General features: G+C 69.7%; 125 protein-coding genes and 1 tRNA gene (1 of these 126 running past the window's edge). 94 read left to right on the forward strand and 32 right to left on the reverse strand.

Translation table 11 applies throughout. The annotated features are described in order from the left end of the window. Window positions 1-735, forward strand: partial view of a cardiolipin synthase gene (gene cls, locus ESP57_RS14335; protein WP_056011090.1) — the 3' portion only. The gene continues 732 nt to the left of window position 1, outside the view; 735 of the gene's 1,467 nt are visible here — the last part of the coding sequence; the start codon falls outside the window, past its left edge; its stop codon occupies window positions 733-735. Window positions 736-817: 82 nt separating this feature from the next. Here the strand turns inward: cls and ESP57_RS14340 are convergent, their stop codons facing one another. Beyond that, window positions 818-1,867, reverse strand: a complete 1,050-nt coding sequence (locus ESP57_RS14340; RefSeq protein ID WP_129232066.1) for a pirin family protein — start codon at window positions 1,865-1,867, stop codon at window positions 818-820. 60 nt (window positions 1,868-1,927) lie between these two features. On the opposite strand from ESP57_RS14340, the gene ESP57_RS14345 reads away from it, so the two are divergent. Further along, window positions 1,928-2,410, forward strand: coding sequence for a hypothetical protein (locus ESP57_RS14345; protein ID WP_129232067.1), 483 nt, complete (start codon window positions 1,928-1,930; stop codon window positions 2,408-2,410). Here ESP57_RS14345 and ESP57_RS14350 read toward each other — a convergent pair. Beyond that, entirely contained in the window at window positions 2,403-2,651 is a 249-nt protein-coding gene (locus ESP57_RS14350) for a helix-turn-helix domain-containing protein (RefSeq protein WP_115961102.1), read from the reverse strand. The genes ESP57_RS14345 and ESP57_RS14350 overlap by 8 nt on opposite strands. Then, on the reverse strand, window positions 2,651-3,274 hold the full coding sequence (locus ESP57_RS14355) for a hypothetical protein (RefSeq protein ID WP_129232068.1): 624 nt from the start codon (window positions 3,272-3,274) through the stop codon (window positions 2,651-2,653). Before ESP57_RS14355 ends, ESP57_RS14350 begins: the two co-directional genes overlap by 1 nt. Window positions 3,275-3,449: 175 nt before the next feature. Here ESP57_RS14355 and ESP57_RS14360 point away from each other — a divergent pair, with 175 nt between their 5' ends. From ESP57_RS14360 to ESP57_RS14370, 3 genes are all read left to right on the forward strand, one after another. Next, window positions 3,450-5,978, forward strand: coding sequence for an ATP-dependent Clp protease ATP-binding subunit (locus ESP57_RS14360; RefSeq protein WP_056011076.1), 2,529 nt, complete (start codon window positions 3,450-3,452; stop codon window positions 5,976-5,978). A 78-nt stretch (window positions 5,979-6,056) separates the two neighbouring features. Next, complete coding sequence (locus ESP57_RS14365; protein WP_056013160.1) at window positions 6,057-6,560, forward strand: amino-acid N-acetyltransferase; 504 nt, start codon at window positions 6,057-6,059, stop codon at window positions 6,558-6,560. Window positions 6,561-6,713: 153 nt separating this feature from the next. Continuing rightward, window positions 6,714-7,340, forward strand: a complete 627-nt coding sequence (locus ESP57_RS14370) for a hypothetical protein (RefSeq protein WP_129232069.1) — start codon at window positions 6,714-6,716, stop codon at window positions 7,338-7,340. Here the strand turns inward: ESP57_RS14370 and ESP57_RS14375 are convergent. Then, entirely contained in the window at window positions 7,334-7,645 is a 312-nt protein-coding gene (locus tag ESP57_RS14375) for a hypothetical protein (RefSeq protein ID WP_129232070.1), read from the reverse strand. The two genes, ESP57_RS14370 and ESP57_RS14375, sit on opposite strands and share 7 nt — an antisense overlap. Before the next feature lie 346 nt (window positions 7,646-7,991). Here ESP57_RS14375 and ESP57_RS14380 point away from each other — a divergent pair, with 346 nt between their 5' ends. Then, entirely contained in the window at window positions 7,992-8,402 is a 411-nt protein-coding gene (locus tag ESP57_RS14380; protein ID WP_056011065.1) for a hypothetical protein, read from the forward strand. Between the two features lie 42 nt (window positions 8,403-8,444). On the opposite strand, the gene ESP57_RS14385 is transcribed toward ESP57_RS14380, so the two are convergent. Further along, on the reverse strand, window positions 8,445-8,957 hold the full coding sequence (locus tag ESP57_RS14385; RefSeq protein ID WP_235507730.1) for a DUF3237 domain-containing protein: 513 nt from the start codon (window positions 8,955-8,957) through the stop codon (window positions 8,445-8,447). A 113-nt stretch (window positions 8,958-9,070) separates the two neighbouring features. Between ESP57_RS14385 and ESP57_RS18495 the strand changes: the two genes are divergently transcribed. Together ESP57_RS18495 and ESP57_RS18500 are read left to right on the forward strand one after the other, a co-directional pair. After that, the gene (locus ESP57_RS18495) at window positions 9,071-9,514 is read left to right on the forward strand and encodes a hypothetical protein (RefSeq protein ID WP_056011062.1); all 444 of its coding nucleotides are present in this window, start codon (window positions 9,071-9,073) and stop codon (window positions 9,512-9,514) included. Then, the gene (locus ESP57_RS18500; RefSeq protein ID WP_279387797.1) at window positions 9,466-9,888 is read left to right on the forward strand and encodes a heavy metal-responsive transcriptional regulator; all 423 of its coding nucleotides are present in this window, start codon (window positions 9,466-9,468) and stop codon (window positions 9,886-9,888) included. The genes ESP57_RS18495 and ESP57_RS18500 overlap by 49 nt, the downstream gene beginning before the upstream one ends. Before the next feature lie 73 nt (window positions 9,889-9,961). Here the strand turns inward: ESP57_RS18500 and radA are convergent, their stop codons facing one another. After that, on the reverse strand, window positions 9,962-11,326 hold the full coding sequence (gene radA, locus ESP57_RS14395) for a DNA repair protein RadA (RefSeq protein WP_115961115.1): 1,365 nt from the start codon (window positions 11,324-11,326) through the stop codon (window positions 9,962-9,964). Between the two features lie 9 nt (window positions 11,327-11,335). After that, complete coding sequence (locus ESP57_RS14400) at window positions 11,336-12,145, reverse strand: SGNH/GDSL hydrolase family protein (RefSeq protein WP_243648540.1); 810 nt, start codon at window positions 12,143-12,145, stop codon at window positions 11,336-11,338. A 109-nt stretch (window positions 12,146-12,254) separates the two neighbouring features. On the opposite strand from ESP57_RS14400, the gene ESP57_RS14405 reads away from it, so the two are divergent. Beyond that, window positions 12,255-12,344: transfer RNA gene (locus ESP57_RS14405), tRNA-Ser, on the forward strand. A gap of 36 nt (window positions 12,345-12,380) precedes the next feature. On the opposite strand, the gene ESP57_RS14410 is transcribed toward ESP57_RS14405, so the two are convergent. From ESP57_RS14410 to ESP57_RS14430, 5 genes are all read right to left on the reverse strand, one after another. Further along, window positions 12,381-12,836 (reverse strand): nuclear transport factor 2 family protein, encoded by a 456-nt coding sequence (locus ESP57_RS14410; protein ID WP_129232072.1) that lies wholly within the window; start codon window positions 12,834-12,836, stop codon window positions 12,381-12,383. Window positions 12,837-12,900: 64 nt separating this feature from the next. After that, on the reverse strand, window positions 12,901-13,269 hold the full coding sequence (locus ESP57_RS14415) for a DMT family transporter (RefSeq protein ID WP_056011050.1): 369 nt from the start codon (window positions 13,267-13,269) through the stop codon (window positions 12,901-12,903). Window position 13,270: 1 nt separating this feature from the next. Next, window positions 13,271-13,591: a DMT family transporter gene (locus tag ESP57_RS14420; RefSeq protein WP_129232073.1), complete on the reverse strand. Its 321-nt coding sequence runs from the start codon at window positions 13,589-13,591 to the stop codon at window positions 13,271-13,273. Between the two features lie 334 nt (window positions 13,592-13,925). Then, the gene (locus tag ESP57_RS14425) at window positions 13,926-14,279 is read right to left on the reverse strand and encodes a three-helix bundle dimerization domain-containing protein (RefSeq protein WP_129232074.1); all 354 of its coding nucleotides are present in this window, start codon (window positions 14,277-14,279) and stop codon (window positions 13,926-13,928) included. An 88-nt stretch (window positions 14,280-14,367) separates the two neighbouring features. Beyond that, window positions 14,368-15,441, reverse strand: a complete 1,074-nt coding sequence (locus ESP57_RS14430) for a DNA polymerase IV (protein ID WP_481157911.1) — start codon at window positions 15,439-15,441, stop codon at window positions 14,368-14,370. 101 nt (window positions 15,442-15,542) lie between these two features. Between ESP57_RS14430 and ESP57_RS14435 the strand changes: the two genes are divergently transcribed. The 4 genes from ESP57_RS14435 (at window position 15,543) to ESP57_RS14450 (ending at window position 17,849) form a co-directional block, all read left to right on the forward strand. Further along, window positions 15,543-16,082 carry a GNAT family N-acetyltransferase gene (locus tag ESP57_RS14435; protein ID WP_243648541.1) on the forward strand — a complete coding sequence of 180 codons (540 nt, stop codon included), beginning with the start codon at window positions 15,543-15,545 and terminating at the stop codon, window positions 16,080-16,082. Window positions 16,083-16,226: 144 nt separating this feature from the next. After that, window positions 16,227-16,520 (forward strand): DUF6412 domain-containing protein, encoded by a 294-nt coding sequence (locus ESP57_RS14440; protein ID WP_056011041.1) that lies wholly within the window; start codon window positions 16,227-16,229, stop codon window positions 16,518-16,520. A gap of 121 nt (window positions 16,521-16,641) precedes the next feature. Beyond that, window positions 16,642-17,466: a YidC/Oxa1 family membrane protein insertase gene (locus tag ESP57_RS14445; RefSeq protein ID WP_129232076.1), complete on the forward strand. Its 825-nt coding sequence runs from the start codon at window positions 16,642-16,644 to the stop codon at window positions 17,464-17,466. A 107-nt stretch (window positions 17,467-17,573) separates the two neighbouring features. Next, window positions 17,574-17,849 (forward strand): GlsB/YeaQ/YmgE family stress response membrane protein, encoded by a 276-nt coding sequence (locus tag ESP57_RS14450; RefSeq protein WP_056011036.1) that lies wholly within the window; start codon window positions 17,574-17,576, stop codon window positions 17,847-17,849. An 80-nt stretch (window positions 17,850-17,929) separates the two neighbouring features. Here ESP57_RS14450 and ESP57_RS14455 read toward each other — a convergent pair whose 3' ends face one another. Beyond that, window positions 17,930-18,679 carry a glutamine amidotransferase gene (locus ESP57_RS14455; protein ID WP_129232077.1) on the reverse strand — a complete coding sequence of 250 codons (750 nt, stop codon included), beginning with the start codon at window positions 18,677-18,679 and terminating at the stop codon, window positions 17,930-17,932. Continuing rightward, the gene (locus tag ESP57_RS14460) at window positions 18,676-19,395 is read right to left on the reverse strand and encodes a LysR family transcriptional regulator substrate-binding protein (protein WP_165877486.1); all 720 of its coding nucleotides are present in this window, start codon (window positions 19,393-19,395) and stop codon (window positions 18,676-18,678) included. The genes ESP57_RS14455 and ESP57_RS14460 overlap by 4 nt, the downstream gene beginning before the upstream one ends. A 133-nt stretch (window positions 19,396-19,528) precedes the next feature. On the opposite strand from ESP57_RS14460, the gene ESP57_RS14465 reads away from it, so the two are divergent. Beyond that, window positions 19,529-19,909, forward strand: a complete 381-nt coding sequence (locus ESP57_RS14465) for a DUF5997 family protein (protein WP_115961124.1) — start codon at window positions 19,529-19,531, stop codon at window positions 19,907-19,909. A 41-nt stretch (window positions 19,910-19,950) separates the two neighbouring features. Here ESP57_RS14465 and ESP57_RS14470 read toward each other — a convergent pair whose 3' ends face one another. Beyond that, the gene (locus ESP57_RS14470) at window positions 19,951-20,604 is read right to left on the reverse strand and encodes an alpha/beta hydrolase (RefSeq protein ID WP_129232079.1); all 654 of its coding nucleotides are present in this window, start codon (window positions 20,602-20,604) and stop codon (window positions 19,951-19,953) included. Window positions 20,605-20,640: 36 nt separating this feature from the next. Here ESP57_RS14470 and ESP57_RS14475 point away from each other — a divergent pair, with 36 nt between their 5' ends. After that, window positions 20,641-21,222 (forward strand): NUDIX hydrolase family protein, encoded by a 582-nt coding sequence (locus tag ESP57_RS14475; protein ID WP_056011022.1) that lies wholly within the window; start codon window positions 20,641-20,643, stop codon window positions 21,220-21,222. Window positions 21,223-21,231: 9 nt separating this feature from the next. Here the strand turns inward: ESP57_RS14475 and ESP57_RS14480 are convergent, their stop codons facing one another. Next, window positions 21,232-21,735 (reverse strand): GNAT family N-acetyltransferase, encoded by a 504-nt coding sequence (locus tag ESP57_RS14480; RefSeq protein WP_056011019.1) that lies wholly within the window; start codon window positions 21,733-21,735, stop codon window positions 21,232-21,234. Window positions 21,736-21,806: 71 nt separating this feature from the next. On the opposite strand from ESP57_RS14480, the gene ESP57_RS14485 reads away from it, so the two are divergent. The 4 genes from ESP57_RS14485 (at window position 21,807) to ESP57_RS14500 (ending at window position 24,023) form a co-directional block, all read left to right on the forward strand. Then, window positions 21,807-22,247 (forward strand): helix-turn-helix transcriptional regulator, encoded by a 441-nt coding sequence (locus tag ESP57_RS14485; protein ID WP_129232080.1) that lies wholly within the window; start codon window positions 21,807-21,809, stop codon window positions 22,245-22,247. 9 nt (window positions 22,248-22,256) lie between these two features. Beyond that, window positions 22,257-22,664 carry a VOC family protein gene (locus tag ESP57_RS14490; protein ID WP_056011011.1) on the forward strand — a complete coding sequence of 136 codons (408 nt, stop codon included), beginning with the start codon at window positions 22,257-22,259 and terminating at the stop codon, window positions 22,662-22,664. A gap of 196 nt (window positions 22,665-22,860) precedes the next feature. Continuing rightward, complete coding sequence (locus ESP57_RS14495; RefSeq protein WP_115961133.1) at window positions 22,861-23,523, forward strand: RNA polymerase sigma factor; 663 nt, start codon at window positions 22,861-22,863, stop codon at window positions 23,521-23,523. Continuing rightward, a complete protein-coding gene (locus tag ESP57_RS14500; protein ID WP_129232081.1) occupies window positions 23,520-24,023 on the forward strand; it encodes a hypothetical protein in 504 nt (167 codons plus the stop codon). Before ESP57_RS14495 ends, ESP57_RS14500 begins: the two co-directional genes overlap by 4 nt. Here the strand turns inward: ESP57_RS14500 and ESP57_RS14505 are convergent. The 4 genes from ESP57_RS14505 to ESP57_RS14520 all read right to left on the reverse strand — a co-directional run bounded on the left by ESP57_RS14505 (window position 24,020) and on the right by ESP57_RS14520 (window position 28,027). Next, the gene (locus tag ESP57_RS14505) at window positions 24,020-24,577 is read right to left on the reverse strand and encodes a hypothetical protein (protein WP_115961139.1); all 558 of its coding nucleotides are present in this window, start codon (window positions 24,575-24,577) and stop codon (window positions 24,020-24,022) included. The two genes, ESP57_RS14500 and ESP57_RS14505, sit on opposite strands and share 4 nt — an antisense overlap. 391 nt (window positions 24,578-24,968) lie before the next feature. Continuing rightward, window positions 24,969-26,546, reverse strand: coding sequence for a DEAD/DEAH box helicase (locus ESP57_RS14510; protein WP_115961142.1), 1,578 nt, complete (start codon window positions 26,544-26,546; stop codon window positions 24,969-24,971). A gap of 300 nt (window positions 26,547-26,846) precedes the next feature. Continuing rightward, window positions 26,847-27,476 (reverse strand): DUF1684 domain-containing protein, encoded by a 630-nt coding sequence (locus ESP57_RS14515; RefSeq protein ID WP_207904556.1) that lies wholly within the window; start codon window positions 27,474-27,476, stop codon window positions 26,847-26,849. Continuing rightward, window positions 27,473-28,027, reverse strand: a complete 555-nt coding sequence (locus tag ESP57_RS14520; protein ID WP_207904557.1) for a hypothetical protein — start codon at window positions 28,025-28,027, stop codon at window positions 27,473-27,475. The genes ESP57_RS14515 and ESP57_RS14520 overlap by 4 nt, the downstream gene beginning before the upstream one ends. A gap of 100 nt (window positions 28,028-28,127) precedes the next feature. On the opposite strand from ESP57_RS14520, the gene ESP57_RS14525 reads away from it, so the two are divergent. Together ESP57_RS14525 and ESP57_RS14530 are read left to right on the forward strand one after the other, a co-directional pair. Further along, the gene (locus tag ESP57_RS14525; RefSeq protein ID WP_129232083.1) at window positions 28,128-29,381 is read left to right on the forward strand and encodes a hypothetical protein; all 1,254 of its coding nucleotides are present in this window, start codon (window positions 28,128-28,130) and stop codon (window positions 29,379-29,381) included. A gap of 46 nt (window positions 29,382-29,427) precedes the next feature. Then, window positions 29,428-30,198, forward strand: coding sequence for a 2-phosphosulfolactate phosphatase (locus ESP57_RS14530; protein WP_165877487.1), 771 nt, complete (start codon window positions 29,428-29,430; stop codon window positions 30,196-30,198). A 132-nt stretch (window positions 30,199-30,330) separates the two neighbouring features. On the opposite strand, the gene ESP57_RS14535 is transcribed toward ESP57_RS14530, so the two are convergent. From ESP57_RS14535 to ESP57_RS14545, 3 genes are all read right to left on the reverse strand, one after another. Next, a complete protein-coding gene (locus ESP57_RS14535; RefSeq protein WP_243648542.1) occupies window positions 30,331-30,942 on the reverse strand; it encodes a CGNR zinc finger domain-containing protein in 612 nt (203 codons plus the stop codon). Window positions 30,943-31,025: 83 nt separating this feature from the next. Further along, window positions 31,026-31,523, reverse strand: coding sequence for a SprT-like domain-containing protein (locus ESP57_RS14540; RefSeq protein WP_056010984.1), 498 nt, complete (start codon window positions 31,521-31,523; stop codon window positions 31,026-31,028). Window positions 31,524-31,605: 82 nt separating this feature from the next. Continuing rightward, window positions 31,606-32,853: a PQQ-dependent sugar dehydrogenase gene (locus ESP57_RS14545; protein WP_243648543.1), complete on the reverse strand. Its 1,248-nt coding sequence runs from the start codon at window positions 32,851-32,853 to the stop codon at window positions 31,606-31,608. A gap of 49 nt (window positions 32,854-32,902) precedes the next feature. On the opposite strand from ESP57_RS14545, the gene ESP57_RS14550 reads away from it, so the two are divergent. The 4 genes from ESP57_RS14550 to ESP57_RS14565 all read left to right on the forward strand — a co-directional run bounded on the left by ESP57_RS14550 (window position 32,903) and on the right by ESP57_RS14565 (window position 36,285). Continuing rightward, window positions 32,903-33,679: a LamB/YcsF family protein gene (locus ESP57_RS14550; RefSeq protein ID WP_129232085.1), complete on the forward strand. Its 777-nt coding sequence runs from the start codon at window positions 32,903-32,905 to the stop codon at window positions 33,677-33,679. Continuing rightward, window positions 33,676-34,308, forward strand: coding sequence for a 5-oxoprolinase subunit B family protein (locus ESP57_RS18765; RefSeq protein ID WP_129232086.1), 633 nt, complete (start codon window positions 33,676-33,678; stop codon window positions 34,306-34,308). Before ESP57_RS14550 ends, ESP57_RS18765 begins: the two co-directional genes overlap by 4 nt. Then, window positions 34,305-35,165, forward strand: coding sequence for a 5-oxoprolinase subunit C family protein (locus ESP57_RS18770; RefSeq protein WP_129232087.1), 861 nt, complete (start codon window positions 34,305-34,307; stop codon window positions 35,163-35,165). The genes ESP57_RS18765 and ESP57_RS18770 overlap by 4 nt, the downstream gene beginning before the upstream one ends. 73 nt (window positions 35,166-35,238) lie before the next feature. After that, entirely contained in the window at window positions 35,239-36,285 is a 1,047-nt protein-coding gene (locus ESP57_RS14565; protein ID WP_129232088.1) for an NAD(P)-dependent alcohol dehydrogenase, read from the forward strand. 25 nt (window positions 36,286-36,310) lie between these two features. Here the strand turns inward: ESP57_RS14565 and ESP57_RS14570 are convergent, their stop codons facing one another. Together ESP57_RS14570 and ESP57_RS14575 are read right to left on the reverse strand one after the other, a co-directional pair. Then, a complete protein-coding gene (locus ESP57_RS14570) occupies window positions 36,311-37,165 on the reverse strand; it encodes a spermidine synthase (RefSeq protein ID WP_129232089.1) in 855 nt (284 codons plus the stop codon). A gap of 60 nt (window positions 37,166-37,225) precedes the next feature. Continuing rightward, window positions 37,226-37,978 carry a spermidine synthase gene (locus ESP57_RS14575; protein ID WP_129232090.1) on the reverse strand — a complete coding sequence of 251 codons (753 nt, stop codon included), beginning with the start codon at window positions 37,976-37,978 and terminating at the stop codon, window positions 37,226-37,228. 304 nt (window positions 37,979-38,282) lie between these two features. On the opposite strand from ESP57_RS14575, the gene rpoB reads away from it, so the two are divergent. The 3 genes from rpoB to ESP57_RS14590 all read left to right on the forward strand — a co-directional run bounded on the left by rpoB (window position 38,283) and on the right by ESP57_RS14590 (window position 46,934). Then, the gene (gene rpoB, locus ESP57_RS14580) at window positions 38,283-41,774 is read left to right on the forward strand and encodes a DNA-directed RNA polymerase subunit beta (RefSeq protein WP_056010969.1); all 3,492 of its coding nucleotides are present in this window, start codon (window positions 38,283-38,285) and stop codon (window positions 41,772-41,774) included. Window positions 41,775-41,816: 42 nt separating this feature from the next. Further along, window positions 41,817-45,713 (forward strand): DNA-directed RNA polymerase subunit beta', encoded by a 3,897-nt coding sequence (gene rpoC / locus ESP57_RS14585; RefSeq protein ID WP_129232091.1) that lies wholly within the window; start codon window positions 41,817-41,819, stop codon window positions 45,711-45,713. A 216-nt stretch (window positions 45,714-45,929) separates the two neighbouring features. Continuing rightward, complete coding sequence (locus tag ESP57_RS14590; RefSeq protein ID WP_129232092.1) at window positions 45,930-46,934, forward strand: hypothetical protein; 1,005 nt, start codon at window positions 45,930-45,932, stop codon at window positions 46,932-46,934. 45 nt (window positions 46,935-46,979) lie between these two features. On the opposite strand, the gene ESP57_RS14595 is transcribed toward ESP57_RS14590, so the two are convergent. Then, complete coding sequence (locus ESP57_RS14595; RefSeq protein WP_129232093.1) at window positions 46,980-47,741, reverse strand: hypothetical protein; 762 nt, start codon at window positions 47,739-47,741, stop codon at window positions 46,980-46,982. Beyond that, window positions 47,738-48,262, reverse strand: coding sequence for a hypothetical protein (locus ESP57_RS14600; protein WP_056010957.1), 525 nt, complete (start codon window positions 48,260-48,262; stop codon window positions 47,738-47,740). The genes ESP57_RS14595 and ESP57_RS14600 overlap by 4 nt, the downstream gene beginning before the upstream one ends. A gap of 133 nt (window positions 48,263-48,395) precedes the next feature. Here ESP57_RS14600 and ESP57_RS14605 point away from each other — a divergent pair, with 133 nt between their 5' ends. The 11 genes from ESP57_RS14605 (at window position 48,396) to ESP57_RS14655 (ending at window position 63,695) form a co-directional block, all read left to right on the forward strand. Continuing rightward, window positions 48,396-49,475 carry a hypothetical protein gene (locus ESP57_RS14605; RefSeq protein ID WP_129232094.1) on the forward strand — a complete coding sequence of 360 codons (1,080 nt, stop codon included), beginning with the start codon at window positions 48,396-48,398 and terminating at the stop codon, window positions 49,473-49,475. A 40-nt stretch (window positions 49,476-49,515) separates the two neighbouring features. After that, window positions 49,516-53,856 (forward strand): FtsK/SpoIIIE domain-containing protein, encoded by a 4,341-nt coding sequence (locus ESP57_RS14610; RefSeq protein ID WP_129232095.1) that lies wholly within the window; start codon window positions 49,516-49,518, stop codon window positions 53,854-53,856. Between the two features lie 82 nt (window positions 53,857-53,938). After that, the gene (locus ESP57_RS18505; RefSeq protein WP_158556767.1) at window positions 53,939-54,559 is read left to right on the forward strand and encodes an FHA domain-containing protein; all 621 of its coding nucleotides are present in this window, start codon (window positions 53,939-53,941) and stop codon (window positions 54,557-54,559) included. Window positions 54,560-54,747: 188 nt separating this feature from the next. Beyond that, window positions 54,748-55,041, forward strand: a complete 294-nt coding sequence (locus tag ESP57_RS14620; protein WP_056010942.1) for a WXG100 family type VII secretion target — start codon at window positions 54,748-54,750, stop codon at window positions 55,039-55,041. 71 nt (window positions 55,042-55,112) lie between these two features. Then, window positions 55,113-55,808 carry a WXG100 family type VII secretion target gene (locus ESP57_RS14625; RefSeq protein WP_056010939.1) on the forward strand — a complete coding sequence of 232 codons (696 nt, stop codon included), beginning with the start codon at window positions 55,113-55,115 and terminating at the stop codon, window positions 55,806-55,808. After that, window positions 55,801-56,109 carry a hypothetical protein gene (locus ESP57_RS14630; protein ID WP_056010936.1) on the forward strand — a complete coding sequence of 103 codons (309 nt, stop codon included), beginning with the start codon at window positions 55,801-55,803 and terminating at the stop codon, window positions 56,107-56,109. Before ESP57_RS14625 ends, ESP57_RS14630 begins: the two co-directional genes overlap by 8 nt. A 7-nt stretch (window positions 56,110-56,116) precedes the next feature. Further along, complete coding sequence (locus ESP57_RS14635; protein WP_115961190.1) at window positions 56,117-61,591, forward strand: polymorphic toxin type 15 domain-containing protein; 5,475 nt, start codon at window positions 56,117-56,119, stop codon at window positions 61,589-61,591. 14 nt (window positions 61,592-61,605) lie between these two features. Then, complete coding sequence (locus ESP57_RS14640) at window positions 61,606-61,896, forward strand: hypothetical protein (RefSeq protein ID WP_056010930.1); 291 nt, start codon at window positions 61,606-61,608, stop codon at window positions 61,894-61,896. 111 nt (window positions 61,897-62,007) lie between these two features. After that, window positions 62,008-62,343: a hypothetical protein gene (locus tag ESP57_RS14645; RefSeq protein ID WP_165877488.1), complete on the forward strand. Its 336-nt coding sequence runs from the start codon at window positions 62,008-62,010 to the stop codon at window positions 62,341-62,343. Between the two features lie 141 nt (window positions 62,344-62,484). Beyond that, the gene (locus ESP57_RS14650; protein ID WP_115961193.1) at window positions 62,485-63,360 is read left to right on the forward strand and encodes a T6SS immunity protein Tdi1 domain-containing protein; all 876 of its coding nucleotides are present in this window, start codon (window positions 62,485-62,487) and stop codon (window positions 63,358-63,360) included. Further along, on the forward strand, window positions 63,357-63,695 hold the full coding sequence (locus tag ESP57_RS14655; RefSeq protein WP_056010922.1) for a hypothetical protein: 339 nt from the start codon (window positions 63,357-63,359) through the stop codon (window positions 63,693-63,695). Before ESP57_RS14650 ends, ESP57_RS14655 begins: the two co-directional genes overlap by 4 nt. A gap of 43 nt (window positions 63,696-63,738) precedes the next feature. Here the strand turns inward: ESP57_RS14655 and ESP57_RS14660 are convergent, their stop codons facing one another. Together ESP57_RS14660 and ESP57_RS14665 are read right to left on the reverse strand one after the other, a co-directional pair. Beyond that, entirely contained in the window at window positions 63,739-64,371 is a 633-nt protein-coding gene (locus ESP57_RS14660; RefSeq protein WP_115961196.1) for a hypothetical protein, read from the reverse strand. Further along, entirely contained in the window at window positions 64,358-65,101 is a 744-nt protein-coding gene (locus ESP57_RS14665) for a hypothetical protein (RefSeq protein ID WP_115961199.1), read from the reverse strand. Before ESP57_RS14665 ends, ESP57_RS14660 begins: the two co-directional genes overlap by 14 nt. A gap of 102 nt (window positions 65,102-65,203) precedes the next feature. Here ESP57_RS14665 and ESP57_RS14670 point away from each other — a divergent pair, with 102 nt between their 5' ends. The 7 genes from ESP57_RS14670 (at window position 65,204) to ESP57_RS14700 (ending at window position 72,507) form a co-directional block, all read left to right on the forward strand. Continuing rightward, entirely contained in the window at window positions 65,204-65,683 is a 480-nt protein-coding gene (locus ESP57_RS14670; protein WP_056010911.1) for a DUF6121 family protein, read from the forward strand. Between the two features lie 69 nt (window positions 65,684-65,752). Beyond that, on the forward strand, window positions 65,753-66,400 hold the full coding sequence (locus tag ESP57_RS14675) for a hypothetical protein (RefSeq protein WP_056013135.1): 648 nt from the start codon (window positions 65,753-65,755) through the stop codon (window positions 66,398-66,400). Window positions 66,401-66,673: 273 nt separating this feature from the next. Further along, window positions 66,674-67,048, forward strand: a complete 375-nt coding sequence (gene rpsL / locus ESP57_RS14680; RefSeq protein ID WP_022893888.1) for a 30S ribosomal protein S12 — start codon at window positions 66,674-66,676, stop codon at window positions 67,046-67,048. Then, window positions 67,048-67,518 (forward strand): 30S ribosomal protein S7, encoded by a 471-nt coding sequence (rpsG, locus tag ESP57_RS14685; RefSeq protein WP_056010907.1) that lies wholly within the window; start codon window positions 67,048-67,050, stop codon window positions 67,516-67,518. Before rpsL ends, rpsG begins: the two co-directional genes overlap by 1 nt. Window positions 67,519-67,663: 145 nt before the next feature. Then, on the forward strand, window positions 67,664-69,778 hold the full coding sequence (fusA, locus tag ESP57_RS14690) for an elongation factor G (RefSeq protein ID WP_056010904.1): 2,115 nt from the start codon (window positions 67,664-67,666) through the stop codon (window positions 69,776-69,778). 112 nt (window positions 69,779-69,890) lie between these two features. Beyond that, window positions 69,891-71,081 carry an elongation factor Tu gene (gene tuf, locus ESP57_RS14695; RefSeq protein WP_056010902.1) on the forward strand — a complete coding sequence of 397 codons (1,191 nt, stop codon included), beginning with the start codon at window positions 69,891-69,893 and terminating at the stop codon, window positions 71,079-71,081. Window positions 71,082-71,292: 211 nt separating this feature from the next. Beyond that, a complete protein-coding gene (locus tag ESP57_RS14700) occupies window positions 71,293-72,507 on the forward strand; it encodes an acyltransferase family protein (protein ID WP_129232096.1) in 1,215 nt (404 codons plus the stop codon). A gap of 23 nt (window positions 72,508-72,530) precedes the next feature. Here the strand turns inward: ESP57_RS14700 and ESP57_RS14705 are convergent, their stop codons facing one another. Then, the gene (locus ESP57_RS14705; RefSeq protein ID WP_115961205.1) at window positions 72,531-72,980 is read right to left on the reverse strand and encodes an OsmC family protein; all 450 of its coding nucleotides are present in this window, start codon (window positions 72,978-72,980) and stop codon (window positions 72,531-72,533) included. Window positions 72,981-73,481: 501 nt separating this feature from the next. On the opposite strand from ESP57_RS14705, the gene rpsJ reads away from it, so the two are divergent. From rpsJ to glmM, 36 genes are all read left to right on the forward strand, one after another. Continuing rightward, the gene (gene rpsJ, locus ESP57_RS14710; RefSeq protein ID WP_017201594.1) at window positions 73,482-73,790 is read left to right on the forward strand and encodes a 30S ribosomal protein S10; all 309 of its coding nucleotides are present in this window, start codon (window positions 73,482-73,484) and stop codon (window positions 73,788-73,790) included. A gap of 8 nt (window positions 73,791-73,798) precedes the next feature. Beyond that, window positions 73,799-74,455, forward strand: coding sequence for a 50S ribosomal protein L3 (rplC, locus tag ESP57_RS14715; RefSeq protein WP_056010893.1), 657 nt, complete (start codon window positions 73,799-73,801; stop codon window positions 74,453-74,455). 3 nt (window positions 74,456-74,458) lie between these two features. After that, on the forward strand, window positions 74,459-75,118 hold the full coding sequence (gene rplD, locus ESP57_RS14720; RefSeq protein WP_056010889.1) for a 50S ribosomal protein L4: 660 nt from the start codon (window positions 74,459-74,461) through the stop codon (window positions 75,116-75,118). Continuing rightward, a complete protein-coding gene (gene rplW, locus ESP57_RS14725; RefSeq protein WP_056010886.1) occupies window positions 75,115-75,420 on the forward strand; it encodes a 50S ribosomal protein L23 in 306 nt (101 codons plus the stop codon). Before rplD ends, rplW begins: the two co-directional genes overlap by 4 nt. Before the next feature lie 17 nt (window positions 75,421-75,437). Next, the gene (gene rplB / locus ESP57_RS14730) at window positions 75,438-76,277 is read left to right on the forward strand and encodes a 50S ribosomal protein L2 (protein ID WP_056010883.1); all 840 of its coding nucleotides are present in this window, start codon (window positions 75,438-75,440) and stop codon (window positions 76,275-76,277) included. Between the two features lie 12 nt (window positions 76,278-76,289). Next, window positions 76,290-76,571, forward strand: coding sequence for a 30S ribosomal protein S19 (rpsS, locus tag ESP57_RS14735; RefSeq protein ID WP_056010880.1), 282 nt, complete (start codon window positions 76,290-76,292; stop codon window positions 76,569-76,571). Window positions 76,572-76,596: 25 nt separating this feature from the next. Then, window positions 76,597-76,962 carry a 50S ribosomal protein L22 gene (rplV, locus tag ESP57_RS14740; RefSeq protein WP_056010876.1) on the forward strand — a complete coding sequence of 122 codons (366 nt, stop codon included), beginning with the start codon at window positions 76,597-76,599 and terminating at the stop codon, window positions 76,960-76,962. Next, the gene (gene rpsC / locus ESP57_RS14745; protein ID WP_056010873.1) at window positions 76,962-77,714 is read left to right on the forward strand and encodes a 30S ribosomal protein S3; all 753 of its coding nucleotides are present in this window, start codon (window positions 76,962-76,964) and stop codon (window positions 77,712-77,714) included. Before rplV ends, rpsC begins: the two co-directional genes overlap by 1 nt. A gap of 2 nt (window positions 77,715-77,716) precedes the next feature. Then, window positions 77,717-78,136, forward strand: a complete 420-nt coding sequence (rplP, locus tag ESP57_RS14750) for a 50S ribosomal protein L16 (RefSeq protein ID WP_056010870.1) — start codon at window positions 77,717-77,719, stop codon at window positions 78,134-78,136. After that, entirely contained in the window at window positions 78,136-78,465 is a 330-nt protein-coding gene (gene rpmC, locus ESP57_RS18860) for a 50S ribosomal protein L29 (protein ID WP_056010867.1), read from the forward strand. The genes rplP and rpmC overlap by 1 nt, the downstream gene beginning before the upstream one ends. 2 nt (window positions 78,466-78,467) lie before the next feature. Next, window positions 78,468-78,770 carry a 30S ribosomal protein S17 gene (gene rpsQ / locus ESP57_RS14760; protein ID WP_056010864.1) on the forward strand — a complete coding sequence of 101 codons (303 nt, stop codon included), beginning with the start codon at window positions 78,468-78,470 and terminating at the stop codon, window positions 78,768-78,770. Between the two features lie 33 nt (window positions 78,771-78,803). After that, window positions 78,804-79,172, forward strand: a complete 369-nt coding sequence (gene rplN, locus ESP57_RS14765) for a 50S ribosomal protein L14 (RefSeq protein WP_056010861.1) — start codon at window positions 78,804-78,806, stop codon at window positions 79,170-79,172. Between the two features lie 2 nt (window positions 79,173-79,174). Beyond that, on the forward strand, window positions 79,175-79,534 hold the full coding sequence (rplX, locus tag ESP57_RS14770) for a 50S ribosomal protein L24 (RefSeq protein ID WP_056010858.1): 360 nt from the start codon (window positions 79,175-79,177) through the stop codon (window positions 79,532-79,534). Continuing rightward, on the forward strand, window positions 79,534-80,121 hold the full coding sequence (gene rplE, locus ESP57_RS14775; protein WP_115961208.1) for a 50S ribosomal protein L5: 588 nt from the start codon (window positions 79,534-79,536) through the stop codon (window positions 80,119-80,121). The genes rplX and rplE overlap by 1 nt, the downstream gene beginning before the upstream one ends. Before the next feature lie 130 nt (window positions 80,122-80,251). Then, complete coding sequence (rpsH, locus tag ESP57_RS14780) at window positions 80,252-80,650, forward strand: 30S ribosomal protein S8 (RefSeq protein ID WP_056010852.1); 399 nt, start codon at window positions 80,252-80,254, stop codon at window positions 80,648-80,650. 4 nt (window positions 80,651-80,654) lie between these two features. Then, window positions 80,655-81,191: a 50S ribosomal protein L6 gene (gene rplF / locus ESP57_RS14785; RefSeq protein WP_056010849.1), complete on the forward strand. Its 537-nt coding sequence runs from the start codon at window positions 80,655-80,657 to the stop codon at window positions 81,189-81,191. A gap of 2 nt (window positions 81,192-81,193) precedes the next feature. Beyond that, entirely contained in the window at window positions 81,194-81,553 is a 360-nt protein-coding gene (gene rplR / locus ESP57_RS14790; protein ID WP_056010846.1) for a 50S ribosomal protein L18, read from the forward strand. Next, a complete protein-coding gene (gene rpsE / locus ESP57_RS14795; protein WP_056010842.1) occupies window positions 81,550-82,251 on the forward strand; it encodes a 30S ribosomal protein S5 in 702 nt (233 codons plus the stop codon). The genes rplR and rpsE overlap by 4 nt, the downstream gene beginning before the upstream one ends. After that, window positions 82,251-82,436, forward strand: coding sequence for a 50S ribosomal protein L30 (gene rpmD / locus ESP57_RS14800; RefSeq protein ID WP_056010840.1), 186 nt, complete (start codon window positions 82,251-82,253; stop codon window positions 82,434-82,436). The genes rpsE and rpmD overlap by 1 nt, the downstream gene beginning before the upstream one ends. Then, window positions 82,436-83,119, forward strand: a complete 684-nt coding sequence (rplO, locus tag ESP57_RS18780) for a 50S ribosomal protein L15 (RefSeq protein WP_082571405.1) — start codon at window positions 82,436-82,438, stop codon at window positions 83,117-83,119. Before rpmD ends, rplO begins: the two co-directional genes overlap by 1 nt. A 114-nt stretch (window positions 83,120-83,233) precedes the next feature. Beyond that, window positions 83,234-84,556 (forward strand): preprotein translocase subunit SecY, encoded by a 1,323-nt coding sequence (gene secY, locus ESP57_RS14810; protein WP_056010836.1) that lies wholly within the window; start codon window positions 83,234-83,236, stop codon window positions 84,554-84,556. Beyond that, window positions 84,553-85,188, forward strand: coding sequence for an adenylate kinase (locus tag ESP57_RS14815; RefSeq protein ID WP_056010833.1), 636 nt, complete (start codon window positions 84,553-84,555; stop codon window positions 85,186-85,188). The genes secY and ESP57_RS14815 overlap by 4 nt, the downstream gene beginning before the upstream one ends. 7 nt (window positions 85,189-85,195) lie before the next feature. Beyond that, window positions 85,196-86,023: a type I methionyl aminopeptidase gene (gene map, locus ESP57_RS14820; RefSeq protein WP_115961214.1), complete on the forward strand. Its 828-nt coding sequence runs from the start codon at window positions 85,196-85,198 to the stop codon at window positions 86,021-86,023. A 138-nt stretch (window positions 86,024-86,161) separates the two neighbouring features. Then, window positions 86,162-87,844: a phosphoenolpyruvate--protein phosphotransferase gene (gene ptsP / locus ESP57_RS14825; RefSeq protein ID WP_056010830.1), complete on the forward strand. Its 1,683-nt coding sequence runs from the start codon at window positions 86,162-86,164 to the stop codon at window positions 87,842-87,844. A gap of 185 nt (window positions 87,845-88,029) precedes the next feature. Continuing rightward, window positions 88,030-88,251, forward strand: a complete 222-nt coding sequence (infA, locus tag ESP57_RS14830) for a translation initiation factor IF-1 (protein WP_021759551.1) — start codon at window positions 88,030-88,032, stop codon at window positions 88,249-88,251. Window positions 88,252-88,321: 70 nt separating this feature from the next. Beyond that, window positions 88,322-88,438 carry a 50S ribosomal protein L36 gene (rpmJ, locus tag ESP57_RS14835; RefSeq protein WP_005050492.1) on the forward strand — a complete coding sequence of 39 codons (117 nt, stop codon included), beginning with the start codon at window positions 88,322-88,324 and terminating at the stop codon, window positions 88,436-88,438. Between the two features lie 161 nt (window positions 88,439-88,599). Continuing rightward, on the forward strand, window positions 88,600-88,980 hold the full coding sequence (rpsM, locus tag ESP57_RS14840; protein ID WP_056010826.1) for a 30S ribosomal protein S13: 381 nt from the start codon (window positions 88,600-88,602) through the stop codon (window positions 88,978-88,980). A gap of 32 nt (window positions 88,981-89,012) precedes the next feature. Beyond that, on the forward strand, window positions 89,013-89,411 hold the full coding sequence (rpsK, locus tag ESP57_RS14845) for a 30S ribosomal protein S11 (protein WP_022889749.1): 399 nt from the start codon (window positions 89,013-89,015) through the stop codon (window positions 89,409-89,411). A 138-nt stretch (window positions 89,412-89,549) separates the two neighbouring features. Continuing rightward, window positions 89,550-90,536: a DNA-directed RNA polymerase subunit alpha gene (locus ESP57_RS14850; protein ID WP_022893850.1), complete on the forward strand. Its 987-nt coding sequence runs from the start codon at window positions 89,550-89,552 to the stop codon at window positions 90,534-90,536. Between the two features lie 50 nt (window positions 90,537-90,586). Further along, the gene (gene rplQ / locus ESP57_RS14855; protein ID WP_056010823.1) at window positions 90,587-91,114 is read left to right on the forward strand and encodes a 50S ribosomal protein L17; all 528 of its coding nucleotides are present in this window, start codon (window positions 90,587-90,589) and stop codon (window positions 91,112-91,114) included. Between the two features lie 86 nt (window positions 91,115-91,200). Next, window positions 91,201-92,238 carry a GNAT family N-acetyltransferase gene (locus ESP57_RS14860; protein WP_129232097.1) on the forward strand — a complete coding sequence of 346 codons (1,038 nt, stop codon included), beginning with the start codon at window positions 91,201-91,203 and terminating at the stop codon, window positions 92,236-92,238. A gap of 132 nt (window positions 92,239-92,370) precedes the next feature. Continuing rightward, complete coding sequence (locus ESP57_RS14865; RefSeq protein WP_165877489.1) at window positions 92,371-93,675, forward strand: acyltransferase family protein; 1,305 nt, start codon at window positions 92,371-92,373, stop codon at window positions 93,673-93,675. A 10-nt stretch (window positions 93,676-93,685) separates the two neighbouring features. Continuing rightward, on the forward strand, window positions 93,686-94,684 hold the full coding sequence (locus ESP57_RS14870; protein ID WP_129232099.1) for a tRNA pseudouridine synthase A: 999 nt from the start codon (window positions 93,686-93,688) through the stop codon (window positions 94,682-94,684). A 174-nt stretch (window positions 94,685-94,858) separates the two neighbouring features. Further along, window positions 94,859-95,305 (forward strand): 50S ribosomal protein L13, encoded by a 447-nt coding sequence (gene rplM, locus ESP57_RS14875; protein WP_129232100.1) that lies wholly within the window; start codon window positions 94,859-94,861, stop codon window positions 95,303-95,305. 43 nt (window positions 95,306-95,348) lie between these two features. After that, window positions 95,349-95,834, forward strand: a complete 486-nt coding sequence (gene rpsI, locus ESP57_RS14880) for a 30S ribosomal protein S9 (protein ID WP_056010812.1) — start codon at window positions 95,349-95,351, stop codon at window positions 95,832-95,834. Between the two features lie 23 nt (window positions 95,835-95,857). After that, on the forward strand, window positions 95,858-97,222 hold the full coding sequence (gene glmM, locus ESP57_RS14885; protein WP_056010809.1) for a phosphoglucosamine mutase: 1,365 nt from the start codon (window positions 95,858-95,860) through the stop codon (window positions 97,220-97,222). A 45-nt stretch (window positions 97,223-97,267) separates the two neighbouring features. Here glmM and coaA read toward each other — a convergent pair whose 3' ends face one another. Continuing rightward, on the reverse strand, window positions 97,268-98,224 hold the full coding sequence (gene coaA, locus ESP57_RS14890) for a type I pantothenate kinase (RefSeq protein ID WP_056013123.1): 957 nt from the start codon (window positions 98,222-98,224) through the stop codon (window positions 97,268-97,270). A gap of 58 nt (window positions 98,225-98,282) precedes the next feature. Here coaA and glmS point away from each other — a divergent pair, with 58 nt between their 5' ends. The 10 genes from glmS to ESP57_RS14940 all read left to right on the forward strand — a co-directional run bounded on the left by glmS (window position 98,283) and on the right by ESP57_RS14940 (window position 106,531). Beyond that, the gene (gene glmS, locus ESP57_RS14895) at window positions 98,283-100,133 is read left to right on the forward strand and encodes a glutamine--fructose-6-phosphate transaminase (isomerizing) (RefSeq protein WP_129232101.1); all 1,851 of its coding nucleotides are present in this window, start codon (window positions 98,283-98,285) and stop codon (window positions 100,131-100,133) included. A gap of 25 nt (window positions 100,134-100,158) precedes the next feature. Beyond that, a complete protein-coding gene (locus ESP57_RS14900) occupies window positions 100,159-100,527 on the forward strand; it encodes a holo-ACP synthase (protein ID WP_056010803.1) in 369 nt (122 codons plus the stop codon). Continuing rightward, window positions 100,524-101,684: an alanine racemase gene (gene alr, locus ESP57_RS14905; protein WP_243648545.1), complete on the forward strand. Its 1,161-nt coding sequence runs from the start codon at window positions 100,524-100,526 to the stop codon at window positions 101,682-101,684. The genes ESP57_RS14900 and alr overlap by 4 nt, the downstream gene beginning before the upstream one ends. Before the next feature lie 29 nt (window positions 101,685-101,713). Then, complete coding sequence (gene tsaE / locus ESP57_RS14910) at window positions 101,714-102,241, forward strand: tRNA (adenosine(37)-N6)-threonylcarbamoyltransferase complex ATPase subunit type 1 TsaE (RefSeq protein WP_243648546.1); 528 nt, start codon at window positions 101,714-101,716, stop codon at window positions 102,239-102,241. A 10-nt stretch (window positions 102,242-102,251) separates the two neighbouring features. Continuing rightward, window positions 102,252-102,887, forward strand: a complete 636-nt coding sequence (gene tsaB, locus ESP57_RS14915) for a tRNA (adenosine(37)-N6)-threonylcarbamoyltransferase complex dimerization subunit type 1 TsaB (RefSeq protein ID WP_129232103.1) — start codon at window positions 102,252-102,254, stop codon at window positions 102,885-102,887. Next, window positions 102,884-103,453 carry a ribosomal protein S18-alanine N-acetyltransferase gene (gene rimI, locus ESP57_RS14920; protein ID WP_129232104.1) on the forward strand — a complete coding sequence of 190 codons (570 nt, stop codon included), beginning with the start codon at window positions 102,884-102,886 and terminating at the stop codon, window positions 103,451-103,453. Before tsaB ends, rimI begins: the two co-directional genes overlap by 4 nt. Continuing rightward, window positions 103,450-104,517 (forward strand): tRNA (adenosine(37)-N6)-threonylcarbamoyltransferase complex transferase subunit TsaD, encoded by a 1,068-nt coding sequence (gene tsaD, locus ESP57_RS14925; protein WP_056010783.1) that lies wholly within the window; start codon window positions 103,450-103,452, stop codon window positions 104,515-104,517. The genes rimI and tsaD overlap by 4 nt, the downstream gene beginning before the upstream one ends. Window positions 104,518-104,645: 128 nt before the next feature. Then, complete coding sequence (locus tag ESP57_RS14930) at window positions 104,646-105,134, forward strand: DUF4190 domain-containing protein (RefSeq protein ID WP_115961253.1); 489 nt, start codon at window positions 104,646-104,648, stop codon at window positions 105,132-105,134. 7 nt (window positions 105,135-105,141) lie between these two features. Continuing rightward, window positions 105,142-105,852: a DUF4190 domain-containing protein gene (locus tag ESP57_RS14935; protein WP_243648547.1), complete on the forward strand. Its 711-nt coding sequence runs from the start codon at window positions 105,142-105,144 to the stop codon at window positions 105,850-105,852. A gap of 10 nt (window positions 105,853-105,862) precedes the next feature. Further along, window positions 105,863-106,531, forward strand: a complete 669-nt coding sequence (locus ESP57_RS14940) for a DUF4190 domain-containing protein (protein WP_129232105.1) — start codon at window positions 105,863-105,865, stop codon at window positions 106,529-106,531. A gap of 12 nt (window positions 106,532-106,543) precedes the next feature. On the opposite strand, the gene ESP57_RS14945 is transcribed toward ESP57_RS14940, so the two are convergent. Beyond that, window positions 106,544-107,731: a class I SAM-dependent methyltransferase gene (locus ESP57_RS14945; protein WP_129232106.1), complete on the reverse strand. Its 1,188-nt coding sequence runs from the start codon at window positions 107,729-107,731 to the stop codon at window positions 106,544-106,546. Window positions 107,732-108,048: 317 nt separating this feature from the next. Between ESP57_RS14945 and groES the strand changes: the two genes are divergently transcribed. After that, a complete protein-coding gene (gene groES, locus ESP57_RS14950) occupies window positions 108,049-108,345 on the forward strand; it encodes a co-chaperone GroES (RefSeq protein ID WP_056010764.1) in 297 nt (98 codons plus the stop codon). Window positions 108,346-108,528: 183 nt separating this feature from the next. Then, complete coding sequence (rarD, locus tag ESP57_RS14955) at window positions 108,529-109,485, forward strand: EamA family transporter RarD (RefSeq protein ID WP_424220003.1); 957 nt, start codon at window positions 108,529-108,531, stop codon at window positions 109,483-109,485. Window positions 109,486-109,543: the final 58 nt, after the last annotated feature.

Below are 109,543 nucleotides of genomic sequence, written 5' to 3' on the forward strand. Positions count from 1 at the left end.
CGGAGCTACAACAAGCGCAGCAACATCCGTCGCGGCCTGAAGTGGAAAGAACTCGTGGCGCGCGTCGAAGGGCCGATCGTGGCGGGCCTCGACGCCATCTTCGCCACCGACTGGTACCTCGAGACCGGCGAGGAGCCCGTGCGCGACCTCTCGGAATCGCTCGACCAGCCGGGCGAGGCCCAAGACCTCGACTGCCAGGTCGTACCGAGCGGCCCGGGGTACTCGAACGAGAACAACCTCAAGCTCTTCCTCGCGCTGCTCTACGCGGCTGAAGAGCGCATCATCCTCACGAGCCCGTACTTCGTGCCCGACGAGGCGATGCTGCGCGCGATCAGCGGCGCCACGCAGCGGGGCATCCACGTCGAGCTCTTCGTCTCTGAGATCGGCGACCAGGCGCTCGTCTACCACGCGCAGCGTTCGTACTACGAGGCGCTGCTGCGTGCCGGCGTGAAGATCTACATGTACCAGGAGCCGTACATCCTGCACTCCAAGCACTTCACGATCGACGACGACGTCGCCGTGATCGGGTCGAGCAACATGGACATCCGCTCCTTCGAGCTCAACATGGAGGTGTCGCTCCTCGTGCGCGGAGCGTCGTTCGTGCGCGAGATGCGGGCCGTCGAAGACGGGTACCGCCGGCACAGCCGCGAGCTGACCCTCGACGAGTGGATGAGGCAGCCGCTCCGCTCGACGGTGCTCGACAACCTCGCGCGGCTCTCCTCGGCGCTGCAGTAGTCCGAGCGGAGCCCGGGAAGCGCCCGGGCGGATGCCGCGGCGCTCGTCCGTCCGTCGGGCCGTCGGGCCGCCCGAGGCCGTGCTAGTTGCGCGGCTTCAGGTGCACGGTCGGCAGCTCGGGCGCGGGCAACGGCGCACCGTCGTACCCGGCGACGTCGCCGAATCGTCCGTCGGGGTTGTCGCGGCCGACGACATCGGCCTGCCACTGCCGTCGGAACTCGACGATCTCGTCGTGGTCGCGGCCGATGAAGTTCCACCACATGACGAGCGCTTCCTCGAACGGCACGCCGCCGAGGAGGATCACGCGCACCGGGGCATCCGCTGCTCGAAGCCGCACGCCCTCGTGGCCGACCGGCAGGTAGCCGAGCTCGCTCCGCTCGAGCACGCCCGTGCGGCCGGTCTCGGCGAGCGGCACGAGGCGGTGCGAGTCGTCGACCTCGCCGTCGAGCGCCGCCACGGTCACTCCGACCGGGCCGAGGTCGACGAGCAGCCCGTGCTCGAACGACGGGTCGAGTTCGATCCAGGCCTCGCCGCCCGCAGGCAGTTCGATCTGCGCGCCGACGAGGGGTGAGAAGAGCGAGACGGATGACTCGGCCGCAACGCCAGGCAGCGACCCGGCGAACACGCGCACGACGGCATCCTCGACCGGCACCTCGTCGATCTCCGCGTGCTCGAAGAACGGCGCGACGTGGCGGGCCGCGTCGGGCAGCGCGACCCAGAGCTGCACGCCGTGCAGGCGCGTCGTCTGCGGGGTCGAGACCTCGGAGTGCGAGATGCCCCGCCCGGCGGTCATCAGGTTCACCGCACCGGGGCGCACCATCTCGTGGCTGCCGGTGCTGTCGCGGTGCTCGATCTCGCCCTCGAAGAGCCAGCTGACCGTCTGCAGGCCCGTGTGCGGATGCGGCGGCACGACCATGCCGCCGGAGACCGTGACGTCGTCGGGGCCGTAGTGGTCGGCGAAGCACCAGGCGCCGATCGTCGTGCGGCCGCGCTGGGGGAGCGTGCGGCGCACGTTCATCGCCCGCGGGCCGCCGAGCGGCACGTCTCGCGGCTGGAGCACGGCGATCGCCGGGGCAGCTGCGCCCTCGGGCGGACAGAGCAGTTCAGCCGGGTCGCGCTCGAGGTTGCTCATGCCGAAAATACTACGCGCGGCACCCGCCCGCGGAACGGGGCCGACCGTTAGCATGACCGTATGGCTCCTTCGCAGCGTCTTCGTCGTGCCGGTCTCCTCGCCCTGGCGGTCTCGTCGGTGTTCCTCCTCTCGGCGTGCAACCCGCCGTCGACGGCTGCCGAGAACTTCCCCGGCGTGCCGACCGAGGCCGACGCCGACGTGGTCGACGTCGACTCGGGCACCGATGCGGCGGGCGACACCGAAGAGCCGCCGTCGTCCGAAGACGGCCCGGTGGTCGTGTGGTGGGCCGACGGCGGTCAGCTCGCGCTCACGATCTCGGGCAGCTCGACGTGTCCCGTCATCGGCGATCAGATCCGCGTGCTCGAGCCTGCCGGTGAGGGCAATCGCGTCGCGATCGACCTCGTCGAGCAACCTGCCGACCAGATCTGCACGATGGACTTCGTGCCGCACACCACCCTCTTCTGGACCCCGACGACCGTGACCACCACGGAGCCTCTCGTCGTCGAGGTCGCCGACACCGAGGTCACGGTTCCGGTCAAGTAGTCGGGCCACGTCCGGGTCGGAGCACCAGCAGCTCGCCGATCTCGCAGTCGAGCACCTCGCAGACCGCCTGCAGCGTCGAGAAGCGGATGGCGCGGGCGCGGTCGTTCTTCAGCACGCTGAGGTTCACGACGCTCACGCCGACGAGCTCGGCGAGGCGGGTGAGCGTCATGCCCCGGTCGGCGAGCAGCTCATCGAGCCGGCAGTGGATGTCGGTCGCCTCGTCGGGCTCGGCCGGCGCCATCAGACGAGACCCTCGGTGTCGCGCTGCAGGCGCTCGCCGACTCCGAAAACGGTCGCCGCCGTCGCTGCGATGAACGTCAGGAGGATGAGCGGGAACAGGTCGACCGAGATCACCACGTTGTCGAAGGTGCGTTCACTGAGCACCGCGAAGGCGCCGTTCGCTGCCATGTTGCCGAAGAAGGGCACCGCGAAGAAGCCGACGATTCCGACGAATCCCGCGGTGGTGACGAGCAGCGTGTTGGCGCGGCTGAAGACGATGCTCCGGCTCACGTTCCAGGCGAGCCAGACGAGGCAGGCCACCACGCTGACGACGACGACGGCCAGGACGAGCTGCTGGATGACGAGCGCGGCGAGCGATGCGGCCGGCAGCGAGGGCGCGGTGATGATCGCGCTGTCGAGCTCGATCGCGACGGGCGCCCCGTCGATGCCGATCGGCGCATCGGCCGTCGTGCCCGCGAACTCGGCCTGCACCGCGACATCCTGATTCGGCAGCACCTCGATGATGCGCGCGACGGCCGACCAGACCGCCCAGGCGGCGATGCCGACGCCGGCGGCCATGAAGGCCCACAGGGCCACGGCATCACTGCGCTTGACGGCTGGGGCGAGGGTGGTGGTCGCGCTCATGATCTCCCTAACGAATATCGATACCAACGATAAACGATATGTTAGGGCTGTCGATCCGGGTTCGTCAACCGTCGAACGTGATGCGCCCACGGCGAACAGGGCCCCACGAGGCATCCGCCTTGTTTACGCTCGATGTATCGGCGCCCCTTCCCAGCGGGGTCGTGAGGAGTAGAGCATGTTCGAGAGATTCACCGACCGAGCCCGTCGTGTCGTCGTCCTGGCCCAAGAAGAGGCCAAGATGCTCAACCACAACTACATCGGCACCGAGCACATCCTGCTCGGGCTGATCCACGAGGGTGAGGGCGTCGCCGCCAAGGCGCTCGAGTCGCTCGGCATCTCGCTCGACGCCGTGCGCGAGCAGGTGCAAGACATCATCGGCCAGGGCCAGCAGCAGCCGACCGGGCACATCCCGTTCACGCCGCGCGCCAAGAAGGTGCTCGAGCTCTCGCTCCGCGAGGCCCTGCAGCTCGGCCACAACTACATCGGCACCGAGCACATCCTGCTCGGGCTCATCCGCGAGGGCGAGGGCGTCGCAGCCCAGGTGCTCGTGAAGCTGGGCGCCGACCTCAACCGCGTGCGTCAGCAGGTCATCCAGCTGCTCTCGGGCTACCAGGGCAAGGAGCAGGTGCAGGTCGGCGCGAACGAGCAGCAGACCCCGCAGGGCGGCTCGCAGATCCTCGACCAGTTCGGCCGTAACCTCACGCAGGCCGCGCGCGAGTCGAAGCTCGACCCCGTGATCGGGCGCGAGAAGGAGATCGAGCGGGTCATGCAGATCCTCTCGCGTCGCTCCAAGAACAACCCCGTGCTGATCGGCGAGCCCGGCGTCGGCAAGACCGCCGTCGTCGAGGGCCTCGCGCAGGCCATCGTCAAGGGCGAGGTGCCCGAGACGCTCAAAGACAAGCAGCTCTACTCGCTCGACCTCGGCTCGCTCATCGCCGGCTCCCGCTACCGCGGCGACTTCGAGGAGCGCCTGAAGAAGGTCACGAAGGAGATCCGCACGCGCGGCGACATCATCGTCTTCATCGACGAGATCCACACCCTGGTGGGTGCCGGTGCCGCCGAGGGCGCAATAGACGCCGCCTCGATCCTGAAGCCGCTCCTCGCACGCGGCGAGCTGCAGACCATCGGCGCCACGACGCTCGACGAGTACCGCAAGCACTTCGAGAAGGATGCCGCGCTCGAGCGTCGCTTCCAGCCGATCCAGGTCGCCGAGCCGTCGCTGCCCCACGCGATCAACATCCTCAAGGGGCTGCGCGACCGCTACGAGGCGCACCACAAGGTCTCGATCACCGACGGTGCGATCGTCGCCGCGGCGAACCTCGCCGACCGCTACATCTCCGACCGGTTCCTCCCCGACAAGGCGATCGACCTGATCGACGAGGCCGGAGCGCGCCTCCGCCTCTCGATCCTCTCGAGCCCGCCCGAGCTGCGCGAGTTCGACGAGAAGATCGCCGTCGTTCGCGCCGCGAAGGAGACGGCCATCGAGGAGCAGGACTTCGAGAAGGCCGCATCGCTCCGCGACGAGGAGAAGAACCTCCTCGGTGAGCGTCTGCGCCTCGAGAAGCAGTGGAAGTCGGGCGACGTCAAGACGACCGCGGTCGTCGACGAGGGCCTGATCGCCGAGGTGCTCGCGCAGGCCACCGGCATCCCCGTCTTCAAGCTCACCGAAGAGGAGTCCTCGCGACTCGTCTTCATGGAGAAGGCCCTGCACGAGCGCGTCATCGGTCAGGAGGAGGCCATCTCGGCCCTCGCCAAGACCATCCGCCGCACCCGTGCCGGCCTGAAGGACCCGAAGCGGCCCTCGGGCTCGTTCATCTTCGCCGGCCCCACGGGCGTCGGCAAGACCGAGCTCGCCAAGGCGCTCGCCGAGTTCCTCTTCGACGACGAGGCGGCGATGATCTCGCTCGACATGTCGGAGTACGGCGAGAAGCACACGGTCTCGCGCCTGTTCGGCGCCCCTCCCGGGTTCGTCGGCTTCGAAGAGGGCGGCCAGCTCACCGAGAAGGTGCGCCGCAAGCCGTTCAGCGTCGTACTCTTCGACGAGATCGAGAAGGCCCACCCCGACATCTTCAACTCGCTCCTGCAGATCCTCGAAGAGGGCCGGTTGACCGATGGCCAGGGCCGCGTCGTCGACTTCAAGAACACGGTCATCATCATGACGACCAACCTCGGCACGAAGGACATCTCGGGCGGCCCCGTCGGGTTCCAGCTCGAGGGCGACTCCCGCACGGGGTACGACCTCATGAGCGGCAAGGTGAAGGAGGAGCTGAAGAAGCACTTCAAGCCCGAGTTCCTGAACCGCGTCGACGAGATCATCGTCTTCCCGCAGCTCTCCAAGCCCGAGCTCCTGCAGATCGTCGACCTGTTCATCAAGCGGCTCAGCGAGCGCATGCTCGACCGCGACATGACGATCGAGCTCACGCAGTCGGCCAAGGAGCGGCTCATCGAGGTCGGGTTCGACCCGTCGCTCGGTGCCCGTCCGCTGCGGCGCGCGGTGCAGCACGAGGTCGAAGACCGTCTCTCCGAGAAGATCCTGCACGGCGAGCTCAACGCGGGCGACCACGTGCACGTCGACTTCAAGGACGGCGAGTTCCTCTTCACTACGACGCAGCGCGAGCTGCCCGTGGCGGTCGGCGTGAACACCGCCGCTGCGATCGGCACCGGTCCGGTGAGCCCCGACCTGGCGGCCGCGTCGGGCGAGTAGCCGACACGATTCGAAGGGCGGATGCTGCGGGATCCGCCCTTCGTCGTTCCCGCCGTCGTGCGGGAATACGATGGCAGGATGACCGAGTTCCACGTGCGCCGCGCGCGCACGAACGATGTGCCGAAGATCATCGAGCTGGTGGAGCCACTCGTGCAGCGACGCATCCTGCTCGGCAAGGAGCGCGTCGACCTCTACGGCGCCGTGCAGGAGTTCCGCGTGGCGGAGGCCCCCGACGGCCGTCTCGTCGGCGCCGGCGCGCTGCACGTCATGTGGGAGGACCTCGGCGAGGTGCGCACGCTCGCGGTCGACGATGCGTGGCTCGGCCACGGCGTCGGCCATGCCCTGCTCGCGGCACTCGAGCAGGAGGCCCGTGAGCTCGGCCTCTCGCGGCTGTTCTGCCTGACCTTCGAGACCGGGTTCTTCGGCCGCCACGGCTTCGTCGACATGGGCTCCGAGACGGTCGACCCCTCGGTGTACGCCGAGCTCGTACGGTCGAACGACGAGGGCGTCGCCGAGTTCCTCGATCTCGCGCGGGTGAAGCAGAACACGCTCGGGAACACGCGCATGCTGAAGCATCTCTGACGAGCGGCGACAGCTCGATCCGAGGGATCCGCGTCACGGCCGATCCGAAACGGTCCGACCCGAGCTGAGCGAGCGCTGGGACGTCGCTGAGACGAGATGCGGCACGCCGGGCGGATGCCGGGGGCGCGCCCGTCCCGGCCGTACCCTGTGTGCATGTCGACGAACACACCGACCGGGCGGCAGTCACCGCAGGTGTACCGTCGTCGCCGCATCGTCGTACTCATCGGCCTGCTCGCGGTGATCATCGCGATCGTGCTCGTCATCGTTCGGCCGGGGGCCAGCCAGGGCGAGGAGCCCGTCGCCTCGCCGAGCGCTGAGCCGTCGTCGGCACCCGAGACGACCTCGATCCCGACGGAACCCACCGCGGCAGACGGGGACCCGTGCGCCCCCGAGAAGATCCTGGTCGAGGCCGTCACCGACAAGTCGTCGTACGAGCCGGGGGAGTCGCCGCAACTCTCGGTCACGATCACCAACACCGGCAAGAACGTGTGCGTGCTGAACGCCGGCACGAAGGCGCAGGTCTTCACCGTCACGAGCGGATCCGAGCAGTACTGGACGTCGACGGACTGCCAGGTCGACGCGATCGACGCCGAGGTCTCGTTGACGCCCGGCACCCCGGTCAGCTCGAGCGTGCCCATCATCTGGGATCGCACGTACTCGACGCCGGAAACGTGCACCGGCGCCCGCGAGACGGTGCCGGCGGGCGGCGCCTCGTACCACCTCGCGGTGACGGTCGATGGCTTCGCCTCGGCCGAGCAGAAGCAGTTCCTGCTCTACTGAGTGGCGCCCGTGCCGCTGCGCGGAGGACCTCCGCCCTGCCGGCCGTGCGGGTAGCCGGCGAACGCCTGCGTCGAGCCCGCGGGCGGGTCGAAGCGCACGAGCGCATTGGCCGCCTCGAGTGATGGCGCCGACGACATGAGCTTCTGGTCGGCCGGGTCGAGCGCCCACTTCACGACGAGGTAGACATCGCCGCGCTTCACGTCGCGGTAGCGGCGGATGATGGCCTTCGGCACGGCCGGGTCGTTGCGCATGCACAACCAGGTGTCGCCGTCGAACCGGATCGGTTTCGGGAGGCTGCTGGTCACTGGGCTCCTTCGGAGAGGAGCGCGCCGGCCCGCGCGGGATTGCTGATGGTACGAGCGCCGGCGACGTGGTCGCAGGCGGGAGTGCTTCGATGGTACGAGCGCCCGGCGACACGGTCGCAGAGCAGGAAATCGGGTGAATGCGCCGGCGCCGTGGGGTCTACGAGAACGCCGTCGTCTTCGTCGACACCTCGGACCCTCACGGTCCGGCACAGACATCATAGGCCGCTTTCCCCGGAACTCCGCATCCGGATTCGGCGGTGCCCTGAAGTCGTTGAACGGATGCCCCGGAGTGCGCCCTCGGCGGACGGAGGCGGGGCGCGAGGCATCCGCTCGGTACCCTTGAGGAATGGCAGGAAAGGCACGACGGAAGCAGGCGGCGGAGCCCCTCGAGTTCCGCTCGCAGGCGCTCGCAGAGGCGCTCGAACGGCAGGACATCGCGGCGGTCGCGCTCGCGCTGCGCCACGGCAACACCGTGGTGCCGCTCGTGAAGCCGGGGCCCCGCGACAAGCCGCTCGACGGCGGCGAGGTGTGGACCTACCGCGACGCGAAGACCGGCGATGTCGCGCTGTTGCTCTTCAGCGACGCCGCCAACAAGCCCGAGAACCTGCCGCCTGCAGTGGGGTTGCAGAGCCCTGCGTGGCTGCGCAGCTTCCTGAAGCGGCACGAGTCGACGATCACCACGGTGTTCCTCGACATCGCGGGGCCGCATCCGATGCAGGCGCCGCCGGCCGAGCTGCTCAAGGCACTCGAGGCGTAGCCCGCGCCGGAGCCCGCCTCGGCACCGCTCGACCGCACGCGCTCAGCGCAACTCGAACACCCGGATGCAGACCATGCCGGGCTCCGGCCTCGCCATGCCGATGAACTGACGTTCGGCGAGCCAGCGGTGTGCCGCGGCATCCGTCTGGAAGACCGGCGCGGTCCGGTAGTAGAGCTCCTGCTCGGTGACCGGTTCACCGGCCGCCAGCCGCTGCTCGAGGTCGTCGGAGGCGACGTAGTACCCGCGATTCACGACGTCGATCACCGTGCCGTCGTCGGCTTCGAGGAGGTACCGCGCATCGAGCTGCGTGACGTCGCCGCGCGCGATCCACCAGTCGCCGCCGCCGGGCAGCACGCGGCCGTTCAGCCGGGGGCCGACGACGGTTCCGCCCGTGATGGGCGTGAAGCCCAGCGCTTCGGATGTCCCGTGGCCGATGCGGCGCTCGAGGTCGACCTCGACGCGCAGCTCGAAGACGAACTCGAGACTCGGCTCGAGCAGCGTGCTCATCGGGTCGCTCCGCGGGTGTCCGCTCGTGCGTTCGGCATGGTCGTTCATGGCGCTCCTTCGCGTCGCAGGCAACGCTCCACCGTATCGGCAGGGCGGGACTCCGAGCACCGATCGCGCGACCGCTTGACCCTGCACCATGGTTCACCGTCGACACTGACGTGATGACCACCACTTCAGTTCGCACACGCGCCACCATCGACGATTCCTACACCCCCGTTCGATGGGGCCGGGCGGGCGCCGTCTACGACCTCATCGTCACCGTCGGGTTCGCAACGCCGTTCACCGCGCCCCTGCTGCTCGCGTTGACACGCCCCCTGCACGATGCGCTGGACCTGCCGGGTGCGCAAGTGCCAGAGCTGGACCCCGCCGCGCTCATGTTCACGAGCATGTTCGGAGCAGCCGTCACGATGTGGGCGATCGCACGCATCCTGCGGCCCGAAGCCCGATTCATCGCGATCGACACGGTCGGGCGCGCGGTGTTCTCGCTCTGGATGATCTGGGCACTGTTGAATGGGCAGAGCGCGACGATCGTCGTGTTCCTGATCGGGGAGGTCACATGGTTCATCCTGCAGCTCAGCGGTCTGCTCCGACTGCGTCGCCACTGACGACCGGCCCGCTCGCGGGCTCCTCGGGCGTCGCGGTGAGCACCCTGCGGTTCTACGAACGGCAGGGGCTCCTCTCGCCCGAGGGTCGCTCGAGTGGCGGCTATCGCCAGTACTCGCCCGACTCGGTGCGGAGGGTGCGGTTCATCCGCCGCGCCCAGGAGCTCGGGTTCACCCTGCGCGAGGTGCGCGAGGTGCTGGCGCTCTCCGATGAGCCCGAGCGCATCGTGCTCGACGACGTCGCGGATCAGGTCGCCGACAAGCTCACCGAGCTCGACCAGCGCATCGCCGACCTGCAGGGCGTGCGTGCAGCGCTCGCCCTGCTGGTCGAGTCGCCGGTGCACCCGACGTGCCCGGTGATCGACGCCATCGCCTGACTGCGATGGTGGCCTGGCGGGCCGGAGGGGTCGCGGGGGTCGCCGGGCGGCCGCCAGACGGGCCACGGTCCGCTCAGAAGGCGGCGTCGAGCTCTCGCTCGCGAGGGCCGGTTGCGGCCATCATGGCGCGCTGCACGGCTGCGTGAACGCTGCCGGCCTCGACGTCGAGGATCGTCGTATAACCGAGCCGCTTGGCCTCGGCGCCGCGCTGCTTGGCCGCCGTGACGGGGCGCACCTCGCCGGCGAGGCTGATCTCACCGAACGCCGCGAGCTCGTGCGGCACCGCACGGTCGCGCATGGCCGAGGCGATGGCGACGGCGATGGCGAGGTCGGCGCCGGGCTCGGCGAGCCGCACGCCGCCCACGGTCGAGACGTAGACGTCGTGCTCGCCGAGCGTCTTGAGCCCGGCCCGACGCTCGAGTACGGCGATGATCATGGCGACGCGTGACGGGTCGACCCCGTTCACGACGCGCCGCGGCTGCGGCGCCTTCGTGGAGACCACGAGCGCCTGCACCTCGACCGGCAGCGCGCGCCGCCCCTCGAGGGCCACGGTGACGCACGTGCCGCTCACGGCACTGCGGCCACTCGACAGGAAGAGACCGGAGGGGTCGGGCACCTCGGCGATGCCCTCGCCGGTCATCTCGAAGCAGCCGACCTCATCGGTCGGGCCGAAGCGGTTCTTGAGGGCACGTACGAAGCGCAGGGCGGTCTGGCGGTCGCCCTCGAACTGGCACACGACGTCGACGAGGTGCTCGAGCAGGCGGGGGCCCGCGATCGAGCCGTCTTTCGTGACGTGGCCGACGAGCAGCACGGGCAGTTGCCGCTCCTTCGCGACCCTGATGAGCGTCGACGCGACCTCGCGCACCTGGCTCGGCTGCCCGGGCAGGCCGTCGGAGAGGGAGGAGGAGACGGTCTGCACCGAGTCGACGATGAGCAGGGCCGGGCGGATCGCATCGACCTGCCCGAGGATCGTCGCGAGGTCGGTCTCGGCTGCCAGGAAGAGCTCACTCTGCAGCGCGCCGGTGCGCCCAGCGCGAAGGCGGACCTGGGCGACCGATTCCTCGGCCGTGACGTAGAGCACCCGCCGGCCGCCGGCGGCGACGCGCGCTGCCACCTCGAGGAGGAGCGTGGACTTGCCCACGCCGGGCTCGCCCGAGAGGAGGATCGCGGCGCCCGCGACGATGCCGCCGCCGAGCACGCGGTCGAACTCGCCGATGCCGCTCGGCCGATGCGCGGCGTCTTCAGTCTGCACGTCGACGATCGATCGCGCCATGCGCGCCTCACCGAGTTGCACGGCCTGCACCGCACGCACGATGCCCGTGGCCTCGGCCACGTCGACGACGGTGCCCCACTGCTGGCACTCACCGCACCGCCCGGCCCACTTGAGGGTGCTCCAGCCGCACTCGGAACAGCGGAACGTGGAGGTGGAGCGGGCCATGCCCCGAGACTAGCCGCGGCCGCCGACAGTGAGCGCTCCGGCGCGCTCGCCGGCGCGCGACACGACGCGGGCGAGCCCGGGGCGGAAGGCCTCTGCCCACACCGCGTAGCCGTGATCGTTCGGGTGGAACATGTCGCGCGCGAACTGCGTCAGGATGCCGCGGAGCCCCTGGCGCCGGGTGGCCTCGTGGAGCGGCACGACGACGAGTCCGTGCTCGCGGGCGGCGGCGCGCAGCATCCGGTTCGCCTCGGCGACCTTGCGCTCGTTCTGCGGGAAGTAGAAGCACGGCAGGTCGGCGACGACGGCGTGCAGCGGCAGTTCGGCGAAGATCGAGCGGATGTTGCGATCGAATCGCACGGGATCCCACTCGGCGATGTCGTTCGCCCCGATCGAGACCGTGACCACGTCGGGCCGGAGGCTGCGGAGCTCTCGGAACCGCGGCAGCTGGTCGCGCACCGCGAGCGAGGTCGTCGCCCCCGAGACGCTGAGGTTCACGACGCGGATGCTGCGACCGGTCGTCTCGCGCAGCTCGTCGGCGATCTGGCCGACGTAGCTGCGGTCGGGTCGGGAGGCGCCGATGCCCTGGGCGGCGCTGTCGCCGATCGCGACGTAGAGCAGCTCGCCGTCGGCCTTCGCGTGGTCGCGCCACCACTTGGAGTGCACGGGCAGGGTCTCGTTCAGGGTCGAACGGTTCTCGCGCACCCGCTCGCGGAACGGACGCACGCCGTACGTGCCGAGCACGGTCGACGCGGCGAGCCGGGCGCCGGCGGTGAGGCTCTGGCGCGGGGCGTCAGCACGGGAGATGGGGGAGACGGTCACGAGCAGAACGTATTCCTGCACGCTTCACGTGAGCTGCATGCCGGCTGAGCGTCGGCTGAGGCATCCGCTCGTTTTTGTTCTTACGGCCTCGTCGTCTACGATTGTCCTCGGTACCGTGTCCGAGCGGCCGAAGGTGCAACTCTCGAAAAGTTGTGTGGGTGAAAGCCCACCGTGGGTTCAAATCCCACCGGTACCGCCATGGAAAGCCCCTGACTCGTCAGGGGCTTTCTGCTTTTCAGGAGAAGGCCGTGGGCATCTCGCTGCCCGCTGCGCCGTCCTGCCAGACGATGGCGCTGATCCGCCAGCCGGCCGAGGTGCGCACGAAGTGCGTCGCCTTGCGGCCCCAGCCGTCTGCAGGCCCGCCATCGAGGGTGCCGGTCTTGCTGTACAGGCTCCAGCGCTGCGCGATGTCCCCGAAGATCCGCGTGTCGGCGGTGATCTCCCGCTCGGAGAATCCCAGCAGACGCCCGCCGGTCAAGAGCGCCTCTCGCGGTTCGACGAAGCCCTCCACCTCGTACCGATTGATCGCCCCGTCCGAGGCGACCGCGACGATGGTGGCACCGGGAAGGAACAGCTGCCGAAGCTCTGCGAGATCGACCGGCTTCAGATCCGACGAGGAGAACGCGGAGAAGAAGGCGAACGCGATCGAGTCGAGCTCGGTCTCATCCTGCGCCGGTTGGTGGATGGGCATTCGGCCTCCGATGTCGACGCGGCATTCTCGCGGAGCAGTCGCTCAACGTGCGATCAGTAGCATATTACCCGTCGGACGTCGGCAGGGCGCCCGCCTCCGCCTCTTCCCGCTCTTCGCGGGAATGCACGAGCTTCAGCCCGATGACGCACGCGATGATGCCGGCGAGGAAGAGCACCTTCAGCACACTCGCCGACTCGCCGCCGAAGGTGATCGCGTAGGTCACGGTGAGCGCGGCGCCGAGACCGGTCCAGACGGCGTAGGCGGTGCCGATCGGGATGCCGCGCATCGCGAAGGCGAGGCCCGCCATGCTCCCGACGAGTGCGACGAAGAAGACGATGGTGGGAACGAGGTTCGAGAACCCGTCCGAGTAGCCGAGGGCGGTCGCCCACACGGCCTCGAGCACGGCGCTGACGATGAGGACCGGCCAGTACATGTCAGGCCTCCCCGACGATCTTCAGCCCGATGACGCATCCGATGATGCCGACGAGGAGCAGCACCTTGACGACGCTCGCACGCTCGCCGCCGAAGATCATCGCGTACGCGACGGTGAGGACGGCGCCGATGCCGACCCAGACCGCGTAGGCGGTGCCGACCGGGATAGTGGTCATCGCGAACGCGAGCCCGGCCATGCTGAGCACGAGCGCGACGACGAAGAGCGCCGTCGGCCAGGGGCGCCGGAAGTTCTTGGACGCGCCGAGCGCGGTCGCCCACACCGCCTCGAGCACGCCCGAGGCGATCAGGATCACCCAGTCCATCGCGGTCCCTCCCCGGCGGCCCGCAGCGGGCCACGGCGCCGTGCCCGAGAGCATAGACCTTCCGCTGCGCCGCGGACAGGAGATCCGATCGCTGAGAGTGCGCGTCGCGACGGCGGGCGATTGGGGGCTCAGCCGGGCCGTCGCGACGCGCGGAACCGCAGGGGGAACGGCTCGGCAACAGTCTGGCGCTCGTCATGAGCGGCGGCAACGATTCGAGACGGATGTCGCCGGTGCCCCCGCTCTCATGACGCAAGATGACGCAAGGCGGAGGAAACCCTCCGGGACCAGCCGTTCCGTCGCGGTCGATTCGGTCCTGGCGGCTCCGTGCCGCGGTTCAGGCGGGTCCGCCTCCGAGATCGCCGAAGAGGAAGCCCGACTCCCGTTCGCGCGCACGGCGCTCGATCTCCATGGGATCCAGCTCGACGACCTCGGCCTCAACGTCTGGCCCGCCGAGCTCGGTCGGCGCCGCGGCGGTCGGTACCGGCGCGAGCGTCGCCTCCTGCTTCAGGCGTTGCTTCGCGGTGCGCTCGACGAGCACGGGGACGAAGTCCCGCACGGGGTTGCCCTCGAGTTCGAGGTGGGCCGTCTCGACGACGGAGGCGATGCGGTCCCGGGAGACATCGGGGAACCGGCCGACGAGTCGGTCGATCACCTCGTCGACGGCGCGTGCTTCTTCCGTGTGATCCATGTCGCAAGTCTCGCGGCCGCGGGGCGCGGCATCAATACCCGGGGCATCAATACCCGCGACATCGATACCCGCGTGCGTCCCGCCGGCCTCACCACCCGCCGCGGGTCGGCGTGTGCCCCTCGCGCGCATCGTCCGGCATCGGCATCTCGGCGCGCAGGCCCAGCAGGCGGATCGGCCGGTCGGGCTCCATGCGGCCGACGAGCTCGAGGGCGCGTTCGACCACGACCGCACGATCGCTCGTCGAGGGGATCTTCTTCGTGAAGACCTTGGTGACGAACGGCGCGTAGCGCACCTTGAGGGTGAGGCCGATGACCGGCCGGCCCTCTGCAGCGACGTCGTCCAGCACGTGGGCGGCCAGCTCGCGCACGGCGGCCTCGATCTGCAAGGGCTCGGTGAGGTCCTGCTGGTAGGTCGTCTCCCGGCTGTGGCCCCGAGCGACCCATGGGGTGTCGTCGACGACGGCCGAGCCGTCGCCACGACCGAGTTCGGCGTACCAGGGCCCCATGCGCGGGCCGAACTCGGCGACCAGCGCGTCGGGGTCGGCTTCGGCCAGCTCGGCGACCGTCGTGACGCCGAGACCGGCCAGCCGCCGCGAGATCTTCGAGCCGACGCCCCAGAGCTCGATCGTCGGCCGGTCGCCCATGACCTCGAGCCAGTTCTCGGCCGTGAGCCGGTACACGCCGCGCGGCTTGCCGAACCCCGTCGCGACCTTCGCCCGCACGAGCGAGTCGCCGATGCCGACACTGCAGTGCAGCCGGGTGCGGTCGAGCACCGCCTGCTGGATCCCCCTGGCATAGGCCTCCGGGTCGGCGGTCTCGACGCCCACGAACGCCTCGTCCCAGCCCAGCACCTGCACGATCGCGCCCGGCTGCACGCGCAGGGTCGCCATCACGGCAGCGGATGCCTCGGCGTACGCCTCCGCGTCGACGGGCAGGATCACGGCATCGGGCGCCTTGCGAGCGGCGATGCGCAGCGGCATCCCGGAGCCGACGCCGAACTCGCGCGCCTCGTAGGAGGCCGTCGAGACCACTGCTCGTTCGCTCGGGTCGCCGCGCCCGCCGACGATGACCGGCTTGCCGACGAGCTCGGGGCGCCGCAGCACCTCGACGGCCGCGACGAACTGGTCGAGGTCGACATGCAGCACCCATGACGTGCGGGTCACGACACCAGTCTGCACCGGATCGCGCGGTGTTAGCGTGGTTGACCGGCCCCGCGGCATCCGCGCCCGGCGTCGGAGAGAGAGAGAGAGAGAGAGGCAGGCACGTGCAGCAACCGGTCGAACTCGGCGACGGGCTCGTCTTCCGCGAGCTCGCGCCCGGCGACGGCCCCGCGCTCGCCGCAGCGTACGTGCGCAATCGCGAGCACCTGGCACCCTGGGAGCCGGCCCGCAGCGAGGCGTTCTTCGACGTCGAGACCCATCGCCGCGACGTCGAGGCGACGATCCTCCGGTTCGAGGCGGGGCTCGCGGTGCCCTTCGTGATCGTCGACGGCGATGCGATCGTGGGCCGCATCAACCTCTCCGATATCGTGCGGGGCGCATTCCAGAACGCCCACCTCGGCTACTGGATCGACGCGGAGTACAACGGGCGCGGGCTCGCGACGATGTCCGTCGGCCTCGCCGTGCACGCGGCCCGGGGCATCGGCCTGCATCGAGTACAGGCGGGAACGCTCGTGCACAACGCCGCGTCGCAGGCGGTGCTCGCGCACAACGGCTTCGAGCGCTTCGGCCTCGCCCGTCGCTACCTGCGCATCGCGGGGGAGTGGCAGGATCACGTGCTCTTCGAGCGGCTCCTCGACGAGTGACCGCGCACCGGTGTTAGCGTTGACGCACCGAGACCGGCACGCCCGACGAGAGGAGTCGACATGATCGAGCTCCTCGACGAGTGACCGCGCACCGGTGTTAGCGTTGACGCACCGAGACCGGCACGCCCGACGAGAGGAGTCGACATGATCGAGCTCCTCGTCGCGCTGTTCCGCGTCGCGCAGGCCTCGCTCGAGATCGCGCTCGCGTCGAACGCGCAGATGTCGGTCGTGCTCGTCGGCGTCGTCGGCGCCGCGGCCGTCGCCGTGGTCGTCGTCGCCTGCCAGTCGCTGCCCGCGCTGGTCGCGGCCGACGCGAGCGGCGCCGCCACCAGGTTCCGCCAGACGGCCGACCCATGGCGTCTTCTCGCGCAGAGCGATCCCGACGCGCCCGGGCGTGCGCGTCCCCGGGCGCCGACACGCGGCCTCGTGGCCGCGTAGCGACACTCGACCGACCCCGCACGGCGCTCATCGAGCCCCGTGCACCGCCCATTCAGGCGTGCCCTCGGCGTTCCCTCGCGGCCAGACGGATTCAGTCATCCATCGACCGCAAGGAAACTTCTTGGACCTCTACGCCTTCCCACCCATCGCGGCCCTGCTCGACGGCGCCCACGCCGTGCTCATGGCCCTCGCCGCACTCCTCGAACCCGTCATCGGCATCGCGAGCGCCGCGGCGGCCGTCGTGCTCGTCACGCTGCTCGTACGCGCGGCGCTGATCCCCGTCGGCTTCTCGCAGGCCAAGGCCGAGCAGACCCGCTCCCGCCTCGCCCCGAAGCTCGCCGCGCTGCAGAAACGGCACAAGGGCGACCCCGAACGCCTGCAGCGCGAGACGATGCAGCTCTACGGCGACGAGGGCACGACGCCGTTCGCCGGCTGCCTCCCCATGCTCGTGCAGGCGCCGATCGTGGGCGTGATCTACGCGCTCTTCATCCTCCCGACGATCGCCGGTCACCCGAACGCGCTGCTCGAGCAGACGTTCTTCGGCGTGCCGCTCGGCTCGAGCCTCGCCGGACAGATCGCCTCCGGCTCCCTGACCCCGGGCGCGCTCCTCGTCTTCGGCGTCGTGATCGCCGGCATCGCCGTCGTCGGCGAGCTCACGCGACGGGTCTTCCAGCCGAAGCCGGCCACCGGCGCAGTCGCCGCCACGAGCCGAGCGGATGCCCCGGCGCCGAGCGATGCCGCCGCGGCATCCGCTGCCCTGCTCGCCGGGCCGGGCATGACCCGGGCGCTCGGAGCACTGCATTTCATCACCGCCGTGATCGCGGTCTTCGTGCCGCTCGCGGCAGCGCTCTACCTGTTCGTCACGGTCTCCTGGACGCTCGTGCAGCGCGTGCTGCTGCGGCGCCGGTACCCGCTCTTCGAGGCGGGAACGCCCCGAACGGCCTGATCGATGGCGGGACCGGCGTGATATCGCATCGACGCCACGCGGGGCAAGGGGCTTGCACCGGCCGATCCGCGGTGGTTTCGTTGGGGTATCGAACGAAGGAGCACAACATGAGTTTCCTCGCGTTTCTGATCCTCGGCCTCATCGCCGGGGCGATCGCCAAGCTGATCCTGCCGGGCAACCAGGGTGGCGGATGGTTCGTCACACTGCTGCTCGGCGTCGTCGGGGCACTCCTCGGCGGCTGGATCGGCAGTGCCATCTTCGGCATCGGCATGGACCAGTTCTGGGATCTCGGGACGTGGCTCCTCGCCATCGCCGGATCGATCATCGTGCTGCTCATCTGGGGGCTCATCACCCGCGGCCGCAGCAAGAGCACGGCCGCCTAGCTCCCACTGCACGAGGGACCGCCGCGGGTCGGTCGGGTGCGATCAGTCGCACCCGGCCGACGCGCGGCTCGGTCGTGCGTTCAGACGGCCGCCCGGTCGTCGGCGAGTTCGGCGAAGCGGCGGAGCATCCGCTGCGGTTCCGTGACGGATGCCGCGGCGAGTCGCTCGCCGACTTCGCGCAGTTCGCTCGCCGGAAAGTAGCCGTGATGGCGGTACACCTGGGCGCGGGCGATGAAGTCGCTCGTCGAGACCTCGGGGTGGAACTGCGTCGCGTAGACGCGGGCGCCGACGCGGTAGATCTGCACGGGGCACGCAGCCGATGAGGCGAGCAGCACGGCGTCGTCGGGCAGGCGGTCGGTGGCCTCTTTGTGCCCGACGAGCGCGTCGAATCGGGTGGGGAGCCCGCCGACGAGGGGATCGACCGTGCCGTCGGCCGTGAGCCGGATCTCGACGGCCTGCGCGTCTTCGCCGTACATCGTGCCGACTTCGCCGCCGAGCAGCCGCGTGAGGACGCCGATGCCGTAGCACGTAAAGAGGAGCGGGAAGTCTGCAGCGACCGATCGCTCCGCGAGGCGGGTGAGATCGGCCTCGACTCGGCGCTGCACCTCGTGCTTGCCTGCCTCGGGCGTGGTCACGTTGAACGGGCTGCCGCCGACGACGATGCCGGCGTAGGCGTCGATCGCGAGATCGCCGAGCGGGTCGACGTCGAGCCGCACGTGGTCGAGCCGATCGGCGTCGACGCCCATGGCGCGGCGCACGGACTCGTATTCGGGGCCGACGGCCTCGACCTCGGGGCGTGCTGAGAGGAAGAGGAAGGGCTTGCCGCTCATCGACCTCTCCTGCGGCTGCGCTGTTTTGCACCCGCCCCGGTGCGCGGTGCCGGGCGACCGCCCTTCGCGCCGCCCTTCTTGCCTTTGCCCTTGCCCTCGCCCGACTTCGCCGCGGCGGCCCGACGCTCGGCGGCGGCGAGCTTCGCGGCCTTCGCCGGCTTGATGGGGGGCGGGTCGTCGGCCGAGCCACGGGAGCTCTTGGCGCCCCGGCCGCGCACGACCGCGACGAACTGCTGGATGTCGGCGTCGTCGCGCTCGCGTGGCCAGAGGAGGGAGATCTGCGTCGGCGGGGCATCCGTCACCGGAATCGCGACGACGTCCTTGCGCCGGTGGAGGCGTGCGACCGAGTGCGGCAGGATCGCGTGCCCGGTGCCAGCGGCGACGAGTTCGATGGTCATGGCGGGGTCGGGCTGCACGGGCGCGAGGGTCTCGCCCTCGAGGTCGGCGAGCGTGAGCGACTCCGCGTCGGCGAGCGGATGCTCCTTCGGCAGCACGACGACCGCGAGCTCCTCCCAGAGCGCGACGGCGTGCATGCCCTCGGTCTCGACCGGAAGACGGACGAACGCGATGTCGGCCTCGCCGGCGACGACGGCGTCGAGCTGAGCGGACTCCTCGACGACGATCGCTTCGAGGGGCAGGTCGGGGCGCAGATCGTTCCACACCCGCAACCACTTCGACGGGCTCACCCCGGCGACGTAGCGGAGTCGCAGTGTCACCTCGGCCCCCGTTCCAATGCGGCCGTGTTCAGCCTGTTCCCAGCGTAGACGATGGCCGACGGGCCTCCCGGTGGGCGGAAGGGGCGAGACGGGATACGGTGAGGGAGTGAGCAAGTCGAAGAACTCCCAGACCATGAAGGCGGAGACCGCAGCCAAGAAGCTCGGCATCCTCCTCGAGGCCGCCCCCGAGGAGTTCCGCGAGGGGCCGATCACGCGCGACGAGCTCGCGGCGCTCATGGCAGAGCCGCCCGAGTGGCTCGAGAAGCTGCGCCGCGAGGGCCCCCACCCGCGCACCGTCATCGCCGCGAAGCTGGGCATCTCGAACTCCGGACTCGCTCGGAGCGGCGTGACCGACCCGCTCACGACGGCCGAGATCAAGGCGCTGCTCGAGGCCCCGCCGGCATGGCTCGTGACCGAGCGGGCCACGCAGGCCGAGGTGCGCGCCGAGAAGATCCGCGTGTCCGACCGCGACAAGGAGCGCGCCGCGCGCCGCAGCGGCGGCTCGGGCGTCTAGGTCTCGATCGGCTTCGCTACTCGACCGGCGGGGCTGGTTCGCTACTCGACCGGCGGGGCCGCGTAGCGTGCGGCGAGGAACGCCGCGGCATCGGCGAGCTCGAGCTCGGACACCGAGTGCCCGAGGCCCTCGTAGATGCGCTCGTCGAGCGATGAGTGCCCGGGCAGCCAGTCCTGCGTGCGAGCGACGGATGCCTCGGGGATGACCTGGTCGACCGTGCCGCGTCCCCAGAAGACGGGCGGCAGGAGCTGCGACATCCGCTCGTCGCCCTCGCGATCGCCCGGGAGTGCGAATCCGGCGAGACTCACGGCGAACGCGAAGCGCTCGGGTGCCCGGCGCAGGAGTTCGAGCGCCATCGCCCCGCCCTGCGAGAAGCCGAGGAGGCCCACCGAGGTCGCGTCGGGAGCGGCTCGATCGAGCCATTCGATGATCGCGGTGACCGCGGCATCCGCGCCCTCGATCGAGAACTCGATGCCCTCGTTCATGAGCGGGAACCACGCGTGCCCGTACCCCGTGTACGTCGGAGCGCGCAGCGACGCGACCGCCGGCGAGAGCGGCAGGTAGGGCGCGAGGCCGAACAGGTCGCCCTCGTTCGAGTTGTAGCCGTGCAGCAGGAGGAGGAGCGGGCGACCCTCCCGATCGGCCGCGGAGGCCGACCACAGGACCGCCTCGTCATCGATCTGCACGCTCGTCATGAGGTCAACGCTAGCGGTGTGGGGCAGAATCGAGGCATGAGCGTACGCACCCCCGACCCGGACTGGAACCCCGACGACGAACCCGTCGTCAGGCCGCCGGCGAATCCGGGGTGGCTGACCGACCTCGAACTCGCCGAGGTGCGGGGCAGGCTGCCGCTGCTGTACGTCGAGGCGGTGCCCGTACGCGTCGACGGGCTCGGGCAGGTGACCGAGGTCGGCGTGCTGCTGCGAGCGAACGCCGTGGGCGAGATGACGCGCACCCTCGTCTCGGGCCGCGTCATGTACGGCGAGACCATCCGCGACGCGCTGTTCCGCCATCTCGAGAAGGACCTCGGACCGATGGCGTTCCCGCTGCTGCCCGCGAGCTCGGTGCCGTTCAGCGTCGCCGAGTACTTCCCCATGCCCGGCATCACGCCGTACAGCGACGAGCGGCAGCACGCCGTGTCGCTCGCCTTCGTGGTGCCGGTCACGGGCACCTGCGAACCGCGCCAGGACGCCCTCGAGGTCACCTGGATGACGCCGGCCGAGGCCGTGAGCCCGAGCATCGCCGCCGAGATGGAGGGCGGCCGGGGCACGCTCGTGAAGCAGGCGCTCGCGTCGGTGGGCGCACTGCGCTGAGGCGCTGAGTCAGCGGACCAGTCGGACCTCGTGGATCTCCTCGCCGAGGAATGGCACGTCCTGCGCCGCTCCGTCGGGCGTGAAGCCGTTGCGGGCGTAGAAGCGGTGGGCGCGCGGGTTGTCCTCGGCGACCCATAGGTAGCCGGGACGGTCGCCGCACGCGGCATCGAAGAGCTTCTGGCCGATGCCCGTGCCGTGGTACGCGTCGAGCAGGTAGATGAAGTAGAGCTCCCGCTCCCGCGGCGGGTTCTCGTCGCGCGCCGGGCCCGAGCCGACGAATCCGACGATCTCGCCGTCGACGAGTGCGGCGAACTGCGAGTACTCCTCGCCTCGCTCGGCGTAGTGGTTCCACAGCTCGGCCATGCGGCGGGGGGAGAGGTGCTCGAACGCCGCGGCGCTGATCAGGTGGTCGTAGGTCTCGTGCCAGCAGGTCGCGTGAACGCGGCCCAGGGCTTCCACATCGGAGTCCCGGATGGGGCGGACGACGACTTCGGCAACGACTTCGGTGCTCATGCCCCGAGACTAAGCCAGCTCGCGCGTCGCGCGAAATCGAGCGGCCGTGGCGCCGGTGCTACCGTGGCAGCATGACTCCGCAGGAGCTCGAGAACCTCGCACACCTGCGCCGTGCTCGAGATCTGATCGACCGCGAGTACGCGAAGCCGCTCGACGTGCCGACCATGGCCGCGAAGGCCCTCATGTCGCCGGCGCACTTCTCGCGCCAGTTCCGCGCCGCCTACGGCGAGACGCCGTACAGCCACCTGATGACCCGCAGGATCGAGCGCGCGATGGCGCTGCTGCGGGCCGGCGTGAGCGTCACCGATGCGTGCATGCAGGTCGGCTGTACCTCGCTCGGCTCGTTCAGCTCGAAATTCACCGAGATCGTCGGCGAGACGCCGACCGAGTACCGGCGTCACGAGCACGAAGCGGTCAAGGCGATGCCGCCGTTCGTGGCGAGGACGCTCACCCGACCGGCCCGGCCGGCATCGAGCAGGAACGGAGAAGCGACCGACGGCACGGCCGCATAACGTCGAGACATGACCATCGCACTCCAGTACACCAACATCACCGTCAACGACGTCGACGAGTCGCTCGGCTTCTATCGCGACGCGCTCGGCCTCGAGGTGCAGAACGACGTCACCTCCGGCGAGTATCGCTGGGTCACGCTCGGCAGCGACGCGCAGCCCGGCCTCGGCATCGTGCTCTCGGTGCCGCATGCCGGTCGCTCGCAGGCCGACGGCGACACGCTGCAGGAGCTGCTCACCAAGGGCGTGCTTCCGCTGTTCGTCTTCAGCTCCGACGACGTCGACGCCACGTTCGAGACCGTGCGCGCGTCAGGTGCCGAGGTGCTGCAGGAGCCGATCGACCAGGGCTGGGGTCCGCGCGACTGCGCGTTCCGCGACCCGTCGGGCAACACGGTGCGCATCTCCCAGGCTCCCGCCTGACGATGATCGCGCACCGGCGGCGGAACCCGCCGGCGGCATCCGGACATTCCCCTGTGAGCGAGGCGGTCCCCATCGGCCCCGGGCTCGGAGGGGAGCGTCGATTGGTCGACCACGATGCCGCGCGAGATGCCGGCCGCCATTCGGGCGACGCTGCGCAGTCCGGGGTCACGCGAAGCCCGGTTAGGCTGGCTCGACCATGGTTGACGACGCCCGATCCGACGCGGCGCTCTGGCTCGAGGCCACCTCGGGCACGGAGTCGTCGTTCGGCGTCGTCTACGACCGGTACCGCGCGCGCATCTTCCGCAAGGCGTACTCCCGCGTGCTCGATCGCACCGACGCGGAAGACGTCGTCGCCGTCGTCTTCCTCGAGGCGTGGCGACGGCGCCGCGATGTGCGCTTCGTCGACGGCTCCCTCCTGCCGTGGCTCCTCGTCGTGACCACCAACGTGTCGCTCAACACCGAGCGATCGGGGCGCCGCTACCGGCGCCTGCTCGCGAAGCTGCCGGCGGCCGAGCATGCGGTCGACCCGAGCCACGAGGTCGGCGACCGTCTCGACAGCGAGCGGATGTCGCAGCAGATCACCGCCGCACTGCAACGTCTCGGCGCGAACGACCGCCGCATCGTCGACCTCTGCCTCGTCGACCAGCTGCCGATGGCCGCCGTCGCGAGCGTGCTCGACCTGCCGGTCGGCACCGTGAAGTCCCGGCTGTCGAGGGCCCGCGCGAAGCTCCAGGCCGAGCTCGGCTCGCTCCGCGAACCGGGTGAGGCGCCCGCGCCGTCGGCTGCAGCGACGTCGACCGACACGCCCTCGACCGAGGCGCCGTCCTCCGACGACCTCGGCATGGAGGTGACGCGATGACCCCGCCGGAGATGCGCCCCGAACGCGACGCGGCGATCCGCGCGATGCTCATCGACCACGTGCGCACCGAGCCGGTCGCGCAGGCGAAGCGCCGCCGGCGCCGAGTGCTCGGTTGGAGCGGCATCGGCGTGCTCGCGATCGGCGTGGCGGCGACCGCCGGCGCGGTGCTGCTGCAGCCGGCTGCGGTGTCGAACACCGAGCTGGTGCTCTGCATGAGCGAGGCCGAGCGGGCCGCCGACGGCAGCTACCCCGGCTCGTCGGCCACGATCGCCTCACCAAGCGGCGCCGGTCGCGTCGCCGACGCGGTCGGGCTCTGCTCGCTCATGTGGGAGCAGGGCGTCTTCGACGAGGGGTTCGACCCGACGTCGGCGAGCAACCCGCCGGGCCGTGTGCCAGACGAGCTGCAGGCCTGCGTGATGGCCGACGGAACAGCAGCAGTGGTGCCGTCGTCGAATGCGTCGATCTGCGCTGCGCTCGGACTCGCGCCCCTCGACGACTAGCCGAAGGTGCCGGTCGGACGGAACACGATCGACTTCACCTGATCGTTGAGTCCGCCGACGCCGCCGCACCACGGCGTGCAGTTCAGGCGCGATCCGCCGTACCCCGTCGTGCCGTAGACGGTCACCCAGCACCCGTTGGAGCCGCCGGCGGAGCTGACATTGCTGCTCCACCCCGAGGGCATGCTCGAGAAGCCGAACAGGACGCCGTAGCATCCGCTCGATCCCCAGAACGTGAGACTGGAGCCGCCGCCGTTGCTGTTGGCGTACACGGTGCCGAGCGCGGTCGAGGAGGCGGCGACGGCGCGTCCGGATGCATCGGCGGTGCCGATCGCGTCGAGGTATCGCTCGACGCCCTCAGGCTCGCTGAAGCAGACGGGGGCGGACGGTGCGGCCCGTTCGCCGACGGCCCGCACCTCCACGGCGCAGTGCTCGGCCGCGGCCGACTTCGAGCCGGTGCCGAGCGTCTCTGACGCAGTCGCGGGCGCGACGGCACCGAGACCGGCGAAGGCGAGTGAGGCCGCGAGCGCGGCGCTGATGACGATGATGCGAGGCATCGGGTCTCCTCTTCACGCCCGCCCGGGCGGCGGTCGTGCACGGATATGTCCGACACGGCCCGTGGAGTTCCCTCGAATCCGATGGAACCGCCGCGTGCGAGCCGGACATTCCCTTCTGAGCGATGGAGGCTGCGGATGCGACGAGTGACGATGCTGACGACCACGATGATCGCTGCGGCAATGGCTGCGGCGGTCGTCATCGCGCTCGTGGTCGGCGGCGACATCGGGAGGGTGATGTCGTCGGGCAGCTGACGTTCGCGCCGCCATGTCGCCGGTGCCGGCCCGTCGGGGGACTCTGGCCGGCATCGCCGGGATGGCGGCGCGAACGCGAACGGCCCCGACGAGCGAGCTCGTCGGGGCCGTTCGGCGTCTGTGCCGTGGAGCGTCGGGGCTAGCCCTGCGCGCGACGGTTGCCGCGCGAGTTGCCCGAGGGCGAGACGAGGCTGCCGACGCGCAGGGGCGCCTTGCCGCCGGAGGAGCGGTTGGAGGTCGAGCGCTGCGCACCCGTCGTCTGCGCGCCGCGGCCCTGGCCGCCGCCCTGCTTGGGGGCGTTCGCACGAGCCTCGGCCGGGCGACCCGAACGGTCGCGACGGGGCGCGCCGGCGACATCCGACTGACCGGCGTTGCCGCCGCGGCCGCGACCGCGACCCTGACCGGCGCCCGTGCGCGCCTCGCCGCTGCGCTCGCCGCCGCGCTCGTCGCGAGCGGCGCGCTTGCGCTGGGCGTTGGCGCCCTGCGAGCGACCGCCGCCGCCCTGGTGCTGGGCCTCGGAGCGGGGAGCGGGCTTGACGTACGGTGCCACGTCGCCCACGAGGGCGGTGACGGCCGGGGAGGTCGCGGTGACCTGCTGCGGCGTGACGGTGATCGCGGCCTTGCGGAGCAGGGTCTTCAGGTCCTGCTTCTGCGCGGGCAGGCTGATCGTGACGACGTCGCCCTCGCTGCCGGCGCGAGCCGTGCGGCCCGAGCGGTGCAGGTACGCCTTGTGCTCCATGGGCGGGTCGACGTGGATGACGAGCTCGATGGCATCGACGTGCACGCCGCGGGCCGCGACATCCGTGGCGACCATGACGTTGGCCGAACCGTCGGAGAACGCGGCGAGGTTGCGGTCGCGCTGCGGCTGCGACAGGTTGCCGTGCAGGTCGACCGCGGGGATGCCCTGCTCGGTGAGCTTCTTCGCGAGCTTCTTGGCGTGGTGCTTCGTGCGCATGAAGAGGATGCGGCGGCCGGTGCCCGAGGCGAGGGCCTTCACGAGGTCGTTCTTCGCGTCGACGTCGGCGACCTCGAACACGTGGTGGGTCATGGCGGCGACGTGCGAGGTGGCCTCGTCGACCGAGTGCAGCACCTCGTTGTGGAGGAAGCGCTTGACGAGCTTGTCCACGCCGTTGTCGAGCGTCGCCGAGAACAGCAGGCGCTGGCCGTCGTTGGGGGTCTTGTCCATGATGCGCGTGACGACGGGCAGGAAGCCGAGGTCGGCCATGTGGTCGGCCTCGTCGAGCACGGTGATCTCGACGGCGTCGAGCGTGACGAAGCCCTGCTTCATGAGGTCTTCGAGGCGGCCGGGGCAGGCGACGACGATGTCGACGCCGGCGCGGAGCGCGTCGACCTGGCGCTTCTGGCTGATGCCGCCGAAGATCGTCGTGGTCTTCAGGTCGTAGGCGGCGGCGAGCGGCGCGAGCACCGCGTCGATCTGCGTGGCGAGCTCACGGGTCGGAGCGAGCACGAGGGCGAGGGGGCGGCCCGGGCGACGACGGCCGCCGGCGAGCGAGGTGCCGAGGCGGGCCACCATGGGCAGCGCGAAGGCGATGGTCTTGCCCGAGCCGGTCTTGCCGCGGCCGAGCACGTCGCGTCCGGCGAGCGTGTCGGGCAGCGTGTCGACCTGGATCGGGAACGCGGTGGTCTTGCCGTCGGCCGCGAGTACGGAGACGAGGGGGGCGGGCACGCCGAGCGTGCTGAAGGTGATGTCGGTCACTGGTGCCTTTCAGGGCAGAGCACACCGCAGGATCGAGGTTTCCATGGACGGAAGGTGAGACCCGGCGGTGGGTATTGGCGAAGGCGCCGGTCGGCGCATCCGTTCGCCGTATGAGAGTCACGGACCCCTGTGCGATTTCATAAGAGCGCACAGTGCCCGGAAAGCGTTTCTACGACGCAGGCGGCGCGATCATCGCGCACACCGGGAAGCAGTCTAGCGGATGCCGCGCTGTGCATGCCCTGAGCGCCCGGAAACCGGCGCGTGGCGGCTGGGAGACGGCGGGGTCGCGAGTGCTCGGGGTCAGCGGGGCATCCGCTCGCCGACCGGCACTTCGTGACGCAGCGTGTTGCCCGGCTGCGCCAGCGGGCACGACCACGAGGGGTCGTAGGCGCACGAGGGGTTGTAGGCGAAGTTGAAGTCGATGATGAGGGAGTCGGGGTCGGCGCCGGGGCCGAGATCGGCGCCCTTCACGGTGTCGAGCAGGTAGCGTCCGCCCCCGTAGGTGCCGCCGGGGGCGCCGGCGAGCGAGTCCTTGACGGGCACGAACAGCCCGCCGCCGTAGCTCGTGAGGCGCCACACGTCGAGCGAGCCGAGGTAGGGCACGCGCACCTCGCCGATGAGGGAGAACGGGATCCGGCCGTCGCTCGCGCTCTCGACGACGAGCTTCACGGGCTCGTCGGGGCGGCGCACCTCGAGTTCGAACCGCCAGTCGGGGTCGTACCGGGAGACGGTGAGTCCCGTGAAGCCAGCACGGTCGTCGGGCAGCAGCGGCGACTGCGGATGCCCTGCGAAGAGCTCGTCGCGTGCGGACTTCCACAACTCGTGCCCGGACGCGGGCGAGTGCACGCTGAGCTGGCGCACGCCCGAGTAGAGGCCGAAGACGCGTCGGCGCCAGTCGGCGAGCTGGAGCGCGGCGATGGAGTCGGTCACGAGGCGGCCCCGGCTCTCCCGGCTGTCGGCGCACCGCCGGGGTGCTCCGTCGCAGCGGCATCCGCCGTGCCGGGCGGGTCGAAGCGCCACGTCGGCGCGAGCTGCCGCAACCGCATGCCGCGCCACTGCCAGAACGCCCACGTCGGGTACCAGGCGAGCGCGTCGAGCGCCCCGGCAGTCGCGCGCAGCTGATCGCGGTAGAGCGTGCGGCCCTCGGGCAGCGCCGAGACGGCCATGCGATGGTCCCACTCGCGGAAGGCGGAGAACACGCCGCTGTCGGCACCGCCGCCGTCGCGGAGCATGCGCACGCCGTCGGGCAGACCAGCGGGGCTCGTCAGGTCGACGCGCTCCTCACCCGCGGGGAACCTGCGGAAGGCGAGCACGCGAAGGCGATGGCGCCCCTCCGGCCACATCGTCGGCAGGCCGCCGGGTTCCAGCGACTCGAAGTCGAGCCACGGCGCGACCACCTCGCGCAGCACCGCCGGGCTCCGGAGCGCCCGCCACGCGGCATCCGGAGCGCAGTCGAGCGTGAGTTTCAGGAGCACCCGCATGAGCCGACGGTAGTGCGCCCGGATGCCCCAGCCAAGCGCCGCGCCGCATTCGAGGCGGGTACTCGGCGAGCGCGAACCCCGAACGCCTAGACTCCGGCACATGCCCGACGGACTCTGGTGGTTGCCCTCCCTCCTCGTCTTCGGCGCGGCGACGGCCGCCCTGGTCGTCGGCATGGTGGCGCTGCGACGCGGCGGTGCCCGTCGTGAACGTGCCGCGCTCGCCGCCGGCGCTGCGGCCGAGGTGCGTGCGAAGGGCCTCATCGTGCAGGCCGACAACGCCCTGCGTGACGCCGACCGCGAGCTCGCCTTCGCCGAGGCGCAATTCGGCGCCGACGAATCGCGCGCGTTGCGCGGCGCGATCGACTCGGCGCGCGCGTGGATGCGCGAGGCGTTCATCCTGCAGCAGCGGCTCGACGACGCCGATGCCGACACGGCCGCTGAGCGCCGGACGTGGACCTCCCGCATCGAAGGGCTCTGCATCTCGGCGATCGGCGCCCTCGAGGACGCCGAGTCCGCCCTCGCCGGGCGGCGGCGCACCGAACGCGGTGCCCACGCAGAACTGCCCGCCCTTCGCGCGCAGGCCGGTCGGATCGCCCGTCGACGGGTCGAGGCCGAGGCGATGCTCGGCCGGCTCGCGACCCGCTTCGCGGAGTCGGCACTCGCCACCGCCCGAGGGGCGGAGCTTCGCATCGACGCCTCGCTCGCGGCGGCCACGGCCTCGCTCGACGAGGCGGAGGCGAGACTCGCGCGCTCGGAACCCGCCGCCGACCTGCTCGGGTCGGCCGGTGACGCGCTGGCCCGTGCAGGCCGCGACCTCGACGAGATCGACGCGCTCGAACTCGCGCTGGCGAGGGCGCAGGCGGATGCCTCGGAGGAGGCCGCCGCGCTCGACGGCGAACTCGTCGCCGCGAGACGCGAGCGCGACGCACAGGAGGACCCCGACGCCGCCGAGGCCCTCGGCACGGCGATCGGCACAGGATCGGCCGCGATGGCGGATCGTGCCGCACTCGCCGGCGACCCGTTCATCGACCGCGACCGGCTCCGCGCGTGCCGCGACCGCCTCGAGGTGGCCCGCGCGGCCGCACGCAACGCGCAAGGCCGGCTCGACGGCGCTCGCGGTGCGCTCGGCGGGGCGATCGCGATCGCCGAGAGCCAACTGCGGGTGGCGCGGGCGGCGATCGAGCGCGGGGGCCACCCGGTCGGGGCGGATGCGCGCACGCGGCTGGCCGAGGCCGAGCGCCAGCTCGTGATCGCGCACCAGGAGCCCGACCCGGTCGCGGCACTCGATGCCGCTCGGCGGGCGACGTCGCGCGCGAGCGACGCCGAGGCGCTCGCGCTGTACCGCGGGTTCTGACCTCCGGCGGGGCGGGCACGGAACGGTGAACCGCTACTCTGCTGCGGTGAGCGAATCGAGCGCGGCATTCGGCCAGTCGAAGTATCAGGTCCGTTTCGACTGGGGTGTCGACGGCGCAGCGCGCATCGTGCCGGGTGCGCACATCGTGGTCGTCGTCGACGCGCTGTCCTTCACGACCGCCGTCGTCGTCGCGGCCGAACACGGCGTGTCGATCGCACCGTGGAACTCGCTCGACGAGGACGGCGTCGCGGAATTCGCGGCAGGGCTCGGCGCGGTGATCGCGAACCGGCGCGGCGAGGCCGGGCCGACGCTCTCTCCTGCGAGCTTCGCCGTTGGCGTTCAGCCGGCGGTCGTCGTGCTGCCGTCGCCGAACGGCGGAGCGCTGGTCCGCGGACTGGAGGCGGATGGCGCCGTCGTGCTCGCGGCATCCATGCGGAACCGCTCGGCGGTCGCTTCGCGGATACTCTCCCTGCAGGAGGAGCGAGGCGAGCGGATGGTCGTCGCGGTCATCGCCGCCGGTGAACGGGGCGACGACGCGAACGACGGCCGGCTGCGGTTCGCGATCGAGGACCAGCTCGTCGCGGGCGCAGTCATCGACGCGCTCGTGACGCTCGGCCTCGATCACACGTCGCCCGAAGCCGCGGTGGCGTGCGCAGCGTACGAGGGGCTGGGGCACGCGGTGGTGCATCTCATCGGTGCGTCGGGCAGCGCCGCCCAACTGAATGCCATGGGCTACCGCGGAGACGTGAGGATCGCGACCGAGCGCGACATCACCACGGTCGTTCCCGAGCTCGTCGACGGGGTCTTCCGCGCTTGAGCCGCTCTACGCCGAACAGCACAGGCGGTCGAGCACAATTCAGGCGATTCAGCCTCACGGTCCCGGATGCGAGTGCAAACGGGCTCATCTCCTGAAATCCGTCCGTCTCGCGCGTCTGCAGGGGACGTGCTGTCAGGCCGCCGCGCGCTCCGCCTTGCGCGCGCGGTGCGCGCGCACCTTGGCGCGGTTGCCGCAGCGCTGCATGGAGCACCAGCGACGGCTCGCGGCCCGCGAGGTGTCGAGGTAGACGACGTCGCAGTCGGCGCCCGAGCAGCAGCGCACGCGCTCGGCATTGTCGAGTGAGAAGAGGTCGACGGCGTCACGAGCGATCGTCGAGAGCGCCTGCGCCACGGTCTGCACCGACCGGCCGGCCTGACGGGTGCCCCCCGCGAGCGACGGGGGAACGTCGGGCGTCGCGGCGTAGAGGTTCACGAGGTCGATGTCGGCCGGACGCAACGGTTCGCCGACGCTCACCGCGACGGCCATGCGGCTGATCGCGTCGCGCAGGGCGATCGCGTCGAAGAGGTCGCGCGAGCGCGCGGCGCCGACCGCGACCGGGAAGCGCTCGTGCAGCCACCGGGTGAGGTCGTCGGGCGCGTGCAGCTGCTCGTCCGTGCGGAGCCCGCCGATCTGGCCGGTGTAGGCGAAATCGAGGGCGAACGAACCCGAGTCGAACCACCAGCGAACGCCCTCGGCGGTGGTGAACCACTGCCCGACGGGGATCGAGACGGTTGAGACGGGCACGCCACCAATCTAGCCGGTGCGCAGGGCGTCGTCCGACGGTGCGACCGGGGCCGACGACGTGCATGCGCGCGCCGGCATATCCGTCAGCCGGTGGCGGCGCTCGCGGCCCTGCGGCGTACGGCGGCGGTGATCTCCCGGCGGCGCCACACGATGAGGTTGGCGCGGTCGAACCCGCGTCGGCACAGGCCGCAGCTCAGTTGCCGCTGCGGCTCGCGGTATCGGAAGTGCTCGTGGCCGGCCGGGCATCGCCCGATCCACGGTGCGAGCTCGTGCGCGACCTCGCCGTCGTGCGTGCGCTGGCCGACGTAGCCGAGGTCGGCGGCGACCGACGCCCATTTCGGACCGTGCCCGGCACGCGGGCCGGCGAGCGCGTGCGCCACCTCGTGGAGCAGGATCTGATGGATCTCGTCGTCGTCGTACCGGGCGGCGAGGTACCGCGACACCGAGATGCGCTTCTCGGTGTAGTTGCAGAGGCCGGCGCGCTTCTTCGCATTGTCGAACGCGAAGCTCCACGTCGCGGCGTCGAGGTGCAGCACGATGAGCGCTTCGGCCCATCGTCGCACCCGCTCGAGATCCGCCATGGAACCGAGAATAGACCCGACGGGTGTCACCGGCGAAGAGGCTGGGACCCCAGATCGGGTGCCGGATTCCGGTGCGCCGCGATCAGCCTGCGGCGGCGAGCGCCACCCGGTAGAGCCGGTCGTCGCCGTCCCGCGGCGAGCCGCGACCGTCGGTGTTGTTCGTGATGAGCCACAGGGCGCCGTCGGGGGCCGCGGCGACGTCGCGGATGCGGCCGAGCTCCTCGGCGAACCACGGTGTCGCGGCGAGGGAGGCGCCGGAGGTGGCGGGCGCGATCGTCCAGAGGCGCTCGCCGCGCAGCGACGCGAGGAAGAGGGTGTCGCCGATCACGGCGAGCCCGCTCGGGCTCGCCTCCGCCGTCGACCACTGCACGACCGGGTCGACGAACCGAGGGTCGCCGGCGACGCCCTCGACGATCGGCCAGCCGTAGTTCGCGCCGCGGGAGATGCGGTTCAGCTCATCCCACGTGTTCTGGCCGAACTCGGCGGCCCAGAGCTCGCCGTTCGCATCCCACGCGAGGCCCTGCGGGTTGCGATGGCCGAGCGACCACACCGCGTTGCCGAAGGGGTTGCCCGGTGCGGCGGCGCCGTCGGGCGTCACCCGCAGGATCTTCCCCGACATCGATGCCGGATCCTGCGCGGCATCCCGGTTGCCGGCGTCGCCGCTCGTGACGTAGAGGAGGCCGTCGGGGCCGAAGGCGATGCGGCCGCCGTTGTGGTTCGCCCCGCCGCGGGGGATGCCCGTGAGCACGGGTTCGGAGCCGCCGAGCGAAAGCGAGCCCGGGGCGCCGGCCAGGGGCATCCGCACGACCCGATTGTCGGAGTCGGCGGTGTGGTACGCGTAGACCTGGTCGTCGCGCGCGCCGTCGCCCGGCAGGAATGCGAGCCCCAGCAGTCCGCCCTCGCCGCCCGCCGCGACGCCCGGCACGGCGCCCGCGACACGATGCGAGCCGTCGGCCAGCACCTCGACGATGTCGCCGCGATCGCGTTCGCTCACGAGCACGCCGCCGTTCGGCAGCACGAGGATCGACCACGGCGCGTCGAGGTCGGCGGCGATCGACTCGGGAGCGCCCGACGGCTCCAGCACGGGCGGCGGGGGCGCGGGGGTCGGGGGCGGGGCCGTCGACGCCGGCGAGCTCGGCAGCGGGGTCGGCGTCGGCAGCGGCGGGTCGGCGGTGCAGGCTGCGAGCCCGACGAACGAGATCGTGAGCATCAGCCCGGCAGCGGATGCCCCGCGCCCCACGTGCCGTGTGCGCCGCCGTCGCGGCGCGCCGGCGATGCCGGTGTCGCCGTGGCCGTCGCCGTCGCCATGCGGAACCCGAGTGCGCGCCATCCCGTCCTCCTCTTCCCAGTGTGCCCCGACTCCGCGCCAGAATGGGAGCATGCCCGCCGAGAACGATGCCATCGGCATCGACCTGAACAGCGACCTCGGAGAGTCCTTCGGGGCGTGGCGCCTCGGCGACGACGCTGCGATGTTCGCCCTCGTGTCGAGCGCCAACGTCGCCTGCGGCTTCCACGCCGGCGACCCCGTGACGATGCTCGCGAGCGCTCGGCTCGCGGCGCAGCACGGGGTCACCCTCGGCGCGCATCCCGGCTACCGCGACCTCGCGGGGTTCGGGCGGCGCGCACTCGACACGGCCCCCGCCGAGATCGCCGCCGAACTCCTCGCCCAGCTCGGCGCCCTCGACGGCCTCGCCCGGGCGGCCGGCACCCGGGTGCGATACGTGAAGGCGCACGGCGCCCTCTACCACCGGCTCGGTTCGGACGAATCGGCGGCCCACGCGTTCGTCGAGGCCGTCGCGGCCTTCGACCCGTCGCTCACCGTGCTCGGCCAGCCCGCGGGCGCGATCGCCAGGGCGGCGGATGCCGCGGGCCTCCGCTACGCCCGCGAGGCCTTCGTCGACCGGGGCTACGTGGCCGACGGCTCCCTCGTGCCCCGAGGAGAGCCCGGTGCCGTGGTCGACGACCCGGCCGCGGCATCCGATCGCGCGCTCGAGATCGTCGAGACCGGCGGCATCACGGCCGACGACGGCAGCCGGGTCGAGCTCGGCGCCGACTCGTTGTGCCTGCACGGCGACACCCCGGGCGCCGTCGCGATCGCTCGAGCGGTGCGCGCCGCGCTCGAGGGCGCGGGGTACCGGATCGAGGCGTTCGCGTGAGTCGGCGCCTCCTGCCGAGCGGTGACGCGGCCCTGCTCGTGGAGTGCGACAGCCTCGACGAGGTGCTCGCCCTGCACGACGCGCTCGCGGCCGAGCCGCCCGCCGGGCTCGTCGAGCTCGTGCCGGCGGCGCGCACGGTCCTCGTCGCCGTCGACCCGGACCGGCTGCCGCTCGAGTCCGCCGCGACGTGGGTCCGGCGCATCCCGATCGAGGCCGCGGCCCGCAGGCCGGGTCACGTCGCAGGCGAGGTGACGGTCGACGTCGTGTACGACGGCGACGACCTCCGGAGCACCGCGGCGCTGCTCGGCATCTCGGCCGAGGAGCTCGTCGCCCGCCATCAGGCCGCCGAATGGCGGGTCGCGTTCATCGGCTTCGCGCCGGGATTCGGCTACCTCGTGAGCGACGACTGGCCGTTCGAGGTGCCCCGGCTCGACGCGCCCCGCCCTCGCGTGCCCTCGGGCGCCGTCGCGCTCGCGGGCACCTTCGCCGGCGTCTACCCGCGACAGAGCCCGGGGGGCTGGCGCCTGATCGGGCGCACCGAGGCGCCGCTCTGGGACCCCGGCGCTCCGTCTCCGGCGCTCTTCGTGCCCGGGCGGCGCGTGCGCTTCACCGAGGCCGGCCGGCCATGACCCGCCTCACGGTCGAGGCGTCGGGTGCGCTCACCCTCGTCGAGGACCTGGGCCGGCCCGGCCTCGCGCACCTCGGTGTCGCAGGGTCCGGCGCGCTCGACCGAGCCGCCCTCGCGCTCGCCAATCGGCTCGTCGGCAACCCCGACGGTGCTGCCGGGCTCGAGATCCTGATGGGCGGCTTCCGCGCCCGCTTCGACGAGGGGGCCTGGATCGCCGTCACGGGCGCATGGGGTCGCGTGACGCTCGACGGTCGCCGGATCGCGCCGTACACCGCGGCCCGCGCCCTCGCGGGCGCCGTGCTCGAACTCGGCCCGGCGGAACGCGGTGCGCGCTACGTGCTCGCGGTGCGCGGCGGCATCGACGAGCCGGCCACGCTCGGCTCCCGCTCGCGCGACACGCTCTCGGCGATCGGCCCGGCACCCGTGGCCGAGGGGCGGGTGCTCGAGATCGGCGGGGCGCCCGCGGCATCCGTGCCCCTGCTCGATCGCGAGGCCGCCTTCCCGCCGCCCGCCGGCGGTGTCACCGTCGCCCTCCTGCCCGGGCCGCGCGCCGACTGGTTCACGGATGCCGCGCGCGCGACGCTCTTCGACGCCGCCTGGCGCCTCTCGGGGCAGGCCGACCGGGTCGGCGCCCGGCTCGACGGCCCCCGACTCGAGCGGCGGGTGCCGGGAGAGCTCGCGAGCGAGGCCACCGTGCCGGGCTCGATGCAGGTCGCGGGCGACGGACGGCCGACGATCCTCCTCGCCGACCGCCCGGTGACCGGCGGGTACCCCGTCGTCGCGATCCTCTCGCCCGCCTCGCTCGACGCCGTGGCGCAGCTGCGACCCGGCCAGGAGGTGCGGTTCCGGCACGCGTGACCGTTCCCCTCGGCGGGCGCGTGTAGCGTCGAACAGGCGCCCGAGGCGCGACCCCAGCACCGAGGAGATCGAGATGACCATCGTCAACGCCTACGCCGCGCCGAGTGAAGCCGCCCCGCTCGAGCGCACCCGCATCGAACGCCGCGCGCTCGGACCGCTCGATGTCCGCATCGACATCGCGTACGCCGGCATCTGCCACTCCGACATCCACACGGTTCGAGGCGACTGGGGGTCGCAGCAGTACCCGCTCGCGCCCGGCCATGAGATCGCCGGCACCGTCGCCGAGATCGGCGAGGCCGTGACGAGGCACGCCGTCGGCGACCGGGTGGGCGTCGGCTGCATGGTGAACTCGTGCGGCGAGTGCCGCAACTGCCTTCGCGGCGACGAGCAGTTCTGCGTGGACGGTCCGGTCTTCACCTACGGCGACACCGACCGCGACGGCACCGTCACCCAGGGCGGCTACTCCGAGCAGGTCGTCGTGACCGAGGCGTTCGTCGTGCGGATTCCCGACGCACTCGCCCTCGACGTCGCAGCGCCGCTGCTGTGCGCCGGTATCACCACCTACTCACCGCTGCGGCGCTGGAAGGTCGGCCCCGGCACGCGCGTCGCGGTCGTCGGGCTCGGCGGCCTCGGGCACATGGGCGTGCAGTTCGCGCACGCCCTCGGTGCGGAGGTGACCGTGCTGTCCCAGACGCTGAGCAAGCAGGACGACGGCCTGCGCCTCGGCGCCGACCACTACCGCGCGACCTCCGACCCCGCGACGTTCACCGAGCTCCGCGGCTCGTTCGACGTCATCCTCAACACCGTCAGCGCCGTGATCGACCTCGACGCGTACCTGTCGCTCCTCGACGCCGGCGCGGCGATGGTGTGCGTCGGCGCGCCCGGCGAACCGCTCGGCGTCGGCGTGATGTCGCTCATCAGCGGGAACAAGACCCTCGCCGGCTCGAACATCGGCGGCATCCGCGAGACCCAGGAGATGCTCGACTTCTGCGCGGAGCACGGCATCGGCGCCGAGATCGAGGTGATCCCGGCCTCGGGCATCAACGCCGCCTACGAGCGCGTGCTCGCCTCCGACGTTCGGTACCGCTTCGTCATCGACGCGGCGACCTTCGCCGACTGAGCGCGAGCTGCCGCGCGCTCGCGCATCACGGCTTCGACAGGAACACCGAGCGCGCGGGCGGGGGAGACGGCACCGCCGTGGCATCCGTGACGACCGGAGCGCCCGCGATGAAACGGCGCAGCTCCTCGCCGTCGACGAGCTTCGCCGGCGACGGGTCGCTCGCGAGGCGGCGGGGGAGGCCCCCGAACGGCAGCTCGTCATGCGAGGCGTACATGACGACGTTGCCGAAGCGGCGGCCCTTCAGCATCGACGTGTCCGCGGCGATCGCGAGGTGCTCGAAGACGTGCGCGAGGGTCGCGGCCTGCGATCGTGCGAAGGCGAGGCCGGCGCCGTCGGCGACGTTGACGGCGACGATGCCGCCGGGAGCGAGCCGCGGCGACACGAGCCCGTAGAACTCGGCGCTCGTGACGTGTGCGGGAGTGCGCGCGCCCGAGAAGATGTCGACGATCGCGATGTCGACCGCGCCGTCGAGGCCGGCGGGCAGCTTCGCGAGCACCTCGCGGGCGTCGCCGTGCCGCACACGCACCTGCGCGCCGCGGGGCAGCGGCAGGTGCTCGCGCACGAACTCGACGAGGTCGGACTCGAGCTCGACGACCTGCTGGCGCGAACCGGGCCGGGTGGCCGCGACGTAGCGGGGGAGCGTGAGCGCGCCGCCGCCGAGGTGCACCGCGGTGATCGACTGCCCCTCGGGCCGCACGAGGTCGACCGCGTGCCCGATGCGACGCACGTACTCGAACCCGAGCCAGTCGGGTCGGTCAACCTCGACGTGCGACTGCGGCGTGCCGTCGACGTAGAGGGTCCACGAGCCGGGCGACTGGCGCGACTCCTCGAGCCGGGCGAGGTGGCCGCTGACGGCGAGGCGGCGTTCGAGCTCTGACACGGATGCCACGCTACCGCGCGGGCCTACTCGCGCCGCGCTCGCCGTGGAGCGGAGCTGCGGTCAGCAGGCGCCCCAGAGCACGAAGTCGAGCCGATCGCCGTCGAGCACCTCCGCCGGATGCGGCCCCTGGGCGAGCAGTCGCTCGCGAAGACCGCGCGGCAGCCCACCGGGCGACGCGACGAGCACGGCGTTGCCCTCCTCCGCGCCCGAGAGCACGCTCGGGTCGCCCGCGACGAGGAGCGCGGCACCGGGGTCGGCCCGGGCGATCGCGCGCGCCTGCCTGCGGAGCCGGTCGAGCCCCGCGGCATCCGCCACGTTGACGGCCAGCACGCCGCCGGGTGCCAGGAGCGCGAGGCATCCGCTCATGAAGTCGACCGTCTCGACGAAGGCCGGCGCCTGCAGGAGCGTATAGAGGTCGACGATGACGAGGTCGAAGGGGCCGTCGACGGCCTCGATGGCGGATGCCGCGTCGCCGACGACGAGCTCGATGTGCGCACCCTCGGGCAACGGCAGCCGCTCGAGCACGAGATCGAGCAGTTCTCGATCGAGCTCGACCACGAGCTGCCTCGCGCCCGGGCGAGTCGCCGCGACGTACCGTGCGAGCGTGAGGGCGCCTCCGCCGAGGTGCAGCACCCGCAATGGTTCGGACGACGTGCCGGCGGCGTCGATGACGTGCCCCAGGCGACGCGTGTACTCGAAGAAGAGGTGCGTCGGGTCGAGGAGGTCGACGTGCGACTGGGCCGTGCCGTCGACCAGGAGGGTCAGTCCGTGCTTCGAGAAGACGTCCGCCTCGAACTCGATGTGCAGCGCCATGCCTGCATCGTGCCATGCGGCGGCCCGTCGGCGCTCGGGTGATCAGGCGCAGCTGCGCGGAACAGGTGCATCGATTTCGGCGTTATACCGGAGAATCGCAGACAAATCAAGAATCGACTGGACACGGCGCGCCTGGCGACATATAGTTAACCTTTGCGCTCCCAGACCCACCATGCCTTCATATTGCGGTCGGCTTTCGTGCGTGTCGAGATCCTGAGGTCTCCGACATCCGCATTCGTCTGAGGGGTTCCACTCTCCGCTACCGACAGTGAACCGGCCCGACGGGGCCATGGAGGTTATTCACTTGGCTGCTGCGCGCAACGCGACCACGCCCACCCCCAAGAACGGACGCGGTGCAAGCCGTCTCTCGTTCGCCAAGGTCACCGACACCCTTACGGTACCCGACCTGCTCGCTCTCCAGACGGAGAGCTTCGACTGGCTCGTCGGAAACGAGGCGTGGAAGACACGCCTCACCGAGGGCAAGGCGGCCGGTCGTCAAGACCTGCCGGAGACCACCGGTCTCGAGGAGATCTTCGAGGAGATCTCCCCGATCGAAGACCTCGGCGAGACCATGCAGCTCTCGTTCACCAACCCTGAGCTCGAGCCTCCGAAGTACACGATCGACGAGTGCAAGGAGAAGTCCAAGACCTACTCCGCACCGCTGTACGTGAACGCGGAGTTCATGAACCACCTCACGGGTGAGATCAAGACGCAGACCGTCTTCATGGGCGACTTCCCGCTCATGACCCCCAAGGGCACGTTCGTCATCAACGGCACCGAGCGCGTCGTCGTCTCGCAGCTCGTGCGTTCGCCGGGCGTCTACTTCGAGCGCACCCCCGAGAAGACGTCCGACAAGGACATCTACTCGGCTCGCGTCATCCCGAGCCGTGGTGCATGGCTCGAGTTCGAGATCGACAAGCGCGACCAGGTCGGCGTGCGCATCGACCGCAAGCGCAAGCAGAGCGTCACCGTCTTCCTGAAGGCCCTCGGCCTCACCTCCGAGGAGATCCTCGAGGAGTTCGCCGGTTACGAGTCCATCGCCCTCACCCTCGAGAAGGACAACATCCTCACGAAGGAAGAGGCGCTCAAGGACATCTACCGCAAGCTCCGTCCGGGCGAGCAGGTCGCCGCCGAGGCCGCGCGTGCGCTCCTCGACAACTTCTACTTCAACCCGAAGCGCTACGACCTCGCGAAGGTCGGCCGGTACAAGATCAACAACAAGCTGGGTCTCGAGGCTCCCCTCACCGACTCGGTGCTGACGGTGCAAGACATCGTCGCCACGATCAAGTACCTCGTCGCGCTGCACGACGAGCGCACCACCCTGCCCGGCCGCCGTGCCGGCAAGGCGGTCGACCTGCGCCTCGACGTCGACGACATCGACAACTTCGGCAACCGTCGCATCCGCGCGGTGGGCGAGCTCATCCAGAACCAGGTCCGCACCGGCCTGTCCCGCATGGAGCGCGTCGTCCGCGAGCGCATGACCACGCAGGACATCGAGGCGATCACCCCGCAGACCCTGATCAACGTGCGACCCGTCGTCGCCGCGATCAAGGAGTTCTTCGGCACCTCGCAGCTGTCGCAGTTCATGGACCAGAACAACCCGCTCGCGGGTCTGACCCACAAGCGCCGCCTCTCGGCGCTCGGCCCCGGCGGTCTCTCGCGCGACCGCGCCGGCGTCGAGGTCCGAGACGTCCACCCCTCGCACTACGGCCGCATGTGCCCGATCGAGACCCCGGAAGGCCCGAACATCGGCCTCATCGGATCGCTCGCATCGTTCGCGCGCATCAACTCGTTCGGCTTCATCGAGACCCCGTACCGCAAGGTCGTCGCCGGCAAGGTCACCGACCAGATCGACTACCTCACGGCGTCCGAAGAGGACGACTACATCGTCGCCCAGGCCAACGCGCCGCTGAAGGCCGACGGTCACTTCTCCGAAGACCGCGTCCTCGCCCGTCAGAAGGGCGGCGAGGTCGACCTCGTCCCCGCCGACCTGATCGGCTACATGGACGTCTCGCCGCGCCAGATGGTGTCGGTCGGTACCTCGCTCATCCCGTTCCTCGAGCACGACGACGCGAACCGCGCCCTCATGGGTGCCAACATGCAGCGTCAGGCTGTGCCGCTGCTCCGCAGCGACTCGCCGTTCGTCGGCACCGGCATGGAGGGCTACGCGGCCATCGACGCCGGTGACGTCATCACCGCCGACCAGGCCGGTGTCGTCGCCGAGGTCTCGGCCGACTCGGTCACCGTGCAGCTCGACGCGGGCGGCACGCAGACCTACTTCCTGCGCAAGTTCGACCGCTCCAACCAGGGCACGTCGTACAACAACCGCGTCCTCGTGAACGCGGGCGACCGCATCGAGGTCGGCGAGGTCATCGCCGACGGTCCCGCGACCGACAACGGCGAGCTCGCGCTCGGCAAGAACCTCCTCGTGGCGTTCATGCCGTGGGAGGGTCACAACTTCGAGGACGCGATCATCCTCAGCCAGAACCTCGTGAAGGACGACGTGCTCTCGTCGATCCACATCGAGGAGTACGAGGTCGACGCCCGCGACACGAAGCTCGGCAAGGAGGAGATCACCCGTGATCTCCCGAACGTCAGCCCCGACCTGCTGGCCGACCTCGACGAGCGCGGCATCATCCGCATCGGCGCCGAGGTCCGCCCCGGCGACATCCTCGTCGGCAAGGTCACGCCGAAGGGCGAGACCGAGCTGTCGGCCGAGGAGCGCCTGCTCCGCGCGATCTTCAACGAGAAGAGCCGCGAAGTCCGCGACACCTCGCTGAAGGTGCCCCACGGTGAGCGCGGCACGATCATCGCCGTCAAGGTGTTCGACTCGCAGGACGGCGACGACGAGCTCGGCTCGGGCGTCAACCAGCGCGTGGTCGTCTACATCGCCCAGAAGCGCAAGATCACCGAGGGCGACAAGCTCGCCGGCCGCCACGGCAACAAGGGCGTCATCTCGAAGATCCTGCCGGTCGAGGACATGCCGTTCCTCGCCGACGGCACTCCGGTCGACGTCATCCTGAACCCGCTCGGCATCCCCGGTCGCATGAACTTCGGCCAGGTGCTGGAGACCCACCTCGGATGGGTCGCCAAGCAGGGCTGGAAGGTCGACGGCAGCCCGGCGTGGGCCAAGAAGCTCCCGAAGGACGCCCACGAGGCCGCGCCCGGCACCAAGGTCGCGACCCCGGTGTTCGACGGCGCCCTCGAGGAGGAGATCGCGGGTCTGCTCGACTCGACGCTCCCCAACCGCGACGGCGAGCGACTGATCGACTCGACGGGCAAGACCCAGCTCCTCGACGGCCGCTCCGGCGAGCCGTTCCCGTACCCGGTCTCGGTCGGCTACATGTACATCCTGAAGCTGCACCACCTCGTCGACGACAAGATCCACGCGCGTTCGACGGGCCCGTACTCGATGATCACCCAGCAGCCGCTCGGTGGTAAGGCGCAGTTCGGTGGCCAGCGATTCGGTGAGATGGAGGTCTGGGCGCTCCAGGCCTACGGCGCCGCATACGCGCTGCAGGAGCTCCTCACGATCAAGTCCGACGACATCCTCGGCCGCGTCAAGGTGTACGAGGCGATCGTCAAGGGCGAGAACATCCAGGAGCCCGGCATCCCCGAGTCCTTCAAGGTGCTCATGAAGGAGATGCAGTCGCTCTGCCTGAACGTCGAGGTGCTCTCGGCCGACGGCACCGCGGTCTCGCTCCGCGACACCGACGACGAGGCCTTCCGCGCTGCGGAAGAGCTCGGCATCAACATCTCCGCGCGCTTCGAATCGTCGAACATCGACGAGATCTAAGCCAGGCCAGTAACGATTCCAGAGACTTTCCAAGGAGAGAAATTGCTCGACGCAACGACTTTTGACGAGCTTCGCATCGGCCTGGCCACCGCAGAGGACATCCGCAAGTGGTCCTACGGTGAGGTCAAGAAGCCTGAAACCATCAACTACCGCACCCTGAAGCCCGAGAAGGACGGTCTGTTCGGTGAGCAGATCTTCGGCCCGAGCCGCGACTGGGAGTGCGCCTGCGGCAAGTACAAGCGTGTCCGCTTCAAGGGCATCGTCTGCGAGCGATGCGGCGTGGAGGTCACCAAGTCCTCCGTGCGCCGTGAGCGCATGGGCCACATCGAGCTCGCCGCGCCGGTCACGCACATCTGGTACTTCAAGGGTGTGCCCAGCCGTCTCGGCTACCTGCTCGACATGGCGCCGAAGGACCTCGAGAAGGTCATCTACTTCGCCGCCTACATGGTCATCGACGTCGACGACGAGGGTCGTCACGCCGACATGCCCGGCCTCGAGAACGAGCTCCGGCTCGAGATCAAGACCATCGGCGACCAGCGCGATGCCCGCATCGCGACGCTGATGGCGCGCAAGGAAGACGAGCTCGCCGCACTCGAGGCGGAGGGCGCCAAGTCCGACCAGAAGAAGCGCGCCGAGGCGGCCGCCGACAAGGAGATGACGCAGGTCCGCAAGTCGGGCGACGAGCAGATCGCGCACCTCGAGCGCGTGTGGGAAGACTTCCGCACCCTCAAGGTCGGCGACCTCAAGCCCGAGGACTCGGTCTTCCACGAGCTCCAGGACCGCTTCGGCATGTACTTCGACGCCTACATGGGCGCCGAGGCCATCAAGAAGCGCCTCGAGGCCTTCGACCTGGCCGCCGAGGCCGACGACCTGCGCCTGCAGATCGCCGAGGGCAAGGGCCAGAAGAAGATCCGCGCGATCAAGCGCCTGCGCGTCGTGAGCTCCTTCCTGCAGACCGGCAACTCGCCGGCTGCGATGGTGCTCGACGTCGTGCCGGTGATCCCGCCGGAGCTTCGTCCGATGGTCCAGCTCGACGGCGGCCGCTTCGCGACCTCCGACCTCAACGACCTCTACCGTCGCGTGATCAACCGCAACAACCGTCTTCGTCGTCTGCTCGACCTCGGCGCCCCCGAGATCATCGTCAACAACGAGAAGCGGATGCTGCAGGAGGCCGTCGACGCGCTGTTCGACAACGGCCGCCGCGGTCGCCCCGTCACCGGTACCGGCAACCGCGCCCTGAAGTCCCTGAGCGACATGCTCAAGGGAAAGCAGGGTCGCTTCCGCCAGAACCTGCTCGGCAAGCGCGTCGACTACTCGGGCCGTTCGGTCATCGTCGTCGGCCCCCAGCTGAAGCTGCACCAGTGCGGTCTGCCCAAGCAGATGGCGCTGGAGCTCTTCAAGCCGTTCGTGATCAAGCGCCTGATCGACCTGAGCCACGCTCAGAACATCAAGGCCGCCAAGCGCATGGTCGAGCGTTCGCGTCCCCAGGTCTGGGACGTGCTCGAGGAGATCATCCGTGAGCGCCCGGTTCTGCTGAACCGTGCACCCACGCTGCACCGCCTCGGCATCCAGGCCTTCGAACCGCAGCTCGTCGAGGGCAAGGCCATCCAGCTCCACCCGCTCGTGTGCGCGGCGTTCAACGCCGACTTCGACGGCGACCAGATGGCCGTGCACCTTCCCCTCTCGGTGGAGGCGCAGGCCGAGGCCCGCATCCTGATGCTCGCCTCGAACAACATCCTGAAGCCGTCCGACGGCCGCCCGGTGACCCTGCCCACCCAGGACATGATCATCGGCCTGCACCACCTGACGACCGGCAAGCCCGGCGCCGCAGGTGAGGGTCGCGCGTTCTCGTCGATCTCCGAGGCCATCCTCGCGTTCGACCAGAACCGTCCGGGCGAGCTCGCGCTCGACCTCGGCGCCACGGTCAAGATCCGCCTCGAGGGCCTGCACTTCGCCGAGGGCGAGACCCCCGAGAACTTCGTTCCCGGCAAGCCGTACCTGCTCGAGACGACCCTCGGTCGCGCCCTCTTCAACGAGGCGCTGCCGGTCGACTACCCCTACGTGAACGCGCAGGCGGGCAAGACGCAGATCTCGGAGATCGTCAACGACCTCGCCGAGCGCTACCCGAAGACCGAGGTCGCAGCGACCCTCGACCGAATCAAGGACGCCGGCTTCAAGTGGGCGACCCGTTCGGGCGTGACGGTTGCACTCTCCGACATCCTGACGCCGCCCAACAAGGGCGAGATCGTCTCGAAGTACGAGAAGCAGGCCGCGAAGGTCCAGGGCCAGTTCGAGAAGGGTCTGACGACCGACCTCGAGCGTCGCCAGGAGCTCATCCAGATCTGGACCAAGGCGACCGACGAGGTCGCAAAGGCCATGCAGGAGAACTTCCCGACCGACAACACCATCAACCGCATGGTGACGTCGGGTGCTCGTGGTAACTGGCTGCAGGTGCGCAACATCGCCGGCATGCGAGGCCTCGTGAACAACCCGAAGGGTGAGATCATCCCTCGCCCGATCATCTCGAGCTACCGCGAGGGCCTCTCGGTCGCCGAGTACTTCATCGCGACGCACGGTGCCCGCAAGGGTCTGGCCGACACGGCCCTCCGTACGGCCGACTCGGGTTACCTCACGCGTCGTCTCGTCGACGTCTCGCAGGATGTCATCATCCGCGAGGACGACTGCGGCACGAGCAAGGGCCTCGAGCTCCCGATCGCGACCACGGATGCCTCGGGCGAGCTGGTCCGCGACCCGAACGTCGAGAACGCGGTCTACGCCCGCAGCCTCGCCGCCGACGCGGTCAACGCCAAGGGCGAGGTCGTCGCTGAGGCCGGTGAGGACGTCGGCGACGTGCTCATCGACAAGCTCATCACGGCCGCCGTCGAGACGATCAAGGTGCGCTCCGTGCTCACCTGCGAGTCCGCCGTCGGTGTCTGCGCGAAGTGCTACGGCCGTTCGCTCGCGACCGGCAAGCTCGTCGACATCGGCGAGGCCGTCGGCATCATCGCGGCCCAGTCGATCGGTGAGCCCGGCACGCAGCTGACGATGCGTACCTTCCACACCGGTGGTTCGGCCTCGGCCGACGACATCACGCAGGGTCTTCCCCGCGTGCAGGAGCTCTTCGAGGCGCGTACCCCCAAGGGTGCGTCGCCCATCGTCGAGGCCCCGGGTCGCATCACGATCGACGAGACCGACAAGCAGCGCAAGGTCATCCTCACGCCCGACAACGGCGACGAGCCGATCGCATACAACGTGCTCAAGCGTTCGACCCTCCTGGTCGAAGACGGACAGCACGTCGAGCTCGGCCAGCAGCTGATCGTCGGCACCGTCGACCCGAAGGAAGTCCTCCGGGTCAAGGGTGTGCGCGAAGTGCAGAAGCACCTCGTCAACGGCGTGCAGGACGTCTACCGCTCGCAGGGCGTGCCGATCCACGACAAGCACATCGAGGTCATCGTGCGCCAGATGCTGCGCAAGGTCACCGTCGTCGACCACGGCGACACCGACCTGCTGCCCGGTGAGCTCGTCGACCGCCTGAAGTACAACGGCATCAACCGTGCCGCGCTGACCGAGGGCAAGAAGACGGCGTCGGCTCGCCAGGAGGTCATGGGTATCACCAAGGCCTCGCTCGCGACCGAGTCGTGGCTGTCGGCCGCGTCCTTCCAGGAGACGACCCGCGTGCTCACGCAGGCCGCCATGGAGGGCAAGTCCGACCCGCTCGTCGGCCTCAAGGAGAACGTGATCATCGGAAAGCTGATCCCCGCCGGCACCGGTCTGCAGAAGTACCGGAACGTCGCGGTCGAGGCGACCGAGGAGGCGAAGGCGGAGCGGTACCCGAACCGCATCTTCACCGACGACGCCGCGTTCACCGAGGGCGACCTGAGCTTCGTCGACTTCGACGCGTTCTCGAGCGACGACTTCACCCCCGGCAACTACAGCTAGTCAGCCGATACGACAGCAGGGCCCCGGAGCGATCCGGGGCCCTGCTTCGTTTCTCGGCGGCGGTGCCGCATCCACTCTTCGGAATGGGTGTCCGCCGCGACATCCGCTCGCCCGACGGGGTGTGCGAAGCGCCGCGCGCGCTCCCGGACGACGACCGGATGCGTTGCTACAGTTGGCCGATCACGGGTGCGCGGGGTGCCCGGAAGGAGCGCGATCATGAGCAGCACGACTCCCGGATCCGACCCGGAACGTCACGAGGAAGAGACCGGTCCGGTCGACGACGCCTTCGTCGACGAGGCCGCGCCCGCGCCCGCTCCCGCGGTGGACGAGACGGGACCGGTCGACGAGCCGGCGCGCGTCGAGGGCGACTCATCAGCGGCCTCGGTCGATGCGGTCGAGCCCGGGACCGCTGATTCCGACCTGGCCGCCACGTCGCGCCTCGACGAGGCCGTCGAGCGGGCGAGTGCGCACCCGGCGCCGGAGGAGACCAACGGCATCGACGACCTGGATGCCTCCGCGACCCCTGAACCCGTCGCCGCCGACGCCGTGCGTCGTGAGACCTATGTGCCGTCCGCGACCATGGCAGCGGGAACCGCCGCCGGCGCCGCGACCCTCGCCGACGAGCCCGAACCCGTCTACGTCGCCCCGCAGCCCGGCCCGCAGACCATCTACGTGCAGGCGCCGACACCGCCGAAGGCGAGGGGCAACCGCGGCTTCGGTATGCTCGTCGCGCTCATCGGCACCGTCGCGTTCGGGGTGCTCTACGGAGCCATCGGCTATGCGCTCTACCTGAACTACGGGGCACCTGCCGGTGAGGCGATCGGCATCGCCGACTTCCTCCTCGAGCCCATGTACTGGGTTCCCGTCGTCGCCTTCTTCATCGGCTTCGCGCTGCTCGCGGCGATCGTGAACCGGGGTCCGTGGTGGGCCTACGCGGTGTTCGGCCTGCTCGTCGGCGTGCTCGTGTACTTCGCCTACATCGGCGGCTCGCTGCTCGGGGTGGAGGCCTGGACGCTCACGCTCGAGCAGGCCAACGACTTCATCGCCGAGCGGTGGCTCGACCCGTACGCGATCGTCGCAGCCGTCATCGCCCGCGAGATCCCGATCTGGCTGGGCGGATGGATCGCCGCTCGCGGACGCGCGGTGACCGAGCGCAACCGGCTCGCACTCGAGGCGTACGACCGCGAGCTCGCGGCCGGGCCCCAGGTGCAGCGGTACTGATCGGCAGACGCCCGTCGGGCAGACGCCCGTCGGGCGGACGCGCAGCTAGTCGGACACCCCGCAGGGGCGGACGATCTCGCTCGGCGGGGCGACCGGCTGGTCGTCGCCCCATGCGCTGAACGTGAAGGATCCATCGCCCGTGCGATCGCCGGCGGTGAAGTCGGTCGGCAGGGGAGCGCCCACGCGCGCGACGTGCATGATGCCCGCGGGAGCGGTCTCCCCGCCGAGCACGACGTCGAGCACCTCGGCGTCGGAGGGCGGCGACGGGACGCTCACGGAGTCGCTGGACTCGAGGAGCGCGCCGACGAGGTCGCCCGGGCGAAGCAGCGGTGACCACTGCTCGGCGAGCCCTTCGCCCGATGCGGCGCACACGAAGCCCTGCTCGAGCTCGGGGATGCCCATCTGCGCGGCGTACGCGGCGTTGCCGCGGAGGTAGGTGCGTCCGGCGGCGGCGACGACCTCGAAGCTCAGTCCGCCCGCCGTGACCGTCGCGGTGTACTCACCCGGACGCCCCCGGTAGTCGACGGCGAGCGCCCGGCCGGGCGCGGCTTCGACCTCGGGCGTCGCGGCGGTGAGTTCCGTGAACGTGCCGGAGTACGCGACGCTGCCGGCGGCTTCGACGGCGTCGACGATCTCGCCGGCGGCATCGACCCCGGAGAGCAGCCAGAGGCCGTTTCCGTCGATCTGCGAGGGGTCGAGGTCGCCCAGGTCGTACTGCGTCGGCGTCGGTGGCGCCTCCTGCGGCGCGGCGCTGCACCCCGCGAGCGCGAGCGCTGCGATGCAGACGAGCGGGGCGCTCCGCCTCACGACGCGGCGTCGGCGACGCACGCGCTCTGCGCGCGCTGCGAGCCGAGAGTCGAGGCGTCGAGCGAGACGTCGCCGGAGGTGGCGGTCGGCCGCACGACGAAACAGGTGTCGTTCTCGTAGATGCCGAGTGCCGCGGGGAGCCAGGCCTCGGTGCCCGTCACCCACTGGGTCAGGTCGGTCGATTCGCCGTCGCCGTGCACGGCGTACACGCTGTACGCCGCGTCGGGGCCGCTCCAGTCGAGGTGGGCGTTGCCGCCGTCCACGCTCAGGGAGAGGCCGCTGACCGCGACCGAGTCGTCGTTCAGGGCCGAGATGACGAACCAGGCGACGGCGCCGGCGAGGGCGACGAACGTCAGTGCGATCGAGACGATGAATGCCGGATGCCGCCACCACTTGCGTTCCCGGGCCGGCGCCTCCGCCAGCTCGGGGAGCACGGAACCCGTCGTGCCGAGCGGCCGGGTGACTCCGGTCTGAGGCAGGTGCGTCTGTCCGGGCGCGGTGCCGAGCGAGGTGTTCTGCATCGGGTCCTTCCCTGGCGGCGCCGAACGAAACGGCCGGCTCCGGCCGACCGCGTACCATGGTATCCCGAACGCCGGGGCACGGATCGTGCACGACGACGGGAGAGCAGTGGGCAGAGCGAGCGGCCGTCGGGCCGTGACGGCTTCTCTCGCGCTCGCGTGCGCCCTCGCGGCGTGGTCGGCGGCGGCGCCGGTGCATGCCGATGAAGGCACGGATGCCGCGGCTCCCGGTTCGGCGTCGGGTCCGACGGCGATCTCGGTGCCCTATCTCGGCTCGGCTGCCATCGAGCCGGGCGAGGGCTGGTCGATCACGGACTGCGCGGGACCCAGCACCGCGACGGCGCTCGTGGTGGCGTGCGAGCCCACGAAGATCACCCTGAGCGCGACGAGCTACGATCACGACGCCGGCGTCGTGACCGTGCCGGTGCCGCTCTCGAACGGGCGCACCTCGATGACCGTCGACTACTCGGTGTCGCTCGCGCCGCCCGAACCGCCCACGGTCGCCGAGAGCGCGTACGGCTTCCCGGTCGCCGCAGGTTCGACCGTCATGCTGCCGTTCAGCGACCTGGGCATCGCGTGCGCGGTCTGCGTGAACGGCGGAGCCTTCGACGTCGTCGAGGTGCGGCCGTCTTCCGCCGGCACGGCTGCGTCGAACGGCACCCACCTCGTCTTCCGGCCGTCGGAGCGGTTCGAGGGCGCCGCCGAGATCGTCGTTCGCTACGCCGACGACTTCGGCACCTGGTCGGCCGATGCCGCGATCACCGTTCCGGTCTACTCGCCGCGGAACCGCCTGGTCGCGACGAGCGTGTTCGTCGGGCTCTCCGACGCGCCGCAGAACATCGACCTGCTGCCGCTGGCCTTCCGTTTCGGGGGAGGCGACGCCGAGGTCAGCCTCGTCGGTTGCGGCTCGGCCGTGCACGGCACGGTGGTCTGCGCACCCGACGGTTCGGCCGTGTACGCTCCGGGCACCGCCTCGGTCGATCAGTTCAGCTACCACGTCGTGTCCGCCGACGGCGAGCACGCCACCGGCTCGGTGACCCTCGTCGCGGATGCTCCGCCCGAGCCGTCGCTCGTGCCGGGTTCCGCGACGCAGGGCGATGATGGCGTACCGTCGAAGATCGTTCCGCGCGTGCCGGTCGACGGCGACGCATCCGGTCCGCGTGGCGGGATCTTCGCGTCGCTCATCGAGACGTTCGACCGGGCCGGTGTGCGATGACGACGATGGCGGGGCGGACCGCGACAGAGAGGTGTGCAGCATGAGCGTTCGACTGACGATCGGCGAGCCGGTCGCGGCGGGCAAGCCGGCATCGTGGCTCCTGAAGGTCGATGAGGCGACGACCGTCGGCGAGGTCGCGGAGTCGCTCGGCGTCGTGCCGAGCGTGCTCGACCCCCACGCGGGCACCGCGACCCCGCTGGCGGAGTCGGCGCTCCTGTCGGGGTCGACCGTTCCGGTCGCGGGCTCGCCGCTGCTCTCGCCGGGTACCCTCCGCCTCGAGGTCGTGGGCGGCCCGTTCGCGGGCGAGAGCGTGCCGATCCAACGCGGCGCGACGATCACGATCGGCACCGCGGCATCCGCTGGACTGACCATCGCCGACCCCGCGCTCGCGCCGCAGCACGCCGCCCTCGCGTTGAACGCGGCGGCGACGCTCGAGAACGGTCGGCCCGCTCCGCTCGCGGCGACCCTGGCGCCGGCGGTCGCGGGCGCGCCGATCTGGGTGAACGGCGAGCCGATCGACGGCGAGGTCGCGCTCGTGCCGGCCGACCTGTTCCAGATCGGCAGCAGCATGTTCCGCATCGGCATGGCCCCGGGCTCCGACGCGGACCTCACGCGCGACGCGCTCGGCGGTCGCGGGTTCAACCGTCCGTCGCGCATCGAGCCCTCGCAGGCGCAGCCGGTCGTGCAGTTGCCCGGCGACAAGCCCGAAGACCCCGACCAGTCGCCGATGCCGTGGCTGTCCGCGATCATCCCGGTCGTGCTGGGCGTCACGATGGCGATCGTGTTCGCGCGTCCCATCATGCTGCTCATGGCGGCGGCGAGCCCCATCATGGTCGTCGGCTCCTTCATCGCGAACCGGAAGCTCGCGAAGAAGAAGGGGCTGAAGACCGAGAAGCAGTGGATCGAGGAGATCAAGGTCGCCGAGCGCCGCATCAGCGACCTCGCTCGGATGCAGCGACTCCAGGGCTGGTATCGCATGCCCGACCCGGTCGTGATCGCGGACATCGCGCTGCGACCCCTCTCGAGGCTGTGGGAGCGACGCAAGTCCGACGCCGACGCCCTGCAGCTCCGCGTGGGCGTGACGGAGGTCACCCTCGACGTGCGCTTCGAGGGCGGTGGCAAGGACCGTTCCGCGCCGGCCCGGGTCGGCGTCACGCCCGAGCCGGTCGCGGCCGATCTGCGGTCGGGCGTCGTCGGTATCGCCGGGCCCTCCGACGCCGTGCGCAACCTGGCTCGCGCGATGGTCACCTCGTTCGCCACGCTGCGCTCGCCGCGCGACGCCGAACTCGTCGTGATCTGCGATGCCGCGGCCGACGCCGAATGGGCGTGGACCCAATGGCTTCCGCATGTCCAGGCGAGCGGTTCGGTCACCGCGATGATCGGCAACACCGACGACAGCCGCCGCGAGCGACTCCGCGAGGCCGCCGTCACGCTCGAGACCCGCATGCGCCTGTCGGGCCAGCGAGGCGCCGTCGTCCCGACCGACATCCTCATCGTCGTCGACGGCATCCGCGAGTACCGCATGCTTCCCGGCATGGTGCCGCTCCTCGAGCACGGCGCTGCGCACGGCATCCACATCATCGCGCTCGACTCCGAACGCGCTCGACTGCCCGAGGAGGCCGCGAGCGTCGTGGTCGTCGACTCGACGGACCCGTCGATCGGCCGGTTCGAGACCGGCAAGGAGTACTTCCCGACGGTGCTGCTCGACGGCGTCTCCCTGAGCGCCGCCGAGCGGATCGCCCGCAGCCTCTGCTCCATCCAGCACGTCAGCGGAGTCGGCGACGACGCCATGCTCCCCACGAGCGTGCGAATGGTCGACCTGCTGAAGATCGATCTCGACGACCCCGCGCCCATCATGCAGCGCTGGACGAAGCAGCCCCGGAACACCTTCGTCGTGGTCGGCGCCAACGCCGACGGCGAGTTCGCGCTCGACATCTCGCGCGACGGCCCGCACGCGCTCGTCGCCGGCACGACGGGTTCGGGCAAGTCCGAGTTCCTGCAGGCGCTCGTCGTGAGCCTCGCGATGGCGAACCGGCCCGACGCGCTGAACTTCGTGCTCGTCGACTACAAGGGCGGTTCCGCGTTCGCCGACTGCGAGCGCCTGCCGCACACGGTCGGCATGGTCACGAACCTCGACGCGCGCGAGACGGAGCGCGCACTCGCCTCGCTCGATGCCGAGCTGAAGCGGCGTGAACGCGTGCTCAGAGACATGAACGCGAAGGACGTCGAGGGTGCCTGGGCGAAGGACGCCGACACCGCGGCCAAGCGAGGTCTCGCCCGGCTCATGATCGTGATCGACGAGTTCGCCGAGCTGAAGACCGAGCTGCCCGAGTTCATCGACGGACTTGTGCGCATCGCTCGCGTCGGCCGTTCGCTCGGTGTGAACCTCGTGCTCGCCACGCAGCGTCCGTCCGGCGTCGTCACGCCCGAGATGCAGTCGAACATCAGCCTGCGGGTCGCGCTGCGCGTCACCGACCGGGCCGACTCCTCCGACATCCTCGGATCCGGCGAGGCGGCGCTCATCAGCTCGTCCACTCCGGGTCGGGGCTTCGTGCGGCTCGGTCCGTCCGCGGCGCCGGCCGGCTTCCAGACCGCCCGGGTCGCCGGCATCCGGCCGGGCGTGCAGCGTGCGGTCAAGTCGCTGCCGCCGAAGGCTCCGCTCGAGTGGGAGTCGCTCGGCTTCCCCGCGCGGTACCCGAGCGCCGGGCCCACGCACGCCGCCAACACCGATCACGACGACACCGACCTGCGAGCCCTCGTCGACGTGATCACGCTCGCCACGCAGCAGATGGGCATCGCGAAGAACCCGTCGCCGTGGCTGCTGCCGTTGCCCGCCGTGCTCCCGCTCGAGCGTTTCGCCGACCAGCAGGTCGCGCGCACGTCGCTCGTGCTCGGCCTCGAGGACGTGCCGGGGGAGCAGTCGCAGCGGAGCCTCACGTGGGACATCGCGAACGGCTCCCACGTGCTGTTCATCGGCGGCTCGATGTCGGGCCGCACGACCGCACTGCGAACGATGCTCGCCCAGACGGTGCAGCAGTTCTCTCCAGCCGACCTGCACCTCTACGTCATCGACTTCGGCAACGGCGCCCTGCTTCCGCTCGCCGACGCCCCGCACTGCGGCGCCGTCGTGACGCAACTGGACGCCGACCGGCTGCCGCGACTCGTGCAGCGGCTGCTCGAGGAGCTCACGAGCCGGCAGTCGATCCTCTCGGCGGCCGGCGTCGGCCACATCAACGAGCAGCGCGCGCAGGCCGGAGTCGCCGACGCGCTGCCGTACGCCGTCATCGCCCTCGACGGGTGGGAGCGGATGCTCTCGACCATGAACGCCGACCAGCTCATCGCCTTCCGCGACCAGTTCATGCGCGTGCTGCGCGAGGGACCGGCGGTCGGTGTGCGCGTGCTGATCACCGGCGACCGGTCGATCTCCGGTGACAAGGTCAGCTCGTTCATCGACGAGCAGTACGTGCTGCCGCTCCGCGACATCAGCGACTACCGCACCGCCGGCATCATGGCGAAGGACATTCCGCTCGACCTGCCGCCGGGCCGTGTGCTCTTCGGAGCTGCGGGCACCGAAGCGCAACTCGCCGTGCTCGCACGGGACACGAGCGGCGAGGCCCAGACCACGGCGCTGCGCCGGGTCGTCGAGCAGGTCCGCGATCACTTCGACCAGTATCCGCAGCTCGCGGAGCTCGCCCAGCCGTTCCGGGTCGACCCGCTGCCCAACTACATGGCGCTCACCGCGGCGTACGAGCTGCCGCTCGGCGACTCAGGGGCGGCCGACGGGCCGGTGGTCGCCGTCGGCGGCGACCACCTGTCGCGATTCACGCTGGACTGGCCGGCCGAGGGCGGCTTCATCGTCACCGGCGGTCGCAAGTCGGGTCGTTCCTCGACGCTGGCCGCACTGCTGCACCAGCTCGCATGGCGCAAGGAGCCGCTGCTCGTGGTCTCGGCGCGGCCGTCCGTGCTGACCGAGGTCGCCGCCGGGCACTCGGTTCCCGTCATCTCGGCAGGCGACACCACGCCGGCCCAGCTCGACGAGATCCTCGATGCCCTCGGCGAGCGGGCCACGATCGTGGTCGATGACGCCGAGAACTGGAAGAACGCACCGATCGAGCATTCGCTGGTCGGGGTCAAGCACCGGGCCTCGTTCGTCGTCGCCGCCGACGCGGAGTCCGTCTCCACGCTGTTCGGCGGCCCGTTCGTCGAGGCGAAGAAGGCGCGCCGCGCGCTCGTCCTGCGCCCCGAGTCCGCCGTCATGGGCACCCAGGCGATCGGCAGTCCGATCCCGAAGTTCATGCTCGGACGCGGTTCCGCCGGTGGCGGGGTCTTCACGACCTCCGCCGGATGGATGCCGGTGAGGGTGCCCGACATCCGCCAGTGACCGGAGCATCCGTCCGTCGCCGTACACTGGATGCCGGACCCCGGGGCGAACGCCCCGATCGTCGACGAAGGGAAGTTCGCCCGTGGCCTCCACGCGTTGCGTCTACTGCGATGCGACCCTGCAGCCGAACAGCATGTTCTGTCTGGAGTGCGGGCAGCTGATCCCGCAGTCGGCCAAGCCGCCGGTGCCCGCGCAGTTCTCTCCCGGCGCGTCGCTGGCAGCTGCCTCGCCGCAGCAGAAGGCTCCCACCGCCGTGTCGGCGGTCGAGCCCGTGCCGCTTCCCGGCACCCTCCCGTGGCAGCAGCGCGGCACCGCGCAGCCCGAGGCGCCCGCCGCGGAGCCCGCGGCGGCCGTCGAGGTCCGGCCGCACCTGACCCGCGCCGAACTCGTCTTCTCGACCGGGCAGCGCGTCCGCATCTCCGGCAACGCCGTCATCGGGCGCAAGCCGGCCCAGACGGCGCAGGCGACCGGTGCGCAGGCGATCGAGGTCGAAGACGACACCCGGTCGATGTCGCGGGTGCATCTCTTCCTCGAGCTGAACGACGGCGTGCTGGTGGTCGGCGACGCGGGTTCGAGCAACGGCTCCGGAGTGCAGCGCGATGGCGTGCTCGTCCCGCTCGAGAGCGGCGGCACGAAGGTGGAGGTCGGTCCGGGCGACACCGTCTGGGTCGGCGACGTGAACTTCGTCATCCACGCCGCCTGAGGCGGATCGCGGCCGCTGCCGCGTCCCCGAGGCGGGAGACCTTCCGCTCCGCCCATGGGGAGTGCTCCCCATGGGCTCATCGCCGATCGCCCGGTAACGTACAGGTGTCGGGTCGTCAGAGCATCCAAGAGCGGATGCCTCGGCCCACGTGCGAACCGAACGTTCCTGTTGATCCCACGGAGGAAACCATGGCGGAAATCCGCGTCACTTCTGACTCGCTGGCCGGCGTCGCCGGGCAGCTCTCGAGCGGCTCGCAGTCGATCGAGTCCCAGCTCTCGAACCTGAAGTCCCTCGTCGAGGGCCTGATCTCGGGCGACTGGTCGGGCACCGCATCGCAGAGCTTCAACGAGCTCTACTCGCAGTGGGACCAGGCCGGTCTGCAGCTCAAGGAGTCCCTCCAGGGCATCAGCGACCTGCTCAACCAGGCTGCGCTGTCGTACGAAGACAGCGAGAACGCGATCGCCGGCACCTTCAACGGCTGACGAACCCCATTCTCAGGTGCCGACGCGATCTGCGCGTCGGCGCTTGAGTCGTTCACCCCTCAGGAGCTCGCATGGTCTATTTCAAGGTACGCGCCGACTCGCTCAGCGAGGTGGCAGCGCTCATCGGAAACGTCATCGTCGCGTTCGACGCGAACGTTGCGGCGGTCGACAGCACTGTCGGGAGAACCGTCGATGCGACCTGGGTCGGTGAAGACGCCGACAAGTTCGGTGAGAACTGGGCCTCGTTCGTCGCGATGTCCGGGCAGGTGCGCCTCGCGCTCACCGGCCTGCAGCAGGGCCTGATCTCCGCCGACAGCTCCTACACCCGAACGGAATCGGGCGTGGGCGGCAGCTTCAAGGGCGGTCGGCAGGGCCTCGTCGCCGTCAAGAACGCGTCCGGCGGGCTCGGCTCGCGGGTGGCGTCGGGCGAGGAGAAGGCCGAGGACATGGCCGAGTTCTTCGGTCGCGACTACGCCGGCGACAACGAGGTCGAGCAGTTCGGCGGGGGCATGCTCGGTCCGCGCAAGACCGGCGGCCAAGCCACTGGGGGCGGCTCCGGCGACACCGACGGCGACGGCGACGACGACTCGATCGGCACGGGCGTGTTCCGCCTGGGCGCCGACGGCGAGCCCGCCGTGGCCCCCGATTCGATTCAGGCGTTCTCCGAATCCGGCGAGACGCCCGCGGCGAGTGCCGCCGACCCCGGCACGCCGGCCGCGTCCACCACCGACGCCGGCACCGATCACGACGGAGAAGACCGTGGCTGAACAGCAGGCAGACGTCTCCGAACTGCAGGCGCTGATGCAGACGATGAGTGAACTCGTCGCCTACTGCGGGGCGTTGAAGCAGGGCGCGAGCGGATTCGCGTACATGCTCCCGAACGAATGGCAGGGACCGGCCATGCAGGCGTTCCTCGGTTCGTTCGAGGCCTGGGCCGTCGGTGCGACCACCCTCGAGGGCGTGGCGGAGTCGCTTCGCGCACAGGTCGAGACCTCGCACAACTCGTACTCGAAGACGATCGAGCAGCTGACGACCTCGTGGTCGAGCCTCGAAGCAGAACTGGGATAGGGACCTCATGTCGGACAACGTGAAACTCGATCCTGCACGTCTCGTGCAAGACGGCCAAGAGCTCTTCGGCATCGCCAAATCGCTCGACACGGCGATCTCGGTGCTGAACAGCAGCCTCGGGAGCAGCGGCGGCATGGCCGGCGACGACAACGCCGCCGAGGAGTTCTGCCAGGGGAGCGAGGGCTACGACGCCCTCGCGGGGCCGTCGATCGACGGCGTCCGCTCCTTCTCCAACGGTCTCCGCATCCTCGACGCGGCGTTGAACAACACCGCTCGTGCGTACGATGCCGCACAGAAGCCGGGCGCGGGTCTCGACCCGGCATCGGCCTCGCCCTCGGCCGAAGAGGCCACCATCGACCACGCGAAGTCGAACCCGCCCGATGCCCTGGGTGCTGGTTGGCCCGGCGCGCTCGGCGAGTTCCAGGAGTTCCTCGAGTGGGGCCTCCAGCAGCTCGGCGTCGTGATTCCCACGGGTGACGAAGACAAGCTCCAGAACGCCTCCGAGGCGTGGGGGGAGTTCGCCCAGAGCATCCGCAGCGCGCGCAGCCAGGTCTCGTCGAGCATGACCAACGTCGGCGCGATGACCTTCCCCCAGTCGGCGTCGGTGCTGAGCTGCCGCCAGGGCATCACCACCGGTCTCCAGAGCATGATCACCTCGGCCGAGGGCATGCGGGACTGGATCGCGGACTTCCGCACGCAGCTGCGTGCGATGCGCGAAGAGCTCGGCTGGTTCCTCAAGCAGATGGCGATCGAGATCGCCGCGGAGCTCGCCATCGGCGGCCTGCTCACGGTCGTCACCGCGGGCATCGGCGCCCTCGCGACCGCTGCCAAGGTCACCACGACGGTGATGCGCTGGTGCGTCAAGATCGCGAAGCTCATCGACCGCCTCAAGGACTTCCTCAAGGGCATCCGCGGCATCAAGGGCGCCCTCGTGCGCGGCGGCCTCCGCGCCGCCAAGGAGGGTCTGCAGGCCGGTCTCGCGAGCGCCATCTCGACGACGGTCGTCAACAGCGCACGATCCGACGAGAAGGACTACAAGGCGCAAGACGTCGGTACGGCCTTCATCTCGGCGTTCGCCGGAGGTGCAGTGGCGTCGCCTGCGTCGCGGCTCCTCGGTGGCAGCGGCGGGCCCGGCTTCCGGCCCGGCGTGCGCCAGATCTCCGGCGAGGCGGGTGCGGGTGCGATCGACGGTCTCGCGAGCTCCGCCGTCGAGTCCGGCATCACCGGCAACGACTTCAACCCCATCTCGGCGATGGTCCTCGGCTCCCTCATGGGCGGCGGGCTCACCGCCGGCGGCCGCGGCCTCAGCGCTGCACTCGGCAACGGGTCCGGCACGTCCACTGCGTCGCCGGGCACGAACACGGGCGTCAACCCGTCGACCGACGGCACGCCGACTCCCGGATCGGGCAACTCCTCGTCGAACTCGAACAGCAGCGGCGGCACGAGCGTCGACACCGACTCCTCTGGCATCCCGACGCCGGGCTCCGGCGATGGCGGCTCGAACACGTCCGGAGACGGCGCGCCGATCGACCTGGGCGATGGCGGTCCCTCGACCGGCGGTTCGCCTGACGGTGGTACTCCCGACGCTGGTACTTCGGATGCTGGCACTCCGGATGCTGGTACGCCTGACGCTGGTACTCCGGATGCGGGTACGCCCGACGCAGGTACTCCGGATGCTGGCACTCCGGATGCTGGTACGCCTGACGCTGGTACTCCGGATGCTGGTACCCCGGATGCGGGTACTCCTGACGCTGGTACTCCGGATGCCGGGACTCCTGACGCTGGTACTCCGGATGCGGGTACTCCTGACGCTGGTACTCCGGATGCGGGTACTCCTGACGCTGGTACCCCGGATGCCGGGACTCCTGACGCTGGTACTCCGGATGCCGGTACTCCTGACGCCGGCACGCCGGATGCGGGTACTCCGGATGCTGGTACCCCGGATGCCGGTACTCCTGACGCCGGCACGCCGGATGCGGGTACTCCGGATGCTGGTACCCCGGATGCCGGTACTCCTGACGTTGGAACCCCGGATGCCGGTACCCCTGACGCTGGAACCCCCGATGCGGGCACGCCCGACGCCGGTACTCCTGACGCCGGCACGCCTGACGCCGGTACGCTCGAGGTGGACGCGGATGGCGCTCCTCAGGGCGGCGCTGCGGCCACGCAGGGTGCCTCGACCTCGACCTCGAACTCGACGAGCTCGTCGAGCAGCGATGCCGATGGCTCCGAGGTGGGTTCGAACGAGGCCGACGCCGATGGCGCAACGCCCGAGGAGTCGTCTGTCGACGCTCCTGAGCCCGCATCCGACGAGGGTGTCGATCTGAGCGACCTCTCGCCCGAGGCGGCGACCGCCATGGCCGGTGCCGGCGCGGCGGCGGCAGCAGGCCTGCTGATGCGCCCCACCCTGCCCGGCTCGGCAGCGGCGAACGGTTCGCCGGCCGCCCCCGGAAGCACCACGCCGACGAGCGGGACCCCCGATGGGTCCGCCCCGACCGCACCGACAGGCGGCACGGGGCCGAACGGTTCGTCGCCCGACGGTTCGTCGCCCGACGGTTCGACGCCCGACGGTTCGACGCCCGATGGCGCAGGTGCCGACGGCACGAGCGGCGACGGATCCGACGGTGGTTCGCCCGACGCCGATGCGACACCGCAGCAGTCGACTCGCACTGAAGCGGAGATCCGCCAGGCCCTCACCGAGATCAACCCGAACTTCGACCCGCACAACCCGGCGAACGGGTACGCGACGAACTGCGGCAACACCTCCGCGATCCTCAACGACTTCCTGAACGGCGACTCGACGTCGGAGGCACCCACGGGCACCCTCGACGTGCCCGAGATGGAGGCGCGCACCGGCCTGCCCCAGACGCCGATGACGCCGCAGCAGATCGCCGATTCGCTCACGGCGATGGGCCCCGGATCGCACTGCGTGGTCGGCATCGACCGGTCCAGCGGCGATGGCCACTGGTTCAACGCGTTCTTCGACGGCGATCAGGTGTGGACACTCGACGCGCAGACCGGCGACATGTCGCCGTGGCCGCCGAACGAGCCCACGGCCACCAACTGGGATGCCTCGATCACCCCCGAGAACGTCGCTCCGGCGGCTCCCTCGAGCACGACTCCAGCGGCACCGTCGACGGCTCCCGACGGATCGACGCCGACGACGGTTGCGCCGGGTTCGACCCCGGACGGTTCGACCGCTGATGGCACGACTCCCGATGGCACCGCCCCCGACGGCACCGCCCCCGACGGCGACCGATCGGCCGGTTCCACCTACCAGAGCAAGGCGACCGTCGATCCCGACCATGCCTCCGACGGTTCGCAGGGAGCGGGAACGACGTTCAACGGGTACGCCATCCCCGAATTGACCCCAGAGATCCGACAGCAGCTCAACGACCTGGCGGGGAAGACCGATTCTCCGATCATTCGCAACGCCGACGGCTCGTTCTCATTGCGCGAGCCGATCGACGTCAGCAGTTTCGAGCTGACCAACGACAACCACGACTGGGCGGAGTTCCAGCGTCAGGTGGGTCTGCAGCAACAGGGCCTCAACAACCTCACGATCGCCGAATGGCGCCACAACGTGAACTTCTACGACAGCAACAAGCGTGTCGCCTTCGCTGAGCAGAAGGCCGAGAACAAGCTGCTGAAGGGGTCTGGCGTGAACATGGCGGGTCAGGCCGTGCTGCACGGCCCCGACCAGGTCGCGGGCGGTCGCGCGGATCGCTTCGACGGTGGAGGCTCGCTCGGTATCAACAGCTCCATGGGCCGTCAATGGCAGGATCGCATCGTCGAACTGAGCGATGGCGTTCGCGACGCCGCCGCATCGGTGCCTGCGGCACTGCGGCCCCACGTCCACCTGAAGGTCGAGCTCGGCGCCACCAACGTTCGTGACGGCGGCCCGGCCGCGACCCAGGCGACCCTGAACGCTGCCCGGCCGATCACCTCGGGGAGCACGGTCGCCGCAACACCCACCGCTCCGGCGTCACCCACCGCTCCGGCAACACCCACCGCTCCGGCGTCGCCCACCACTCCGGCATCGCCGACGACGCGGGCCGGAGCCGGATCGGGAGCCGTGACGCAAGCACCGACTCCCGATGGCGCGGCGGACAGCTCGGCGCCGGCGGACGCTGCAACGCCGGCCTCTCCTGCGGCCGACAGTCCAACAAGTCCCGGTGATTCCAATGGGGAGTCCGAGGCGTCGACGACGGATCCGGCCGATTCGAGCATCACGCCTTCGCAGGACTCGTCGGATCCGACTGATTCGACAGAGCCTTCCGATTCCGCGGAGGTGTCCACCCCTGAGGACGTTGCCGAGCCGAATCCTGCCGAGTCCGACGCTGCCGAGTCCGACGCGGCCGAGCCCGATCCAGCTGCCGAGTCCGACGCGGCCGAGCCCGATCTGTCCGCCGAGTCGGAGCTCTCCCCAGCTGAGTCGCAGACGTCTGACACTGCACCCGCGAGCGGAGATGCCGCCGCCGATGCCACGTCAGGCACCGACGGTGCGTCGACGCCGGAGCAGCCGCCCGTGCCCGAGACCATGTTCCACCCTCTCCTCGACGCGCACTTCGACCGCCTGAATGCCCCTGAGACGCCGGCGCTGTCGATCCGCCTCGTCAACGAGATGGGTCTCTGGGCCGATCCCGGGCGATTCGGCAACAACTGCCACTACGTGGTCAACGCGCTCGAGTTGCGCGCTCGCGGCTACGACGTGATCGCCAGTCCGACCGTCCAGAGCGTCGTGGTCAATCAGCAGACCGGCGCCTTCGACAATGCCTTCGAAGGTCGGTTCCTGCCCGCGATCGCCGCCGACTGGGTGCAGGTCGACGGCACCCGCCGTGACTTCGACAACCTCAGCGACTTCGACGGCGACACGCCTGCGCAGGCATTGGACGCGCTGACCAGTTCGTGGCCCGAGGGTGGCCGTGGCTTCATCGCGGGGTACTGGCGTGATGGTGGCGGGCACATCTTCTCGATCACGAGGGACGCTGACGGAGTCCGGCTCTCAGATGGACAGGTGAACGACGCCGACGTCTCCGAGTATCTCGGCGACATGTTCTTCGACGAGCGATCGTCAGCGCCATGGAAGGACATCTCGGTGATCCGGGTCGACGACCTCGTCCCGACCTCCGAAGTGCTGAAGACGTCGAAGCCGCGCCGCGAGGACGAGTATCAACTGCTGGTGGACTGGGGCAGCAATCCGGCCATGCCGGATCGCCCGCAGGTGATGATCGATCGCGAGCGCGCCGCGAACGACCGCTGGCAGGCGCGCAATGACGAGTTGATCGCCGAACGCGTCAAGATCCGCGATGATCCCGACGCCGACATGGCCGATCGTCAGCGCGCAGCCGACGAGGTGTGGATCCTCGAGGACCAGAACCGACGACTGGCAGAGGGAGCGAGCCGGTTCGAACTCGAAGTGAACCCGCCCCCGCCCCCGCCGCAGACCCAGCCCCAGACAACGGGCTCGGGCGAGAACTGAGAGAGACTGGGAAGATGGTGACGATCCAGGAAGCACGAACCCTGCTCGAGCAGTTCTTCGCCGCGCACCCCCCGGCGGTGTCGGGCGAGCTCTACATCGCGCCCGAATGGTACGAGGATGCCTCCGACTACCTGCCGGTCTGGGGAGCACGTGAGTTCCTCGTCGAGGGGCGGGAAGCGTTCGCGCGTTGGGACAACCGGGTGATCTTCATCAACAAGGAGACCGGCGAGGTTCACGAGGGGCTGCGCAACCTTCATGCCAAGAAGGTCAGGGCGATGACTCCGGTGGCGGCTCCAGCCGGCTGATGCTCCAGCTCCGCGCCGGGTAGAGTTCTCGAACGACCCGATCATCGGCACGGCACGGGAGAGAAGATGACCGTCTCGGACAACCACGGACTCGATCGCTTTCTGGCATCGGTGCAGAAGCTGACCCCAGCCGACTTCACCGAGGTGAGTGAGCGTGCACTCGCGACGGGTGCATCCGCTCGCACCTCGGCGCGGAAGGCTGCGAAGCTCTCGGCGGCGGAACGCAGTGCGCTCGACAAGCGCGTCCGCGATGCGTTCGTTCCGATGCATGAGCAACTCGAAGCCGACCCGAGCGCGGATCTCCACGACGCGATAATGGATACGATGACCGCTGCGCTCGGTGTCGTGCAGCGGACGAAACTCTCCGAAGAACAGTACGAGACGCTCATCCGACCGTTCCTCGCCGTGGGGGCGGACGTCCCGATATGGGGTTCCGACCCCGTTTGAGCCTCACGATGAGGTCGGCGTGAACGCCGTCTTTGCGACAGGATGGGGAGCGCTCCCCATCGCCCGGCGGCTCGATCTGTGGTGTCGTGGAAGCCTTCGCCGCGTGGAGCGCCGTGCGAAGCCTGCTGAGGAAGGACCGGAATGACCACGTTCAACACGTTCACCCAGGTGGCGCCGATCGGCGAGGAGACCATCGCCCGGTTCGCCGGGCAGGTTCCCGCCGAGATCGTCGACCTGTGGCGGCGTCAGGGTGCCGGATTCGTCGGCGCCGACGGGTTCTTCCGCGTCGTCGATCCGGATCGCGCGGCACAGATGCTCGACGGCGTCTTCGCCATGCCCGACGGCTCGACCGTGCTGTTCACGACGGCCCTCGGCGACGTCGTCTTCCACGCCGGTGGCGCGTTCTTCGTCGTGAAGTTCCGCTTCGGTGCGATCGACGTGGCACAGGGCGTCCCCTTCGACGACGTCGTCTCCCTCATCGAAGACGAGCGTCACCGGGACGTCGTGTGGCAGTGGCAGCCGTATCCGGCCGCGCGCGACCGCGACGGTGTTCCGGCGTTCGAGCAGTGCTTCGGATTCGTGCCGCTGCTCGCCCTCGGCGGTCCGAACGACGCGGAGCACCTCCAGCTCGGCGGGCTCTACGAGCACATCGCCCTCATCACGCAACTCGCCGGTCAGCCGCGAGTGCGCGGCGCACTGCCGCTTCCGACGAACGGCGCGCCCACGGCGGCCCCGGATGCCGCAGCAGACCGTGACCGCCTCGTCGAGGTCGCCCGAGGGCTCTTCGACAAGCTCACGGAGGCGCCGAACCTCAACATCATCGACCTGCCCGACGGTCTCGGCATCTGCGCAGTCCACGCCGTGCGCGGCGGCGGCAAGATCTACGTCGCGCCCGATGAGTCCGTGTTGTTCGTCGCCTCCGCGATGGACTTCGACGCCGGGCTCGCCGCCTTCCGGTCGGGGGAGCGCACGCCGCACGTCATGTTCGAACGTCGGGACGGCGGGGCCACCTCGTGAGTTCGGTGCTCGAACAGCGCTGCGAACGACTGCGCCAGCCGGTGACCGAGCTCGTCGCGGTGAGCATCTCCGCGACCCTCCGCCCGCAGGACCTGCCCGAGTTGCGGGCGGCCATCGCCGACGTGCAGGCGATCCTCGGCGAAGACACCTCCGAGATTCCGCCCGGCGCCTTCCTCGACTGGTTGCCGACGGCGCTGCGCAACCTGCAGCGCATGGACGAAGCGGTCGCCGGCGGCGATGCCGCCACGTCGTACGCGATCTTGACCGACAAGGTCGACGGATTCATCCGCCTCACCGACGGCTGCGCCGGATTCCCGGGGTGGTCGGCGACCTGAACCCGGGTGGCGTCGCCACCGGTGCGGGTCGCCAGCCGCGCCGTCAGCCGCGGAGGAACGGATCGAGGAATCCGTTGACGATCGTCTGGCTGGCGCGGGCGCCGTAGTTGTCGACCGTGACCTGGCTGATCGCCGCATAGGCGTTCTCGCGCAGCACGACGGGCGGCAGCGGCTGCCAGCCATTGCCCGATCGCGCGACGACGGTCACGTAGGCCACCGAATCCCTCGGCGACAGCCAGATGCCGAAGGTGACCTGTCCGCTCTTGGCCGCGGGCACCGGAAGGTACACGCGCGGGTCGCCGGTGCGGAACCGCTCGAGCAGCGCGGCGGCGTCCTGCGGGGCGACGTGCGCGTAGGCGTTGACGCTCTGCTTCACCCGGGAGCCCGTCGCGACGCGTTCCCAGCGGTACGACCAGGCCGTCAGCCAGACGATGCCGCCGATGAGCGCGGCGGCGCTGAACAGCACGAGCGCGGGCGCCACGAGACCGCGCAGTGCCGAACGCCGTCCTTCGTAGTCCGACGACATCGCGACGATGGCGTCGTACTGCGTGAGCGAGACGACGAGCCCGAGGAGCCCGGCGACGATGAACGCCGCGGCGGTGATCATGAGTCCGCGCGAGCGCACCCGTCGCAGTTCGCCGGTGAGGGTGGCCAGAGGGCGTTCAAGCTGTTCCATGGGTGCCTTCCTCATTCGAGACCGGCCATTTGCGGTCGATCATCGGTCCCTTCCAGTCGAAGTATCCGAAGACGGAGGTGAACGCACCCGTCGGCACGCCGCGGCGCGTCGCCTCGTCGACGAGGACCTTGGCCGATCGGTGCGCGGCCGAGTCCTCGATCACGGCGTCGAGCATGAGGGGGATCAGCCCGCGCCGCACACCGTCGAACTCGTCGAACAGCGTCACGCGGTCGGCGCCGGGATCGCCCCCGAACGCGCGCTTCAGCGCCGCCCCGTCGCGGACGGCGATCTCGCAGAGCAGTGTGCCGTTCCCGGCCTTGAGTGCCGCGGTCGCGAGCGGGCCCGACAGCGGGAGTCGTTGCATCCGAGCCGAGCGCGCACGGTCGTCGAGGACACCCACGAAGACCATCTCGTGCCAGGGGATGAACGGAGCGCCCGCCAGGCGCACGCCGGCGTCGGTGATCGTCAGCGCCACGTCGACGTCCGTCACGAGGAGAATGAGCGCCCGTCGCCGGCGGAGCGCCATGACGGTCGAGAGCAGACAAGCCCCCGCGCCGAGGGCGGCGACGGTGACCGTGAACCAACCCATGCCCGACGCGACGGCGAAGACGAGGCCGGCGGTGATGAGGCATCCGGCCACGATGCTGACGAGGATGATGCCGGAGTTCCAGCGGCCGACGGTGTCGACCTTGGCACGATCGACGGATGCCTCGAGGATCGGCGTGACCATCGTCACCCTTTCGCGGTCTGATCGGGCCGACGCTCGGCTCTCGGGGAGTCAGCCTACCTTTCGGGAGCCGCGCCCATCCGGCTCACGGCGTAGCCTCGAAGCATGGACCCGCGCCGCACGGCCTGGATCGTGGCCGCCTTCGCCGCAGCACTCGATCTCGCCCTCGTCGTCTGCGCGTACGGGTTCGTGAGCCTCCTCACGGGTGTCGAGGTCGTCGTCGACCCCGAGGCCGGACTCTTCGTGGCACCGGCCGCGATCGGGGCATCCGTCATCGCCCTGCTGCTCACCCTCGCCGTCACGCTCCGACGACCGGACCGCATCTGGTCGAGCGTCGTGCTCTCGGCGGTCTGGACCTGGCTCGCGTTCGTCGTCGTCTCCGTCATCGGCTACGCCATCGCGAGCGAGGGCAGCACCCTGATCGCGGCGCTGCTGTTCGGCCTCGGATTCGGCATCGGATGGTTCGGCCTGCTCATCCCGGCCCTCGCAGCGGTCACGGCGTCGTTCGCCGTGCTCGTCGCTCGCGGTCGAGACTCCGGGATGGAACGCCCGAAGTGGCCGTGGGAGCGCGATGACGACGAGTGAAGGGTGTCGCCGCGCCATCCGCTCGCGGTTCCGTGACGCAGAACGCGCGCTCGCAGTATCGTGAACCTGATGCAGGGTTCGATCGAGGCGCGCGTGAGCCACGAGGTCGACCGGTGGCTGGCATGGCTGCCCCGGTGGCGACCCGGCACGCATCGCGCCCGCGTGCGCCTCTGCACGCGTTGCTTCGGCTCGCCGATCCTCGCCGCCGCCGGCCTCGACGTCGACGTGCCGCACCCCGTGCAGCACGCCTTCTCGATGCGCATGAAGGGGGTCATCGACCTCGCGGTCGACGACTACACGGCGCGGAACCTCCCGATGCTGCACCGCGAGATCAGGCTCGCCGAGGAGCGCAAGGCCCGCCGGCCGTACCGTGCGGGCGAGGGTCTCGAACCCGAGTTCCTCGGGCTCGACGTCGACCCCGAGCCGGTGCCCGACCAGCCGTTCCTGTTCACGCTGTCGGGCCTCGAGGCCGATACCGCGGCCGAGGCCGCCGAGCCCGCCCCTCGCCCGTTCACGCCCGAAGAGAAGGAAGCGCTCCGCGAGGAGGTCCGTCTCGCGGACGACTTCGCGAAGCAGCTCGGCCGCCGCATCTGCGTCGAGCTCGCCCAGCACCGCTACCGCATCGGCAACGCCGTCGAGCGCCTCGTCGAGCCGCAGATCGAGGATCTGCTCGCCGATCTCGACCGCGAGCTCGACTCGCCCGGATGGCCGAGCTGACGGGCCGCAGGGGAGTCGGCGGCCCCGCTGCATCCGCCGCCATTTGACCGCGAGGTTACGGCGCATTACCATTGATCGGGTGTGCGCGTTGTCGCGCGCTCGAATCGTGCCTGCAAGACCGGCGCGAGACGGGCCGAGAGAAGTCGCACACGTCGGGCGATTCGCCCCCACGGCATACCCACCAACCAAGGCGCTGCAACTCTGCGGTGCCGGTGGGTCGTGATGTGAATTCCATCAAACGCTGTCACCGTGCAGCACCAACAAGGAGAAGCAGTGCCAACCATTCAGCAGTTGGTCCGCAAGGGCCGCTCGCCGAAGGTCACCAAGACCAAGGCCCCCGCCCTCAAGGCGAACCCCCAGCAGCGCGGCGTGTGCACGCGTGTGTACACCACCACCCCGAAGAAGCCGAACTCCGCGCTCCGCAAGGTCGCTCGTGTGAAGCTCTCCAACGGCACCGAGGTCACCGCCTACATCCCCGGTGAGGGCCACAACCTCCAGGAGCACTCGATGGTGCTCATCCGCGGTGGTCGTGTCAAGGACCTCCCCGGTGTGCGCTACAAGATCGTCCGCGGCGCGCTCGACACGCAGGCCGTGAAGAACCGCAAGCAGGGCCGCAGCAAGTACGGCGCGAAGATGGAGAAGAAGTAATGCCTCGTAAGGGACCCGCTCCGAAGCGCCCCGTCGTCGCCGACCCCGTCTACGGGTCGCCCGTCGTCAGCCAGCTCGTCAACAAGATCCTCGTCGACGGCAAGAAGGACCTCGCGCAGCGCATCGTCTACGAAGCGCTCTCGAACGTCGCCGAGAAGAACGGCCAGGACGCCGTCGCCACCCTGAAGAAGGCGCTCGACAACGTGCGCCCGACCCTCGAGGTGCGTTCGCGTCGCGTCGGCGGATCGACCTACCAGGTCCCCGTCGAGGTCAAGCCGCACCGCGCCAACACCCTGGCCCTCCGCTGGCTCACCAGCTACGCCAAGGCTCGTCGCGAGAAGACGATGACCGAGCGTCTCACCAACGAGATCCTCGACGCATCGAACGGCCTGGGTGCCGCGGTCAAGCGCCGCGAAGACACCCACAAGATGGCCGAGTCGAACCGCGCCTTCGCCCACTACCGCTGGTAGCAGGCCGAGCGGATGCCTCCGATCGCGGCTGGCATTCGTTCGGGCCCACTACTTCTGGTAGCAGGCCGAGCGGATGCCGCGGCAGCACGCGGCGGCATCCGCTCACCTCACACCTTTCGTTCCTGAACATCCCGGAGGAACCCTCGTGGCACAAGACGTGCTCACCGACCTGAACAAGGTCCGCAACATCGGCATCATGGCGCACATCGATGCCGGCAAGACCACCACGACCGAGCGCATCCTGTTCTACACGGGCGTCAACCACAAGATCGGCGAGACCCACGACGGCGCCTCGACGACCGACTGGATGGAGCAGGAGAAGGAACGCGGCATCACGATCACGTCGGCCGCCGTGACCTGCTACTGGAACAAGAACCAGATCAACATCATCGACACCCCCGGCCACGTGGACTTCACGGTCGAGGTCGAGCGCTCGCTCCGCGTGCTCGATGGTGCGGTCGCCGTCTTCGACGGCAAGGAGGGCGTCGAGCCCCAGTCCGAGACCGTCTGGCGCCAGGCCGACAAGTACGACGTGCCCCGCATCTGCTTCGTCAACAAGATGGACAAGCTCGGCGCCGACTTCTACTTCACGGTCGACACCATCATCAGCCGACTGGGCGCCAAGCCCCTCGTGCTGCAGCTCCCGATCGGTTCGGAGTCGAACTTCGAAGGCGTCGTCGACCTGGTCGAGATGCGTGCACTCACGTGGCGCGGCGACGCAAAGGGTGACGTCAAGATGGGCGCCGAGTACGCCATCGAGGAGATCCCCGCCGACCTCGTCGACAAGGCCGCCGAGTACCGCACCGCGCTGCTCGAGGCCGTCGCCGAGACCGACGACGCGCTCATGGAGAAGTACTTCGGCGGCGAAGAGCTGACCGTGGCCGAGATCAAGGCCGCGATCCGCAAGCTCACCGTCAACTCCGAGATCTACCCCGTGCTCTGCGGTTCGGCGTTCAAGAACCGCGGCGTGCAGCCGATGCTCGACGCCGTCATCGACTACCTCCCCTCGCCGCTCGACGTGCCCGCCATCGAGGCGCACGACGCTCGCGACGAAGAGAAGGTCGTCATGCGTCACGCCGACGCCACGGAGCCCTTCACGGCTCTCGCGTTCAAGGTCGCGGTGCACCCGTTCTTCGGTCGCCTCACCTACGTGCGCGTCTACTCCGGTCGCCTCGACAGCGGCGCCCAGGTCGTCAACTCGACCAAGGGCAAGAAGGAGCGCATCGGCAAGATCTTCCAGATGCACGCCAACAAGGAGATCCCGATCGACTCGGTGACCGCCGGCAACATCTACGCGGTGATCGGCCTGAAGGACACCACCACCGGTGACACCCTCTGCGACCCGAACAACCAGGTCGTCCTCGAGTCGATGACCTTCCCCGAGCCCGTCATCGAGGTCGCCATCGAGCCGAAGACCAAGGCCGACCAGGAGAAGCTCGGCACGGCGATCCAGAAGCTCGCCGAAGAGGACCCGACCTTCCGCACCGAGCAGAACCAGGAGACCGGTCAGACGGTCATCAAGGGAATGGGCGAGCTCCACCTCGACATCCTGGTCGACCGCATGAAGCGCGAGTTCAACGTCGAGGCCAACGTGGGCAAGCCCCAGGTCGCGTACCGCGAGACGATCAAGCGCGCGGTCGAGAAGCACGACTACACCCACAAGAAGCAGACCGGTGGTTCCGGCCAGTTCGCGAAGATCCAGTTCGCGATCGAGCCGCTCGAGATCGAAGGCGACAAGATCTACGAGTTCGAGAACAAGGTCACCGGTGGCCGCATCCCGCGCGAGTACATCCCCTCGATCGATGCCGGCTTCCGCGATGCCATGCAGTACGGCATCCTCGCCGGGTACCCGATGGTCGGCGTCAAGGCGTCGATCCTCGACGGTGCCGCCCACGACGTCGACTCCTCGGAGATGGCGTTCAAGATCGCCGGCTCGATGGGCTTCAAGGAAGCCGCTCGCAAGGCGAACCCCGTCCTGCTCGAACCGCTGATGTCCGTCGAAGTCCGTACTCCCGAGGAGTACATGGGCGACGTCATCGGCGACCTGAACTCGCGTCGCGGTCAGATCCAGTCCATGGAGGATGCTGCAGGCGTGAAGGTCGTGCGTGCGCACGTCCCGCTCTCGGAGATGTTCGGTTACATCGGCGACCTTCGGTCGAAGACCTCTGGTCGCGCGGTGTACTCGATGGAGTTCCAGAGCTACGCGGAGGTCCCGAAGGCTGTGGCCGACGAGATCGTCCAGAAGAACAAGGGCGAATAGTCCGATACGCACGAACCTTCCGGTTCGCGTAACATATCAACACAACCCCCGTAGACCACCGGTCGCAATCCAGCGCCCGGCGGATCTACACGAGTCCTGAGGAGGACCCACAGTGGCTAAGGCCAAGTTCGAGCGGACCAAGCCGCACGTCAACATCGGAACGATCGGTCACGTCGACCACGGCAAGACCACGCTCACCGCAGCGATCTCGAAGGTGCTCGCCGACAAGTACCCGTCGGCCACCAACGTGCAGCGCGACTTCGCGTCGATCGACTCCGCTCCCGAGGAGCGCCAGCGCGGCATCACGATCAACATCTCGCACGTCGAGTACGAGACGCCGAAGCGCCACTACGCGCACGTCGACGCCCCGGGTCACGCCGACTACATCAAGAACATGATCACCGGTGCGGCTCAGATGGACGGCGCGATCCTCGTGGTCGCGGCGACCGACGGCCCGATGGCTCAGACGCGCGAGCACGTGCTGCTCGCCAAGCAGGTCGGCGTGCCGTACCTGCTCGTCGCGCTCAACAAGTCCGACATGGTCGACGACGAGGAGATCCTGGAGCTCGTCGAGCTCGAGGTCTCGGAGCTGCTCGCCAGCCAGGGCTTCGATGAGAACGCCCCCGTCGTCCGCGTGTCGGGCCTCAAGGCGCTCGAGGGCGACGAGAAGTGGGTCCAGTCGATCCTCGACCTCATGGAGGCCGTGGACAACAACATCCCCGACCCGATCCGCGACAAGGACAAGCCGTTCCTCATGCCGGTCGAGGACGTCTTCACGATCACCGGTCGTGGAACCGTCGTCACGGGCCGCGCCGAGCGTGGCACGCTGAAGATCAACTCCGAGGTCGAGATCGTCGGCATCCGCCCGACGCAGAAGACCACGGTCACCGGTATCGAGATGTTCCACAAGCAGCTCGACGAGGCATGGGCCGGCGAGAACTGCGGTCTGCTCCTTCGCGGCACCAAGCGCGAAGACGTCGAGCGCGGCCAGGTCGTCGTCGCACCCGGCTCGGTCACCCCGCACACGGGCTTCGAGGGCACCGCGTACATCCTCTCCAAGGAGGAAGGCGGGCGTCACAACCCGTTCTACGCGAACTACCGCCCGCAGTTCTACTTCCGCACCACCGACGTCACCGGCGTCATCACGCTGCCCGAGGGCACCGAGATGGTCATGCCCGGCGACACCACCGACATGACGGTCGAGCTGATCCAGCCGATCGCCATGGAGGAGGGCCTCGGCTTCGCCATCCGTGAGGGTGGACGCACCGTGGGTGCCGGTACGGTCACCAAGATCGTCAAGTAGGTTCACCTACTGATCGCCGACAGGGGTCGGGCCTTCGGGCCCGGCCCCTTTCGTGTACCCACCGCAGGGTCGGGGCGGTGAGCTCAGGGCACCGGCCCCTTTCGTGTACCCACCGCGGGGTCGGGGCGGTGAGTTCAGGGCACCGGGCCCCTTTCGTGTACCCGGCGTCAACCCCTTCCGCGAGTGTGACGATCGACCTACGCTGTGACGGATGGCAGTTCCCCCTCAGCCATTCGTTCGGTCGACGGTTCGCCCTGAGATTCAGGCTCTTCGGGCGCTCGCCGTCGGAGCAGTCGTGCTCCATCACGGATGGCCGGCCGTCGCGCCGGCCGGCTACATGGGCGTCGACGTGTTCTTCGTCGTCTCCGGGTTCCTGATCACCGGGCTCCTCCTCCGCGACGCGGAGCAGCGGGGCCGCATCCCGCTCGGCAGCTTCTACCTGCGCCGGGCCCGGCGGATCCTCCCGGCGGCCGTGACGGTGCTCGCGGTCGTCTCCGTCCTGACGATCGCCGTGGTGCCCCAGCGCGAATGGCGGTCGTGGTTCCGGGAGATCGTCGCGAGCGCGCTCTACTCCGAGAACTGGCAGCTCGCGATCGACTCCCAGATCCCGCGACGCGCAGATCTCGAGTCCACGCCCGTGCAGCACTACTGGTCGCTCTCCGTCGAGGAGCAGTTCTACCTGTTCTGGCCTCTCCTGCTGATCGTCGCGATCTGGTTCGCGGCGCGATGGGGAGTCGCATCGCGACGCGTGCTCCTGCCGCTGCTCGGCGCGGTCACCCTCGCGTCGTTCGTGCATTGCATCGTGCTCACAGCGCAGGACCCCGACCTCGCGTACTTCTCGACGTTCACGCGCACCTGGGAGTTCGGCGTCGGCGGGTTGCTCGCACTGCTCGCCGCGACACCGCTCCGCGGCCACGAGCGGGTGCGTGCAGCCGCCTCACTCGCCGGGCTGGTCCTCATCGCCGTGCCGATCGTCGCTTTCCGCTCGCCCGACGTCTTCCCGGGAACGGTCGTGCTCCTGCCGGTGGTCGGAACGCTCGCCGTGATCTGGGCGGGCATGCCGCGACTCGCCTGGTCGCCGTCGCGCCTCGCTGCGCTGCGTCCGGTGCAGTGGATGGGCGATGTGTCGTACTCGCTCTACCTCTGGCATTGGCCGATCTTCATGTTCGTGCCGTACCTGACGGGTGTGCCGAGCCCGCCGTGGCTGATGGTGCTGCTCGTGGCGTTCTCGTTCCTCGTCGCCAGCCTCTCGAAGCGGTACATCGAGGACCCGTTCCGCACGCCGGCGAAGGGAGTGCAGGCTCGCCCCTCGATCGTGATCGGTGCACTGGCCGCGGTCATCGCCCTCGTCGTCGGGGCCGGCGTGGTCGCCCCGAGCGTCGCCGCCGAGCGCACCGTCGCGTGCTCGCGTAGCGATCGTGACTGAGCAGCGACAGCCGTCGCGCCGTCTCAGACCGCGGTGCCGTCGATCGTCGTCTCGAGGTCGATGCTGCCGTGCACGCTGCGGGCGACGGTGCAGCCACGGTCGATCGCCTTGACCATGATCTCGATGAGCTTCGTGCGCTCCGCCTCGTCGAGTGCGGAGAGGTCGAGGAGCAGTTCCTCATCGACCCGCGAGTACCGGTTCTCGGAGTCCGAGGTGCCGTGCGCCCACACGGTCATCGCGAAGTCCTCGCCGAGGCGCCGAGCGGCGACGCGGTCGGCACTCATCCCGGCGCAGCCAGCGAGGGCGAGCTTCAGCAACTCGCCGGGAGTGAAGTGGCCCTCGGCCTCGGCCGGCCCGATGCGCACCGTCGAGCCACGTTCGTTCATGCCCTCGAACGTGCGTTCGCCGGTGCGGGTGACCGAGATGCTGCCCGGTCCGATGCGGTCGCTCACCTGATGCGCGTGCTCGGTCATGTTCGCCCTCCAGACGTGGTCGTCACGTCGATTCCATCACGGATGTCGTGGGCCGCGTGGGGCCTCGTCTGCGACATCCCTGTGAACCCGCCCGGGCGCGACACGCCCGGGTTGCAAGTAGCCCCTCATTGTGGCAAACTCGTTGAGTTCAACATTTCGAACGCGTGCACTCGTGCGCGCTGATCGGATCACTGTCAGGCAGTGCATAACCACCCGGTTCACCCCGTTACGGGGCTCACGCAGGGGTCAGGTTAGGCCGCAGGCAGGAGAACAGACAAACCGACACACACAACGCCATGGGCGACCATGTCCGCGTGCGCGCCGGCGGGTTCGAAGGTCGAGCGTGTCGAGAGCACCGCCCCGGTACATCCGGGCGGGTGGTTTCGACAGGCTCGATCACCGGCCTTTGACAGAAGAACAGTGGTGCTTCACACGGAGTAGCTACGCGGCGTCCGATGCCCTCGGAAGGGGTAAGACGCCTTGACAGAGAGAGAGTCAGCAATGGCGGGACAGAAGATCCGCATTCGACTGAAGTCGTATGACCACGAGGTCATCGACACCTCGGCGCGCAAGATCGTCGACACGGTGACCCGCGCGGGTGCCACGGTCGTCGGCCCCGTGCCGCTTCCGACGGAGAAGAACGTGGTGTGCGTCATCCGCTCGCCCCACAAGTACAAGGACAGCCGCGAGCACTTCGAGATGCGCACCCACAAGCGCCTCATCGACATCGTGGACCCGACGCCCAAGGCCGTCGACTCGCTCATGCGACTCGACCTGCCGGCAGACGTCAACATCGAGATCAAGCTCTGAGGTAACAGATGTCTTCCGCTACCAAGAACGTGAAGGGTCTGCTCGGCACCAAGCTCGGCATGACCCAGGTGTGGGACGAGAACAACAAGCTCGTGCCCGTGACCGTCATCGAGATCGCTCCCAACGTGGTCACCCAGCTCCGCACCGTCGCGAACGACGGCTACGAGGCTGTGCAGATCGCTGCAGGCGCCATCGACCCGCGCAAGGTCAACCAGCCCGCGACCGGCCACTTCGCCGCTGCAGGCGTGACCCCCCGTCGCCACCTGACCGAGGTCCGCACCGCGGACGCCGCGTCGTACTCCCTCGGCCAGGAGCTCCCCGTCGAGGGTGCCTTCGAGGCCGGCCAGCTCGTCGACGTCGTCGGCACGAGCAAGGGCAAGGGCTTCGCCGGTGTCATGAAGCGCCACAACTTCAAGGGTGTCTCCGCTTCGCACGGTTCGCACCGCAACCACCGCAAGCCCGGTTCCATCGGTGCCTCGTCGACGCCCAGCCGCGTCTTCAAGGGCATGCGCATGGCCGGCCGCATGGGTGGCGAGCGCGTGACCGTGCTCAACCTCCGCGTGCACGCCGTCGACGCCGAGAAGGGCCTGCTGCTCGTCAAGGGCGCGGTTCCCGGTGCTCGCGGCCGTCTCGTTTTCGTCCGCAACGCAGTGAAGGGGGCGTAGTCCATGGCTACCGCCAACACCATTGACGTGCTCGACGCGACCGGCAAGAAGTCCGGCTCGGTCGAGCTGCCCGCCGAACTCTTCGACGTGCAGACCAACGTCCCGCTCATCCACCAGGTCGTCGTCGCCCAGCTCGCAGCAGCGCGCCAGGGCACGCACAAGACCAAGACCCGCGGCGAGGTTTCCGGCGCCGGTCGCAAGCCGTTCAAGCAGAAGGGCACCGGCCGCGCCCGTCAGGGTTCGATCCGCGCTCCTCAGATGACCGGTGGTGGCGTCGTGCACGGCCCGCAGCCGCGCGACTACTCGCAGCGCACCCCCAAGAAGATGATCGCAGCAGCCCTCCTCGGCTCGCTCTCCGACCGCGCTCGCGGCGGCCGCGTCCACGCGGTCACCGCCTTCACGGCCAGCGAGACGCCGAAGACCAAGGAAGCCGTCGCGCTCCTCGCCGCGATCGCTCCGGCGAAGCGCTTCCTCATCGTGCTCGCGCCCGGTGAAGAGCTCTCGCAGCGCGCCGTTCGGAACATCCCGACCGTGCACGTGCTGCGCGTCGACCAGCTGAACGCTTACGACGTGCTCGTCTCGGACGACATCGTCTTCAGCACCGCTGCCCTCGAGTCCTTCGTGGCTTCGAAGACGGCGAAGAAGGAAGAGGTCTCGGCATGACCGCCGCCGCGAACAACAAGGACCCGCGCGACATCATCATCGCGCCCGTCGTCTCGGAGAAGAGCTACGGCCTGATCGACGAGGGCAAGTACACGTTCATCGTGGACCCCCGTTCGAACAAGACCGAGATCAAGCTCGCCATCGAGAAGATCTTCAACGTCCAGGTGGCGTCGATCAACACCCTGAACCGCCAGGGCAAGACCCGCCGTACCCGGTTCGGCATGGGCAAGCGCAAGGACACCAAGCGCGCGATCGTCACCCTCAAGTCCGGCTCGATCGACATCTTCACGGCTGTCGGCTAGGGAGCAGAGGAATAAGAATGGCTATTCGTAAGTACAAGCCCACGACTCCTGGTCGTCGCGGTTCGTCGGTCGCCGACTTCGCGGAGATCACGCGCTCCACGCCTGAGAAGTCGCTGCTCCGCCCGCTGCCGAAGACCGGTGGTCGCAACAACCAGGGCCGCATCACGACGCGTCACATCGGTGGTGGCCACAAGCGCCAGTACCGCGTGATCGACTTCAAGCGGAACGACAAGGACGGCATCAACGCCAAGGTCGCTCACATCGAGTACGACCCCAACCGCACCGCGCGCATCGCGCTGCTGCACTTCGTCGATGGCACCAAGCGCTACATCCTGGCTCCGAACAAGCTCTCGCAGGGCGACGTCGTCGAGTCGGGCCCCGGCGCCGACATCAAGCCCGGCAACAACCTGCCGCTGAAGAACATCCCCACCGGTACCGTGGTGCACGCCATCGAGCTGCGCCCCGGCGGCGGTGCCAAGATGGCACGCTCGGCCGGAGCATCCGTTCGCCTCGTTGCGAAGGACGGCCCCTACGCCCAGCTGCGTCTGCCCTCGGGCGAGATCCGCAACGTCGACGCGCGCTGCCGCGCGACCGTCGGCGAGGTCGGCAACGCCGAGCAGTCGAACATCAACTGGGGCAAGGCCGGCCGCATGCGCTGGAAGGGCGTCCGCCCGACCGTGCGTGGCGTCGCCATGAACCCGGTCGACCACCCGCACGGTGGTGGCGAGGGCAAGACGTCCGGTGGACGTCACCCCGTCAGCCCCTGGGGCCAGAAGGAAGGCCGTACGCGCAAGCGCGATCTTCCCAGCGACAAGCTCATCGTTCGCCGCCGTAACGTCGGCAAGAAGCGCAAGTAGGAGTTGTAGAAGATGCCACGCAGTCTGAAGAAGGGCCCCTTCGTCGATGACCACCTGCTTCGCAAGGTGATCACGGCGAACGAGGCCGGCAGCAAGAACGTCATCAAGACCTGGTCGCGCCGTTCGATGATCATCCCGGCGATGCTGGGTCACACCATCGCGGTGCACGACGGCCGCAAGCACATCCCGGTGTTCGTCACCGAGACCATGGTGGGTCACAAGCTCGGCGAGTTCGCCCCCACCCGCACCTTCCGTGGACACGTGAAGGACGACAAGAAGGGCCGTCGCCGCTAAGCGGTGACGTGAAGGAGGAGAAGAAATGGTGGAGTCGATCGCACGCGTGCGACACATCCGCGTCACCCCCATGAAGGCCCGTCGCGTCGTCAACATGATCCGCGGCCGTCAGGCACAGGAGGCACTCGCCATCCTGAAGTTCGCCCCCCAGGGTGCGAGCGAGCCGGTGTACAAGCTCGTCGCCTCGGCCATCGCGAACGCTCGCGTCAAGGCCGATGCAACGAACACCTACCTGGACGAGCAGGACCTCTACATCAGCAGCGCCTACGTCGATGAGGGCACCACCCTCAAGCGATTCCAGCCGCGTGCTCAGGGTCGTGCCTTCCGCATCAACAAGCGAACGAGCCACATCACCGTCGTGCTCGCCACGCCCGAGGAGGGTACGAAGTAATGGGTCAGAAAGTAAACCCGTACGGCTTCCGTCTCGGCATCACCACCGACCATGTGTCGCGGTGGTTCTCCGACTCGACGAAGCCCGGTCAGCGCTACGCCGACTACCTGGCAGAAGACATCAAGATCCGTCGACTGCTGCAGACGTCGCTCGACCGCGCCGGTGTCTCGCGCATCGAGATCGAGCGCACCCGTGACCGTGTCCGCGTGGACATCCACACGGCACGTCCCGGCATCGTGATCGGCCGCCGCGGCGCCGAGGCCGAGCGCATCCGCGCCGACCTCGAGAAGCTCAGCGGCAAGCAGATCCAGCTGAACATCCTCGAGGTGAAGAACCCCGAGGCCGACGCTCAGCTCGTCGCTCAGGGCATCGCCGAGCAGCTCTCCGCTCGTGTGGCCTTCCGCCGCGCGATGCGCAAGGGCCTGCAGGGTGCACAGCGCGCCGGCGCCAAGGGCGTCCGCATCCAGGTCTCCGGCCGCCTCGGCGGCGCCGAGATGAGCCGTTCGGAGTTCTACCGCGAAGGCCGTGTGCCCCTGCACACGCTCCGCGCGAACATCGACTACGGCTTCTACGAGGCGAAGACCACCTTCGGTCGCATCGGTGTCAAGGTCTGGATCTACAAGGGCGACATCACCAACAAGGAGCTCGCCCGCGAGCAGGCCAACCAGAAGTCGTCGCGCCCCGAGCGCAGTGACCGTCCCCGCCGTGCGCCCAAGGCGCAGGAGCCGGTGGCAGCAGGAGTTGAGGCATAACCATGTTGATTCCCCGTCGAGTCAAGTACCGCAAGCAGCACCACCCCGGCCGTTCGGGCCACGCCACCGGCGGCACGAAGGTCACCTTCGGTGAGTTCGGCATCCAGGCGTTGACCCCCGCGTATGTGACGAACCGTCAGATCGAGTCCGCTCGTATCGCCATGACGCGTCACATCAAGCGCGGCGGCAAGGTGTGGATCAACATCTACCCCGACCGTCCGCTCACCAAGAAGCCGGCCGAAACCCGCATGGGTTCCGGTAAGGGTTCGCCCGAGTGGTGGGTCGCGAACGTCAAGCCGGGTCGAGTCCTCTTCGAGGTCTCCGGCGTCTCCGAGGAACTCGCTCGTGAGGCAATGACCCGTGCCATCCACAAGCTGCCCCTCAAGGCACGCATCATCAAGCGCGAGGAGGGCGACGCATAATGGCCGTCGGCACCAAGGAGCTCAGCCCCGTCGAGCTCGACACCTTTGAAGACGAGCGACTCGTCGATGAGCTGAAGAAGGCCAAGGAAGAGCTGTTCAACCTGCGCTTCCAGTCGGCCACCGGTCAGCTCGAAAGCCACGGCCGCCTCCGGGCGGTCAAGCGCGACATCGCGCGCATCTACACGGTCATCCGCGAGCGCGAACTCGGCATCCGGGCAACGCCCGCGCCGGTCGAGGTTCCGGCCAAGGCCGAGAAGAAGACGAAGAAGGCCAAGGCCGAGGCATCCGCTGATGCTGCAGCCGAGGTCGAAGAGACGAAGGAGGCCTGATCATGGCTGAGACCAAGAAGGCTTCGGCCGAGGTCGACACCGCGGCCGAGCTCGTCCGCGGCTACCGCAAGGTTCGTCGCGGCTACGTCGTCAGCGACAAGATGGACAAGACCATCACCGTCGAGGTCGAGGACCGCGTGAAGCACCCGCTGTACGGCAAGGTTCTGCGCCGCACCTCGAAGGTCAAGGCTCACGACGAGCTGAACACCGCCGGCATCGGCGACCTCGTCGTGATCAGCGAGACCCGTCCCCTTTCCGCCACGAAGCGCTGGCGCCTCGTCGAGATCGTCGAGAAGGCCAAGTAAGCCTCGGGCTTACTTGAAAGAAGGAGATTCAAAGTGCTTCAGCAGGAATCACGAGTCAAGGTCGCCGACAACACCGGCGCCAAGGTGCTCCTCACGATCCGCGTGCTCGGTGGCTCGAAGCGTCGGTACGCCGGCCTCGGTGACACCATCGTCGCGACCGTCAAGGACGCCATCCCCGGCGGCAACGTCAAGAAGGGCGATGTGGTCAAGGCCGTCATCGTCCGCACCGTCAAGGAGACCCGTCGTCCCGACGGCTCCTACATCAAGTTCGACGAGAACGCCGCAGTGATCCTGAAGAACGATGGTGACCCCCGCGGCACCCGTATCTTCGGACCGGTCGGTCGCGAGCTCCGCGACAAGAAGTTCATGAAGATCATCTCGCTGGCACCGGAGGTTATCTAGTCATGGCCAACATCAAGAAGGGTGACCTCGTTCAGGTCATCTCGGGCCGCAGCCAGGCTCGCGGCGGAGATCGCGGCAAGCAGGGCAAGGTCCTCGAGGTGCTCGTCGCCGAGAACCGCGTCGTCGTCGAAGGCATCAACTTCGTGACGAAGCACGTTCGCGTCGGCCAGACGCAGCGCGGCTCGAAGACCGGCGGCATCGAGACCGTCGAGGCCCCGATCCACGTTTCGAACGTCGCGCTCGTCGACCCCGAGTCGAAGAAGCCGACCCGCGTCGGTTTCCGCATCGAGACCGTGACGAAGGACGGCGTCGACAAGACCGTCCGCGTCCGTTACGCAAAGAAGTCAGGTAAGGACCTGTAATGACCGACACGGCTACGCAGGCTGGCAAAATCCAGCCGCGCCTGAAGACCAAGTACCGGGACGAGATCTCGAAGGCCCTCACCGAGGAGCACGGCTACACCAACGTGCACCAGATTCCGGGTCTCGTGAAGATCGTCGTGAACATGGGTGTCGGCGAAGCCGCGCGCGATGGCAAGGTCATCGACGGCGCGATCGCCGATCTCACCAAGATCACCGGCCAGAAGCCGCAGGTCACGAAGGCTCGCAAGTCCATCGCGCAGTTCAAGCTGCGCGAGGGACAGCCCATCGGCGCCCACGTCACGCTTCGTGGCGACCGCATGTGGGAGTTCCTCGACCGCCTGCTCTCGCTCGCACTGCCCCGTATCCGCGACTTCCGCGGCCTCTCGGACAAGCAGTTCGACGGCACCGGCAACTACACCTTCGGTCTCACGGAGCAGTCGATGTTCCACGAGATCGACCAGGACAAGATCGACCGCGTCCGCGGCATGGACATCACTGTGGTGACCACCGCCAAGACGGACGAAGAGGGCCGCGCGCTGCTCAAGCAGCTCGGCTTCCCCTTCAAGTCGGCCGACGCGGCCAACTGAACCACGGATGCTGCGGGCGCACGCCCGCAGCATCCGACCCCGGTCCTCCGCATCCGCGGGAGACCGACACCACAGGTCATCGCTCGTGTAACGGGCGCTGAAACCTGGTGAACGTAAGGAAACACTCGTCATGACGATGACCGACCCGGTCGCTGACATGCTGACCCGTCTGCGGAACGCGAACTCCGCACACCACGACTCCGTGTCGATGCCCAACTCCAAGCTCAAGGCGAACATCGCCGAGATCTTGAAGAAGGAGGGCTACATCGCGGACTTCGAGCTGACTGACGCTCGCGTGGGCAAGACGCTCACGCTGCAGCTCAAGTTCGGCCCCAACCGCGAGCGTTCGATCGCTGGCATCAAGCGCGTCTCCAAGCCCGGCCTCCGCGTGTACGCGAAGTCGACGGAGCTCCCCAAGGTGCTCGGCGGCCTCGGCGTTGCCATCCTGTCCACCTCCAGCGGTCTGCTCACCGACCGCCAGGCCGAGAAGAAGGGCGTAGGCGGAGAAGTCCTCGCCTACGTGTGGTAGTTCCATGTCACGAATCGGACGACTTCCCATCGACATCCCCGCGGGCGTCGACGTCAAGATCGACGGCCAGGCCGTTTCGGTCAAGGGCCCGAAGGGCGAGCTCGCGCTCACCGTCGCCGCCCCCATCGAGGTCAAGCTCGAAGAGAACCAGGTTCTCGTCACCCGCCCCGACGACGAGCGCACCTCGCGTTCGCTGCACGGCCTCACGCGTACCCTCATCGCCAACCAGATCATCGGCGTGACGCAGGGCTACTCCAAGGGCCTCGAGATCGTCGGCACCGGTTACCGCGTCGCGCAGAAGGGCTCGTCGCTCGAGCTCGCGCTCGGTTTCTCGCACCCCGTCGTCGTCGACGCTCCCGCCGGCATCACGTTGACCGTCGAGGGCAACAACAAGATCACGGTCGCGGGCATCGACAAGCAGGCGGTCGGCGAGGTCGCCGCGAACATCCGCAAGATCAAGAAGCCCGAGCCGTACAAGGGCAAGGGCATCCGCTACGCCGGCGAGGTCGTGCGTCGCAAGGCCGGAAAGTCAGGTAAGTAATCATGGCTGTGAAGACCAAGACGGCTGCGCGTTCGCGCCGCCACACCCGCCTTCGCAAGAAGGTCGTCGGCACCGAGCTGCGTCCGCGCCTCGTCGTCACCCGTTCGGCACGTCACGTGTTCGTCCAGGTCGTCGACGACAGCAAGGGCCTGACCGTCGCCAGCGCCTCGACCATGGAGGCAGACCTCCGTGTGTTCGACGGTGACAAGACCGCCAAGGCCAAGAAGGTCGGCGAGCTCGTCGCAGAGCGTGCGAAGAAGGCCGGCATCGAGTCCGTCGTCTTCGACCGCGGCGGCAACAAGTACGCCGGTCGTGTCGCAGCGATCGCCGATGGAGCGCGAGAGGCAGGGCTCAACCTGTGAGCGAGAACACTACGAAGGAGACCGAGGTGACCGCAGAGGCACCCGTCGAGACGGCAGCAGCTTCGGAGCCGGCTCGGAACGAGCGCGACAACCGTCGCGGCGGTGGTCGAGACCGCAACCAGGGTGGCCGCGACCGCGGTGGCCGTGACGCCGAGAAGAGCCAGTTCCTCGAGCGCGTCGTGACCATCAACCGCGTGTCGAAGGTCGTCAAGGGCGGCCGTCGCTTCAGCTTCACGGCGCTCGTCGTCGTGGGCGACGGCAACGGACTCGTCGGCGTCGGCTACGGCAAGGCGCGCGAGGTCCCGACCGCGATCTCGAAGGGTGTCGAGGAGGCGAAGAAGAACTTCTTCCGCGTCCCTCGCATCGGAGCGACCATCCCGCACCCCGTCCAGGGTGAGGCTGCAGCCGGCGTCGTCCTGCTGCGCCCCGCTTCGGCCGGTACCGGTGTCATCGCCGGTGGTCCCGTGCGCGCGGTGCTCGAGTGCGCCGGCATCCACGACGTCCTGAGCAAGTCGCTCGGTTCGTCGAACACCATCAACATCGTGCACGCCACGGTCGCCGCCCTGCAGCAGCTCGAAGAGCCGCGTGCAGTCGCTGCCCGTCGTGGCCTGGCCTACGACGAGGTCGCTCCGGCCCGTCTGCTGCGTGCCGAGGCCCAGGCGGCAGAGTCCGCCGCAGCAGCGAAGGCAGGTGCCTGATGGCCAAGCAGCTGAAGGTGACCCAGATCAAGTCCAAGGTGAGCGAGAAGCAGTACCAGCGCGACACGCTGCGCAGCCTCGGACTCAAGCGCATCGGCCAGTCGGTCGTTCGCGAGGACAACTCGCAGAACCGCGGCTATGTGAACACCGTCGCGCACCTCGTGAAGGTTGAGGAGATTGACTAATGGCTGACGAGAAGAAGGACGTCGCCGCCGAAGCCCCCAAGAAGGCTCCGGCGAAGAAGACGGCCGACAAGCCCGCCGCCGCGAAGGCAGCCCCCAAGGCTGCTGCCGAGAAGAAGGCCCCCGCCAAGGCCGCAGCTGCGAAGGCCGACTCGGCCGACGCCGCCAAGGCTCCGGCGAAGAAGGCCCCCGCCAAGGCTGCGCCCGCCAAGTCGGCCGCTGCCAAGGCGGAGGTCGCGGAGAAGCGCGAGCAGGTGCTGAAGGTCCACCACCTCCGCCCCGCTCCCGGCTCCAAGAAGGACAAGACCCGCGTCGGACGCGGTGAGGGTTCGAAGGGCAAGACGGCAGGTCGCGGTACCAAGGGCTCGAAGGCTCGCAACAACATCCGCCCCGGGTTCGAGGGTGGCCAGCTTCCGTACCACATGCGTGCGCCGAAGCTCCGCGGCTTCAAGAACCCGTTCCGCGTCGAGTACCAGGTCGTGAACCTGGAGAAGCTCGCCGAGCTGTACCCGAAGGGCGGCGACGTCACGATCGCCGACCTCGTCGAGAAGGGCGCCGTTCGCAAGAACGAGCGCGTCAAGGTTCTCGGCAACGGTGACATCCAGGTGAAGCTCACCGTCGCGGTCGACAAGGTCTCCGGCTCGGCTGAGCAGAAGATCGTCGCCGCTGGCGGCTCGGTCAAGTAGACCGGTACAGCACCGATTGCACGAGCCAGTCGGGACCTCGCGTATGATTCACGGGGGTCTCGACTGGCTCGAGCCGCATATGGACTGACTCCACACGGAGCAACAGGAGGACGAGTGTTCAACGCCATCGGGCGGATCTTCCGCACGCCGGATCTTCGCCGCAAGCTCGGGTTCACGCTGGGCATCGTCGCCCTGTTCCGGCTGGGTTCGTTCATTCCCGCGCCGTTCGTGGACTTCGGCAACGTTCAGGCGTGTCTCGCCGCGAACCAGTCGGGTGCAGCGGGGCTCTACGACCTCGTGAACCTGTTCTCGGGCGGTGCGCTGCTGCAGCTCTCGATCTTCGCGCTGGGCATCATGCCCTACATCACGGCGTCGATCATCGTGCAGCTGCTGCGCGTCGTGATCCCTCACTTCGAGACGCTCTACAAAGAGGGCCAGGCCGGCCAGAGCCGCCTGACCCAGTACACCCGGTACCTCACGATCGCGCTCGGTGTGCTCCAGTCCACCACGCTGATCACGGTCGCCCGCTCCGGCGCGCTGTTCCCCTCGAGCGCCCCCGAGTGCTCGCAGCTCATCACGAACGACGCCTGGTACGCGATCCTGCTCATGGTCATCACCATGACCGCCGGCACCGGCCTCATCATGTGGATGGGTGAGCTCATCACCGAGCGCGGCATCGGCAACGGCATGTCGCTCCTCATCTTCACCTCGATCGCCGCGACCTTCCCCGGCTCGCTCTGGGCCATCGGCATCGCCCGCGGTTGGGACGTCTTCGCGATCGTGCTGGCGATCGGCCTCCTCGTCGTCGTCGCCGTGGTCTTCGTCGAGCAGTCGCAACGGCGGATCCCCGTGCAGTACGCCAAGCGCATGGTCGGTCGTCGAACATACGGCGGCAACAACACGTACATCCCGATCAAGGTCAACATGGCCGGCGTCGTGCCCGTCATCTTCGCCTCGTCGCTGTTGTACCTGCCCGCCCTCATCGCGCAGTTCAACACCCCGGCCGCCGGCGAGACGCCGCAGCCCTGGGTCGTCTGGATCACGAACAACCTGACGCAGGGCGGTCACCCGCTGTACATGCTCATGTACTTCCTGCTCATCGTCGGCTTCACGTACTTCTACGTCGCGATCACGTTCAACCCCGACGAGGTCTCCGAGAACATGAAGAAGTACGGCGGGTTCATCCCCGGCATCCGTGCCGGTCGTCCGACCGCCGAGTACCTCGACTACGTGCTCACCCGCATCACGCTGCCGGGCTCGTTCTACCTCGGCTTCATCGCCCTGATCCCGCTGATCGCGTTCGCGATGGTCGGCGCCGACCAGAACTTCCCCTTCGGCGGCGCTTCCATCCTGATCATCGTCGGCGTCGGCCTCGAGACGGTGAAGCAGATCGACGCCCAGCTCCAGCAGCGACACTACGAAGGACTCCTCCGATGACGCCGGCCGCCTCGAACGACACCGCTGCAAGCGGCTCTGCTCGCTTCCTGATCGTCGGACCCCAGGGCTCCGGCAAGGGAACGCAGGGTGTGCTCGTCGCGGACGCGTTCGGAGTGCCGCAGGTCGCCACCGGCGACATCTTCCGCGCGAACGTCGCGGGCGGCACCGAACTCGGCAAGCGCGTGCAGGCGATCATCGAGGCGGGCGACCTCGTGCCCGACGCGCTCACGAGCGAGCTCGTGCGCGATCGCCTCGAGCAGCCGGATGCCGCGCACGGCTTCCTCCTCGACGGATACCCGCGCAACCGTGGCCAGGTCGACGACCTCGACGCGTTCCTCACCGCTCGCGGCGAAGCGCTCGACGCGGTCATCGAGCTCGAGGTCCCGCGCGCGGAGAGCATCGCCCGTCTGCAGCAGCGCGCTGCAGACCAGGGACGCACCGACGACACCGAAGAGGTCATCGCGAACCGACTCGCGATCTACGAGCGGGAGACCGCTCCGATCCTCGATGTCTACCGCGCACGCGGCATCGTCGTGCGCATCGACGGCGTCGGTTCGCTCGACGAGGTGACCGAGCGCATCTTCTCGGCACTCGCTGCACGCGGCCTCGCGCCCAACGGCGTCTCGGCCTGAGCCCTCGGTGTTCCGTCGGTCGATCTACAAGTCGCCTGCAGAGCTCCGCTCGATGCGAGCGGCCGGTGAACTGACCGCTGCGGCACTCGCGGAGACGCGCAGGCTGCTGGCGCCCGGAGCGACACCGCTCGAGCTCGACGCCGCAGCCGAGCGCGTGATCCGCGACGGCGGTGGGATTCCGAACTTCCAGTTGGTCCCCGGCTACCGACACACGTTGTGCGTCTCGGTCGACGACGACGTCGTGCACGGCATTCCCGGTGATCGTCCGTTCCGTGCCGGCGACATCGTCTCGGTCGACGGCGGGGCGGAGCTCGACGGCTGGAACGGAGACTCGGCGTTCACGGTCGTGCTGCCGGACGTTGCGCGACCCGACGTCGTCGCCTCCCGCGAAGAGCTCAGCCGCGTCACCGAGCAGGCTTTGTGGGTCGGCATCGCGGCACTCGCACGCGCATCCCACCTCAACGACGTCGGCGCCGAGATCGAGGACTTCGTTCGGGGCGAAGGCGCCTACGGCATCCTCACCGACTACGTCGGACACGGCATCGGGCGTTCGATGCACGAGGAGCCGCCCGTCTTCAACTATCGCGTGGATCGTCGGGGGCCCGCGGTCAAGCCGGGGCTCGTGGTGGCGATCGAGCCGATGATCGTCGCCGGTTCCATCGACACGTTCACACGCGACGACGACTGGACCGTGACGACCTCCGACGGTGCGGACGCCGCCCACTGGGAACATTCGGTCGCGGTGCACGCCGGCGGCATCTGGGTGCTGACGGCGCCCGACGGGGGCGCCGCAGGACTCGCGCCGTTCGGCATCCGTCCCGCGCCCATCGGCTGAGTCGTTCGCGAGTCCACTCCGAATCCGCAGGTCACGCCCGCCGTGGATCACCGTTGCATGTACGGAGTCCCTCCCGGTCGTCGCTCCCCGAAGACTAGGGTGAATGGAGAACGGATACTCACGACGGAGGCCGGGCGGATGATGGAGATCACGGGCATCGGGATCGGCCAGGGGGTGGCCATCGGTGCAGTCGTGCGCATGGCGGACCGTCTGCCCGAACCGGCCGACGTGCCGACATCGCTCGATCCCGAACGCGAGACCGAGCGCGCGACGAACGCGCTGTCCGCCGTCGCCGTCGATCTCACGCAGCGCGGAGCGGCAGCCGGAGGTGCGGCCAAGGACGTGCTCGAGGCGCAGGCCATGATGGCCGAAGACCCGAGTCTCTTCGATCTCGTGACCGTGAGGCTTGCGAACGGGGCGACGGCGGAGCGAGCGGTGTTCGAGGCGTTCGCCGCATTCCGCGGTCTGCTCGCCGACATGGGCGGGTACATGGGGGAGCGGGCCGCCGATCTCGACGACATCTCGCAGCGCGTCATCGCGGAGTTGATGCAGGTGCCGGCTCCGGGGGTCCCCGATCCCGGGCATCCGTTCGTGCTCGTCGCACACGATCTCGCTCCTGCCGACACGGCGGTGCTCGACCTCGACCTGGTGCTCGCCCTCGTGACCGTCGAAGGAGGACCGACGTCGCACACGGCCATCCTCGCTCGCGAGAAGTCCATCGTCGCCGTGGTCGGTGCGAGCGATGCCGCGCACCTCGTCGACGGCGACACCGTCGTCGTGGACGCCGCCCGTGACGTCGTCGTCGCCTCGCCCACCGACGAGGTGCTGGCGGCCGCGCAGGCCCGGATCGCCGAGCGCGCGAGCCGGGCCGCCGCGCCGCTGGCACCCGGTGCACTCGCCGACGGCACGCCGGTGCCGTTGCTCGCGAACCTCGGTTCCGTCGCGGGTGCCGCCGACGCCGTCCGACTCGGCGCAGAAGGGGTCGGGCTCTTCCGTACGGAGTTCCTGTTCCTCGATGCCGAGACCGCGCCGACCGCATCCCGCCAGCAGGCCGAGTACACGCGGCTGCTCGCGGCATTCCCTCGGCGGAAGGTGGTGGTCCGCGTGCTCGACGCGGGTGCGGACAAGCCGCTGGCCTTCGTCAACGATGCCCCCGAGTCGAACCCCGCCCTCGGGCTCCGCGGCATCCGTGCACTGAGGCGTGCCGAGCCGGTCCTGCGCGACCAGCTCACGGCGCTCGCCGCCGCCGCCGCCGCGACGGAGGCCGAGCTCTGGGTCATGGCGCCGATGATCGCGACGGTCGAGGAGACGCGGTACTTCACCGCCCTTGCGAAGGAGCTCGGCATTCGGGTCGCGGGGGTGATGGTCGAGACCCCGTCGGCCGCACTCATCGCTGACCGGATTCTCGCGGCGGCCGACTTCGCCTCGATCGGCACGAACGACCTCACCCAGTACACGATGGCCGCCGACCGCCTGCTCGGGACGGTCGCAGCGCTGCAGGACCCCTGGCACCCCGCGGTGCTCCGCTTGATCGCCGAGGTCGGGGCGGCGGGCGCGGCGCAGGGGAAGCCCGTCGGCATCTGCGGCGAGGCCGCGGCCGATCCGCTGCTGGCCGTCGTGCTCGTCGGCCTCGGCGCCACCAGCCTGTCGATGTCGCCCTCGGCGCTCGCCGACGTGCGGGCTTCGTTGTCCCGGTTCAACCTGAGCGAGGCGAAGACGCTCGCGCGAGCGGCTCTCGTCGCAGATGGGGCGCTCGAGGCGCGAGCAGCTGCGGCCTCTGCGGCCGCGGAGATCGTCTCGCGCGAGGCATCCGGCACCTAGCAGGTCGGGTCGCCGGCGCCCTTCGCGCCCTCGACTGGCGAAAACGCTCGGAATCACCTAGAGTTGACCCTTGGTGTTCTGCACGCCTGCTTCGGCATGCCTGACGGCCCCTCTCCAGGGGAAATCGGCTCGGCGAGCGGAACCATCGCACGACCAGCATCCCAACTCCAAGCGATAGTGAGGCTATGGCCAAGAAAGACGGCGTCATCGAGATCGAAGGCTCGGTTGTCGAGGCCCTCCCGAACGCGATGTTCCGGGTGGAACTCACGAACGGACACAAGGTCCTCGCGCACATCTCAGGAAAGATGCGCCAGCACTACATCCGCATCCTCCCCGAGGACCGCGTGATCGTCGAGCTGAGCCCATACGACCTGACGCGCGGCCGCATCGTCTACCGCTACAAGTAACGGCTGCTCGGAAAGTAACGGCCCGCGACATCTCGCGGGTACGAGGACAGCGACACATCAAGGAACAATCGTGAAGGTCAACCCCAGCGTCAAGCCCATCTGCGACCACTGCAAGGTGATTCGCCGCCACGGCCGCGTCATGGTCATCTGCAAGTCGAACCCGCGCCACAAGCAGCGCCAGGGCTAGTCACCAGACGGCGGGGCGCACGCGCCCCGCATCCCCATAACTGAATACATCGGCAACGCCAGAACCGCAGACATCCACGGATGTCGCGGGGACACCTCGGGTCGGAGGCTCGGGCACCGGCGTTGCTCCACACCTCCACTTCGAAACAGGAGAAGCCACACATGGCACGTCTGGCAGGAGTCGACATCCCGCGCGAGAAGCGCGTGGAGATCGCACTGACTTACATTTACGGCGTCGGCCGCACGCGAGCGCTCACCACGCTCGCCGAGACCGGCATCGACGGAAACATCCGCGTGAAGGACCTCAGCGACGAGCAGCTCGTCGCGCTGCGCGACTACATCGAGGGCAACTTCAAGGTCGAGGGTGACCTCCGCCGCGAGGTCGCAGCAGACATCCGCCGCAAGGTCGAGATCGGCTCGTACGAGGGCATCCGCCACCGTCGCGGTCTCCCGGTCCGCGGCCAGCGCACCAAGACCAACGCTCGTACCCGCAAGGGCCCGAAGCGCACCGTTGCCGGCAAGAAGAAGCCCGGCCGCAAGTAACCGCTCGTCGCCAGATCTAGGAGATTTCACACATGGCAGCACCCAAGGCGGCTACTCGCAAGCCGCGCAAGAAGGAAAAGAAGAACATCGCCGTGGGCCAGGCCCACATCAAGTCGACGTTCAACAACACGATCGTCTCGATCACCGACACCAACGGTGCCGTGATCAGCTGGGCCTCCTCCGGTGGCGTCGGCTTCAAGGGCTCGCGCAAGTCGACCCCGTTCGCCGCACAGCTCGCCGCCGAGTCGGCCGCGCGCCAGGCGCAGGAGCACGGCATGAAGAAGGTCGACGTGTTCGTCAAGGGTCCCGGCTCCGGCCGCGAGACCGCGATCCGCTCGCTCCAGGCCGCGGGCCTCGAGGTCGGCAGCATCAACGACGTGACGCCCCAGGCTCACAACGGATGCCGCCCGCCCAAGCGTCGCCGCGTCTGATTCCCTCCCGGTGATCGAGGAGCAGTCCGGCTCAGCCGGGCTCTCCTCGATCGCCGGGACATCCGTTCTCTCACACAACTCAAGATCCTCGTACTCGCAGGTGTCATATAGCGGACACCCTGCCGAAAGGAATCAACAGTGCTGATCGCACAGCGCCCGACGCTCACCGAAGAGAACATCTCGGAGTTCCGTTCGCGTTTCGTGATCGAGCCCCTCGAGCCGGGCTTCGGTTACACCCTGGGCAACTCGCTCCGTCGCACCCTCCTCTCCTCGATCCCCGGCGCAGCCGTGACGAGCATCCGCATCGACGGCGTGCTCCACGAGTTCTCGACCGTTCCGGGCGTGAAGGAGGATGTCACCGAGATCATCCTCAACATCAAGAACCTGGTCGTCTCCAGCGAGCACGACGAGCCGATCACCGCGTACCTGCGCAAGCAGGGTGCCGGTGAGGTCACCGCAGCCGACATCTCCGCTCCGGCGGGCGTCGAGGTGCACAACCCCGAGCTGGTCATCGCGACGCTCAACGACTCGGCGAAGTTCGAGCTCGAGCTCACGATCGAGCGCGGCCGCGGCTACGTCTCGGCCAGCCAGAACCGCAACGAGTACTCCGAAGCCGGCCAGATCCCGGTCGACTCGATCTACTCGCCGGTCCTGAAGGTCACCTACCGCGTCGAGGCCACCCGCGCCGGCGAGCGCACCGACTTCGACCGCCTCGTGGTCGACGTCGAGTCGAAGCCGGCCATCACGCCGCGCGACGCGATCGCCTCGGCGGGCCGCACGCTCACCGAGCTGTTCGGTCTCGCCCGCGAGCTGAACACCGCTGCCGAGGGCATCGAGATCGGCCCCGCGCCGGTCGACGCCGTGCTCTCGAGCGAACTCTCGATCCCGATCGAAGACCTCGACCTCTCGGTGCGCAGCTACAACTGCCTGAAGCGCGAGGGCATCAACACGGTGTCCGAGCTCGTCGCCCTGTCGGAGTCGCAGCTCATGAACATCCGCAACTTCGGCCAGAAGTCGGTGGATGAGGTCAAGGACAAGCTCACCGAAATGGGCCTGTCGCTGAAGGACTCCGTCCCCGGATTCGACGGGGCCCACTTCTACACGGGCTTCGACGACGAGAACTAGGCAGACCTCGCGGTCGCCCACCAACCCCCACCTACTGGAGAGAACGAACCATGCCGAAGCCCACGAAGGGCCCCCGCCTCGGAGGCGGCCCCGCCCACGAGCGGTTGATGCTCGCGAACCTCGCTGCAGCGCTGTTCACGCACAAGCGCATCACCACCACCGAGACGAAGGCCAAGCGCCTCCGCCCGCTGGCCGAGCGTCTCGTGACGTTCGGCAAGCGCGGCGACCTGCACGCGCGCCGTCGCGTGCTCGCCGTCATCGGCGACAAGACCGTCGTGCACGAGCTGTTCACGGTCATCGCCCCCCAGGTCGCCGACCGTGAGGGCGGCTACACCCGCATCACGAAGATCGGCAACCGCAAGGGCGACAACGCGCCCATGGCGGTCATCGAGCTCGTGCTCGAGCCCGTGACCCCGAAGAAGCGCGCCGCGAAGCCGGCCGCCGCCGAGGCGCCCGTCGCCGAGGAGGCTCCGGCCGAGGTCGTCGAGGAGACGACCGAGGTCGAGGCGACCGACGCAGCCGCAGAGGAGACGACCGAGGTCGTCGCCGACGAGGCCGAGGCCGCAGAGGCCAAGTAGTCTCTCGCTTCATCACGAAGGGCCCCGGTGCGAGCACCGGGGCCCTTCGTCGTCCCCGCAGCGAGGTCGCCGTCTAGTCTTGAGCGGTGACCGAGCACGAACTCTCGCCCCTCTCCGAGCGCGTCTCGCCCCCCGACTCGCTCCCGAGCCTCGCGCATCCCGACGTCACCGCCTGGCGCCCCGTGGGCGACGACGACCTCGACCTGATCGAGGCACTCGAGGCGGCCATGGCGGCCGTCGATCATCCCGAGTACGCCGCGCCGCGGGACGAGCTCGCCGATGATCTCGGGATGTCGTTCGTCGACCGTGAGCGCGACACGATCGTCGCCCTCGATGCCGGTGGTCGCGCAGTGGCGTGGGGCGCGGCCTACCACCCGCCCGGCCGCGACACGCTCGTGCGCTCGATCCTCGTCGGCGGGGTGCACCCCGAGCTGCGCGGCCGCGGCATCGGCCGCGTGCTCATGGCGTGGCTCCGTGCTCGGGGCGAACAGCAGCTCGCCGCGTCCGCGCTCCGGCTCCCCGGGTGGATCATGGCCTTCTCCGACGACCGTGCCCGCGGGGCCGGACCGATGTTCGAGTCGGCGGGCTTCGCCCCGGCTCGGTACTTCGCCGGGCTGCGGCGCGATCTCGGTGAACCGCTCGCCGACGTCCGCGCCGGCGAGGGGATCCGCGTCGAGGCGCTGCGACCGGAACGCGTTGACGAGGTGAGGGCGGCGCGCAACGACGCCTTCCGCGATCACTGGGGCAGCCAGCCGAGATCCGAGGAGGAATGGCGCGTGTTCGCCTCGAGCGCCGTGTTCCGCGCGGACCTCTCCGTCATCGCCGTCGACGAGGCGAGCGATCGCGTGGTGGGGTTCGTGCTGGCCGAGGTGAACGAAGCCGACTGGACCGGGCAGGGGTTCTCGAGCGTGCACGTTCCGCTCGTCGGCGTGGTGCGCGGCCATCGCGGGCGCGGCGTCGCCAAGGTGCTCCTGGCGGCACATCTCGTCGCCGCTCGTGCCGCACGGATCGAGTACTCGACGCTCGAGGTCGATGCCGCGAGCCCGACCGGCGCATTCGCGCTGTACGAGCGCATGGGATTCCGTGCGGCGACCACCGAGACCAGTTACACGATCGTCGTCTGACACCACCGAAGACGATCGCGGATGCCGCGGCGCGAGTGCCGCGAACACGCCGTTCCGGCGTTTCGGGGCTGATGACGATGTGCCAGAATCTGTTCTCGGTACCGCCGTCAACGGTGCTCGAAGAGGAGCAGCGTGGCCGCCGTTCGCATCCCGGTCGACCGGGATCTCTCGATCGATTTCGCCCGTGCCTTCTGTCTGCCGATCGTGGTGCTCCTGCACGCCCTGCAGATGGGCATCGGCGGGGATCCGCTGCGCGCGTTCAATGCGCTCGACGGTTTCGAACCGCTCGCCTGGGCGACCTGGCCGCTCATGATCATGCCCGTGTTCTTCATCTGCGGAGGGTTCGCCTCGATCACGCAGTGGCGGCGGTTGCGCGGACACGGCGAGACCGTCGCCCACTACGTCCGGATCCGCGCCATCCGCTTGGCGCAGCCCGTGGTGGGGGTCGTCGCGGCCGTCGGAGCGGTGCTCTCGGTCATGTTCCTCGCGGGCGTCGACACGGAGTTCCTCCGAACGTTCGCGGTGCGGCTCGCCGAACCGCTCTGGTTCATTCCCGTCTACCTGATCTGTACGGCATTCGTGCCGATGATGTCGTGGCTGCATCGCCACGCTCCATGGTCGGCCTACCTCGGGCTCGTGGGGGCGGTCGTCGTCGTCGACGTGCTCACGCGCGGGTTCGACGTGCCGGTCGGCGCCCTCAACTGGATCTTCGTGTGGCTGTTCGCCCAGCAGCTCGGATTCGGCCTCCGCGACGGCTGGTTCGCCCGTCGCTCGCGACTGGTGCTCCTCGCCGCCGCCGCCGGGGCGTACGTCGTCATCGGGGTGCTCGTGACCTGGTTCGGGTACTCGCACGACATGCTCGACAACCTCAATCCGCCGACTTTGGCGATCCTCGCCCTCGCGCTCGGGCAGGCCTGCCTGTTCGCGCTCGCCCAGCCCCTCATCCGGCGCATGATGCAGTGGCGGCCGATGCTCGGCGCGGTCTTCGTCTTCGGCGTCTACGGCATGGTCATCTATCTCTGGCACACGTTCGCGATGGCTGTCGTGACGGCCCTGGACCTCGCGTTCGGGCTGCCGTTCCCGCCGGTGCTGTCGCCGGCGTGGTGGGCGACGCGTCCGCTCTGGATCGCCGCCATCGCCGTCGTGATCGCCGGATGCTGCATGATCGTGCCGCGCGTCGAGTCGCGGTGGCCGAAGCCGATCGACCGGCGAACCCCGCTCGCTGCGGTCCTGTTGTGGAGTGCGTGCGCGGTGGCCGGCGTCGGGGTGCTGCTCGTGCTCGGCTACCTCCCGTGGCAGAACGGACTGCTGGGGTGGGCGCTCGTGACCGTCGCGGTGGTCGCGCTCATCGTGGGCGGCCCCGGATCGCGCGTGCAGAACACCGTCACGGCGCCCGAGGTGCGGAGCCCGGCGTCGTCCACCGTCGCGCGCTCGTAGGCTTGAGGGCATGGTCGCCCCCGAACCCGTCGCATCGCCAGGCCCCGGTCCCCGCCCGGAGCCAGGCGCCGGCGCGTCCGGCGACGGTGCCTCCGACGCCGAGCAGGTCCGCCTGCGGCTCGCGATCGCGTACGACGGCACGGACTTCAACGGATGGAGCCGTCAGCCCGGGCTGCGCACGGTCCAGGGGGTCGTCGAAGACGCCTTGGGGGTGCTCTTCCGGCGCACGGGCACGTCGCCGCGACTGACGGTCGCCGGGCGCACCGATGCCGGCGTGCACGCCGTCGGACAGGTGGCCCACTTCGACGTTCCGCCGGCGGCACTGGCGTCGGTGACGCGGCCGCGCCGTGGGCACGACTCCGGGTCGGATGACGCGGAGCCCCCAGGAGTGCTGCTCCGCCGGCTCACCGGGATCATCGGGGCATCCGATTCCGATGTCGTGGTGACGGCGGCCTCGCTCGCGCCCGACGGGTTCGACGCGCGCTTCTCCGCCATCTGGCGCCGCTACGAGTACCGCATCGCGGATTCCGCCGCCGCGCGCGATCCGCTGGATCGGCACCGTACCGTCTGGCGGCCGCGCGGACTCGACACGGAGCGAATGGATGCCGCAGCGCACACCCTGCTCGGCCTGCACGACTTCGCCGCGTTCTGCAAGCCGCGGGCCGGTGCCACGACCATCCGCACCCTGGAGTCCTTCCGATGGCGACGCGACGCCGATGGCGTGCTCGTGGCATCGCTGCAAGCCGACGCCTTCTGCCATTCGATGGTTCGCGCGCTGATCGGAGCCGCGGTCGCGGTCGGCGAGGGCCGCCTCGACGTCGATGCTCCCGCCGAGCTGCTGCGCGCCGGGGAGCGGACGAACGCGTTCATGGTCATGCCGGCGAAGGGGCTCGTGCTCACCGAGGTCGGCTACCCCGATGATCACGAACTCGAGATCCGGGCGGCGCAGACGCGAGCGCGGCGCCGACTCAACGTCCAGGTCGACGATGAGGCGGATGCGGGGGAGTGAGGCGGCGTCGATTGGACGCGTGCCCCTGGAGCCGCTAAGCTTGCCCTTTGGTGCCGTCCTCTGCGGCGGCATCCGAAGTTGAGCCCTCCACCAGGGCGTTCGAACGCATCGCGGTCGAACACCCACCGGAGTGGGATTCACGAACCCCTCACTCGATCAGAAAGCAGTAGTTCCGTGACGCGCACGTTCACTCCCAAGCCGTCCGACATCCAGCACGACTGGGTCGTCATCGACGCAACCGATATCGTTCTCGGTCGCCTCGCGAGCCACACCGCAGCCCTGCTGCGCGGCAAGCACAAGGCGATCTTCGCGAACCACGTCGACACCGGTGACTTCGTCATCATCGTCAACGCCGACAAGGTGGCCCTCACCGGCCAGAAGCTCGAGCAGAAGAAGGCCTACCGCCACTCGGGCTACCCGGGCGGTCTCACGGCCGTCAGCTACGCCGAGCTCCTCGAGAAGAACCCCGTCCGCGCCGTCGAGAAGGCGATCCGCGGCATGCTCCCGAAGAACTCGCTCGGTCGGGCCCAGCTCAAGAAGCTGAAGGTCTACACCGGCCCGGAGCACCCGCACGCGGCTCAGCAGCCGAAGCTGTACACCCTCACCCAGGTCGCCCAGTAATTCCGGCACCCTCGACGTTCTCGAAATAAGGATTCACACCACCATGGCGAAGATCGCAGACCAGATCGAAGCGGCTCCCGAGAGCTACACCACCGAGAGTGCCCCCGAGGCAGCTCCCACCGCCCCCCGGGCCGTGCTCAACGTGTCGGGCGCGGCCGTCGGCCGTCGCAAGCAGGCGATCGCCCGCGCGCGCCTCGTTCCCGGCGCCGGCAACATCACCGTCAACGGCCGCGAGTTCGCGGCCTACTTCCCCAACAAGCTGCACCAGCAGCTCATCACCGACCCGTTCACGGTGCTCGAGCTCATCGGCTCGTACGACGTGGTCGCGAAGATCACGGGTGGCGGCCCCTCGGGCCAGGCAGGCGCGCTGCGTCTCGCCATCGCCCGTGCACTGAACGAGATCGACCGCGAGAACAACCGCGCGACGCTCAAGAAGTCGGGCTTCCTCACGCGTGACGCTCGCGTCATCGAGCGCAAGAAGGCCGGTCTCAAGAAGGCCCGCAAGGCGCCGCAGTTCTCGAAGCGCTGATCCCAGCGTCCGGTTCTCCGTACATGCCTCGGCTTTTCGGAACCGACGGGGTCCGGGGCCTGGCCAACCGTGAACTCACGGCTGACCTGGCCCTGGGCCTCGCCCAGGCGGCTGCCGCCGTCCTCACCCAAGGGCGCCACGCCGACGAGCTTCGCGCCGCCGGCCGGCGTCCGGTCGCCGTCGTGGCACGCGATCCGCGTGTCTCCGGCGAGTTCCTCACGGCCGCCGTGTCGGCCGGACTCGCGAGCTCCGGTGTCGACGTGCTCGACGCCGGGGTCATCCCGACCCCCGCGACGGCGTTCCTCATCGACTCGATCCGCGCCGACTTCGGCGTGATGATCTCGGCGTCGCACAACCCTGCGCCCGACAACGGCATCAAGTTCTTCTCCTACGGCGGCACGAAGCTTCCCGATGAGGTCGAAGACCGCATCGAGTCGTTCCTCGGCAAGCAGAAGCTCGCTCCCGTCGGCGACGGCGTCGGTCGCATCCGTCGGTTCGCCGATGCCGAGGACCGCTACGTCGTGCACCTGCTCGGTACGCTGCCGCACCGCCTCGACGGCCTCAAGGTCGTGCTCGACTGCGCCCACGGCGCGGCCGCGGGCGTCTCGCCCGAGACGTTCAAGGACGCCGGCGCCGAGGTCATCGTCATCGGGGCCGACCCCGACGGCATGAACATCAACGACGGCGTCGGCTCGACGCACCTCGAGCAGCTGCAGGCCGCGGTCATCGAGCACGGCGCCGACCTCGGCATCGCCCACGACGGCGACGCCGATCGCTGCCTCGCGGTGGACGCCGACGGCAACATCATCGACGGCGACCGGATCATGGCGATCCTCGCCGTCTCGATGAAGGAGCGCGGCACGCTCACCGACGACACGCTCGTCGTCACGGTCATGTCGAACCTCGGCCTGCGACGTGCGATGGCCGAGCACGGCATCCGCGTCGTCGAGACCAAGGTCGGCGACCGCTACGTCCTCGAAGCGCTGGCGGCCGAGGGCCTCGCGCTCGGCGGCGAGCAGTCGGGCCACGTCATCATGAGCGAGTTCGCCACGACCGGCGACGGAGTGCTGACGGGCCTGCATCTCGCGGCCGAGATGGCGCGCACGGGCAAGTCGATCGCCGAGCTCGCCTCGGTCATGACGGTGTACCCGCAGGTGCTCGTGAACGTTCGCGGGGTCGACCACCACGCCCTCGGCGCCGACGCGGAGATCGCCGCCGCGGTGGCCGCCGTCGAGGCCGAGCTCGGAGACAGCGGCCGAGTGCTGCTGCGCCCCTCGGGCACCGAGCCGATGGTTCGCGTCATGGTCGAGGCCGCCGACCAGGAGGCCGCCGAGCGGCACGCCGAGTCCCTCGCCGCCGTGGTGCGCGAGCGACTCTCCATCGCCTGATCCGACGCATCCCTCCGGGCCTCGCGCTCGGAGGGATGCGCTCGTTCAGAGCTTGCGGAGCAGCACGCTCGAGACCGTGTGGTCGGAGCCCTTCCGGAGCACGAGCGACGCGCGTGAACGCGTCGGACGGATGTTCTGCAGCAGGTTCGGCTCGTTGATCGAGTGCCAGATCTCGCGCGACCTCGCCCGCGCCTCGGCCTCGGTGAGGCTCGCGAATCTGTGGAAGTACGAGCGCGGGTTCGCGAACGCGCCCCGCTGCAGCTTCAGGAAGCGCTCCTCGTACCACCGGGCGATGTCGCTCGTGCGGGCGTCGACGTAGATCGTGAAGTCGAAGAGGTCGCTGACCGCGAGACGGTGGCCGGGGCCGGGAGGCTGCAGCACGTTCAGGCCCTCGACGATGAGCACGTCGGGCCGGCGCACGGTGATCTGCGCATCCTTCACGATGTCGTAGGCGAGATGCGAGTAGAACGGTGCGCGCACCTCGGCGGCGCCCGCCTTGACCTCGCTCACGAACCGCAGGAGCGCCCGACGGTCGTAGGACTCGGGGAAGCCCTTGCGCGCCATGAGCCCTCGGCGCTCGAGCTCGGCGTTGGGGAAGAGGAATCCGTCGGTCGTGATGAGTTCGACGCGAGGCGTGTGCTCCCAGCGGGCGAGCAGCTCGCGCAGCAGGCGCGCGATGGTCGACTTGCCGACCGCGACGGAGCCGGCGACGCCGATCACGAAGGGCGTCGACTCGAAGCGCTCTCGGAGGAACTCGCTCGTGACCTTGTGCAGCGACTTCGTTCCGCCGACGTAGAGGTTCAGCAGTCGGCTGAGCGGCAGGTAGACCTCGGCGACCTCGCGCGGATCGAGCGGCTCGCCGAGCCCGCGCAATTGCACGATCTCGGTCTCACGCAGGGGAGCGGGCATCGACGGCGCGAGCGCGGCCCAATCGGCACGATCGAGCTCGATGAAGGGAGAGATCTGCGCCGCGTGCGACGACGGACTCTGCGGATCGGGCACCGTGCCAGTGTAGTCAGGCGGAGCGGGCACCCAGCAGCGCGCCAGTAGAATCGCCTCCATGTGTGGAATCGTCGGATACGTCGGAGAGCGCAACAGCCTCGACGTCCTTATGGGAGGCCTTCGTCGCCTCGAGTACCGTGGCTACGACTCGGCAGGAGTGGCGATCGTCGATGACGACGGCGTCATGGAGACCGCCAAGCGAGCCGGCAAGCTCAAGGTGCTCGCCGACGAGCTCGAGGCGAACCCCCTGCACCGGGGCGGCACCGGCATCGGCCACACACGTTGGGCGACGCATGGCGGTCCGACCGACGGCAACGCCCATCCGCACCTCGGAGACGAGGGCCGGCTCGCGCTCATCCACAACGGCATCATCGAGAACTTCTCCGAGCTGAAGGCCGAGCTCCTCGCCGAGGGGCACACCTTCGAGAGCGAGACCGACACCGAGGTCGCCGCGGTGCTCCTCGGCCGCGAGTACCAGTCGACCGGCGACCTGCGTGCCGCCTTCCGCAACACCGTCTCGCGCCTCGACGGCGCCTTCACGCTGCTCGCGGTGCACCGCTCGGAGCCGGGCGTCGTCGTCGGCGCGCGCCGCAACTCGCCGCTCGTGATCGGCCTCGGCGACGGCGAGAACTTCCTGGGGTCGGATGTCGCGGCGTTCGTCGAGTACACGAAGCGCGCCCTGGCGATCGGCCAGGACCAGATCGTGGCGATCACCGCGGACGAGGTCGTCGTCACCGACTTCTACGGGCAGCCCGTCGAGGTCGAGCCGTTCGACGTGGCCTGGGACGCCTCGGCCGCCGAGAAGGGCGGCTGGTCGTCGTTCATGCGCAAGGAGGTCTCGGAGCAGCCCGAGGCCGTCGCGAAGACCCTGCTCGGCCGGGTCGTCGACGACCAGGTAGTGATCCCCGAACTCGAGTCGTTCGGCGACGACGAGCTCCGCGGCATCCGTCGCATCACGGTCATCGCGTGCGGCACCGCCTCCTACGCCGGCATGGTCGCGAAGTACGCGATCGAGCAGTGGGCACGGGTGCCTGTCGAGATCGAGCTCAGCCACGAGTTCCGCTATCGCGAGCCGGTGCTCGACGACCACACGCTCGTCGTCTCGATCAGCCAGTCCGGCGAGACCATGGACACGCTCATGGCCGTGAAGTACGCCCGCGAGCAGGGCGCCCGCACGATCTCGATCTGCAACACACAGGGCGCCACGATTCCGCGCGAGTCCGACGCCGTCGTCTACACGCACGCCGGCCCCGAGGTCGCAGTGGCCTCGACGAAGGCGTTCGTCGCGCAGATCGCCGCGCTCTACCTCTTCGGGCTGCACCTCGCGCGCGTGCGCGGCACGCTGTCGGCCGAGGAGATCGCCGTTCAGCTCCACGAGCTCCAGGCGGTGCCCGAGAAGCTCGAACTCGTGCTCGCCGAATCCGAGAAGGTCGCGCAGCTCGCGCACTGGATGGCGGACACCCGTTCGGTGCTCTTCCTCGGTCGCCATGTCGGCTACCCGATTGCGCTCGAGGGTGCGCTGAAGCTCAAGGAGCTCGCGTACATCCACGCGGAGGGCTTCGCCGCGGGCGAGCTCAAGCACGGTCCGATCGCCCTCATCGAGCCGGGCCAGCCCGTCTTCGTGGTCGTCCCGAGCCCGCGCGGCTCGGCGACCCTGCACCCGAAGGTCGTCTCGAACATCCAGGAGATCCGCGCTCGCGGCGCGCGGGTCATCGCGATCGCCGAGGCCGGTGACGCCGCGGTGCTGCCGTTCGCCGACGAGGTGCTGCGCATCCCGCTCGCGGCGCCGCTCTTCGAGCCGCTGCTCGCCGTGGTGCCGCTGCAGATCTTCGCGATGGAGCTCTCGCAGGCGAAGGGCCTCGACGTCGACCAGCCGCGCAACCTCGCGAAGTCGGTCACGGTCGAGTGAGCGTGCGGGTGCGGGAGACGGCGCCGTGATCGCGGGAATCGGCATCGATGTCGTCGACATCGCCCGGTTCGAGCGGTCGCTGGCCCGGACTCCCGCACTCCGCGAACGCCTGTTCGCTGAGAGCGAACGCGACCGCCCGGCCCGGTCGCTCGCCGCCCGGTTCGCAGCGAAGGAGGCGCTGATCAAGGCGCTCGGCGGCAACCCCGTCATCAGGTGGCACGACATGCGCGTCGTGCAAGACGTGCACGGCAACCCCGACTTCGAGCTGTCGGGCGCGATCGCCGAGCTCACCCGCAGCCTCGGCATCGATCGGGTGCATCTCACGATGAGCCACGACGCGGGCATCGCGAGCGCCTTCGTCGTGCTCGAGACCGGCACGGGGAGCGCATCGTGACCGCGGCGCCGCACGCAGCGGCTCCGGATGCCGCGGCGTCGCCGTTCCGCGAAGCGGTCGTCGATCTCGATGCCGTGCGCGAGAACATCCGCATGCTCGCCGCGGCCGTGGCGCCCGCGCGCACGATGGCCGTGGTCAAGGCGAACGCCTACGGACACGGCGCCGTGCCGGTGGCCCGAGCCGCGCTCGAGGGCGGAGCCGAGTGGCTCGGCGTCGCCGACATCGCCGAGGCGCACGCGCTCCGCGACGCGGACATCGGTGCGCCGGTCCTCGCGTGGCTCCACGACCCGGGTGCCGACTTCGGTCCCGCGATCGCGCGCGACATCGACCTCGGCGTCTCCTCGCTCGGCCAGCTCGAGGCGGTCGCCGACGCCGCGGCATCCGTCGGTCGAACCGCCAGGGTGCACCTGAAGCTCGACACCGGACTCAGCCGCAGCGGCGTGGCACCCGAGCACTGGGCGGGCACCGTCGCGCGCGCGGCCGAGCTCGAGGTCGCGGAACACGTGCTCGTGCGCGGTGTGTTCAGTCACCTCGCGAACACCTCGCCCGACGAGGACGCCGCGCAGCTCGAGGCGTTCGAGCACGGGGTCGAGCAGGCGCGCGCCGCCGGGCTCCGACCCGAGCTGCGGCACCTCGCCTCGACGGCAGGGGCGCTGCGCCTGCCCGCTACACGTCTCGACCTCGTGCGCATCGGCATCGGCGCGTACGGCATCCCCCCGTTCTGCGACGGCACGACCGCCGCGGAGCTCGGCCTCCGCCCGGCGATGACCCTGCGGGCGCGAGTCGCCGCGGTGCGACGCGTCGAGCCCGGCACCGGCGTCTCCTACGGGCACACCTGGCGCGCCGATCGCCCGACGAACCTCGCGCTCGTGCCGCTCGGCTACGCCGACGGCATCCCGCGCCAGGCCTCGAGCCGAGCCGAGGTCTGGATCGCGGGTGCCCGGCGCCCGGTCGTCGGCCGGATCGCGATGGACCAGTTCGTGGTCGACGTCGGCGATGATCACGTCGCGACGGGCGACGAAGTCGTGCTGTTCGGCGACCCGCGAACGGGAGCGCCGTCGGCCGACGACTGGGGCGACGCCGCCGACACCATCGGCTACGAGATCGTCACCCGCATCGGCCCGCGCGTGCCCCGCCGCTACCTCGGCGAGGCCTGATGCGGTTCGAGGCGTCCGACACAGAGGCCATGGAGGCCTTCGGTCGCGAACTCGGCGGCGTGCTGCGGGCCGGCGACGTCGTCGTGCTCACCGGCCCGCTCGGCGCGGGCAAGACCACGCTCACCCGTGGCATCGGCGCCGGACTCGGCATACGCGGGCCGGTGCAGAGCCCGACGTTCGTGCTCGCACGCACGCACCCGAGTCTCGTCGGCGGTGCTCCGCTCGTGCACGTCGACGCGTACCGGCTCGGCAGCGCGGCCCTGCTCGAGGACCTCGACCTCGACTTCGACCGTTCGGTCGTCGTCGTCGAGTGGGGCGCCGGCCTCGTGGAGGACATGACCGACTCCTGGCTCGAGATCGTCATCGAACGACCGACGGGAGCGAGCGTCGTCGATCCGCCAACGGATGTCGCGGGCAGCGCGTCCATCGACGGCGACGTCGACGCCGACGACCGCGTCGGCCTCGAGCCGGCACTCGACGCCGACGAACCCCGCATCGTCACCGCGACCGGACTCGGCCCCCGCTGGGCGGACACCCCGTACGCTCCGCCCGCGTAGGCTTGAGGGCATGCTTCTCGCGATCGACACCTCGACGGGCACGAGTGTCGCCGTCGTCGATCGCGATCAGGCCACGGGCGAACTGCGCCGCCTCGCCGAGACCGGCACCGACGACACGATGCGGCACGCCGAAGTGATCGGCGGGTTCATCAGGGATGCACTCGCGGCATCCGGCATCGATCGCCGTGAGCTGTCAGGCGTCGCCGCGGGCATGGGGCCGGGGCCGTTCACGGGCCTTCGCGTCGGCATCGCGGCCGCCCACGCCTTCGCCCTCGGCATCGACCGGCCCTTCGTGCCCGTGGTCAGCCACGATGCGATCGCCTGGAGCAGGTACTCGTCCGGCGACGCCGGACCGCTGCAGGTCGTCACCGACGCGCGTCGACGCGAGTTCGCCGTCTCCGAGTACGACGGACTCGACGGCGACGGGCTGCCCGTGCGCATCTCGGGCCCCGGGCTCGTGCCGCGCGGCGAGGTGCCCGCGGCACGCGGCATCCGCTTCGACGCGACGATCGTGTCGGCAGGCGCCATCGGCATGCTCGCCGAGCTCGCATACGCGGCGCGGCGACTGCCGCTCACGACCGATGCGCCGATCTACCTGCGCGCGCCCGACGTGACGCCATCGGCCGGCAAGAAGGTGCTGCGATGAGCGTGTTCATGCGGCGTGCGAAGGTCGGCGACCTCGACCGCATCATGGTGCTCGAGCGCGAGACCTTCGAAGACGATGCGTGGCCCGAAGACGCGATGCGCCGCGAGCTCGAGAGCCCCCATGCGTTCTACCTCATCGCGGTCGATGACGAGGCCGACGACGAGTCGGCCCGGCTGCTCGGCTACGCCGGCCTCCTCGCGCCCAAGGGCGGCGGACAGGGCGACATCCAGACGATCGCGGTCGCGCCGGCGATCCGCGGCATCGGGCTCGGACGCGGGCTCATGCATGCGCTCATCACCGAGGCCCGACGCAGGCACGTCGCCGAGATCTTCCTCGAGGTGCGCGCCGACAATCCCATCGCTCGCGCACTCTACGAGTCGCTCGGCTTCGAGGAGATCGGCATCCGCCGTCGCTACTACCGCGGCGGCATCGACGCCGTGCACATGCGACTGACGGTGCCGCCGGCGGTGGCCCGGCCCGCCGGGGCCGGCGCAGCAGGCGCGACGGGCGCGGCATCCGCCGAGCGGGTCGCGATCGACTCGCGAGACACGGAGTCGAAGCGATGAACCGCGAGGCGCCGCTGATCCTCGGCATCGAGACCTCGTGCGACGAGACCGGCGTCGGCATCGTCCGCGGCACGACGCTGCTCGCCAACACGATCGCCTCCTCGATGGACGAGCACGCACGCTACGGCGGCATCGTCCCCGAGGTCGCCGCGCGGGCCCACCTCGAAGCGCTCGGCCCGACGATCCGCGCGGCGCTCGCCGAGGCATCCGTCTCCCTCGACGAGCTCGACGCCGTGGCGGTGACGAGCGGCCCGGGCCTCTCCGGCGCGCTCATGGTGGGCGTCGGCGCCGCGAAGGCCCTCGCGCTCTCGCTCGACGTGCCGATCTACGCGGTGAACCACCTCGTCGGCCACGTCGGCGCCGACCTGCTCGACACCGCCGCGCCGCTCGAGACGCCGACGGTGGCGCTGCTCGTCTCCGGCGGGCACACCTCGCTGCTGCTCGTGCGCGATCTCGTCTCCGACGTCGAGCTGCTCGGAGAGACGATCGACGACGCGGCCGGCGAGGCCTTCGACAAGGTCGCCCGGCTCCTCGGGCTGCGCTACCCGGGCGGCCCCGAGATCGACCGGGCCGCGATCGGCGGCGATCCGCGTGCCATCCGCTTCCCGCGTGGACTCACGCAGCCGAAGGACCTCGCGGCCCACCGCTACGACTTCAGCTTCTCCGGCCTGAAGACGTCCGTCGCGCGCTGGGTCGAACAGCGTGAGGCGGCCGGTGAACCCGTGCCGCTCGCCGACGTCGCGGCGAGCTTCCGCGAGGCGGTCGTCGACGTGCTCGTCTCCAAGGCGATCGCCGCATGCACCGAGCTCGGCGTTCCGCGCCTCCTGCTCGGCGGCGGCGTGATCGCCAATGCGCGCCTCCGCGAGGTGGCGATCGAGCGAGCGGATGCCGCGGGCATCGCCCTCCGCATTCCGCCGCTGTCGCTCTGCACCGACAACGGCGCGATGATCGCGGCACTCGGCGCGCAGCTCGTCATGGCGGGGCATCCGCCGTCGACGCTCGATTTCGGAGCCGACTCGACCCTGCCGGCCACCGAGATCCAGATGGCGGCAGGTACCGCGTAGTCCGTGCGCCCGCGCGCGCGGCGCGATAGTGTGTGCGGGAGACCGGATGCCGCCGTCGCTGACGGCGCCCGACTGCGCCTGCCACTGTGGCGGGAACGCATTCGTCCACATCGAGGGGAACCCACACCGTGACCGATCCGAACCTTCCTGAGCAGCCCGCCGTTCCGCCGGTCCCGCCCGTGCCGCCGGCTTCTGCGCCGGTCCCGCCGGCCGCACCTGCCGCACCCGTGCCGCCGGCCGCAGCTCCCGCTGCTCCCGAGGCGCCGGTGTACGGCCAGCCGGCACCCGCCGCACCCGCCTACGGGCAGGCCCCGCCCGCCGCGCCCGCGTACGCCTCCGCACCGGCCAAGCCGGCGCAGGTGCTCAGCATCCTGTCGCTCGTGGGCGGCATCGTCGGCATCGTCGGGTCGTTCTTCTACTTCGGCCTGCTCTTCTCGATCGCCGCGGTCGTGCTCGGCTTCATCGCCAAGAAGAAGGAGCCGGCGTCGAAGGGCATGTGGCTGACCGGCATCATCCTCGGCTTCGTGGGCATCCTGATCGGCGTCATCTTCATCATCATCGCGATCATCGCGTTCGCCGTCCTCGCGAGCTACGGCAACACGTACGGAAACTACTGAGGCAGCCATGAGCGACCCCAAGAACCCTGATCTCCCCGAGGAGCCCGAGGTGCCCGAGGTGCCTGAGGTGCCTGAGCCCCTGGTGCCGAGCGAGCCCGAGCCCGACCTGCCGAGCGTGCCGGAGCCGACGGCGCCGAACGAGCCCGAACCCGTCGTCCCCGTCGAGGCGGTTCCCGTCGCCTCGGCGCCCGACGTGCCCGAGGTCCCGTCGGCGCCCGAGCCCCCCGCAGCGCCCGAGCCCCCCGCGCCGCCGGCTCCGCCTGCCCCGCCCGCTGCTCCGAGCTACGGCGCACCCGTGCCGCCCGCTCCGCCGAGCTACGGCGCTCCGACGCCGCCCGCCCCGCCGGCCTACGGCGCTCCGGCGCAGCCGGCATCACCGGCGTACGGCGCTCCCGCGCAGCCCGCCTACGGTGGCGCGTACGCTCCTGCCGCGCCGTCGAAGCCGACGCCCGTGCTCAGCCTGATCTCGCTCATCGCGGGCATCGTGGGCGTGCTCGGTTTCTTCGTCGTCTTCATGCCGTTCATCGGAGGCATCCTGCAGCTCTTCATCCCGGCTGCCGCCGTCGTGCTCGGTTTCCTCGGCAAGAAGAAGGAACCCGCCGCCAAGGGCATGTGGCTCACCGGCATCATCCTCGGCTTCGTCGGCATCGGCATCGCGCTGCTGTCGCTCGTGCTGTGGGGCGTGTTCTTCGCCGGCTACGGGGACTACTACTACTGAGGGGCATCCGATGACCGCGCGTGAGGGGGCTTCGCCCGACGGCGAGTCCCCCGATCGCGTTTCGGGGGAGCGCGCTTCGCCCGACGGCGAGACCCACGAGTCCGTCGATCGCGTTTCGGGGGAGCGCGCTTCGCCCGACGGCGAGACCCACGAGACCACCGATCGCGTTTCGGGGGGCGGCGAGTCGACGGCCATGCCGACGCCGCCTTTCCGGGCGCCGTCGGCTTCGGCCGATGAGTCGGCCGACGCTCTGGCGCCGACCGACCCGCTCGCCCCGTTCCAGCCGGCGGAGCCGACGTTCCGGGCCGAGCCGGCCGTGCGCGAGTTCGAGGTGCCGTTCGACACGGGTCAGCTGCAGTCGATCTCGACCGGCCAGCTCCTCATCGTGCACCGACCGGGCCTCGACACGGTCGAAGAGGCCGAGGAGCAGACGCAGCGGCGGGTGTACAGCTGGGTGGCTGCGGTCGTCGGCATCCTCGGCGCGGCGGCCTCGCTCTTCGTCGGCTGGATGCTGCCGCTCTCGATCGCCGCGATCGTGTTCGGCGTGCTCGGGCTCCGCCGCGAGGAGCACGGCCGCACGCTCGCCTTCGTCGGCATCGGCACCGGGCTCGCCGGACTCGTGTTCTCGGCCGTCTGGATCGGCTACTACGCGATCGTCTTCGGGGCGCTCCCGCGCTGATCCCGCGCGTCGTCAGATTCGCTCGACGAGCAGTGCGACGTGTCGACCGGCCTCTCGCGTCAGCACGATGGTCGCGGAGGCGGCGCCCTTCAGCTTCAGCCGTGTGCGGAGCTGCGCCGGGTCGACGTCGACGCCTCGCTTCTTGATCTCGAGCGTGCCGACACCACGTGCCGAGAGGGCCTGGCGCAACTGGCGTTCGTCGGCCGGCAGCCGTTCGAGCACGCGGAATCCGCGAGCGAACGGCGAGTCGAACGCGGTGTCGGACGTCAGGTAGGCGATTCCCGAGCTCAGCATCCACGCGCGGTTCGCGCGCGCGAGGTCGCCGATCAGGCGAGCCCGGATCACCGCGCCGTCGGGCTCGTAGACGTATTCGCCGAGCGGCCCGACGGGAGCATCCTCGCTGTCGGCGTCGGCGGTCAGCTCCTGCGCGGCGTCGCCGCGGATGACGAGCGCGGCGCGGCGGATCCCTGGCCGGGCGACCGAGCCGAACCAGACCCCGAGCTCGACGAGATCGCCGTCGACCGAGACCCACTGCGCCTCGGCCTCGGACGGGATCACGTCGCGGTCGGTACCCGGACCGAGCTTCACGCCGACGGGCATGCGCTCGCCGAGGCCGAAGGCGAAGTCGAGCGAGGGGGAGTAGGCCGAGGCATCCGCGAGCCTCGTCGTCGTGCCGCCGGCGGTGGTGCGCCTCGCCGGGTCGAGCCAGGCGCCGTCGATGCCGCCGAGGGCGACGTTCTCGGCCTGCTCGTGCAGCACGCGGACGTGGGAGAACGGCGTGAGGTTGTAGGCGGCGATCGCGGCGGTGACCTCGTCGGCCTCGGCCGCGGTGACCTCGAGGTCGATGGCGGCCATCGCCAGCGCATCGCCGCCGATGCCGCAACCGAGGTCGGCGACGTGGCGCACGCCGGCGCGGGAGAATCGGCCGGCATGCAGGGCTGCGACCTTCAGTCGGGTGGCCTGCTCGAGCCCGGCCTCGGTGAAGAGCATGCGCGAGGCGAACGGGCCGAACTTCGCCTCGGCCTTCGCGCGGAGCTTCGCCTGGCTGAGCACGGCGGCGACGAGGGTCGGCGGGTGCCCCTGCTTGCGGAGGTCTGCGACGGTCTTGACGATGTCGGCCTTCGAGTCCCAGTCGGGCAGTCCGTCGAGCAGGGTGAGGCCCTCGGGGGAGAGCAGTTCGACGAGTTCGGCGCGATCCACCCGGCAACGCTAGCACCGCGGGCCCGACGGCACGGTGCGATGCGAATCCCCATCCCGGCGGCAACGCTAGCACCGCGGGCCCGACGGCACGGTGCGATACGAATCCCCACCCCGGCGGCAACGCTAGCACCGCGAGCCCGACGCTCGGCTGCGGTGGAGCCGAGCGTCGGGCTGTGTTTCGCCAGTGGCTGAACGGGCTGGCACTCACGTTGCACGAGTGCCAAATCGCGCCTAGACTCGCCTTAGCACTCTCGCTCTGAGGCTGCTAACCAAGTCTTCGTCAAGACAGTTTTCTTCACAGAGAGAAGGGGTCAACCGTGTCGGTTTCCATCAAGCCGCTCGAGGATCGCATCGTCATCAAGCAGGTCGAGGCCGAGCAGACCACCGCATCCGGTCTGGTCATCCCCGACACCGCCAAGGAGAAGCCCCAGGAGGGCGAGGTCGTGGCAGTGGGCCCCGGCCGCATCGATGACAACGGCAACCGCGTCCCGCTCGACGTCGCAGTCGGCGACAAGGTGATCTACTCGAAGTACGGCGGCACCGAGGTCAAGTTCGGCGGCGAGGACCTCCTCGTCCTGTCGGCTCGCGACGTGCTCGCAGTCGTCGTCCGCTGACGCGCGACACGATCGATCCGAGGCCCGGACACCCCATGGGGTGCCCGGGCCTCGTCGTATTCCGGGCCCCGAGCGCCGCGCCATCCGCTGCGTCGGGGAATATGCCCGCGCACCGCCGCGCCTCGACCCGGCAGGGCTGACCGGCCGCCGATCGCGGTCGGTGCTCGGGCGTAGTCTGTGCAGGTGTCATCCCGCTCCGAGACCCAGATCCCCTCTGCGGCGAGTCCGCCGGACGGCGTCAGCCGCTCGGGGCTCGTCTACGCCATCGCCGCCTACGGGCTCTGGGGCTTCCTGCCGATCTACTTCATCGCGCTGGCTCCCTCCGGCCCGGTCGAGATCGTGGCGTGGCGGGTGCTCTTCTCGCTCGTCTTCTGCGCCCTGCTCATCCTGGTGACGCGGGCCTGGCGTGCGCTCGCCGTGCTGCTCCGCGATCGGCGCATCGTGCTCACGATGGGCCTCGCGGGCGTGCTCATCTTCATCAACTGGCAGACCTACGTGTTCGCCGCGACGACGAACCAGGTCGTCGAGGCGTCCCTCGGCTACTTCATCAACCCCATCGTCACGGTGTTCCTCGGCGTCTTCGTGCAGCGCGAGCGACTGAATCCGACGCAATGGACCGCCGTCGGCATCTCGATCGTCGCGGTGATCGTGCTCGCCATCGGCTACGGGCAGCTGCCGTGGATCGCGCTCGTCCTGGCGTTCTCGTTCGGGTTCTACGGCCTCATCAAGAAGCGCGTCGGGCCCAAGGTCGATGCCGTCTCGGGCCTGACGCTCGAGACCGTCTGGCTGGCGCCGCTCGCGGTCGTGCAGCTCGTCTTCGTGGCGATGACGACCGGGCTCACGATCGGCACCGTCAGCGTGTGGCACACGCTCCTCCTGATCGGGCTCGGCGCGGTCACCGCGGTGCCCCTCCTGCTGTTCGCCGCGGCCTCGCGCCGGTTGCCGCTCATCTTCATGGGCTTCATCCAGTACTTCGCGCCGTTCATCCAGTTCCTCGTCGGGGTGCTCATCCTGCAGGAGCCGATGCCGCCGGAGCGCTGGGTCGGATTCGGACTGGTGTGGCTCGCGCTCATCGTGCTGACGGTCGACCTCATCCGCGGCGTGCACGCCTCGCGCAGGGTGATCGCCGAGCCCGCCTGAGGCGTCGTCGAGCCCTGCGAACGACGCGGCGACGCGGTCGGGCGAGCGGATGCCGCGT

The organism is Agromyces fucosus (genome assembly GCF_004134865.1).
Lineage (GTDB): Bacteria > Actinomycetota > Actinomycetes > Actinomycetales > Microbacteriaceae > Agromyces > Agromyces fucosus.

What these genes read in the sequence shown, in the direction of transcription:
- ESP57_RS14340 (WP_129232066.1), bottom strand. Translation starts at nt 1,867, where the DNA reads ATGAGCAACCTCGAGCGCGACCCGGCTGAACTGCTCTGTCCGCCCGAG.
- ESP57_RS14345 (WP_129232067.1), top strand. Translation starts at nt 1,928, where the DNA reads ATGGCTCCTTCGCAGCGTCTTCGTCGTGCCGGTCTCCTCGCCCTGGCG.
- ESP57_RS14350 (WP_115961102.1), bottom strand. Translation starts at nt 2,651, where the DNA reads ATGGCGCCGGCCGAGCCCGACGAGGCGACCGACATCCACTGCCGGCTC.
- ESP57_RS14355 (WP_129232068.1), bottom strand. Translation starts at nt 3,274, where the DNA reads ATGAGCGCGACCACCACCCTCGCCCCAGCCGTCAAGCGCAGTGATGCC.
- ESP57_RS14360 (WP_056011076.1), top strand. Translation starts at nt 3,450, where the DNA reads ATGTTCGAGAGATTCACCGACCGAGCCCGTCGTGTCGTCGTCCTGGCC.
- ESP57_RS14365 (WP_056013160.1), top strand. Translation starts at nt 6,057, where the DNA reads ATGACCGAGTTCCACGTGCGCCGCGCGCGCACGAACGATGTGCCGAAG.
- ESP57_RS14370 (WP_129232069.1), top strand. Translation starts at nt 6,714, where the DNA reads ATGTCGACGAACACACCGACCGGGCGGCAGTCACCGCAGGTGTACCGT.
- ESP57_RS14380 (WP_056011065.1), top strand. Translation starts at nt 7,992, where the DNA reads ATGGCAGGAAAGGCACGACGGAAGCAGGCGGCGGAGCCCCTCGAGTTC.
- ESP57_RS14385 (WP_235507730.1), bottom strand. Translation starts at nt 8,957, where the DNA reads ATGAACGACCATGCCGAACGCACGAGCGGACACCCGCGGAGCGACCCG.
- ESP57_RS18495 (WP_056011062.1), top strand. Translation starts at nt 9,071, where the DNA reads ATGACCACCACTTCAGTTCGCACACGCGCCACCATCGACGATTCCTAC.
- ESP57_RS18500 (WP_279387797.1), top strand. Translation starts at nt 9,466, where the DNA reads ATGGTTCATCCTGCAGCTCAGCGGTCTGCTCCGACTGCGTCGCCACTG.
- radA (WP_115961115.1), bottom strand. Translation starts at nt 11,326, where the DNA reads ATGGCCCGCTCCACCTCCACGTTCCGCTGTTCCGAGTGCGGCTGGAGC.
- ESP57_RS14410 (WP_129232072.1), bottom strand. Translation starts at nt 12,836, where the DNA reads ATGCCCATCCACCAACCGGCGCAGGATGAGACCGAGCTCGACTCGATC.
- ESP57_RS14415 (WP_056011050.1), bottom strand. Translation starts at nt 13,269, where the DNA reads ATGTACTGGCCGGTCCTCATCGTCAGCGCCGTGCTCGAGGCCGTGTGG.
- ESP57_RS14420 (WP_129232073.1), bottom strand. Translation starts at nt 13,591, where the DNA reads ATGGACTGGGTGATCCTGATCGCCTCGGGCGTGCTCGAGGCGGTGTGG.
- ESP57_RS14425 (WP_129232074.1), bottom strand. Translation starts at nt 14,279, where the DNA reads ATGGATCACACGGAAGAAGCACGCGCCGTCGACGAGGTGATCGACCGA.
- ESP57_RS14440 (WP_056011041.1), top strand. Translation starts at nt 16,227, where the DNA reads ATGATCGAGCTCCTCGTCGCGCTGTTCCGCGTCGCGCAGGCCTCGCTC.
- ESP57_RS14450 (WP_056011036.1), top strand. Translation starts at nt 17,574, where the DNA reads ATGAGTTTCCTCGCGTTTCTGATCCTCGGCCTCATCGCCGGGGCGATC.
- ESP57_RS14455 (WP_129232077.1), bottom strand. Translation starts at nt 18,679, where the DNA reads ATGAGCGGCAAGCCCTTCCTCTTCCTCTCAGCACGCCCCGAGGTCGAG.
- ESP57_RS14465 (WP_115961124.1), top strand. Translation starts at nt 19,529, where the DNA reads ATGAAGGCGGAGACCGCAGCCAAGAAGCTCGGCATCCTCCTCGAGGCC.
- ESP57_RS14470 (WP_129232079.1), bottom strand. Translation starts at nt 20,604, where the DNA reads ATGACGAGCGTGCAGATCGATGACGAGGCGGTCCTGTGGTCGGCCTCC.
- ESP57_RS14475 (WP_056011022.1), top strand. Translation starts at nt 20,641, where the DNA reads ATGAGCGTACGCACCCCCGACCCGGACTGGAACCCCGACGACGAACCC.
- ESP57_RS14480 (WP_056011019.1), bottom strand. Translation starts at nt 21,735, where the DNA reads ATGAGCACCGAAGTCGTTGCCGAAGTCGTCGTCCGCCCCATCCGGGAC.
- ESP57_RS14485 (WP_129232080.1), top strand. Translation starts at nt 21,807, where the DNA reads ATGACTCCGCAGGAGCTCGAGAACCTCGCACACCTGCGCCGTGCTCGA.
- ESP57_RS14490 (WP_056011011.1), top strand. Translation starts at nt 22,257, where the DNA reads ATGACCATCGCACTCCAGTACACCAACATCACCGTCAACGACGTCGAC.
- ESP57_RS14495 (WP_115961133.1), top strand. Translation starts at nt 22,861, where the DNA reads ATGGTTGACGACGCCCGATCCGACGCGGCGCTCTGGCTCGAGGCCACC.
- ESP57_RS14500 (WP_129232081.1), top strand. Translation starts at nt 23,520, where the DNA reads ATGACCCCGCCGGAGATGCGCCCCGAACGCGACGCGGCGATCCGCGCG.
- ESP57_RS14505 (WP_115961139.1), bottom strand. Translation starts at nt 24,577, where the DNA reads ATGCCTCGCATCATCGTCATCAGCGCCGCGCTCGCGGCCTCACTCGCC.
- ESP57_RS14520 (WP_207904557.1), bottom strand. Translation starts at nt 28,027, where the DNA reads ATGCGGGTGCTCCTGAAACTCACGCTCGACTGCGCTCCGGATGCCGCG.
- ESP57_RS14525 (WP_129232083.1), top strand. Translation starts at nt 28,128, where the DNA reads ATGCCCGACGGACTCTGGTGGTTGCCCTCCCTCCTCGTCTTCGGCGCG.
- ESP57_RS14540 (WP_056010984.1), bottom strand. Translation starts at nt 31,523, where the DNA reads ATGGCGGATCTCGAGCGGGTGCGACGATGGGCCGAAGCGCTCATCGTG.
- ESP57_RS14545 (WP_243648543.1), bottom strand. Translation starts at nt 32,853, where the DNA reads ATGGCGCGCACTCGGGTTCCGCATGGCGACGGCGACGGCCACGGCGAC.
- ESP57_RS14550 (WP_129232085.1), top strand. Translation starts at nt 32,903, where the DNA reads ATGCCCGCCGAGAACGATGCCATCGGCATCGACCTGAACAGCGACCTC.
- ESP57_RS18770 (WP_129232087.1), top strand. Translation starts at nt 34,305, where the DNA reads ATGACCCGCCTCACGGTCGAGGCGTCGGGTGCGCTCACCCTCGTCGAG.
- ESP57_RS14565 (WP_129232088.1), top strand. Translation starts at nt 35,239, where the DNA reads ATGACCATCGTCAACGCCTACGCCGCGCCGAGTGAAGCCGCCCCGCTC.
- ESP57_RS14575 (WP_129232090.1), bottom strand. Translation starts at nt 37,978, where the DNA reads ATGGCGCTGCACATCGAGTTCGAGGCGGACGTCTTCTCGAAGCACGGA.
- ESP57_RS14590 (WP_129232092.1), top strand. Translation starts at nt 45,930, where the DNA reads ATGAGCAGCACGACTCCCGGATCCGACCCGGAACGTCACGAGGAAGAG.
- ESP57_RS14600 (WP_056010957.1), bottom strand. Translation starts at nt 48,262, where the DNA reads ATGCAGAACACCTCGCTCGGCACCGCGCCCGGACAGACGCACCTGCCT.
- ESP57_RS14610 (WP_129232095.1), top strand. Translation starts at nt 49,516, where the DNA reads ATGAGCGTTCGACTGACGATCGGCGAGCCGGTCGCGGCGGGCAAGCCG.
- ESP57_RS14620 (WP_056010942.1), top strand. Translation starts at nt 54,748, where the DNA reads ATGGCGGAAATCCGCGTCACTTCTGACTCGCTGGCCGGCGTCGCCGGG.
- ESP57_RS14625 (WP_056010939.1), top strand. Translation starts at nt 55,113, where the DNA reads ATGGTCTATTTCAAGGTACGCGCCGACTCGCTCAGCGAGGTGGCAGCG.
- ESP57_RS14635 (WP_115961190.1), top strand. Translation starts at nt 56,117, where the DNA reads ATGTCGGACAACGTGAAACTCGATCCTGCACGTCTCGTGCAAGACGGC.
- ESP57_RS14640 (WP_056010930.1), top strand. Translation starts at nt 61,606, where the DNA reads ATGGTGACGATCCAGGAAGCACGAACCCTGCTCGAGCAGTTCTTCGCC.
- ESP57_RS14650 (WP_115961193.1), top strand. Translation starts at nt 62,485, where the DNA reads ATGACCACGTTCAACACGTTCACCCAGGTGGCGCCGATCGGCGAGGAG.
- ESP57_RS14660 (WP_115961196.1), bottom strand. Translation starts at nt 64,371, where the DNA reads ATGGAACAGCTTGAACGCCCTCTGGCCACCCTCACCGGCGAACTGCGA.
- ESP57_RS14665 (WP_115961199.1), bottom strand. Translation starts at nt 65,101, where the DNA reads ATGGTCACGCCGATCCTCGAGGCATCCGTCGATCGTGCCAAGGTCGAC.
- ESP57_RS14670 (WP_056010911.1), top strand. Translation starts at nt 65,204, where the DNA reads ATGGACCCGCGCCGCACGGCCTGGATCGTGGCCGCCTTCGCCGCAGCA.
- ESP57_RS14675 (WP_056013135.1), top strand. Translation starts at nt 65,753, where the DNA reads ATGCAGGGTTCGATCGAGGCGCGCGTGAGCCACGAGGTCGACCGGTGG.
- rpsG (WP_056010907.1), top strand. Translation starts at nt 67,048, where the DNA reads ATGCCTCGTAAGGGACCCGCTCCGAAGCGCCCCGTCGTCGCCGACCCC.
- ESP57_RS14700 (WP_129232096.1), top strand. Translation starts at nt 71,293, where the DNA reads ATGGCAGTTCCCCCTCAGCCATTCGTTCGGTCGACGGTTCGCCCTGAG.
- ESP57_RS14705 (WP_115961205.1), bottom strand. Translation starts at nt 72,980, where the DNA reads ATGACCGAGCACGCGCATCAGGTGAGCGACCGCATCGGACCGGGCAGC.
- rpsJ (WP_017201594.1), top strand. Translation starts at nt 73,482, where the DNA reads ATGGCGGGACAGAAGATCCGCATTCGACTGAAGTCGTATGACCACGAG.
- rplC (WP_056010893.1), top strand. Translation starts at nt 73,799, where the DNA reads ATGTCTTCCGCTACCAAGAACGTGAAGGGTCTGCTCGGCACCAAGCTC.
- rplD (WP_056010889.1), top strand. Translation starts at nt 74,459, where the DNA reads ATGGCTACCGCCAACACCATTGACGTGCTCGACGCGACCGGCAAGAAG.
- rplW (WP_056010886.1), top strand. Translation starts at nt 75,115, where the DNA reads ATGACCGCCGCCGCGAACAACAAGGACCCGCGCGACATCATCATCGCG.
- rplB (WP_056010883.1), top strand. Translation starts at nt 75,438, where the DNA reads ATGGCTATTCGTAAGTACAAGCCCACGACTCCTGGTCGTCGCGGTTCG.
- rpsS (WP_056010880.1), top strand. Translation starts at nt 76,290, where the DNA reads ATGCCACGCAGTCTGAAGAAGGGCCCCTTCGTCGATGACCACCTGCTT.
- rplV (WP_056010876.1), top strand. Translation starts at nt 76,597, where the DNA reads ATGGTGGAGTCGATCGCACGCGTGCGACACATCCGCGTCACCCCCATG.
- rpsC (WP_056010873.1), top strand. Translation starts at nt 76,962, where the DNA reads ATGGGTCAGAAAGTAAACCCGTACGGCTTCCGTCTCGGCATCACCACC.
- rplP (WP_056010870.1), top strand. Translation starts at nt 77,717, where the DNA reads ATGTTGATTCCCCGTCGAGTCAAGTACCGCAAGCAGCACCACCCCGGC.
- rpmC (WP_056010867.1), top strand. Translation starts at nt 78,136, where the DNA reads ATGGCCGTCGGCACCAAGGAGCTCAGCCCCGTCGAGCTCGACACCTTT.
- rpsQ (WP_056010864.1), top strand. Translation starts at nt 78,468, where the DNA reads ATGGCTGAGACCAAGAAGGCTTCGGCCGAGGTCGACACCGCGGCCGAG.
- rplX (WP_056010858.1), top strand. Translation starts at nt 79,175, where the DNA reads ATGGCCAACATCAAGAAGGGTGACCTCGTTCAGGTCATCTCGGGCCGC.
- rplE (WP_115961208.1), top strand. Translation starts at nt 79,534, where the DNA reads ATGACCGACACGGCTACGCAGGCTGGCAAAATCCAGCCGCGCCTGAAG.
- rpsH (WP_056010852.1), top strand. Translation starts at nt 80,252, where the DNA reads ATGACGATGACCGACCCGGTCGCTGACATGCTGACCCGTCTGCGGAAC.
- rplF (WP_056010849.1), top strand. Translation starts at nt 80,655, where the DNA reads ATGTCACGAATCGGACGACTTCCCATCGACATCCCCGCGGGCGTCGAC.
- rplR (WP_056010846.1), top strand. Translation starts at nt 81,194, where the DNA reads ATGGCTGTGAAGACCAAGACGGCTGCGCGTTCGCGCCGCCACACCCGC.
- rpmD (WP_056010840.1), top strand. Translation starts at nt 82,251, where the DNA reads ATGGCCAAGCAGCTGAAGGTGACCCAGATCAAGTCCAAGGTGAGCGAG.
- rplO (WP_082571405.1), top strand. Translation starts at nt 82,436, where the DNA reads ATGGCTGACGAGAAGAAGGACGTCGCCGCCGAAGCCCCCAAGAAGGCT.
- ESP57_RS14815 (WP_056010833.1), top strand. Translation starts at nt 84,553, where the DNA reads ATGACGCCGGCCGCCTCGAACGACACCGCTGCAAGCGGCTCTGCTCGC.
- ptsP (WP_056010830.1), top strand. Translation starts at nt 86,162, where the DNA reads ATGATGGAGATCACGGGCATCGGGATCGGCCAGGGGGTGGCCATCGGT.
- infA (WP_021759551.1), top strand. Translation starts at nt 88,030, where the DNA reads ATGGCCAAGAAAGACGGCGTCATCGAGATCGAAGGCTCGGTTGTCGAG.
- rpsM (WP_056010826.1), top strand. Translation starts at nt 88,600, where the DNA reads ATGGCACGTCTGGCAGGAGTCGACATCCCGCGCGAGAAGCGCGTGGAG.
- rpsK (WP_022889749.1), top strand. Translation starts at nt 89,013, where the DNA reads ATGGCAGCACCCAAGGCGGCTACTCGCAAGCCGCGCAAGAAGGAAAAG.
- rplQ (WP_056010823.1), top strand. Translation starts at nt 90,587, where the DNA reads ATGCCGAAGCCCACGAAGGGCCCCCGCCTCGGAGGCGGCCCCGCCCAC.
- ESP57_RS14870 (WP_129232099.1), top strand. Translation starts at nt 93,686, where the DNA reads ATGGTCGCCCCCGAACCCGTCGCATCGCCAGGCCCCGGTCCCCGCCCG.
- rpsI (WP_056010812.1), top strand. Translation starts at nt 95,349, where the DNA reads ATGGCGAAGATCGCAGACCAGATCGAAGCGGCTCCCGAGAGCTACACC.
- glmM (WP_056010809.1), top strand. Translation starts at nt 95,858, where the DNA reads ATGCCTCGGCTTTTCGGAACCGACGGGGTCCGGGGCCTGGCCAACCGT.
- glmS (WP_129232101.1), top strand. Translation starts at nt 98,283, where the DNA reads ATGTGTGGAATCGTCGGATACGTCGGAGAGCGCAACAGCCTCGACGTC.
- tsaE (WP_243648546.1), top strand. Translation starts at nt 101,714, where the DNA reads ATGGAGGCCTTCGGTCGCGAACTCGGCGGCGTGCTGCGGGCCGGCGAC.
- tsaB (WP_129232103.1), top strand. Translation starts at nt 102,252, where the DNA reads ATGCTTCTCGCGATCGACACCTCGACGGGCACGAGTGTCGCCGTCGTC.
- rimI (WP_129232104.1), top strand. Translation starts at nt 102,884, where the DNA reads ATGAGCGTGTTCATGCGGCGTGCGAAGGTCGGCGACCTCGACCGCATC.
- tsaD (WP_056010783.1), top strand. Translation starts at nt 103,450, where the DNA reads ATGAACCGCGAGGCGCCGCTGATCCTCGGCATCGAGACCTCGTGCGAC.
- ESP57_RS14935 (WP_243648547.1), top strand. Translation starts at nt 105,142, where the DNA reads ATGAGCGACCCCAAGAACCCTGATCTCCCCGAGGAGCCCGAGGTGCCC.
- ESP57_RS14940 (WP_129232105.1), top strand. Translation starts at nt 105,863, where the DNA reads ATGACCGCGCGTGAGGGGGCTTCGCCCGACGGCGAGTCCCCCGATCGC.